The 109,557-nt window shown below is 72.0% G+C and carries 115 protein-coding genes (1 of these 115 only partly in view); 48 read left to right on the top strand and 67 right to left on the bottom strand.

Features of this window, described 5'->3' with window-relative positions:
* The 25 genes from ACFO0B_RS16020 to ACFO0B_RS16140 form a co-directional block, all read right to left on the bottom strand.
* Nucleotides 1-275, bottom strand: a 275-nt coding sequence (locus ACFO0B_RS16020; RefSeq protein ID WP_378613246.1) for a hypothetical protein, incomplete at its 3' end; no start/stop codon positions are given.
* On the bottom strand, nt 276-485 hold the full coding sequence (locus ACFO0B_RS16025; RefSeq protein ID WP_378613247.1) for a hypothetical protein: 210 nt from the start codon (nt 483-485) through the stop codon (nt 276-278).
* On the bottom strand, nt 485-1,258 hold the full coding sequence (locus ACFO0B_RS16030; protein WP_378613248.1) for a peptidoglycan recognition protein family protein: 774 nt from the start codon (nt 1,256-1,258) through the stop codon (nt 485-487). Before ACFO0B_RS16030 ends, ACFO0B_RS16025 begins: the two co-directional genes overlap by 1 nt.
* Nucleotides 1,259-1,327: 69 nt before the next feature.
* A complete protein-coding gene (locus ACFO0B_RS16035; RefSeq protein WP_378613250.1) occupies nt 1,328-1,690 on the bottom strand; it encodes a hypothetical protein in 363 nt (120 codons plus the stop codon).
* Nucleotides 1,691-1,727: 37 nt separating this feature from the next.
* Complete coding sequence (locus ACFO0B_RS16040; protein WP_378613251.1) at nt 1,728-2,549, bottom strand: hypothetical protein; 822 nt, start codon at nt 2,547-2,549, stop codon at nt 1,728-1,730.
* A gap of 226 nt (nt 2,550-2,775) precedes the next feature.
* Nucleotides 2,776-3,126 carry a phage tail fiber protein gene (locus ACFO0B_RS16045; RefSeq protein ID WP_378613252.1) on the bottom strand — a complete coding sequence of 117 codons (351 nt, stop codon included), beginning with the start codon at nt 3,124-3,126 and terminating at the stop codon, nt 2,776-2,778.
* Between the two features lie 46 nt (nt 3,127-3,172).
* On the bottom strand, nt 3,173-3,508 hold the full coding sequence (locus ACFO0B_RS16050) for an LtfC-like domain-containing protein (protein WP_378613253.1): 336 nt from the start codon (nt 3,506-3,508) through the stop codon (nt 3,173-3,175).
* Between the two features lie 25 nt (nt 3,509-3,533).
* Nucleotides 3,534-4,919 carry a DUF7257 domain-containing protein gene (locus tag ACFO0B_RS16055; protein ID WP_378613254.1) on the bottom strand — a complete coding sequence of 462 codons (1,386 nt, stop codon included), beginning with the start codon at nt 4,917-4,919 and terminating at the stop codon, nt 3,534-3,536.
* Entirely contained in the window at nt 4,916-5,344 is a 429-nt protein-coding gene (locus tag ACFO0B_RS16060) for a phage gene 29 protein family protein (protein WP_378613255.1), read from the bottom strand. The genes ACFO0B_RS16055 and ACFO0B_RS16060 overlap by 4 nt, the downstream gene beginning before the upstream one ends.
* 12 nt (nt 5,345-5,356) lie before the next feature.
* Nucleotides 5,357-7,036: a Gp37-like protein gene (locus ACFO0B_RS16065; RefSeq protein WP_378613256.1), complete on the bottom strand. Its 1,680-nt coding sequence runs from the start codon at nt 7,034-7,036 to the stop codon at nt 5,357-5,359.
* Nucleotides 7,033-7,914 carry a phage tail protein gene (locus ACFO0B_RS16070; protein ID WP_378613257.1) on the bottom strand — a complete coding sequence of 294 codons (882 nt, stop codon included), beginning with the start codon at nt 7,912-7,914 and terminating at the stop codon, nt 7,033-7,035. The genes ACFO0B_RS16065 and ACFO0B_RS16070 overlap by 4 nt, the downstream gene beginning before the upstream one ends.
* Nucleotides 7,915-7,949: 35 nt before the next feature.
* Nucleotides 7,950-8,654 carry a hypothetical protein gene (locus ACFO0B_RS16075; RefSeq protein ID WP_378613258.1) on the bottom strand — a complete coding sequence of 235 codons (705 nt, stop codon included), beginning with the start codon at nt 8,652-8,654 and terminating at the stop codon, nt 7,950-7,952.
* 42 nt (nt 8,655-8,696) lie between these two features.
* Nucleotides 8,697-9,086 (bottom strand): hypothetical protein, encoded by a 390-nt coding sequence (locus tag ACFO0B_RS16080; RefSeq protein WP_378613259.1) that lies wholly within the window; start codon nt 9,084-9,086, stop codon nt 8,697-8,699.
* Complete coding sequence (locus tag ACFO0B_RS16085; protein ID WP_378613260.1) at nt 9,083-9,523, bottom strand: hypothetical protein; 441 nt, start codon at nt 9,521-9,523, stop codon at nt 9,083-9,085. The genes ACFO0B_RS16080 and ACFO0B_RS16085 overlap by 4 nt, the downstream gene beginning before the upstream one ends.
* 38 nt (nt 9,524-9,561) lie before the next feature.
* Nucleotides 9,562-9,882 carry a hypothetical protein gene (locus ACFO0B_RS16090; protein ID WP_378613261.1) on the bottom strand — a complete coding sequence of 107 codons (321 nt, stop codon included), beginning with the start codon at nt 9,880-9,882 and terminating at the stop codon, nt 9,562-9,564.
* A gap of 39 nt (nt 9,883-9,921) precedes the next feature.
* Nucleotides 9,922-10,083 carry a hypothetical protein gene (locus ACFO0B_RS16095; protein ID WP_378613263.1) on the bottom strand — a complete coding sequence of 54 codons (162 nt, stop codon included), beginning with the start codon at nt 10,081-10,083 and terminating at the stop codon, nt 9,922-9,924.
* A 107-nt stretch (nt 10,084-10,190) separates the two neighbouring features.
* Nucleotides 10,191-10,850, bottom strand: a complete 660-nt coding sequence (locus ACFO0B_RS16100) for a phage tail tube protein (protein ID WP_378613264.1) — start codon at nt 10,848-10,850, stop codon at nt 10,191-10,193.
* A gap of 56 nt (nt 10,851-10,906) precedes the next feature.
* On the bottom strand, nt 10,907-11,353 hold the full coding sequence (locus tag ACFO0B_RS16105) for a hypothetical protein (protein ID WP_378613265.1): 447 nt from the start codon (nt 11,351-11,353) through the stop codon (nt 10,907-10,909).
* Nucleotides 11,350-11,583: a hypothetical protein gene (locus ACFO0B_RS16110; protein ID WP_378613267.1), complete on the bottom strand. Its 234-nt coding sequence runs from the start codon at nt 11,581-11,583 to the stop codon at nt 11,350-11,352. The genes ACFO0B_RS16105 and ACFO0B_RS16110 overlap by 4 nt, the downstream gene beginning before the upstream one ends.
* 70 nt (nt 11,584-11,653) lie before the next feature.
* On the bottom strand, nt 11,654-12,181 hold the full coding sequence (locus ACFO0B_RS16115) for a hypothetical protein (protein ID WP_378613268.1): 528 nt from the start codon (nt 12,179-12,181) through the stop codon (nt 11,654-11,656).
* 363 nt (nt 12,182-12,544) lie between these two features.
* Entirely contained in the window at nt 12,545-12,742 is a 198-nt protein-coding gene (locus ACFO0B_RS16120) for a hypothetical protein (RefSeq protein ID WP_378613269.1), read from the bottom strand.
* Between the two features lie 276 nt (nt 12,743-13,018).
* Nucleotides 13,019-13,735: a hypothetical protein gene (locus ACFO0B_RS16125; protein ID WP_378613270.1), complete on the bottom strand. Its 717-nt coding sequence runs from the start codon at nt 13,733-13,735 to the stop codon at nt 13,019-13,021.
* On the bottom strand, nt 13,732-14,508 hold the full coding sequence (locus ACFO0B_RS16130) for a PE-PPE domain-containing protein (protein WP_378613271.1): 777 nt from the start codon (nt 14,506-14,508) through the stop codon (nt 13,732-13,734). Before ACFO0B_RS16130 ends, ACFO0B_RS16125 begins: the two co-directional genes overlap by 4 nt.
* Nucleotide 14,509: 1 nt before the next feature.
* Entirely contained in the window at nt 14,510-14,893 is a 384-nt protein-coding gene (locus ACFO0B_RS16135; RefSeq protein WP_378613272.1) for a hypothetical protein, read from the bottom strand.
* A complete protein-coding gene (locus ACFO0B_RS16140) occupies nt 14,890-15,156 on the bottom strand; it encodes a hypothetical protein (RefSeq protein ID WP_378613273.1) in 267 nt (88 codons plus the stop codon). The genes ACFO0B_RS16135 and ACFO0B_RS16140 overlap by 4 nt, the downstream gene beginning before the upstream one ends.
* A gap of 98 nt (nt 15,157-15,254) precedes the next feature.
* Here ACFO0B_RS16140 and ACFO0B_RS16145 point away from each other — a divergent pair, with 98 nt between their 5' ends.
* The gene (locus ACFO0B_RS16145; RefSeq protein ID WP_378613274.1) at nt 15,255-15,515 is read left to right on the top strand and encodes a helix-turn-helix domain-containing protein; all 261 of its coding nucleotides are present in this window, start codon (nt 15,255-15,257) and stop codon (nt 15,513-15,515) included.
* Nucleotides 15,516-15,572: 57 nt separating this feature from the next.
* On the opposite strand, the gene ACFO0B_RS16150 is transcribed toward ACFO0B_RS16145, so the two are convergent.
* The 4 genes from ACFO0B_RS16150 to ACFO0B_RS16165 all read right to left on the bottom strand — a co-directional run bounded on the left by ACFO0B_RS16150 (nt 15,573) and on the right by ACFO0B_RS16165 (nt 19,617).
* The gene (locus tag ACFO0B_RS16150) at nt 15,573-15,848 is read right to left on the bottom strand and encodes a hypothetical protein (RefSeq protein WP_378613275.1); all 276 of its coding nucleotides are present in this window, start codon (nt 15,846-15,848) and stop codon (nt 15,573-15,575) included.
* Between the two features lie 363 nt (nt 15,849-16,211).
* Nucleotides 16,212-16,592 (bottom strand): hypothetical protein, encoded by a 381-nt coding sequence (locus tag ACFO0B_RS16155; RefSeq protein ID WP_378613276.1) that lies wholly within the window; start codon nt 16,590-16,592, stop codon nt 16,212-16,214.
* An 871-nt stretch (nt 16,593-17,463) separates the two neighbouring features.
* Nucleotides 17,464-17,766 carry a hypothetical protein gene (locus ACFO0B_RS16160; protein WP_378613277.1) on the bottom strand — a complete coding sequence of 101 codons (303 nt, stop codon included), beginning with the start codon at nt 17,764-17,766 and terminating at the stop codon, nt 17,464-17,466.
* 294 nt (nt 17,767-18,060) lie between these two features.
* Entirely contained in the window at nt 18,061-19,617 is a 1,557-nt protein-coding gene (locus ACFO0B_RS16165) for a VanW family protein (RefSeq protein WP_378613278.1), read from the bottom strand.
* A 357-nt stretch (nt 19,618-19,974) separates the two neighbouring features.
* On the opposite strand from ACFO0B_RS16165, the gene ACFO0B_RS16170 reads away from it, so the two are divergent.
* From ACFO0B_RS16170 to ACFO0B_RS16185, 4 genes are all read left to right on the top strand, one after another.
* Complete coding sequence (locus ACFO0B_RS16170) at nt 19,975-20,601, top strand: hypothetical protein (RefSeq protein WP_378613279.1); 627 nt, start codon at nt 19,975-19,977, stop codon at nt 20,599-20,601.
* Between the two features lie 479 nt (nt 20,602-21,080).
* On the top strand, nt 21,081-22,109 hold the full coding sequence (gene gnd, locus ACFO0B_RS16175) for a phosphogluconate dehydrogenase (NAD(+)-dependent, decarboxylating) (protein ID WP_378613280.1): 1,029 nt from the start codon (nt 21,081-21,083) through the stop codon (nt 22,107-22,109).
* A 112-nt stretch (nt 22,110-22,221) separates the two neighbouring features.
* Nucleotides 22,222-22,458 (top strand): helix-turn-helix domain-containing protein, encoded by a 237-nt coding sequence (locus tag ACFO0B_RS16180; protein WP_378613281.1) that lies wholly within the window; start codon nt 22,222-22,224, stop codon nt 22,456-22,458.
* Nucleotides 22,455-23,636: a type II toxin-antitoxin system HipA family toxin gene (locus ACFO0B_RS16185; RefSeq protein WP_378613282.1), complete on the top strand. Its 1,182-nt coding sequence runs from the start codon at nt 22,455-22,457 to the stop codon at nt 23,634-23,636. The genes ACFO0B_RS16180 and ACFO0B_RS16185 overlap by 4 nt, the downstream gene beginning before the upstream one ends.
* Nucleotides 23,637-23,840: 204 nt before the next feature.
* On the opposite strand, the gene ACFO0B_RS16190 is transcribed toward ACFO0B_RS16185, so the two are convergent.
* Nucleotides 23,841-25,139 carry an acetyl-CoA C-acetyltransferase gene (locus tag ACFO0B_RS16190; protein WP_378613283.1) on the bottom strand — a complete coding sequence of 433 codons (1,299 nt, stop codon included), beginning with the start codon at nt 25,137-25,139 and terminating at the stop codon, nt 23,841-23,843.
* A 108-nt stretch (nt 25,140-25,247) separates the two neighbouring features.
* Between ACFO0B_RS16190 and ACFO0B_RS16195 the strand changes: the two genes are divergently transcribed.
* Nucleotides 25,248-26,612, top strand: a complete 1,365-nt coding sequence (locus ACFO0B_RS16195) for a 3-oxoacyl-ACP reductase (RefSeq protein ID WP_378613284.1) — start codon at nt 25,248-25,250, stop codon at nt 26,610-26,612.
* A gap of 26 nt (nt 26,613-26,638) precedes the next feature.
* Nucleotides 26,639-27,487: a MaoC family dehydratase gene (locus tag ACFO0B_RS16200; protein ID WP_378613819.1), complete on the top strand. Its 849-nt coding sequence runs from the start codon at nt 26,639-26,641 to the stop codon at nt 27,485-27,487.
* Nucleotides 27,488-27,542: 55 nt separating this feature from the next.
* Here ACFO0B_RS16200 and ACFO0B_RS16205 read toward each other — a convergent pair whose 3' ends face one another.
* From ACFO0B_RS16205 to ACFO0B_RS16215, 3 genes are all read right to left on the bottom strand, one after another.
* Nucleotides 27,543-28,664 carry a DUF5685 family protein gene (locus ACFO0B_RS16205; protein ID WP_378613285.1) on the bottom strand — a complete coding sequence of 374 codons (1,122 nt, stop codon included), beginning with the start codon at nt 28,662-28,664 and terminating at the stop codon, nt 27,543-27,545.
* An 8-nt stretch (nt 28,665-28,672) separates the two neighbouring features.
* A complete protein-coding gene (locus tag ACFO0B_RS16210; protein ID WP_378613286.1) occupies nt 28,673-29,272 on the bottom strand; it encodes a TetR/AcrR family transcriptional regulator in 600 nt (199 codons plus the stop codon).
* 90 nt (nt 29,273-29,362) lie between these two features.
* Nucleotides 29,363-30,517, bottom strand: coding sequence for a glycoside hydrolase family 3 N-terminal domain-containing protein (locus tag ACFO0B_RS16215; protein WP_378613287.1), 1,155 nt, complete (start codon nt 30,515-30,517; stop codon nt 29,363-29,365).
* A gap of 325 nt (nt 30,518-30,842) precedes the next feature.
* On the opposite strand from ACFO0B_RS16215, the gene ACFO0B_RS16220 reads away from it, so the two are divergent.
* The 12 genes from ACFO0B_RS16220 (at nt 30,843) to ACFO0B_RS16275 (ending at nt 44,975) form a co-directional block, all read left to right on the top strand.
* Nucleotides 30,843-31,382 carry an MSMEG_0572/Sll0783 family nitrogen starvation response protein gene (locus ACFO0B_RS16220; RefSeq protein ID WP_378613288.1) on the top strand — a complete coding sequence of 180 codons (540 nt, stop codon included), beginning with the start codon at nt 30,843-30,845 and terminating at the stop codon, nt 31,380-31,382.
* A gap of 8 nt (nt 31,383-31,390) precedes the next feature.
* Nucleotides 31,391-32,449, top strand: coding sequence for an MSMEG_0568 family radical SAM protein (locus ACFO0B_RS16225; protein ID WP_378613289.1), 1,059 nt, complete (start codon nt 31,391-31,393; stop codon nt 32,447-32,449).
* A gap of 67 nt (nt 32,450-32,516) precedes the next feature.
* Nucleotides 32,517-33,938 carry an MSMEG_0567/sll0787 family protein gene (locus ACFO0B_RS16230; protein ID WP_378613820.1) on the top strand — a complete coding sequence of 474 codons (1,422 nt, stop codon included), beginning with the start codon at nt 32,517-32,519 and terminating at the stop codon, nt 33,936-33,938.
* Nucleotides 33,935-34,837, top strand: coding sequence for a carbon-nitrogen hydrolase family protein (locus tag ACFO0B_RS16235; RefSeq protein WP_378613290.1), 903 nt, complete (start codon nt 33,935-33,937; stop codon nt 34,835-34,837). The genes ACFO0B_RS16230 and ACFO0B_RS16235 overlap by 4 nt, the downstream gene beginning before the upstream one ends.
* The gene (locus tag ACFO0B_RS16240) at nt 34,830-36,113 is read left to right on the top strand and encodes an MSMEG_0569 family flavin-dependent oxidoreductase (protein WP_378613291.1); all 1,284 of its coding nucleotides are present in this window, start codon (nt 34,830-34,832) and stop codon (nt 36,111-36,113) included. Before ACFO0B_RS16235 ends, ACFO0B_RS16240 begins: the two co-directional genes overlap by 8 nt.
* A gap of 9 nt (nt 36,114-36,122) precedes the next feature.
* Nucleotides 36,123-36,971: a carbon-nitrogen hydrolase family protein gene (locus ACFO0B_RS16245; protein WP_378613292.1), complete on the top strand. Its 849-nt coding sequence runs from the start codon at nt 36,123-36,125 to the stop codon at nt 36,969-36,971.
* On the top strand, nt 36,971-38,032 hold the full coding sequence (locus ACFO0B_RS16250; protein WP_378613293.1) for an MSMEG_0565 family glycosyltransferase: 1,062 nt from the start codon (nt 36,971-36,973) through the stop codon (nt 38,030-38,032). The genes ACFO0B_RS16245 and ACFO0B_RS16250 overlap by 1 nt, the downstream gene beginning before the upstream one ends.
* Before the next feature lie 87 nt (nt 38,033-38,119).
* Entirely contained in the window at nt 38,120-38,587 is a 468-nt protein-coding gene (locus tag ACFO0B_RS16255; RefSeq protein ID WP_378613295.1) for a universal stress protein, read from the top strand.
* A gap of 29 nt (nt 38,588-38,616) precedes the next feature.
* Nucleotides 38,617-39,702 (top strand): isochorismate synthase, encoded by a 1,086-nt coding sequence (locus ACFO0B_RS16260; protein ID WP_378613296.1) that lies wholly within the window; start codon nt 38,617-38,619, stop codon nt 39,700-39,702.
* Nucleotides 39,703-39,846: 144 nt separating this feature from the next.
* Nucleotides 39,847-40,020, top strand: coding sequence for a DUF2613 domain-containing protein (locus tag ACFO0B_RS16265; RefSeq protein ID WP_233015057.1), 174 nt, complete (start codon nt 39,847-39,849; stop codon nt 40,018-40,020).
* Nucleotides 40,021-40,130: 110 nt separating this feature from the next.
* The gene (locus ACFO0B_RS16270) at nt 40,131-44,414 is read left to right on the top strand and encodes an alpha-(1->3)-arabinofuranosyltransferase domain-containing protein (RefSeq protein WP_378613822.1); all 4,284 of its coding nucleotides are present in this window, start codon (nt 40,131-40,133) and stop codon (nt 44,412-44,414) included.
* A 9-nt stretch (nt 44,415-44,423) separates the two neighbouring features.
* Nucleotides 44,424-44,975, top strand: a complete 552-nt coding sequence (locus ACFO0B_RS16275) for a DinB family protein (RefSeq protein WP_378613297.1) — start codon at nt 44,424-44,426, stop codon at nt 44,973-44,975.
* Here the strand turns inward: ACFO0B_RS16275 and ACFO0B_RS16280 are convergent.
* Nucleotides 44,912-46,075 carry an acyltransferase family protein gene (locus ACFO0B_RS16280; RefSeq protein ID WP_378613298.1) on the bottom strand — a complete coding sequence of 388 codons (1,164 nt, stop codon included), beginning with the start codon at nt 46,073-46,075 and terminating at the stop codon, nt 44,912-44,914. The genes ACFO0B_RS16275 and ACFO0B_RS16280 overlap by 64 nt on opposite strands.
* Nucleotides 46,076-46,270: 195 nt before the next feature.
* On the opposite strand from ACFO0B_RS16280, the gene ACFO0B_RS16285 reads away from it, so the two are divergent.
* Nucleotides 46,271-47,428: a DUF3068 domain-containing protein gene (locus tag ACFO0B_RS16285; RefSeq protein WP_378613299.1), complete on the top strand. Its 1,158-nt coding sequence runs from the start codon at nt 46,271-46,273 to the stop codon at nt 47,426-47,428.
* A 44-nt stretch (nt 47,429-47,472) separates the two neighbouring features.
* On the opposite strand, the gene ACFO0B_RS16290 is transcribed toward ACFO0B_RS16285, so the two are convergent.
* A complete protein-coding gene (locus ACFO0B_RS16290; protein WP_378613300.1) occupies nt 47,473-47,802 on the bottom strand; it encodes a TfoX/Sxy family protein in 330 nt (109 codons plus the stop codon).
* A 30-nt stretch (nt 47,803-47,832) separates the two neighbouring features.
* On the bottom strand, nt 47,833-49,188 hold the full coding sequence (locus tag ACFO0B_RS16295; protein WP_378613301.1) for a polysaccharide biosynthesis protein: 1,356 nt from the start codon (nt 49,186-49,188) through the stop codon (nt 47,833-47,835).
* Nucleotides 49,189-49,383: 195 nt separating this feature from the next.
* Between ACFO0B_RS16295 and ACFO0B_RS16300 the strand changes: the two genes are divergently transcribed.
* Complete coding sequence (locus ACFO0B_RS16300) at nt 49,384-51,147, top strand: hypothetical protein (protein WP_378613823.1); 1,764 nt, start codon at nt 49,384-49,386, stop codon at nt 51,145-51,147.
* On the opposite strand, the gene ACFO0B_RS16305 is transcribed toward ACFO0B_RS16300, so the two are convergent.
* Nucleotides 51,104-52,285, bottom strand: a complete 1,182-nt coding sequence (locus tag ACFO0B_RS16305; RefSeq protein WP_378613302.1) for a glycosyltransferase family 4 protein — start codon at nt 52,283-52,285, stop codon at nt 51,104-51,106. The two genes, ACFO0B_RS16300 and ACFO0B_RS16305, sit on opposite strands and share 44 nt — an antisense overlap.
* 120 nt (nt 52,286-52,405) lie before the next feature.
* Between ACFO0B_RS16305 and ACFO0B_RS16310 the strand changes: the two genes are divergently transcribed.
* A complete protein-coding gene (locus ACFO0B_RS16310) occupies nt 52,406-53,200 on the top strand; it encodes a class I SAM-dependent methyltransferase (RefSeq protein ID WP_378613303.1) in 795 nt (264 codons plus the stop codon).
* Nucleotides 53,201-53,210: 10 nt separating this feature from the next.
* Here ACFO0B_RS16310 and ACFO0B_RS16315 read toward each other — a convergent pair whose 3' ends face one another.
* Nucleotides 53,211-53,528, bottom strand: coding sequence for a hypothetical protein (locus tag ACFO0B_RS16315; RefSeq protein WP_378613304.1), 318 nt, complete (start codon nt 53,526-53,528; stop codon nt 53,211-53,213).
* A gap of 206 nt (nt 53,529-53,734) precedes the next feature.
* On the opposite strand from ACFO0B_RS16315, the gene ACFO0B_RS16320 reads away from it, so the two are divergent.
* Nucleotides 53,735-55,180 carry an aldehyde dehydrogenase gene (locus tag ACFO0B_RS16320; RefSeq protein WP_378613305.1) on the top strand — a complete coding sequence of 482 codons (1,446 nt, stop codon included), beginning with the start codon at nt 53,735-53,737 and terminating at the stop codon, nt 55,178-55,180.
* A gap of 6 nt (nt 55,181-55,186) precedes the next feature.
* On the opposite strand, the gene ACFO0B_RS16325 is transcribed toward ACFO0B_RS16320, so the two are convergent.
* Both ACFO0B_RS16325 and ACFO0B_RS16330 read right to left on the bottom strand, forming a co-directional pair.
* Nucleotides 55,187-55,354 (bottom strand): hypothetical protein, encoded by a 168-nt coding sequence (locus tag ACFO0B_RS16325; RefSeq protein ID WP_378613306.1) that lies wholly within the window; start codon nt 55,352-55,354, stop codon nt 55,187-55,189.
* 137 nt (nt 55,355-55,491) lie between these two features.
* Nucleotides 55,492-56,442 carry a GlxA family transcriptional regulator gene (locus ACFO0B_RS16330; protein WP_378613307.1) on the bottom strand — a complete coding sequence of 317 codons (951 nt, stop codon included), beginning with the start codon at nt 56,440-56,442 and terminating at the stop codon, nt 55,492-55,494.
* Between the two features lie 101 nt (nt 56,443-56,543).
* Here ACFO0B_RS16330 and ACFO0B_RS16335 point away from each other — a divergent pair, with 101 nt between their 5' ends.
* On the top strand, nt 56,544-57,278 hold the full coding sequence (locus tag ACFO0B_RS16335; RefSeq protein ID WP_378613308.1) for a phosphohydrolase: 735 nt from the start codon (nt 56,544-56,546) through the stop codon (nt 57,276-57,278).
* Between the two features lie 51 nt (nt 57,279-57,329).
* Here ACFO0B_RS16335 and ACFO0B_RS16340 read toward each other — a convergent pair whose 3' ends face one another.
* The 4 genes from ACFO0B_RS16340 to ACFO0B_RS16355 all read right to left on the bottom strand — a co-directional run bounded on the left by ACFO0B_RS16340 (nt 57,330) and on the right by ACFO0B_RS16355 (nt 63,031).
* Complete coding sequence (locus ACFO0B_RS16340) at nt 57,330-59,162, bottom strand: phosphoenolpyruvate carboxykinase (GTP) (protein ID WP_378613310.1); 1,833 nt, start codon at nt 59,160-59,162, stop codon at nt 57,330-57,332.
* Between the two features lie 240 nt (nt 59,163-59,402).
* Complete coding sequence (locus ACFO0B_RS16345) at nt 59,403-60,941, bottom strand: hypothetical protein (protein WP_378613311.1); 1,539 nt, start codon at nt 60,939-60,941, stop codon at nt 59,403-59,405.
* A 118-nt stretch (nt 60,942-61,059) separates the two neighbouring features.
* Nucleotides 61,060-62,175, bottom strand: a complete 1,116-nt coding sequence (locus tag ACFO0B_RS16350; protein ID WP_378613312.1) for a hypothetical protein — start codon at nt 62,173-62,175, stop codon at nt 61,060-61,062.
* Nucleotides 62,176-62,248: 73 nt separating this feature from the next.
* Nucleotides 62,249-63,031, bottom strand: coding sequence for an SDR family oxidoreductase (locus ACFO0B_RS16355; RefSeq protein WP_378613313.1), 783 nt, complete (start codon nt 63,029-63,031; stop codon nt 62,249-62,251).
* Between the two features lie 195 nt (nt 63,032-63,226).
* On the opposite strand from ACFO0B_RS16355, the gene ACFO0B_RS16360 reads away from it, so the two are divergent.
* The 7 genes from ACFO0B_RS16360 to ACFO0B_RS16390 are packed head-to-tail and all read left to right on the top strand — an operon-like array spanning nt 63,227 to nt 70,630.
* Nucleotides 63,227-63,586 (top strand): ethanolamine utilization protein, encoded by a 360-nt coding sequence (locus ACFO0B_RS16360; RefSeq protein WP_378613314.1) that lies wholly within the window; start codon nt 63,227-63,229, stop codon nt 63,584-63,586.
* Entirely contained in the window at nt 63,583-64,047 is a 465-nt protein-coding gene (locus tag ACFO0B_RS16365; RefSeq protein ID WP_378613315.1) for a dimethylamine monooxygenase subunit DmmA family protein, read from the top strand. Before ACFO0B_RS16360 ends, ACFO0B_RS16365 begins: the two co-directional genes overlap by 4 nt.
* Complete coding sequence (locus ACFO0B_RS16370) at nt 64,047-65,021, top strand: PDR/VanB family oxidoreductase (protein WP_378613316.1); 975 nt, start codon at nt 64,047-64,049, stop codon at nt 65,019-65,021. The genes ACFO0B_RS16365 and ACFO0B_RS16370 overlap by 1 nt, the downstream gene beginning before the upstream one ends.
* The gene (locus ACFO0B_RS16375; protein ID WP_378613317.1) at nt 65,018-65,998 is read left to right on the top strand and encodes a heme-dependent oxidative N-demethylase family protein; all 981 of its coding nucleotides are present in this window, start codon (nt 65,018-65,020) and stop codon (nt 65,996-65,998) included. Before ACFO0B_RS16370 ends, ACFO0B_RS16375 begins: the two co-directional genes overlap by 4 nt.
* Before the next feature lie 38 nt (nt 65,999-66,036).
* On the top strand, nt 66,037-66,849 hold the full coding sequence (trmB, locus tag ACFO0B_RS16380; RefSeq protein WP_378613318.1) for a tRNA (guanosine(46)-N7)-methyltransferase TrmB: 813 nt from the start codon (nt 66,037-66,039) through the stop codon (nt 66,847-66,849).
* Nucleotides 66,846-67,556, top strand: coding sequence for an NYN domain-containing protein (locus ACFO0B_RS16385; protein ID WP_378613320.1), 711 nt, complete (start codon nt 66,846-66,848; stop codon nt 67,554-67,556). The genes trmB and ACFO0B_RS16385 overlap by 4 nt, the downstream gene beginning before the upstream one ends.
* On the top strand, nt 67,556-70,630 hold the full coding sequence (locus ACFO0B_RS16390; protein ID WP_378613322.1) for an MMPL family transporter: 3,075 nt from the start codon (nt 67,556-67,558) through the stop codon (nt 70,628-70,630). Before ACFO0B_RS16385 ends, ACFO0B_RS16390 begins: the two co-directional genes overlap by 1 nt.
* Before the next feature lie 120 nt (nt 70,631-70,750).
* Here the strand turns inward: ACFO0B_RS16390 and ACFO0B_RS16395 are convergent, their stop codons facing one another.
* Nucleotides 70,751-73,033 carry a DUF2339 domain-containing protein gene (locus ACFO0B_RS16395; protein ID WP_378613323.1) on the bottom strand — a complete coding sequence of 761 codons (2,283 nt, stop codon included), beginning with the start codon at nt 73,031-73,033 and terminating at the stop codon, nt 70,751-70,753.
* An 80-nt stretch (nt 73,034-73,113) separates the two neighbouring features.
* Nucleotides 73,114-73,572 carry a hypothetical protein gene (locus ACFO0B_RS16400; protein WP_378613324.1) on the bottom strand — a complete coding sequence of 153 codons (459 nt, stop codon included), beginning with the start codon at nt 73,570-73,572 and terminating at the stop codon, nt 73,114-73,116.
* Nucleotides 73,573-73,856: 284 nt separating this feature from the next.
* Between ACFO0B_RS16400 and ACFO0B_RS16405 the strand changes: the two genes are divergently transcribed.
* On the top strand, nt 73,857-75,050 hold the full coding sequence (locus ACFO0B_RS16405; protein WP_378613325.1) for a helix-turn-helix domain-containing protein: 1,194 nt from the start codon (nt 73,857-73,859) through the stop codon (nt 75,048-75,050).
* On the opposite strand, the gene ACFO0B_RS16410 is transcribed toward ACFO0B_RS16405, so the two are convergent.
* The 4 genes from ACFO0B_RS16410 to ACFO0B_RS16425 all read right to left on the bottom strand — a co-directional run bounded on the left by ACFO0B_RS16410 (nt 75,051) and on the right by ACFO0B_RS16425 (nt 79,116).
* Nucleotides 75,051-75,704 (bottom strand): DUF1707 SHOCT-like domain-containing protein, encoded by a 654-nt coding sequence (locus tag ACFO0B_RS16410; RefSeq protein WP_378613825.1) that lies wholly within the window; start codon nt 75,702-75,704, stop codon nt 75,051-75,053.
* A gap of 154 nt (nt 75,705-75,858) precedes the next feature.
* On the bottom strand, nt 75,859-76,491 hold the full coding sequence (locus tag ACFO0B_RS16415) for a response regulator (RefSeq protein WP_233021056.1): 633 nt from the start codon (nt 76,489-76,491) through the stop codon (nt 75,859-75,861).
* Between the two features lie 89 nt (nt 76,492-76,580).
* Complete coding sequence (gene macS / locus ACFO0B_RS16420; RefSeq protein WP_378613326.1) at nt 76,581-77,798, bottom strand: MacS family sensor histidine kinase; 1,218 nt, start codon at nt 77,796-77,798, stop codon at nt 76,581-76,583.
* Nucleotides 77,776-79,116 carry an AI-2E family transporter gene (locus tag ACFO0B_RS16425; RefSeq protein WP_378613327.1) on the bottom strand — a complete coding sequence of 447 codons (1,341 nt, stop codon included), beginning with the start codon at nt 79,114-79,116 and terminating at the stop codon, nt 77,776-77,778. The genes macS and ACFO0B_RS16425 overlap by 23 nt, the downstream gene beginning before the upstream one ends.
* Before the next feature lie 111 nt (nt 79,117-79,227).
* Between ACFO0B_RS16425 and ACFO0B_RS16430 the strand changes: the two genes are divergently transcribed.
* From ACFO0B_RS16430 to ACFO0B_RS16440, 3 genes are read left to right on the top strand one after another with little or no spacing between them, the layout of a single operon-like run.
* Nucleotides 79,228-80,748 carry an adenylate/guanylate cyclase domain-containing protein gene (locus ACFO0B_RS16430; RefSeq protein ID WP_378613328.1) on the top strand — a complete coding sequence of 507 codons (1,521 nt, stop codon included), beginning with the start codon at nt 79,228-79,230 and terminating at the stop codon, nt 80,746-80,748.
* A 4-nt stretch (nt 80,749-80,752) separates the two neighbouring features.
* Complete coding sequence (locus tag ACFO0B_RS16435; RefSeq protein ID WP_378613329.1) at nt 80,753-81,829, top strand: lysylphosphatidylglycerol synthase transmembrane domain-containing protein; 1,077 nt, start codon at nt 80,753-80,755, stop codon at nt 81,827-81,829.
* A gap of 52 nt (nt 81,830-81,881) precedes the next feature.
* Entirely contained in the window at nt 81,882-82,244 is a 363-nt protein-coding gene (locus ACFO0B_RS16440) for a DUF3054 domain-containing protein (RefSeq protein ID WP_378613330.1), read from the top strand.
* Nucleotides 82,245-82,268: 24 nt separating this feature from the next.
* Here the strand turns inward: ACFO0B_RS16440 and ACFO0B_RS16445 are convergent, their stop codons facing one another.
* On the bottom strand, nt 82,269-83,945 hold the full coding sequence (locus ACFO0B_RS16445) for an NTF2-like N-terminal transpeptidase domain-containing protein (protein ID WP_378613331.1): 1,677 nt from the start codon (nt 83,943-83,945) through the stop codon (nt 82,269-82,271).
* 337 nt (nt 83,946-84,282) lie between these two features.
* Between ACFO0B_RS16445 and ACFO0B_RS16450 the strand changes: the two genes are divergently transcribed.
* Together ACFO0B_RS16450 and aroQ are read left to right on the top strand one after the other, a co-directional pair.
* The gene (locus ACFO0B_RS16450; protein ID WP_378613333.1) at nt 84,283-84,861 is read left to right on the top strand and encodes a hypothetical protein; all 579 of its coding nucleotides are present in this window, start codon (nt 84,283-84,285) and stop codon (nt 84,859-84,861) included.
* A gap of 24 nt (nt 84,862-84,885) precedes the next feature.
* Nucleotides 84,886-85,326: a type II 3-dehydroquinate dehydratase gene (gene aroQ / locus ACFO0B_RS16455; protein WP_378613334.1), complete on the top strand. Its 441-nt coding sequence runs from the start codon at nt 84,886-84,888 to the stop codon at nt 85,324-85,326.
* Nucleotide 85,327: 1 nt separating this feature from the next.
* Here the strand turns inward: aroQ and ACFO0B_RS16460 are convergent, their stop codons facing one another.
* From ACFO0B_RS16460 to ACFO0B_RS16490, 7 genes are all read right to left on the bottom strand, one after another.
* Entirely contained in the window at nt 85,328-85,771 is a 444-nt protein-coding gene (locus tag ACFO0B_RS16460) for a nitroreductase family deazaflavin-dependent oxidoreductase (RefSeq protein WP_378613335.1), read from the bottom strand.
* Nucleotides 85,772-85,857: 86 nt separating this feature from the next.
* Entirely contained in the window at nt 85,858-87,111 is a 1,254-nt protein-coding gene (locus ACFO0B_RS16465) for an allantoate amidohydrolase (RefSeq protein ID WP_378613336.1), read from the bottom strand.
* A 118-nt stretch (nt 87,112-87,229) separates the two neighbouring features.
* Nucleotides 87,230-88,543, bottom strand: a complete 1,314-nt coding sequence (locus tag ACFO0B_RS16470) for an FMN-binding glutamate synthase family protein (RefSeq protein WP_378613337.1) — start codon at nt 88,541-88,543, stop codon at nt 87,230-87,232.
* An 11-nt stretch (nt 88,544-88,554) separates the two neighbouring features.
* Nucleotides 88,555-89,310 (bottom strand): GltB/FmdC/FwdC-like GXGXG domain-containing protein, encoded by a 756-nt coding sequence (locus tag ACFO0B_RS16475; protein ID WP_378613338.1) that lies wholly within the window; start codon nt 89,308-89,310, stop codon nt 88,555-88,557.
* Entirely contained in the window at nt 89,292-90,194 is a 903-nt protein-coding gene (locus ACFO0B_RS16480; protein WP_378613339.1) for a class II glutamine amidotransferase, read from the bottom strand. Before ACFO0B_RS16480 ends, ACFO0B_RS16475 begins: the two co-directional genes overlap by 19 nt.
* A 10-nt stretch (nt 90,195-90,204) precedes the next feature.
* Nucleotides 90,205-91,539: a type III glutamate--ammonia ligase gene (gene glnT, locus ACFO0B_RS16485; RefSeq protein ID WP_378613340.1), complete on the bottom strand. Its 1,335-nt coding sequence runs from the start codon at nt 91,537-91,539 to the stop codon at nt 90,205-90,207.
* Between the two features lie 27 nt (nt 91,540-91,566).
* Entirely contained in the window at nt 91,567-92,754 is a 1,188-nt protein-coding gene (locus ACFO0B_RS16490) for an NAD(P)/FAD-dependent oxidoreductase (RefSeq protein ID WP_378613341.1), read from the bottom strand.
* 272 nt (nt 92,755-93,026) lie between these two features.
* On the opposite strand from ACFO0B_RS16490, the gene ACFO0B_RS16495 reads away from it, so the two are divergent.
* Nucleotides 93,027-94,379, top strand: a complete 1,353-nt coding sequence (locus tag ACFO0B_RS16495) for an ammonium transporter (protein ID WP_378613342.1) — start codon at nt 93,027-93,029, stop codon at nt 94,377-94,379.
* Between the two features lie 47 nt (nt 94,380-94,426).
* Here ACFO0B_RS16495 and ACFO0B_RS16500 read toward each other — a convergent pair whose 3' ends face one another.
* Both ACFO0B_RS16500 and ACFO0B_RS16505 read right to left on the bottom strand, forming a co-directional pair.
* Entirely contained in the window at nt 94,427-94,894 is a 468-nt protein-coding gene (locus ACFO0B_RS16500; RefSeq protein ID WP_378613343.1) for a GNAT family N-acetyltransferase, read from the bottom strand.
* Between the two features lie 43 nt (nt 94,895-94,937).
* Nucleotides 94,938-95,786, bottom strand: a complete 849-nt coding sequence (locus ACFO0B_RS16505) for a glycosyltransferase family 2 protein (RefSeq protein WP_378613344.1) — start codon at nt 95,784-95,786, stop codon at nt 94,938-94,940.
* A 350-nt stretch (nt 95,787-96,136) separates the two neighbouring features.
* On the opposite strand from ACFO0B_RS16505, the gene ACFO0B_RS16510 reads away from it, so the two are divergent.
* Together ACFO0B_RS16510 and ACFO0B_RS16515 are read left to right on the top strand one after the other, a co-directional pair.
* A complete protein-coding gene (locus ACFO0B_RS16510; RefSeq protein ID WP_378613345.1) occupies nt 96,137-96,805 on the top strand; it encodes a helix-turn-helix domain-containing protein in 669 nt (222 codons plus the stop codon).
* On the top strand, nt 96,802-96,957 hold the full coding sequence (locus ACFO0B_RS16515; RefSeq protein ID WP_378613346.1) for a hypothetical protein: 156 nt from the start codon (nt 96,802-96,804) through the stop codon (nt 96,955-96,957). The genes ACFO0B_RS16510 and ACFO0B_RS16515 overlap by 4 nt, the downstream gene beginning before the upstream one ends.
* A 3-nt stretch (nt 96,958-96,960) precedes the next feature.
* Here the strand turns inward: ACFO0B_RS16515 and ACFO0B_RS16520 are convergent, their stop codons facing one another.
* Nucleotides 96,961-97,764 (bottom strand): ArsR/SmtB family transcription factor, encoded by an 804-nt coding sequence (locus ACFO0B_RS16520; protein ID WP_378613347.1) that lies wholly within the window; start codon nt 97,762-97,764, stop codon nt 96,961-96,963.
* A 141-nt stretch (nt 97,765-97,905) separates the two neighbouring features.
* Here ACFO0B_RS16520 and ACFO0B_RS16525 point away from each other — a divergent pair, with 141 nt between their 5' ends.
* From ACFO0B_RS16525 to ACFO0B_RS16535, 3 genes are read left to right on the top strand one after another with little or no spacing between them, the layout of a single operon-like run.
* Nucleotides 97,906-98,817: an ABC transporter ATP-binding protein gene (locus tag ACFO0B_RS16525; RefSeq protein ID WP_378613348.1), complete on the top strand. Its 912-nt coding sequence runs from the start codon at nt 97,906-97,908 to the stop codon at nt 98,815-98,817.
* Entirely contained in the window at nt 98,814-99,668 is an 855-nt protein-coding gene (locus tag ACFO0B_RS16530; protein ID WP_378613349.1) for an ABC transporter permease, read from the top strand. The genes ACFO0B_RS16525 and ACFO0B_RS16530 overlap by 4 nt, the downstream gene beginning before the upstream one ends.
* Nucleotides 99,658-99,894, top strand: coding sequence for a helix-turn-helix transcriptional regulator (locus ACFO0B_RS16535; protein WP_378613350.1), 237 nt, complete (start codon nt 99,658-99,660; stop codon nt 99,892-99,894). Before ACFO0B_RS16530 ends, ACFO0B_RS16535 begins: the two co-directional genes overlap by 11 nt.
* Nucleotides 99,895-99,900: 6 nt before the next feature.
* Here ACFO0B_RS16535 and ACFO0B_RS16540 read toward each other — a convergent pair whose 3' ends face one another.
* Nucleotides 99,901-100,767 (bottom strand): NAD(P)-dependent oxidoreductase, encoded by an 867-nt coding sequence (locus ACFO0B_RS16540; RefSeq protein WP_378613351.1) that lies wholly within the window; start codon nt 100,765-100,767, stop codon nt 99,901-99,903.
* Nucleotides 100,768-100,944: 177 nt separating this feature from the next.
* Here ACFO0B_RS16540 and ACFO0B_RS16545 point away from each other — a divergent pair, with 177 nt between their 5' ends.
* Complete coding sequence (locus ACFO0B_RS16545) at nt 100,945-101,271, top strand: winged helix-turn-helix transcriptional regulator (protein ID WP_378613826.1); 327 nt, start codon at nt 100,945-100,947, stop codon at nt 101,269-101,271.
* Nucleotides 101,272-101,392: 121 nt separating this feature from the next.
* On the opposite strand, the gene ACFO0B_RS16550 is transcribed toward ACFO0B_RS16545, so the two are convergent.
* Both ACFO0B_RS16550 and ACFO0B_RS16555 read right to left on the bottom strand, forming a co-directional pair.
* Complete coding sequence (locus tag ACFO0B_RS16550) at nt 101,393-102,562, bottom strand: glycerate kinase (protein WP_378613352.1); 1,170 nt, start codon at nt 102,560-102,562, stop codon at nt 101,393-101,395.
* A 62-nt stretch (nt 102,563-102,624) separates the two neighbouring features.
* The gene (locus tag ACFO0B_RS16555) at nt 102,625-104,223 is read right to left on the bottom strand and encodes an alpha/beta fold hydrolase (RefSeq protein ID WP_378613353.1); all 1,599 of its coding nucleotides are present in this window, start codon (nt 104,221-104,223) and stop codon (nt 102,625-102,627) included.
* A 172-nt stretch (nt 104,224-104,395) separates the two neighbouring features.
* Here ACFO0B_RS16555 and ACFO0B_RS16560 point away from each other — a divergent pair, with 172 nt between their 5' ends.
* Nucleotides 104,396-104,704, top strand: coding sequence for a GNAT family N-acetyltransferase (locus ACFO0B_RS16560; protein WP_233015160.1), 309 nt, complete (start codon nt 104,396-104,398; stop codon nt 104,702-104,704).
* Here ACFO0B_RS16560 and ACFO0B_RS16565 read toward each other — a convergent pair.
* On the bottom strand, nt 104,701-105,462 hold the full coding sequence (locus tag ACFO0B_RS16565; RefSeq protein WP_378613354.1) for a lysophospholipid acyltransferase family protein: 762 nt from the start codon (nt 105,460-105,462) through the stop codon (nt 104,701-104,703). The genes ACFO0B_RS16560 and ACFO0B_RS16565 overlap by 4 nt on opposite strands.
* An 82-nt stretch (nt 105,463-105,544) precedes the next feature.
* Between ACFO0B_RS16565 and ACFO0B_RS16570 the strand changes: the two genes are divergently transcribed.
* From ACFO0B_RS16570 to ACFO0B_RS16580, 3 genes are all read left to right on the top strand, one after another.
* The gene (locus tag ACFO0B_RS16570; RefSeq protein WP_378613356.1) at nt 105,545-106,186 is read left to right on the top strand and encodes a YqgE/AlgH family protein; all 642 of its coding nucleotides are present in this window, start codon (nt 105,545-105,547) and stop codon (nt 106,184-106,186) included.
* Between the two features lie 64 nt (nt 106,187-106,250).
* Complete coding sequence (locus ACFO0B_RS16575; protein WP_378613358.1) at nt 106,251-106,841, top strand: sigma-70 family RNA polymerase sigma factor; 591 nt, start codon at nt 106,251-106,253, stop codon at nt 106,839-106,841.
* Nucleotides 106,838-107,572 (top strand): anti-sigma factor family protein, encoded by a 735-nt coding sequence (locus tag ACFO0B_RS16580; protein ID WP_378613360.1) that lies wholly within the window; start codon nt 106,838-106,840, stop codon nt 107,570-107,572. Before ACFO0B_RS16575 ends, ACFO0B_RS16580 begins: the two co-directional genes overlap by 4 nt.
* Nucleotides 107,573-107,657: 85 nt before the next feature.
* Here ACFO0B_RS16580 and eccB read toward each other — a convergent pair whose 3' ends face one another.
* Together eccB and atpB are read right to left on the bottom strand one after the other, a co-directional pair.
* Nucleotides 107,658-109,139 carry a type VII secretion protein EccB gene (eccB, locus tag ACFO0B_RS16585; RefSeq protein ID WP_378613361.1) on the bottom strand — a complete coding sequence of 494 codons (1,482 nt, stop codon included), beginning with the start codon at nt 109,137-109,139 and terminating at the stop codon, nt 107,658-107,660.
* 212 nt (nt 109,140-109,351) lie between these two features.
* Nucleotides 109,352-109,557, bottom strand: the 3' end of a protein-coding gene (atpB, locus tag ACFO0B_RS16590) for a F0F1 ATP synthase subunit A (RefSeq protein WP_378613362.1). 520 nt of this gene lie beyond the right edge of the window; the window shows 206 of its 726 coding nt (coding positions 521-726); the start codon falls outside the window, past its right edge; it ends in the stop codon at nt 109,352-109,354.

The raw sequence follows: 109,557 nt of genomic DNA on the forward strand, positions 1-109,557 counted from the left end.
GGAATCTCGTAGCGGGCCGCGGGTGGTTCCCGGCCCGGCACGTGCAGGCGGAGGAAGCCCCGCAACTCGTCGATGTGCAGTTGCAGGGCGCGGATCACGCGGAGGGCGTCCCGGAAGCGCAGCTTGTCATCGACGGCCTGCGTCTCCAGCGTCTCGATCCGGGTCCGCAGTTTGGCGACCTCCCGCGCCTGCCATGCGGTGATCGCACCGATAACCGTGGCGGCCGCGGCGCCGAGCGCCTGCACCAGGTCGGGGCTCAGCCAGCTCTGCGCCATTCATCGGCCGCCTTCCGGGCGGGTCACCGGGGTGACGGCAGGCCGGATGAGCACACCGGCCAGCACCGGGGTGAGCAGGCCGTAGAGCGTCATGACCGGCTCGATCCAGCCGGCCTCGATCGTCCGGCCGGCGACGAAGGCGAGCACGCCGGTGATGGCGACGAGCACCGAGCGCACCAGCGCGGGCTCGGGGAGGCTGCGCAGGGACATCAGCTCCGCCCTTCGCTCGCGTCGAGCAGGCGGTCGAGCTTCAGCTCGAGCGCCCGCAGCCGCTGTTCGCTGCGGTAGTCGGCGGCGTCGGAGTTGAGCACGTAACCCGCGAGGGTGTCCCGGTAGTCGGAGCCGGTCACCCTGGACTGGAAGCCCTGGGTCAGCTCGAAATGCACGCGACGTAGCTTGTCGAGCAGCTCCCGCTGCTCGGGGTCGGAGAGTGCCATCAGCACCCCGCCTTTCAATCGGTCCGCGATATCGGCGCGGAATCGGTCCATATCGAGGCCACCGGGGTCCCACTTGCCCTGCTTCGCGCCCGCCCACTCCTTGTGGCCGATCACGCGCTCCGGCCCGTACCCGAGCCTGCGCACGATGGCCGCGCAGCACCGCACGTAGGCGTCGTACTGCGCGGGCGACCAGCCCTCGGTGCCGTTGTTCGCCGCTTCGATGCCGATGGTGTGGAAGTTCGCGTCGTCCTCGGGCAGGCCGGGCCAGCGGCCGCGGCCCGCGTGCCACGCCACCCCGGCGGCGACGACGGTGACGGTGCCGTCGCGGTCGAGGTGGAGCTGCGAGAGCGGGCCTGCCAGCGCGGAGAACCCGTAGGCGATCTCGGCGGCCGGGGTGTTCGATCCGCCGGTGTGGTGGGCGATCACGCCCCAGATGTTCCGGAAGTCACCGTGCCCGCGGTCGCGCCAGCCGGGGAATTCCAGTACCGGGAGGCCCTCCTCGCGCAGCACATCCGTGAGCCAGACGGGGTCACCGGACCAGGCCATAATTGCCTGCCTTTCGCCCGCGGGCGGTCGCCGGGATCGACGGCCGCCCGCGGGGTTGCTGCGGATCGGTTACGCGGACGGCCCCGGGTTCGGCGGGAAGGCGTCGTACATGCTCTTCTTCCACCAGATGAGGTAGTGCGAGTTGACCGTGGCCTCGGCACCAGGGATGCCGGCCTCGACGTAGTCGAGGTCGGGCTGCTCGGTGGTGGGAACGGGCTGCAGGAACGCGCGCCGGATCAGGCACCGCTCGTCGCCGTACGAGAACTCGCTCGTCTTCCAGTAGGTGGCGATTCCGGTGGTCGTGCCGCCACCGGGTAGGCCGATGACCACGCCGGAGGCGGGCTCCGCCCAGACGAGTGCGCTGCCGGCCGGCACCTGGATGCTGGTCCAGGACGTGCTGGACCCGATGACGATTCGGACGATTTTGGACATGACTTCTCCGTAGGAGTTCGGTGATCCGCGTGGCGGATCAGGTGATTCGCGCGAAGGTTCCGGCCGCGTTGACGGTGGCCGGGTACAGCGACGTGAAGGAACCGCCGTCCTTGATCTCGACCGAGACCCGGTCGCCGTTGGCGACGGTGACGGTGGCGCTGGCGGTGGCCGGGTTGGCCACCGTTCCGGTAGCGATGACGATGTCGTTCAACTTCAGCCGCATGCTGACCGCGGCGGGGGTGAAGGCGTTCGACGTCCAGCTGACGCTGCCGGAGACGACCGCGGCGACTTTGCTGCCCTGGCTCACCAGCGATTTGTTGGTGGTTACCGTCGACCCGGGGTAGGCGCCGGTGTCGGCGGTCCACCCGGTCAGCTCGATCCAGGCGTTCATGGTGTTCGGCCCGGCCTGGGCGCCGTTCTTGTTCATCCCGGACGCACTGAATCCGGTTGTCACCGCGGCGGTCAGGGCGCCCTGCCCGGTGAGCGCCGCGGTGAGCGGTGCCGGCGGTGAGTAGATGATGCCGACGGCCGCGGCCACCCCGTGGAAGGCAGCGGGCAGCTCGCCGTGCACGACGGTCGTCGCCGACAGCTCGCCCGATCCGCGCGCGGCCGCGTCCGAGGCCGACGCGGCCCCCGTGCCGTCGAAACCGGCTGTCGCCAGCACGATCGCCGACGGGCCAGCGGCCGTCCGTGCGACAGCCGTCCCGCCTGCGGCGTAGTGGGCGGTCACCGAGGGATTCGAGCGGGTCACGGCGGTCAGCTGCCCGGCACCGGCGCCGGCGCCTGGTGTCAGCACCGACGCGCGCAGGGCGACGAGCAGTGCGCCGGTGCCGAGGAGATCGGCTTCGAGGAACGGCATGACGATCGGAACGTATTCGCCGGCGATGAAACCGGCAGGCGGCGAGGGCAGTGAGCCCACGCCGACCGGTGGTGCGGGGGCAGCCGGGGTCACCGACGGCGACGCCGGGATCTCCGCCGTTCTCGGGGATTCGGCCACAGCAGGGTCCTCCCAAGCAATCGATGGGACGGTGCCGCGCCCGACCATGGTCGAGCGCGGCACCGTGGGGTTGTCGCGGGTCCGGCGATCAGCTGATGGTGAAGGTCGGCGTGATGAGCAGGGTGCCCTGGCCGCCGAGGGTGGTGGAGGAGATCGCGACCTTGTCGATGAAGGTGCCGCCGTTGAGCGCGGTCCACAGCCCGGCGTGGGTGTAGGTGCCCGCGGGCAGGTCGACGGTGACCTGGCTGCCGGTGATCTGCCCGTTCGCCGGGGCGGACCAGGTGGTGGCGATCCGCTTGTAGACCGGCGAGCCGCCGCTGGCCTCGTTGCCGCCGTTGGTACCGGGGTCGGCGAAGTGGACCGAGACGTAGACCGGGGTCGCGATATTGGCGTAGGCGGTGCACAGTGCGTTCTTGGTGGTGGTGACGGCGATGGCCATGTCGGCGCTCCTTGTGAGGGTGAGGTGGTGAAGGGTGGGTTCGGCGCTAGGTTCGGATGACCGAGCCCGCGTACCAGGCGTAGGTCGTCGCCGGCGAGGTCGGATAGGTGACGAGCATCGTGTAGCGCGCGTTCGCGGGGATGTCGTCGCAGGTCGCGGCGGGCACGGTCCAGCGGGCGCTGTTCGCGTCGACGGTGGCGTTCCAGCTGCCGAGCGGTGCGCCGCCGGGAGCGGTCAGCACGATGACGATCGCCGTGCCCGCGGGAAAGACGGCGCCGCCCGACGGCTGGATCGTCTGCACGAAGCTCGCGCCGGTGGTCAGTTTCAAGGGCTGGAGGGTGGGCTGGTAGCCCAGGTAGCCCGGATTGCTTGCTGTACTCATCGGGTTCCTCTGTGCGGTGTTCCGGTCAGGAGAAGGAGCAGAGCGTGCCGTCGAAATAGACGTTCACGCCGGCGGAATCGCCGAGCATGGTGTTGGGGCCGGCGATGTAGTAGCCGGGAGCCCAGACGCTGCCCGCCCCGGCGAAGACGGCGAAGGAGCCGGCCGCACGGTGGACCGCCGAGCCCTCGGTCTCGCCGCCGCTGCGCACCAGCCGCCAGAGGCCGCCCGGCTCCGGCGCCGACCACAGCCCGGCGCGGTAGGTGTAGCCCGTGCCGCACGGCTGCGACCACTGGACGCCGACGTTCATCACGTACCAGCCCGGCTTCGTGATCTGGATCTGCCCGGCGGGCAGGTCGAGGACGGTGACCTTGTTGGCAATGCGAACGGTGTCGAAGACCGCGCCGTACCGCGCGGTGCCCGCGGGGTGGGCGACCGTGGCCGTGCTCTGCCGGTACAGCGACCAGCCGGTGCCGACGACGGGCGGGGAGGCGGTGTCGGCCGCGGCGAAGGCCTCGAGGTCGAAGCCGAACTGCACGGTGGTGCCCGCCCAGGAGCCGATGACGTTGGACCCGCTGTAGAAGCCTGCCCGCCGATTGCCCGCTCCGACCGGCGAGGTGACGGCCGTGTCCTGGTAGCCGAGCCGGCTCACGCCGTTGATCAGCACCTCGTACCCGGCCCCCGTCGCCGTGGCCGTCACCGTGTCGCCCGAGCTCAGCGTGAGTCCCGTGCGCTCGTTCCAGGTGTCGACCAGCAGCTCGCCGTTGAGCAGGGTCGCCCGCTGCAGCAGCACCCGGGACACCCCGATCTGCACCAGCACGAAGCTGGACAGGTCCTCGGCCGCCCGCAGCAGAATGCCGCTGCCGGTGAACGCGCTCGCCTGGTTGCCGCGGCCGAGGACGACCGATACCGACTGTGAATCGGTCATGAGCGGCGTCTTGTACAGCGCGAAGTCGGCTCCGTTGCTGGTGTGCCCGGTCTTGTCGATGCCGGCCTGGTTGTCGGCCACCGTGATATCGGGCACCGGGTGGCCGCCGCTGCTCCACTTGCCGACCGTCCACTTCGCCGCGTCCCAGGTCTCGAACTTGTCCATGATCGCGGCGCCACCGACCTCGTTCTGCGTCTGGTCGTTCTGCAGGTTGGCGATGGCGGAGGCATTGGACGACGAGGTGTTCTGCGCGGCGTGCGCGGTGACCTGGGCATCGGCGGCGTCGATCTGGGCCGAGCCGGCCGCGTCGAGCGCCCGGTTGGTGACCGAGCTCAGATTCGATCCGACGGCATCGATGCCGGCGAAGGATTGCATGACGTTGGCCATGATCGACGCCTGCGCGGCCGCCCAGGTGACCTTCTGCAGGTTGCGGATCGATCCGCCGGTGTACGCGCCAGCGGGGACCTTCCCGTCCGGGCTGGTCATCGCCTGCCCTCCGCGGGGGCGCGGTCGACCCTGGCATGGTTCTGCTCGAGGGCACGCCGGTCGACGAGATGACCGAGTTCGCCCGATTCGCGCAACTGCTCGACCAGGTTGGCGCGCTCGTCCGGAGTCAGCTGGGCGACATCGGGCGCGGAGGTCTCGGGCGGGCGCGCGGTGCCCTTCTCCGCCCATTGGCCCGAGCCGTTGAGCCAGTGCGTGACACCGCGGGCCGGCGGGATGTACTCCCGGAGCTGGGCGTCCGGGTGATGCCGGAAGCCGAGGTCCCACAGGTGCTTCGACCACTGCCGCAGTACGTCGGGGTGGACCAGCAGCGGCGAGTTCCGCGGACCGGGCAGGCCGACGAGCGCCCACACGAACGCGTCGCTCGGGTCATCGGGGTTGCATTCTTCGCGCAGGGGAATGGACATGGTTCTCCCGGTTCACATCTGGACGGCGAGCGCGTGGATGTCGTCGACGATGTCGGCCACCACGCGCATGGACTTGGCGAAGGGCATGTCGTGATCGCGGTCGGAGCCGACGGTGACCTGCCACGCCGGACTGGCGCTGCGCGACCAGGCCAGTTCGAGCTCCGTCACCTGGTCGACGTAGATCGACCCCTCCGGCATGCCCTTGACGGTGGAGCCGACGCGATCGCCGAGGAAGAAGTGCCCGTAGCCCTGATCACCGATCAGGTAGGGCTCGCCGTTGGCGACGGTGAATTTGTGGGTGAAGTGGCGGCGGGTCTTCCACAGCCCCTCGCCGAGCGTCAGCAGCGAGCCGAGCGTGTACGCCCGGTCGGCGCTGTTCTCGAAGTGCTCGTAGTAGTGCGACCATCCCGAGTTCGCAACGCGCTGCGGCGATTTGAACTCCATCCAGGCCAGCAGCGTGTCCGAGAGCAGTGCCGTCGCGATGGTGTTGACCACGGCGGTGGTGCCGTTGGCGACGCCGGACAGGATCGGGCCGACGAACGGCACCTGGCCGAGTGCCCCCGCGGTCACCAACCCGACGAACTGGATCGCCGAGGAGATCGCCTCGTTGACGCCGGGCATGGAGTGCCCGCCGGTGAGGATCTGCACCGCCGACGCGGGATTGACGACGAATTGCGAGGTCTGGATACCGGTGCGCTCGTTCTGCCGGTAGACCACCCAGGGGTTGGCGGGCAGCGTGCCCATCCAGCCGGGGTTCCGGTAGAGCTCGGGGGCGTTCTGGTCGGGCAGCACGTCGGGGCTGTAGTCGAGCTTGGTGTTGTCGAGCACCTGCACGGTGCGCTGCAACCCGTCCCACATATCGCCGCCGGTGCTGGTGCCGGTCCAGAAGCCGGACTTGTCGACGATGTCGATCACCAGGCAGCCGTGCCGCAGCTCCGCGCCCGGCCACGGCTCCGGGTCACCGCGCAGCCACCGGCGGGTCACCACCGCCAGCTGCGCCGTCTCCAGCGTGCCTGCGGCGGCCTCGTGGAAGTTCCGGAAGCGGGAGCTGAAGATCGTCCAGAGCGAGGTGTCGGAGGCGAACTCGCCGGGCTTCACCACCACCGCCCAGTTGGACTGGTCCAGCGATCCCCAGCCCCCGATGTCGACCGGGTCGTCCGGCAGTTCCCAGCCCGCGGACTCGAGGCGGAGCAGGTTCAGGTGCAGCGCCGTCTTCAGCGCCCAGACACTCGGCCCCGCGAGCATGAACTCCCTGGGGAACTGCACCGCCGCGGGCAGGAACGGATTCGACCAGCAGTAGATGTGCTTGAGCTCCTGGTACGAGTGCATGAACAGCAGCTCGACCGTCGTCACGCCGCGGTCGTCGGTCTTGATGACCGCCTTCTCCAACCGGCCGTCCCAGCGCGCACCGTCCTTGTCCACGGTGATGTGCACGTTCTGCGTGCTGCGGCCGTTGATGTCGACGGCCCACTTCGCCAGGTAGTAGTCGTAGGGCAGCACCAGCAGGCCGGTGCCGGACTGGTTGAGCACCCAGCGGAAGTCGGCGCTGACCTCCGCGCCGCAGATGCCGCGCAGGTTCCAGTCCCCGTCCCACAGCCGCACCAGGGGGCGGGCGTAGCGCTGCCGCTTCCGCGCCGCCTTGAGCTGCTGCGCCTCGGCGTAGAGCACGGGCAGGCCGGTTGCGGCGCTCACTGCAGCCCCCACGGCCGCGACCAGTTGCGCGGCTGCACGGCCAGCACCGACGCTCCGGCCGGCGCCCCGGTCACGGTGACCGGCACCTCGGTGGCGGGGGTGTAGGCGGGTACCGGGTAGAGGAAGCTGACGCCGTTCATCAGCGCCCAGATCTGCGACCGATCCGCCGCGACGATCATCTCCTCCATCGGGTCGGTGTCGACGATCAGATCCTGTCCCGCCGCGGTCAGCGGCAGCGCGATCGTGCGGTCCGCGTCGTCGTCGGCGGCCCAGGAGAAGTCGGGCAGGGTCCAGCGGCCCGGCGCCGAGCAGACCCACTTCACCCACATCGGCTGGTCGGTCGGGTTGGCGATGCCGATGGTGCCGTGCTGGCTGCTGTTCGGCCCGGTGGTGTCGATCGTGGACGTCCAGACGCCGGTGACGTCCGATTCCACCCACCACGGATTGCCCGCGACGCAGGTCATCACGACCTTGCTCCGGCCTTTCAGGTGCGGGTCCTTGTCCGGCTTGAAGTCCGGCTGCTCGGACATGCGCAGCCGCAGCGACCGGGTTCCGAAGTCCGTCGTGATGGTCAGTACCGCGTCCCGGTCGTAGGCCCACGCCTTACGCCACGCGGAATCCACCGTCTCCCAGGGCCGGCCCGCGGCCTCGAAGACATTGACCGCGAAGACCACATCGCGCTTGTTGGTGCGGTATCCGCCGAACGACGATCCGGTCTGGAACGCCGACTGGTTCCAGATCGTCGTCACCGGGGCGTCGTAGAGGCCGCTCGGCGAGGTCGCCAGCTCGACTCCCTCGCGGCCACGCCCCTGTCCGGCGAGCGTCCACACCGATCCGTCGACTCCGGTCACCGCGATCATGGCAGCATTGGGCGCCACAGATTCACCTCGATCCACTCGTTTCGAAGCGATGCTCAGTGGGACAATTCCCATTGCATCGCAAGCACTTTCAATCTGCCGATGATGTCTTCGTCGTTCGACATCGAGATATTCACCGTCGCGGGCTGCCCGGCGGGCGCGGCGCTCTGCGGCTCAGCCCCGCTTCGACCGCGCTCCGTGCGCGCGGCCAGCATTTTCTGCAGGAAGAAGGGGTCGGCGTTCAGGGCCTGCAGGAACGGCCGGTTCATCGCCGTCGATCGGGCATTGACGACGAATTCGCCGTCGGACAGCCAGGCCGGGATCTTGTCGCCGACGGACGAGCCGGGCCCGGCGACCTCGCCGCCCGTCGCCCGGCCGATCGGCGCCGGGCTCCGCTTCGGCACGGCGATCGGCACCGGGCCCGGGTCGAAGCGATTCCGCACCGCGACAGGCCGATCCACGACAGCCGTGCCGCGCGGAACGCGGTGGACCGGCGGTAGCGGCAGGGCGGGGCCGGGCGGTACCGCGAAATCTTTCGCTACCCCGCCCGCCGCCCGCTTCGGCGCACCCGCGGGGGACGCGGGTTCGAGGCCGCCGGGCGCGAAATCGGGGCGGACCCGCGAAATCGGATTCGGCCGCGCGGCGGCGAGCCGGTGGGACGCGAGATATCGCCGCAGGACATCCTGGTGCGGGGAGCGCGTGTATTCGCTCGGTGACCGCGGTACCGGCGTGCCCTTTGTTCTCGGATGACGTGGTGCCATTCATGCTCCATGGGTTCGGAGGGGTCGCGGACCGCCGGGGCGTCAGCTCACGAAAACCGACACGATGAGGCCGGGGCCGATGGCCTGCCCGGCCCCGTTCTGCTGCAGCCGGACATCGAGCACGTCGCTCGGCAGCAGCGTCGGCTGGGCGATGATCGGCACCGGGACCGGCGTCGCCGCGGTGACGGTGATCCCGGTGCCGACGGTCAGGGCGGCGAAGGTCTGCACCGGAACGCCGTCCCGGAGCAGCCGGACCGAGATCGTCACGTTGTCGGTTGCCTGCCCGGCGACGGACGGGAACCCGTACGGCGCGAGGACCTGGACGTCGGTGACGGTGTCGCCGCTGTAGAAGGACGGGGAGTAGACCCCGGCCAGGGTGGTGACGGCGGCCGCTCCTGCCGCCTGCGCGGGCAGCGTCGTGGTCAGAATCATCGGGTCTCCCGGGTGGGTGCGGTGAAGTCGTCGATGAGGCTCTGCATCGATCGATCCCGTCGTTCGTCGCGGACCAGGTCGACGGCGGCGACGGGGCGCGGCATCGGGGTGACGGCGGGCGGATCGCCGCCTGCGGCGGCGATCACGGCGACCTGCACCCCCTGCAGCGCATCGATGATCGAGAGCAGCAGGTAGCTGTCGATCGTGTAACCCTCGGGGGACGGCCCGGTCGGGCCGTCGGGCTGCTCGCCGAGGTCGGGCCGCGCCTCCTCGGCGGCCACCACCTGCTCGGCGAGTTCGCGGTCGGTGGTCAGCGCCGACCGATACTGTGACCCGTGCGGGAGCCGGTCCTTGAAGGCCCAGATCGTCCGCCAGTCACGGGTTCGGATGGTGGCGGGCCCGAAGCAGTCCCGGACGTCGATGCCGCGCTCGAGCAAATCGAAATCGAGCGCGGCACCGAAACGTTCCCAGAACTCTACGAGCCCGGCGATCCCCCCGGCAGCTCCGCGGCGCCCTGGCCGAAGAGGTGCGCGTACAGGTCGCGCTGGAAGGCGTACCACTCGTCGACCGGCCGCTCGGCGTAGAGCGCCTCGACCGCCGCCTGCTGATCGCCGAGGACGATCGCCATCTGTTCGTCGTCGTCGTTGGTACGGCGCAGCGCCAGTACCTGTCCGCGGGTGACCGGCGGGATGCGGATGTCGTCGGTCAGCCGGTACGGCTCGCGGCGGCGCGGAGCGAGTTCCTGCTGGAGCTCGTGGAATCGGCCGCCCGCCGCGGTCTCGGAGGTGGGTGCCATGCTCGTCTCGGTTTCTGTCATCACCGCTCGGGCTTCGCGCTACTTGGTCTTCGCGGCGCCGCTTCGCTGCGCGGCCGTGTCGGACCGGAGCGAGTGGCCCAGCTTGTACACCGCGTTCACGTACTCGGTCGCGCTGGAGACGATGTATTCGTTCGTACCGTCGGTCATGGTCACCGGGTACTCGGTGGGGATAGCGGACATGGTTCGACCTGCTTTCTGCTCCGGCCGGGGGACATCGAAGGGGGAATTCAGCGGGCGTGCCGTCGCCGGAGACACCGGCACGCCCTGCGCCGGGAGGTGCCCGGAGGTCAGGCGGAGGTGATGCCGGTCTGGGCCAGCAAGGCCTTCCAGCCGATGCCGCCGAAGCCGTGCGCGACGGCGTAGCCAGCGGTGTCGTCCTTGAACGCGACCATCGTCAGCTTCTCCGCGAGCACCTCGGTGGGGGTCCACTGCTCGCCGCCGTACTTGCTGACAGCGACCTTGGGCAGCACCTTGAAGATGTAGATCGGCTTCGCGTCGTTGCCGTCCTTGCCGATGATGATCGCCGAGTAGTAGGTGATCTGCTCCGAGGCGGGCTGTGGGAAGAACACCTCGCCGGAAGCGGCGTCGGCGGTCACCTGCGCCAGGTTCGCGCCGGTGGTGAGCTCCAGGGTCAGCGCGGTGGTCTGCTGCGGCTGGAACTCGATGGTGGTGATGTCGCTGGTGATGTCGTTGCGCACCGGCTGCAGTTCGCCGTAGGCCTCGATCGGCGCGGCCGTGATCCCGCGGGCGAAGGCGACGCCGGTCTTCTTGTCGATCAGGCCGACCGGGCGGTAGGCCGCGGGCAGCGTCTGCAGCGCACCGGCCGAGTCGGTGAAATCGGCCGGTGCCGGGGTGTACCAGGGTGCGATGAACACCGCGGCGTCCAGCGGCTTCAGCAGCAGCGACCGCTGGGCCGACTTCAGGGCGGTGAGGTTGGTGGCAGGCATGGGTCTCCGTTCGAGCGCCCGCCCGGAGGCGGGCATCGGTTGCGTTGTTGTGCCGGCTACTGGCGCCGGGCTTCGATCGAGAAGGAGATCTCGACCATCTGGTTGAGCGGATCGAGGTCGGGCACCTCCGTCAGCCCGCGACTGCGGCGCAGGATCGGGGGGTGAAACTTGGGGTCCTCGGCCTCGATCTCCTCGGCGTAGTCGACGAGGACGCCGTTCACGCGGCTGGCGGGCGCGTTCAGCACGGCCTCGCGCAGCTGAACGGCGAGGAGTTGCGCCTGGCCGCGGGTGGCGCCGATCGCGGCGACCCCCATCTTCGCCCGGTAGGTGATGGCGTTGATGTCCAGCGTTCCCCCGACGGTTCGCACCCAGACCAGCGGCAATGCCGCCTGCAGCGCCTGGGAGGTGGCGGGCAGGGTGGTGACGGTGGTGGCGATCGGGGTGAACAGGTCGACCAGGAACTGCTCGAAATCGGGGAACTCCCCGGCGACGGGATACGTCATTCGGCGGCTTCCGGTGACTGGCCGAGCGAGACGACGGCTTCGAGCGATCCGCCGGTCGGGGTGGGCTGCGGCAGCAGCGCGTCGACCGCCATGGCCACGCCATGGGCGAGGGTCGACAGCGCATCGAGGTCGGCCTTCACCAGGGCCAGCCGGGTCACGATCGCCTTGGTCTCACCGGCGATCTGCTCGGCGAGGCCGGTGTTCCCAATGGCTTCTTCGGAGGTGGGCACAGATTCTCCAGGTATCGGGACCACGGATCTTCCCGTGGTCGGATTCGTGCGGGAGGGGCGCGCCGGGGAATCAGCGCAGGTGCGACAAATAGGTCAGGGCACGGCTCTGCATGGAGTCCGGGCCGTGCGGTGCGGGATGACCCTCGGTCTTGACCACGTTGATCGTGGTCGTGCGGTCGATATCGGGACCGCCGAGGCGCCCCTCCGGCATCCGCATCCGCGGTTGCGCGGCGGCGGGCAGCGGCGCGGTCCGGCGCAGCGTCTCGGCATGGGTCGCGAACTGCTCGACCGCGGTTCCGGCCAGATGGGTCAGCGCCGTCGCGGCGGCGGCACCCGCGGCACCAGCGGGGCCGGCGACCATGCCGGCGAGCACCGCCACAGCGGCATCGACGCCGCCGACCGCCGCGACCTGCTCCCTGGAACCGTTGAGCATGCTGTACCAGTTGTGCCACTGCAGGAAAGGGAAGAGTGAGCCGGACTTGCTGGTGGACAGGAATCCGCCCTCGCTCGCGGGTGGGCCGTGTTCTTCCTCGACTTCACCGCCCGCGGCGTAGGCCTTCGGCGGCCGCCGCGATGCGGACAGGAATGCGCTCAGCACAGCCGGTCCCGATTCCGCGCGCAGCGCGTTCTTTCCGATCGGAAGTTCATTGGCAGGCATCATCGACCATCCATCGGAGTTCTCCGTTCCAGTGATTTCGGTGCGGCGCGTTCGTCTGGCGCGGCGACCGGTTCCGGTCGCCTGCCATCACAGGCCGAGCAGCGGCCGGATCAGCGGTGCGATCCGGCAGGCGAGTTCGAGCAGATCGAAAGCGAGGGCGAGCATGGTCACCTCCTTTCCGAGGCGGGGTGGCCCCACCCCCGGTTCGTAGCGGTGCCGGGGGTGGGGCCGGGCGCCCCGTGGCTGGCGACCCTCTGCGGCCGATGTCCGGGCGAGGGGAGCCGACGGGGCGGGTTTCGGGGGTCAGCGCATCCGCGCGGAGTCGGGAACGATCCGGCCCGCCGCGACGAGAACCCGCATGGCCTGGTCCTTGCGTCGGCAGTGGTCGGTGCCGCAGCTCCGGTGCATCCGCATCAGCCGGTGCGCTTGCGCGACACCGGGAGCGGCCGGGAGCACCCCGTGTGAAGTCATCTCCAGCAGGTCACGAAGGGTCTCGGACACGGTTGCCTCCTCGGGGCGCCGATGGGCGCCGGCGGGACGGATTTCCCCACCCCCGAACCAGAAGGACGGGTCGGGGGTGGGTGCGCGGCAGGCTCGACCCGCTTGTCAACAGACACCACAGGGGGCTTCGGGGGCGTGCCGCAGGTTCGAACGACCGTGGCCCCGCACGTTCGGCAACGTGCGGGGCCACGGAAGAGAAAGGGGGATTCCGGTGAGTTCCGGATCGAGGCGCAGCTCTGGCGCTGCACCAATCTTCACCTAACGCACCACCCTCTGTCAACCCTTTTCCTCGAAATCACTTGCGACCAGGCATTTTTGAGGCTTGCGCCGCTGCCGCGCCCGGTGCGCGAGGTGCTGATCGAGCACCTCCCCGACGACGAACATCTCCGGCCAGCCCGGCGCCCACGGCCCGGGAACCGGAGCGATCCGGCCCGCGTCGCGCAGCGTCTGCACCCGGCGCACGGTCAGCGTGCGGTACTCGGCGCCGAGCTCCTTGGCCAGCGTGGCGATACCGGAGGCGTTGAGCCGCCCCGCGCGGGCCCGCGTGATCATGTCGGCGTCCCATTCGGTCGACGGCGCGGGCGGGCAGACGATGTCGGTGGCGATGCGCACCGCCCGGCCGATCTCGAGCGGAGCGCCCTGCACGCCGTCGGTCATGGCGAGGGCGATCAGGTTGTGGTCGAGCCATCGGGCCAGGCCCGCCGTCGTCGGGGCACCCTGGTAGTCGAGGGCGCGCTGCTCGCAGACCAGCCGGACCCATCCGACCAGCACCGCATGCAGGTGATCGGCGGCGCCGGCCGCCGCGGGGTTGTACGGCAGCGGTTGCTCGCCCGGGCGCCGATGCATGCGGAAGTCGGTGCGGCCGCCCAGCTTCGCCTGCTTCGACCGGGCGATGACGAGGTCGTCGGCGAGGTCGGGGATCTCGCGGAGCAACGCTGCGAGCGCGATGATTTCGGCGCGGGTCAGGTAGAGGCCGTCCGGGTCGCCGGTCATCCGCGCCGCCCCGGCCGGGCGAGCTCGGCGTCGAGCCGTTCGGCGAGCCGGGCCACGTGGCCGTCGCGCAGGTAGTCCGAGGTGTGCCTGCCGTCGACGAGGTAGCCGCGGGCGTAGCCGACGGCCCCCGCCCAGCTGCGCCGATGCTCGGGCGACCACCGGCGTTGCAGTTGCCGATGGGTCGCCGCGTCGAGCAGGCTGCGGCCCCAGCGCCAGGCGGCGCCGGTGCTGCTCAGGCTGAAGTAGGCGCTCAGGTCGGCGATGGTGCGGAGCGGGTTTCCGGCGGGCAGCGCCGTGATCGGATCACCCGGTGCGGCCGCCCAGAAGGTGGGCACCCGGGGAACGAAGCGCTGCCCGGAGATCCCGTACCCACCGGGGTCGGGGCCGATGCTCATCCCCTGCGGCCGCAGCGGGTCGGCGACCAGCGCACAGGCGAGCACGGCCGGGACGTCGAGCTCGTTCCGGCCGATCGCGGCGGCAACGTTCCCGGCCACGGCGGCACCCTGGGAGTAGCCGGCCAGGACGAGATCACCCGGCGTGGAGCGGATCGCCGCGATCAGCGCCGCCTCCCCGGCGGCAACACTGTCGGCATACGGGACGATTCCGCCGTAATCCGCTGGGTACTCCACGATCCGGGTGACGAACCGCTCGGCGTCGAGGTTGCCGGCGAATCCCGAGCCGATGGCGTCGCCCCGCGGATTCCAAGTGCCGCCGAGCAGCAGAACCGTCACCTTGCCGGTGCGCTTCCCTCTGAGCCCCGTGAACAGTCGCATGTCAGGCACCCGCGCTCGGTGCGCGACACGGGCAGTGGCCACAGGCGTCGGGCCCGAACCGCAGGTTGGCCGGGTGCGTGGCGATCGCATTGCCCAGATCGGGCCGGATCGGATTGGCGTAGCCGTAATCGACGAAGACGACGCGGTCGCTCACCGCGACCACAGTGCCGCGCTCGGTCGGACTGCCCGGCCCCGAGCCGGGCGGGCTGTAGAACACCTCGCTACCGATACCGCTCCGGAACCGCTCGAGTACGCGCGAAATGGGGGTAGCTGATCGATCGCTCAGCAGCGGGTTCGACGCTTCTGAGCGCAAGTGATTTGCATCACAACACAGTTGGGAAGATCCGGTTGTGAAATGCCCGAAACCGGGCGCGGCCGCCGTCATCGCGGCAGATCCGTCGGCGGGACGAGGGCGGCGGGCTCCAGCCCGAGCACCATCGCGATACGAACCAATTCGACCAGCAGGAAGGAACTGCGCAGCTCTAGGCGCTCTCGTAGCAGGGCGACCGGCATACCCACCCGCTCGGCGAGCTCGGCGCTCTCCAGTCCGGCTTCGCGAAGCAGCGTCGTCAGCTGCCTCGCGATCCATGCGTCTAAACACTCCATGTGGAGTAGATTATGGTCCGTATGGACCTCCTGCAACTCCATGCGGAGAGGCAGCATCAACGACCGCTTTGCGTGGGGTTGCGAAGCTCGCCTCCCCTGGGCGTTTGCCAGGTAGCCATTCGGACCTCAGAATAGTCCGTATGGGTGCGAACGAGTCTGTGGGCAGTATCAATCGTGCGGTCGGGAACGAGCTGCGAGCCGCGCGGGCACGGCGCGCGCTGACACGTCAGCAGCTGGCGGAGCTGACCGGGCTCGCCGTCAGCACGATCCAACGCTTCGAGAACGGCGACCGCTCACCGGATATGCAGCAGCTCCACGCGCTCTGCCAGGCCCTGGAAATCCCGATGCGGGAGTTCGTCGCGCTGGCGATGAAAGATATCGAACGGCCTCCGGCCGAGTGACCATCCCCCCAATGCCCACTCGACCGTGCATCGCCGCCGCACCGAAATCACCAGTTGTCAGGCACAGCGCGAATCGTTGCCGTTCGGGATGACCGTGCCGAGCACGATGTCGGCGTAGTCCACCACCGCCTGCACCGAGTCCACACCGACCACCCAGGAAGCCAGCACGACATCGCACAATGTTCCGGCGCCCTGCTGAATTCGATACGCGGCTTCTTCGCCGATTGCCGTTCCGAGCGTCACCACAACCCCTGCACCCTCGGATGCCGCCGACGGCGGCGCCGAGTCGATTCGATCCACAACCACATTCCCCCTTACGTTCTCGCTGCTCACTTCGAGCGTGATTCCGGGCGGCCTTTCGCCTGCCGGAATCAGGGGTAGTTATATCCCATCGGTACCCCCGAAGCGTGCCAAAGTTGGGGTGCTACAGCGGAGTTCGCAAGGCTGCGCCGGTAAGCTCTTACTTCCGAGTGGTAGCTGGTCATTCGCGGTCATCGCCGGATGGCCCGCCTTCGATCGGCGGATTCAAGGGCTATCGCAGCACTGCTATCGTCCTGCTCGCGCGAAGTAGCGCGAGGCGGCGAACATGTGCCGCACAGCATGTGGAACGGGGAGGCCGCTGGCGGGCAGCATGTCGGCCCGGATCTACAGCGGCGGCGCTGAGCGATCCGCGCCAGGCTTCCGAGCCACCGGTGATTACCTGCCCCGCACCTCCGCATAGTCATCGAACCGTTCTCGAAGAACCAGCTCGAATGCGCGCACCCGTTCCAGCGAATCCTGGAAATGGAAGGTCTCGCGGCCGAGGTACCAGTCCATCAGAGAGGCCGCTTCGGCCACGTGCTTGTCGCTCAGTAGTGCTACAACTGTCCCTCTGACAAAGCTCGGCAGAACAACTTCAGCCTTCTTGGGGAGCGTGCGGGATTTGGACAGCGCTATCAGCTTTTCGAGCGAATCACGCTGGGCGAGCCGCCGCGAAACGGGACCGTCGATATGCTCGATGTACTCACCTATGCCACGATTCAGATCATCCATATCAAACATCTTGAAATCCAGTGAAGGATTTTCCGGTTGTGACATGGAGCCGAATCCGAGGTGATCGATGTTGCTTTCGAAGCCAGGGGTGGAGTCAACCGAGCCTCCGCAGGCAACTCCGTCATGAAGCTGCCCACCACTGCCGAGTAGAGGTAGGCGTGACTGCTGATGGCGAAACCACCGGCCCAGAGCGGCGTGATGTAGGCAGAAAAGCACTGCTGCACTGATGCGGGCAATTCCTGGACACCTCGGCCGAACCACAATTTGTCCGGGTTTTCCTGCGCGGAGGTGAAGTAGAACCCGCGGCTTTCGCACCGTAGTATCAGCGAGTCGTCGACGAGCGCCGCAGCGACTCGGAGTAAATGTCCTCCACGGAGGTCACTGTACCTTCAACGATGCATCTACCAGTGATCGGTTACGAGCCGGAAGGATCCTGCAAACCGGCGGAGTAAATCATATCGAGGGATTCCGCTGCGCACACTTGCTGCCGGGCGAAAGCTCCTGTCCACGGTTTTCTTCAAGACAGATGCCTCCACAGCGCAAGCCACGGCGCCATCTCTTCATCCGCCGAGGGGCTCCTGGCCGACGCCCCATCGGAAGTCGCGCACCACAATCGGATGCGGACGGCGACAGCCGCTCTCGCCCAAGCCAGATCGACGGGCGGGAAACTCTGCATGGTCTCTGCCGCTGCTACTTCCGCCAAGCCCCCCAGGTGAAGTACGGGGTTACCTCGGTACCGCTTGTGGACCCACTTCTCTACCATTTGCGGAGGTGTGGACACGAAAGTCACCACGCAATAGGATCGCACCTCGCAAACGCAGGATGCCCCGCTCTCGAATCGAGGGCGGGGCATCCTGATGATCTCGCACTGCCCGCCGCGGGGGCCCTCCGCGGCAGGCGGAGATCGGTGCGCGTGCTACCCGGCGTCGGGGGTCTCGCTACCCGCGGAGCCGGTGATCAGCGCCTGGATGAGAGCCGGGAGGCCGTCGGCGGAGCCGGTGCCGGGCTCCTCGTCCTGGATCGGCGAGGCGGTGTCGGCGGGGGCCGGGGTGCCCGTGCCGGCGGAGCCGGTCGAAAGAAGTTCGATCAGCGCGGGCAGCGCCTCGGCCGAGCCGGTGCCGGGGGTTTCGGGGTCCTGTGCGGCCGCCATCCCGCTACCCGCGATCGCGATTCCCGCCGCAGCAGCGAGAGCGAAGCCGAACGAACGAATCTTGGTCATGTGTTGTGCCCCTCGAAGGTTGCCCTGAACGCCCACCGTGTGCGGGCGACGAGCTTTTCTACCACGAAGTTCCGACTAAATCGGCATCGCGTTCGTGACCGAATGCCGATCAATAGCCAAGGATTCGATCTGCAATCTTTCATTCTGACGAGTCATGCGCCTGCCAGGTCAATCACACTTCTCCTACCTGGGCTTTCCCGCCGACCCCCGGATACCGGGGTCGATGAGGGTAAAATCCAACTCGGAGTTCGCGGATAGTCGTGCCCCTACAATTTGTGGCGCCTCGCAAATCCGCTACTCCCCCTCTTTGTCCTCGTCCTTCTTCTCGCACTTGACCACCGGCACCGGGTCGTACTTGACCGTGCGGGTGTGCCGAGAGATCTCCTGACCGGACCTGGCATCGCGGATGATGCGGGTGTCGGAGATGGTGAAGCCGGGGGCACCGCTCGAAGCGATGCAGTCCTTGCCCTCGGGCAGGGTCACGGTGGTCGGCTCGGTGGGCTTCGTGCGTTCGCCGGTGACGGATTCGACGTTCACCGTCTTGGTGCCCCAGAGCCGGACGGTGATGTCCGACCCGCCGGCGAGAGCCTCGATATAGATGCCGTTTTCGGTGTTGTTCCGGAATTGCAGATCGATGGCGCCGTCGAAAACGGTGGCTTCGCGAGCGGCCGGGTAGCGCGAGATGTAGTAGCTGTGCTCGGTGTGGCCCGCGTCCTCCATTCCGGCGAAGTACGCGGCGTTGTAGAGGGTGGTGGCGAATTGGCTGATGCCGCCGCCGACGGCGGTGCTCGGCCTGCCGTGGTCGATGATGCCGGATTCCACATAGCCCTCGGCGGCGCCGCGCGGGCCGGTGTATTCATTGAGCGAGAAAGTGTCGCCCGGTTTCACGACGGCGCCGTTCACTTTTTGGGCGACGGTGCGGATATTCACGCCGGAGGGGCCGCTGAATCCGCTGGTGGTGAAGGCGCCGACCGGCTCGACGATCCGCAGCGCCTCGGCGGCCTGGGTGGTGAGCTTCGGCTCGACCTTCTCGTACACGGCCTGGCCGCTGCGGCCCGCGCCGGAGGCGACGGCGAGCGCGGCCAGTTGCTCCAGCGTCTTCGGCCAGTTCACCTTCTCGCCGACGATGCCTGGCACCACCCTGGCCGATCCGCCGCCGACGGCGAACGAGGCGTCCTTCGGCTCCACCTCGGACTTGGCCAGCTGCGGGGCGAGCAGCCCGGTGAGCGCGGGCACGTCGAAGACCGGGGCGAGGCCGCCGGAGCCGTCCGGGACGAAGGTGAGGACCGTCGCGGTCTGCGCGGGGGTGAGCTCGGCGTCGCCGTCGCGGCCCGTGAAGCGGATGGGGGCGCTGACGGCGGGCTGCGCGACGGCGCGCAGGGTCTCGTCGACGGCCTCGGGGCGCACGGTGAGCGGGGCGGGCATGACAGGGAGATCGAGCGTCTGCGCGGTCACCCAGCCGTTCAGCAGGGTGTCGCGGGCGCCTGCGCCGTCCAGCACCCGGCCCTGCACCGGCGGCACGCCGACCGGGCGGGTGCCGTCGAAGCGGATGGTGCCCTCGACGGTCGGGATGTCGTGCACCCGGATCTCGGTGAAGGTGCGGTCGAGTGCGGCCTCGTCGACGGCGGTGGCCACCGGGACCTCGCGGGTGGTGAAGAAGGAGGCGAGGCGGGTGAACGGGTTGGCCGGCTGGTCGCCGACCCTGGCCCAGGTGCCGTCCCAGTCGATCTCCAGGCCGGCGGCGGCGGGGACGATCTGCTCGCGGACGTCGGCGATGGTGAGGTCGAGGGGCTGGGTGGAGCGGGCCTCGTAGCGGGAGCGCAGGACGACGTCGGCCTTGGCGGTGTCCATGCCGCCGACGTCGATGCCCGCGACGACGGTGCCGCGCGGGACCTGGCCGGAGGAGAGGAACCAGTCGGCGGCGTAGGCGAGGCCGGCGACGGCGAGGACCGCGCCTGCGGCTATGCCCGCTTTGCGGGCGGCGTTCGACTTGAGGAAGTCGGCGAAGGTGCGTTGCTGCGGTCGGCCGCCGCGCGAGGGGCGGGCGCCGTTGCCGCCTGCGCGGGAGCGGGTGTTCGCGGGCGGGCGAGTGTCGATGCCCGCACGGGCGCGCGAGTTCGGGCCCGGTACGCCGGGGCGGGCTGCGCCTGCGCGGGGACCGGCGTCGGAGCGGCCGCCCGGACCGGAACCGCCGTCAGGCCGGGGGCCGTGGCCGGAACCGCCGTCAGGCCGGGGGCCGTGGCCGAGATTGCCATCGGGGCGGGGGCCGGACTCGAAGCCGCCATCACCGCGCCCACCGGGGCCAATACCGCCATCGGGGCGTGCGCCAGGAGCGAAACCGCCGTCACCGCGCCCGCCGAACCCGGCACCGCCATCGGGACGCGAGGCGAAACCGCCATCACCGCGCCCATCAGGACCAGGACGCGCACCGGGGGCGAAACCGCGCCCGCCGCGACCAGCATCGCCGTCGGGACGCGCACCAGGGACGGAACCACCGTCACCCCGTCCACCGGGCCCGGAAGCGCCATCGGCGCGCCCGCCCGGCCCGGCACCCACATCGGAACGCCCGCCGGGAGCGAGGCCGGGCCCACCGTCGCCGGACGCCTCCGCCCCCTCCGGCTCACCCCAGAAGGCGAAACCGGCCCCGGCACTCCGCACCGGCGCCCCGCGCGGCGGGCTCTGCACCGGCTGCGTCGAGGCACGCGGATTCCACGCCTCGAGCTCCTCGGTCTCCGTCTCACCGGCGATAGCGGGCCCCTCGGCCCGGCCGCGCGGCACCTGCGTCGGATTCCGATGATTGACGAACTGCTCGGTTGGGTACTGATCGGTGGATGACACCGGAGCCGACGAGGCACCCGGATCGGGAGCCTGGGTGCCTTCGAGGAGCCTGCGCAACCCCACTTCGGTCCCGGAACGGCGGTCACGCCGCCCCGAACTCGACTCGTCGGTCACGAACGGTCCTCCCCGCTGAAATGCACTTGCCGGACCCACACGGCGCGGGTCCTCGCCCACGATAATGGGCCACCCCGACGTCAGCAGCACGGGCGAGCGGTGGCAAATCACCCGCAACGCCGGTGGCCGACACGCCGAAGGGCTCCGCGCAGTTGCCGGGTCGGGGGTCTGGCAACTACGCGGAGCCCACCTGCATATCGGCACCCCACACGGGGCGTTACAGCCCGCGGGGAAATTTCTTCGGGTTCCGCTCGATCACATCGGACTGTGAGTTGCCGCCCCCGCGCGGAAGAATCGAGGCCACGGCCCCCGGGGTCGTCGCACCGCGGGCACCGGCACCGACGAACGAGGAGTGGAACGGCATGCAGCTGGGAATGATCGGCCTTGGCCGGATGGGGGCGAACATCGTCCGCCGGGTGGTCGCGGACGGGCACACCGCCGTCGGCCTCGACCGGCAACACAGCAACATCGAAGCGCTCACCGGCGAGCTGGGTAGCACGTTCGTGGGGACCACCGAGTTGGCCGACTTCGTCGGTGCGCTGCAGGCGCCGCGGGTGGTGTGGGTGATGATCCCGGCCGGTGCGACCAGCGCCCTCATCGATCAGGTCGCCGAACTGCTGGAGCCGGGTGACATCGTCATCGACGGCGGCAACAGCCGCTACCACGAGGACATCGCGCGGGCCGCGAAGCTGAAGCCGCTCGGGCTGCACTACGTCGATATCGGCACCTCGGGCGGGGTCTTCGGCCGCACCCGCGGGTTCTGCCTGATGATCGGCGGCGAGGCGGAGGCGGTCGCGCACCTGGACCCGCTGCTGCAGTCGATCGCCCCCGGTTTCGAGACCGCCGAGCGGACCCCTGGCCGCACCGGCGAGCCCGCCCCCGCCGAGCGGGGGTACCTGCACTGCGGCCCGGCCGGGGCGGGGCACTTCGTGAAGATGGTGCACAACGGCATCGAGTACGGGGCGATGGCGGCGTACGCGGAGGGGCTCAACATCCTGCACCGGGCGAACCTCGGCACGGTCGACCCGAAGGAGTTCTCCGCCGAGGAGACGCCCCTGGAGCGGCCCGAGTTGTACCGCTACGACCTGGACGTGCCGGAGATCACCGAGGTGTGGCGGCGCGGGTCGGTGGTCGCCTCCTGGTTGCTCGATCTCACCGCCGCCGAGTTGCACGCCGATCCGAACCTGGACGCGTTCGGGGGGCGGGTCTCCGATTCCGGGGAGGGGCGGTGGACGCTCGACGCCGCGATCGACACCGGCGTCCCGGTCCCGGTCCTCGCCTCGGCGCTGTTCGCGCGGTTCTCGTCGCGGGGGGAGGCGCAATATGCGGACAAGGTGCTGTCCGCCATGCGGAAGGCGTTCGGGGGGCATGAGGAGTTGGCCGGCGGGTGAGTCGGCAGAATCCTGCCGAATCGGGGTCTTGGCGCGCACTCTTTCCGCAGATCCAGTCCGATCGGCGGAATTCTGCCGATTCAGCGTACAATCGCTGCGGAAGCAGTTGCCGGTGGCCGGACCGGCAGAATTCTGCCGGTCGGGAGGTCGCATGTCGTTGCAGGAGATCGGCAGCGCCATTCGTGCTGCCCGGCGCCGGTATCGGCTGACCCAGGAGCAGCTGGCGGAACTCGCGGGCACCTCGACCCGCACCGTCCGCGAAATCGAGCACGGAGCCGGCTCGACCGGCATCGGCACCGTCGCCGCCGTCGCGGGAACAGTCGGCCTCACGATCGGCATCGTTGAATGAGTGATCTCCAGGACTTGCGGCGCGCCGCAGCGGCCGACGTCTTCAAGGGGGGCCGACGTGCGGCGCGACTCACCCGGCACCCGGACGGTGGCGTCGACTTCGGCTACTACCCCGACTACCTCCCGGACGGCGAGCCGATCGCCTTCACTCTCCCGGTCGCGCCCAACACAGTGCACCGTCCAGCCGGCGCGGTGCCACCGTTCTTCGCGGGGCTCCTGCCGGAGGGACGACGGCTCACCGTCCTGCAGCGCGCGGTGAAGACCAGCGCAGATGACGAGTTGAGCCTGCTGCTCGCCGTCGGCACCGACGCCCCCGGGGACGTGCAGGTGATTCCCGCCGGGCAGTTGCCTGCCGACACCCCAGCGCTGGTGCACAATGCCGAGCCGAGGGACCTCGAGTTCAGCCGGCTGCTCGACTCCGTCGATCCGCACGCCATCCCGGGAGTGCAACCCAAGGCCAGCGCCTCGATGATCAGCTTTCCGCTGACCACGCACCTCGGCAGCTTCATCCTGAAACTGCCGCAGCCGGAGTACCCGCACCTGATCGAAAACGAATTCGCACACATGCAGGCCGCGCGCGACCTGCGCGTCCCGGTCGCGGAAGCCGAGCTCGTCACCGATCGCACCGGTGCTACCGGACTACTTGTGCGCCGCTTCGACCGGACCTCTGAGTCCGGCCGCCTCGCCTTCGAGGACGCGGGACAGGTGTTCGGCCTGCCGCCCGCGTCCAAGTACCTGCCGGAGAGCGCCGACCTCGTCCGGGCGCTGTCCGGCGTCACCGCCGCACCCGCCGTCGCGGTGCGAAACCTGTACCTGCAGTTCTTCTTCGCCTGGCTGACCGGCAACGGTGACCTGCACGCCAAGAACGTCGGCGTGCTCCGCGACTCCGACGGCGCCTGGGCGATCGCACCGATCTACGACATCACGAGCACCCTCATCTACGACGACGACGCAATGGCGCTTCCCATCGCGGGCCGCACCCGCAACCTGCGCGCCAGGGACTGGATCGCCTTCGCCACCGACATCGGACTCGCCGAGCGCGCCGCCACCTCCGCCCGGAGCATCGCCCTGCGTGCAGCCGAGGCGGTCGACCACGCCCGCCTCCCCTTCACCGGATCGCCCCTGCGCCGCCTCGAACGCGAACTACGCGCCCGACGCTACGAACTGGACCGCTTCTGAACGCTGAACCGACCGCGCGAGAGCGGCACCTGGGGGCGGGAACCCGGGCGCCGCCGCGATCGGGCCGGCCGCGTCGATCGCCGCAGCGCGCGGAGGTCAACGATCGAACGGTGATACCGAGGAAGCATCGTGCCAGGCGAGCCCGGACACGAAAGCGGCACCCGGGGTGAGACCCCGGGTGCCGCAACAGAAAAGGGCGATGAGCTACCGCTCGATGATCGCCACGACTCCCTGCCCACCCGCGGCGCAGATGGAGACGAGCGCCCGGCCCCCACCGTTCTCGGCGAGCAACTTGGCGGTCGAGGCAACGATCCGCCCGCCGGTGGCGGCGAACGGGTGCCCGGCGGCGAGCGAGGAGCCGTTGACGTTGAGCTTGCTGCGGTCGATCGGGCCGAGCGCGGCGTCGAGGCCGAGTCGCTCCTTGCAGTAGGCGTCGGATTCCCAGGCGGCGAGGGTGCAGAGGACGACGGAGGCGAAGGCCTCGTGGATCTCGTAGTAGTCGAAGTCCTGCAGGGTGAGGCCGTTGCGGGCGAGCAGCCGGGGCACGGCGTAGGTGGGGGCCATGAGCAGGCCGTCGGGGCCGTGGATGTAGTCGACGGCGGCGACCTCGCTGTCCACCAGGTGCGCGAGGACCGGGAGGTTGCGCTCGGCGGCCCATTCCTCGCTGGAGAGCAGCACCGCGGAGGCGCCGTCGGTGAGCGGGGTGGAGTTGCCCGCGGTCATGGTGGCGTCGCCCGCCTTGACGCCGAAGACCGGCTTCAGGGTGGCGAGCTTCTCGATGGTGGAGCCGGGGCGCAGGTTGTCGTCCCTGGTCAGGCCGAGGAACGGGGTGATGAGATCGTCGAAGAAACCGCGGTCGTAGGCGGCGGCCATGTTCCGGTGCGAGAGGTAGGCGAGCTCGTCCTGCGCCTCGCGGGGGATGCCGAACTCCTTCGCCGTGATGGCGGCGTGCTCGCCCATGGAGAGGCCGGTGCGCGGCTCGGCGTTGCGCGGGATCTCGATGCCGACCATGCCGGGCCGCAACCGGCCGACGAGCTTGGCGCGGTCCTTGCCGGTCTTGGCGCGGTTGACGTCGAGAAGCAGCTCGCGCAGCCCCTCGCTGACGCCGATCGGGGCGTCCGAGGTGGTGTCGGTGCCGCCGCCGATGCCCGCCTCGATGCGGCCGAGCGCGATGGCATCGCCGACGGTGACGACGGCCTGCAGGCCGGTGCCGCAGGCGAGCTGCAGATCGTGCGCGGGAGTGTACGGCGAGAGGGTGCTGCCGAGTACGCTCTCCCGGATCAGGCTGTGCTCGCCGACCCGCTTGAGCACCGCGCCGCCTGCGACCATCCCGAGCCGCTCGCCCTGCAGCCCGAACCGGCTGACCAGCCCGTCCAGTGCCGCGGTGAACATGTCCTGATTGGAAGCGTGCGCGTAGGCCTTGTCGGAACGGGCAAACGGAATGCGGTTGCCGCCCACGATCGCGACCGGGCGCGTGGACGTGTTCTTGGCTGAGGTGGTCACTCGTGTCTCCCCGTCGTGGTCGGTGTTTACACTAAACTTACTCTGGAGTAAGTTATTTGTCGACACAGCACCCCAGCACGCCGACATCCGAGAGAAAAGGTAGGAACAGTGGCCAAGTCCTCTGCCGCCAAAGGTGCGCCCAACCTCTACGGCTCCTTCGTCCACTCCGGCCCCGGCAAGTTCCTGGCGGGGAAGCTGGGGCTGCCGCAGCCGGAAGCGCTGCGCCGCTACAAGCAGGGTGAACCGGCACTGCCCGGCCCGGTGCTGCTCGGCGGCAAGGGCCGGGTGGCCGAGCCGATCCGCGCGCTGCTCACCGACTACACCTTCGCCGACACGCTCGCCCAGGGCACCAAGTACGGCGCGCTGGTCTTCGACGCCACCGGCATCGGCACCGTGGAGGAGCTGTCGCAGCTCTTCGAGTTCTTCCAGCCGGCCATGCGCAGCATCGCGCCCTCCGGCCGGGTGCTCGTCGTCGGCACCACCCCGGAGTTGACCGCTTCGGCCGACGAGCAGATCGCGCAGCGCGCGCTGGAGGGCTTCACCCGCAGCGTCGGCAAGGAGCTGCTCCGCGGCGGCACCGCGCAGCTGGTCTACCTGCACCCGGAGGCCGCCCCCGCCGCGACCGGGCTGGAGTCCACGCTGCGCTTCGTGCTCTCGGCCAAGTCCGCGTTCGTGGACGGCCAGGTCATCCGGGTCGGCAAGGACGACGCCGCGGTCACCGGGCTGGACTGGGATCGCCCGCTGGCGGGCAAGATCGCCGTGGTCACCGGCGCGGCGCGCGGCATCGGCGCCACCATCGCCGAGGTCTTCGCGCGCGACGGCGCCACCGTGATCGTGGCCGACATCCCGGCCGCCGGCGAGGCGCTCTCGCAGACCGCGAACAAGGTCGGCGGCACCGCGCTGGCGCTCGACGTCACCGCGCCGGACGCCGCCGAGAAGCTGGCCGAATTCGTCACCGGCCGCTTCGGCAAGCTGGACATCATCGTGCACAACGCCGGTATCACCCGCGACAAGCTGCTCGCCAACATGGACGAGGGCCGCTGGAACTCGGTCATCAACGTCAACCTGGCCGCGCCGCACCGGATCACCGAGGGGCTGGTCGCCAGGGGCGCGCTCGCCGATGGCGGCCGGGTGATCGACGTCTCCTCGATCGCGGGCATCGCGGGCAACCGCGGCCAGACCAACTACGGCGCCTCCAAGGCCGGCGTTATCGGCATGGTGAACGCCGAGGCGCCGAGGCTGGCGGAGCAGGGCATCACCATCAACGCGGTGGCCCCCGGCTTCATCGAGACCGCGATGACCGCGGCCATCCCGGTCGCCACCCGCGAGGGCGGGCGGCTGCTCAGCTCGCTGCTGCAGGGCGGGCAGACCGTCGACGTCGCGGAGACCATCGCCTACTTCGCCGGTCCGGCCTCGAACGCGGTGAACGGCAACATCCTCCGCGTCTGCGGCCAGGCCATGATCGGGGCGTGACGGTGCCCGTGAGCAAAGAGACCGACGTGGTCACCCTGGACCAGCCGAAGTCGAACGGCAGCCTGTACCTGAAGGCCGCGCTCGGCGCGGTGCCGCTCGGCAAGCGCAGCTCCGATATCCCGGATCGGGCGATCAAGCTGGACGGCCTCCGGGTCGACCCGGAGCACCTGGCCGCGTACTGCCGGGCCACCGGGCTGCGCTTCAGCGACGCGCTGCCGCTCACCTACCCGTTCATCCTCACCTTCCCGGTGGTGATGCAGCTGGTGGTGGCGCGCGACTTCCCGTTCGTCGCGGTCGGTGCGGTGCACGCGGAGAACCTGATCGAGCGGACCAGGGACATCTCGGTCGCCGAGCCGCTCGACATCACCGCGCACATCGAGAACCTGCGCGAGCACCCGAAGGGGCTGCTGGTCGACGCGATCAGCGAGATCCGGGTCGGGCGCGAGCTGGTCTGGCGGCAGGTGACGACCTTCCTGCACCAGCAGCGCACCTCGCTCTCCGGCGGGCCGAAGGCCGAGCCGAAGCCGGACGAGGTCCCGCCGCCGCCGCTGCTCACCTGGCGGCCGGATCAGAAACAGATCAGCCGGTACGCGGCCGCCTCCGGCGACCGCAACCCGATCCACGTCTCGGCGCTCGGCGCCAAGGCATTCGGGTTCCCGAAGCCGATCGCGCACGGCATGTGGTCGGCGGCCAAGATCCTCGGCGCGGTCGAGGGGCGGGTGCCTGGCAAGGTGGCGTACGCGGTGAAGTTCGGGAAGCCGATCCTGCTTCCCTCGTCGGTGAACGTCTACGCCGACCGGGTCGAGGGCGGGTGGGATCTCGCCCTGCGCAACCCGAAGAAGGGGTATCCGCACCTCACCGGCACGCTGCGCTGAGTTTCGCGGCGGCGGGAGACCGCACCTCCCAGGGGGAGGTGCGGTCTTTCTCGTTTCAGCAGTTGCAGTCGCAGCAGCCGCATTCGCAGCAATCGCAGTCGCTGCAGCAGCTGCTGCAATCGCAGCAACTGCCGCAGTCGCAGCCCGTCCGGGAGAGCCAGGCGTCCTTGCGCTCGCCGCTGCACGGGCGGCGGTGCGAGGCGAAACAGGCGTAGCCGGTGGGGTATTGGAAGAGCAGGCCGAGCCCCTCGAGCAGGTTCGGCTTCCGGCCGGGCGCCTCGGGGAAGACCGCGACGGGGTGGTGCCGGGGCGGGCGCTTGGCGCGCAGTAGGCCGAGGTCGTGGCCGAGGCGGTGCAGGAGCCCGTCGAGCGGGTCGAGGAGCACCCAGCGCACGGTCGGGGTGGTGTCGAGTCCGGCGTCGGTGATGGCGGTGTGCAGGCCGCGCTCGGCCTGCCGCATGGCGCGGTACGCCTCGACCCGGCCGGTGCCGGTGGCGGCGAGCGGGTTGAACTTGCCGGCGGCCAGGTCGTCGTCGAGGTCCTCGACGGCGTCGGCCAGGTGCGCCAGCGCGCCGAAGTGCCTGCCCACCGCGCGCAGCGGTTCGACGTTCTCCGGCTTGCCTGCCAGCACCGCGGTATGCGCGACGAGTTCGCCCGCGCAGAAGGCGCTGGGGGCGAGCAGGTCTTCCAGGGTGAGCTGGGCCTGCTGCTCCAGCCGGGACTGCTCGGCGATGGCCGCGACCATCGGCCCGATGTCCAACCCGATCGAACCCGCCTGGGCAGCTGCCTTTTTCGCCCAGCTCCCGGAGACCGCGGCGACCGGACGGCGCGCGCCGCGCCGGATGTCGCCGTCGCGGACGTGGTCCTCCAGCTTGGCCGAGCCGAGCAGCAGCGAGGCGGTGCTCGCCAGCCGGACCCCCGGCGAGACCGCGACCTCGGCCTTCCGCATGCCGCGCAGCGCGCACGGCCCGACCCCGGTGCGGACCGGGGCGACCGTCGACTGCGCCTCGGTGAGCACGGTCAGCGCCATGGCGTCGGTGTTCGTCGCGGTCCGGGCCAGCTGCCCGTGCTCGTCGCGGAGCCCGAGGCAGAGCCCGCACAGCTGGGCGTACCACTCGCCGGGATCTACCCCGTGTCTGACCGCGCCGTGCGGACACGGCGTGAGGACTCCGAACATCGCAACCTCTACTCGGACTTCTTGCGGCCTGCCAGACCGCGCCAGGCCAGGTCGTCGAGGAGGGCGACGGCCTCGGCGACCTCGATGCGGCCGCCGGCGACCCGGTCGGCGATGGCCTCGCCCGCACCGATCACGGCTGCGGCGACAATATCGAAGTTGGTGCTCGGATCGGCATAGCGGGCGCTGGATTCGAGTAGTTTCGCGGTGAGTTCGATGACCCGTTCCCTGGCGTTCTCGATCTCGGAGGCGAAGGTCTCCTGCCCGATCGCCTGCCGGTAGAGCACCTGCCAGGATTTGCGGTTGCTGTCGACGAAGCCGAGGAACCCCTCCAGCGCGGTGCGGAGCTGCTCGTGCGGGGTGAGCTGGGGATTTCCCGCCGGTGCGACGGACTCGATGAAGCGCAGCCCCTCGCGCTGGATGCAGGCGCGGAAGAGCTCGTCCTTGGAGCCGTAGTAGAGGTAGAGCATGGGCTTGGAGATCTTCGCCTCGGCGGCGATGGCGTCCATCGAGGTGTCGTGGAAGCCCTTCCGCGCGAACACCTCGACCGCGGCGTCCAGCATCTGCTGCTCCCGCACCGCCCGAGGGAGCCGCTTCGTTCCGCCCGCCATCCACTCTCTCCTACCGCATGGTGAGGCTCCTATATTACTCCAAGGTAAGTTCGCGCGAGCCCTGAATAGCCCAGCATTCGCCGGGAGCGCTCAGCAGGCGGGTAGCGCGCCCTTGTAGGCGGCCATGCGCAGCACCGAGGCGTCGACCCGCTGGAGCGGCAACCTGCCGGTGGCGACGGCCCGCTCCAGCCGGTCCAGCACCGACGGGACGGCGTCGGTGCTGATCCAGAGGGCATTGTCGGCGCCGGCGACCAGGGCGGCCTCGACCGCCTCCTCGATCGACATCCGGTCGGTGATCGCGGCCATGCCGCCCAGGTCGTCGGTGAAGATCGGGCCGGTGAACGGTGCGGCGCCGTAGCCGGTGCCGTCGCGCAGCAGCGTCATCACCTGGGGGCTGATGCTCGCGGGGACGTTCGCGGTGGTCAGGCCGGGCACGTCGAGGTGCCCGATCATGACGCCGAGGCCGGAGCCGACCAGGTTGCGGAACGGGACCAGATCGCTGGCCTGCAGCTGGGCGAAGGGCGGGGTGCGCACGGCGCCGGTGTGCGAATCGCCGGAGCCGGAGCCGTGGCCGGGGAAGTGCTTGAGCACCCCGCCGACGCCGGTCTCGCGCAGGGCGCGGATGTAGGCGTCCGCGTAGGCGGTGACGACAGCCGGGTCGGCGGAGAACGAGCGGTCGCCGATCACGGTGTCGTCCGGCTGGCTGCTGACGTCGATATCGGGGGCGAAGTTCACGGTGACGCCGAGCTCGCGCAGCTTGGCGAGGCGCTGCACCGAGGCGGTGTAGAACTCGTCCGGGCTCATGGTCTGCGCGACCACGCGGGAGGACGGCGCTACGCCGATCAGGTCCTTCACCCGGGAGACGCGGCCGCCCTCCTCGTCGATGGTGACCATGAGCGGGATCGCCGACGCCGCCTGCACCGGCTTGATCTGGCCACCGGCGAGCAGGCCGCGGTCGGTCCAGCCGCCGATGAAGATGCCGCCGATCTGCTCGGTGCGCACCACGTTCGCCGCGTCCTCGGCGTCGGTGACGCCGACGGTGAGCAGCTGGGCCAGCTTCTGCCTGGTGCCGAGGGGGGCGAGGAACTCGGCGCCGCAGTCGCGGGCGACGGTGGTGACCGCCGGGGGCGCGGTGACCGGGGCGGTGGTGGTGGTCTCGGTGGCGGTGCGGGCGACGTCGCCGCTCGAACAGGCGGTGGCGGCCGCGGCGACGAGGGCGAGCAGCAGCAGTGGCGGTCTCCGCATGGGGGTTCACGGTAGTGGTGGCGGCCGCCGGGGTCGGCGGCGGGTGGATTGCGGGGGTGTTTCGCGCGGCGTTCCGGGTGTGACGGGGGACGGCGGGGTTCGCGGGACGGGTGTTTCGCGGTCGTTTCAGGCGCTCGGCGACGAGCCTTGTCTACGGCTCGTAGTGCTCGTAAAGCATTGCCGCACAACATTTTACGAGAAGCACAGCGGTGGCGGATCGGTGAGATAGCGGAAATGCGCACTTGTTCCCGACGTAACCATTCGGCAATCGCGCACTCGTGTACTCGATGACATCCCGAAACGCACTATTCCCCGAGGAGTCCCGGTGTCCGCACCCACCACGACCGATATCGACAAGGCCATCGAGGCGAACATCGCCGCATCGCTGGCGGAGATCCCGCACCCGGCGCTGCCGAAGGGCAGCAATATCTACGGCGCCACCAAGATCTTCCCGGACTACAGGGCGGAGGCGGGCGAGACCTACTTCACCCTGGTGCACGGGATCGCGCACGAATCCTCGGTGAGCTTCGTCGCGATCCTGCAGGCGACGAGGGCGCTGCGGAAGGGGTTCGAGTCGGCCATCTACTTCTACGGGCCGGGCGCCATCAACGCCATCGCCACCCGCGGCTTCCCGACCACCGGTGACAGCGGGTTCCCCGGCGAGCAGAACATCAACGACGCGCTGGCGACCTTCATCAAGGAGGGCGGGAAGGTGTTCGCCTGCCGGTTCGGGCTCGCGCTGCACGGTGCGCGCGAGGAGGACCTGATCGAGGGTGTCATCCCGGCGCACCCGCTGGACGTGCAGGACGCGCTGATCCACTACGCCCGCAAGGGCGCCATCATCAACTCGACCTACCAGCTGTAGGACCGGCGATGAGCAATCTGTCCACCCGGATCGATCTGGCGCTGCTCGGTGTCCGCGTCGACGCGCCGGTCTCGCGGCGCGCGGGCGCCGGGCCGAGCGATGACGGCCACGTGCTCATCGGGGGTGTCGGCGCGGCGATCCCCCTGCGATCGGACAGCCCGTATTCGGTGCGGGACAACAGGTTGCTGCTGGACGGCGCCGATCTGGGGCTCGAGGTCGAGCCGGTGCGCAGGCCCGCCTTCTACGACCTGCGCACCGCCGACGGGGTCGGCTACGACCGGATCGCCCGACTGCACGGCAAAGACGTGCTGGCCACGACCGTCGTGCAGACCTGCATCCGGTACGGCGCGGAGCAGCGCTGCCGGTTCTGCGCCATCGAGGCGTCGCTGGCCGCGGGCGACACCGTCGCGGTGAAGCGGCCGGAGCAGCTGGCCGAGGTCGCCGCGGCGGCGGTGCGGCTGGACGGGGTGCGGCAGATGGTGATGACCACCGGTACCTCGGCGGCGAAGGACCGCGGGGCGCGGCACCTGGCCCGCTGCGTGCGGGCGGTGAAGAGGGCGGTTCCTGAACTGGCTGTTCAGGTGCAGTGCGAGCCGCCGGGAGATCTGGCGACGCTCGGCGAGCTGCGGGCGGCGGGAGCCGATTCCATCGGCATCCACGTGGAGTCGCTGGACGACGCGGTGCGCGCCCGCTGGATGCCGGGCAAGGCGACGGTTCCGCTGGCCGAGTACCGGGCCGCGTGGGCGGAGGCGGTTCGGGTCTTCGGCCGCAACCAGGTCTCGACGTACCTGCTGGTGGGGTTGGGCGAGGATCCGGATGAGCTGGTGGCGGGGGCGGCCGAGCTGATCGAGCTCGGGGTCTACCCGTTCGTCGTCCCCTTCCGCCCGCTCGCCGGGACACTCGCGGTGGATGCCGACCGGGCGGTGGCGCCACCATCCGCGCTGGTGCGCGACGTGACCGTCCGGGTCGGCGCCCTGCTCGAGGCGGCGGGGATGCGGGGGTCGGGCCAGAAGGCAGGCTGCGCCGCCTGCGGAGCCTGCAGCCTCCTCCAGAACGCCGGAGGCTGAGATGACCGCCATCTCCGCCGACGCCGAAATCAGCCGAGCCGCGGAACGCGATGCGATATACCGGGCGATGAGCTGGAGCGACCTGCTCACGGGGCAGCGCCCGACGCACGCACCCGACTTCAGCGTGCTCACCGGCCCGGCCCCCGACCCGTTCCTCATCCACCCCGCCGACCGGGCCGGCCTCCTCGCCTACCGGGATCTGCGCCGCGAAGCCTTCGTCCGCGACCAGGCCCTGTTCGCGGGAACGGACCGCGACGACCTCGACGACGACCCCCGCACGATCGTGCTGGTGGCGAAAGCCGAGGACGGCACCGTCCTCGGCGGTGTCCGGCTGGCCCCCGCCACCGACCCCGACATCGGCTGGTGGACCGGCAGCCGCCTGGTGGTGCACCCGCACCTGCGCACCGCGGGCGTCGGCGCCGCCCTGGTCCGCGCCGCCTGCGCACACGCCGAGAACGCGGACGTCCTCCGCTTCGAGGCCACCGTCCAAACCGCACATGCGAAACTCTTCGCCCGCCTCGGCTGGGAACGCCTCGGCAGCACCGCGATCAACGGCAGACCGCACATCGCCATGCGCTGGCCGATCGACCGGATCGAACGGCTCACCAACGCCACGAAGGCACTGCTCGCCGACGTCCTCGCGCCCCTGGCGACCGCGAACAACCTCGGCGGCACCGGTTTCCGCGGCGACGACGGCGCCCCGGTACCGGGCAGCGACCTGATCGCCGCCTGCGACGCCATCCTCCCGTCGATGGTCGAGCGCGACCCCGAGTGGGCGGGCTGGTGCGCGGTCCTGGTCAACCTCAACGACCTGGCCGCCATGGGCGCCGACCCGGTCGGGCTGCTCGACGCCGTCGGCGCGCCCACCCGCTCGACGCTCACCGGGATCGTCCGCGGCCTGGCCGCCGCGGCCGAAGCCTGGAACGTCCCGGTCCTCGGCGGCCACACCCAGGTCGGCGTCCCCGCGGCCCTCTCGGTGACGGCGCTGGGCCGCACCCCGGCCCCGGTGCGCGGCGGCGGCGGCCGCCCCGGCCACGAACTGCGGCTGACCGCCGACACCGAGGGCGGCTGGCGACCGGGATACCACAGCAGGCAGTGGGATTCGACCTCCCGCCGCAGCGGCGCCGAGCTGCGCGCGCTCGGCCGGGTGGTCGCCTGGGCCGCACCGGCCGCGGCGAAGGACGTCAGCATGGCGGGCATCGCGGGGACGACCGGCATGCTCGCCGAGGCGAGCGGGCTCGGCGCGGAGCTGGACATCGCCCGCATCCCCCGGCCGGAGCAGGCAACCCTCGGCGCCTGGCTCACCTGCTTCCCCGGCTTCGCCATGCTCACCGCGGACCGCCCTGGCACCCCCGCACCCGCCACCGGCCCGGCCCGCTCCGCCGTCTGCGGCCGGCTGGTGCCCGGCGGCGGGGTGCGGCTGCGCTGGCCGGACGGCGCGACGACGACGGCGGTGCCAGGCACCGTCACTGGATTGGGAGAATCATGAACGACACCACCATCTCGGTGGCGGCCGCCGAATTCGGCCGCGATCTGGAGACCTGCTACCGCACCATCACCGAACTCGCCCGAACGGCCACAGAGCGCGGCAGCGACCTGCTGGTCCTGCCCGAGGCCTGCCTGGGTGGCTACCTGCCGAGCCTCGGCGGCGGCGACGAGAGCCGGGAGGCGAGGGAGCGCAGGCTGCGCAGCCTGCCGCCCGCGCTCGAGCTGGACGGCCCCGAGCTGCGCCGGGTCGCCGAGATCGCCGGCGACCTCGTCATCACGCTCGGCTTCTGCGAGGCCGACGGCGACGCCAGGTACAACGCCGCGGTCACGCTGCACGGCGACGGCGTGCTCGGCAGCTACCGCAAGGTGCACCAGCCGCTCGGCGAGAACCTCTGCTACAGCGCGGGTTCGGAGTACCGCGCCTTCGACACGCCGATCGGCCGGATGGGCATGCAGATCTGCTACGACAAGGCCTTCCCGGAGGCGGCGCGGGCACTGGCGCTGGACGGCGCCGAGATCGTCACCTCGCTCTCCGCCTGGCCCACCTCGCGCACCGCGACCGTGGAGCGGCTCGAGGACGACCGCTGGCTGCACCGCTTCGACATCTTCGACCGGGCCCGCGCGGTGGAGAACCAGCTGGTCTGGGTGGCCTCCAACCAGGCGGGGACCTTCGGCTCGCTGCGCTTCGTGTGCAGCGCCAAGATCGTCGGGCCGGGCGGCGAGATCCTGGCGACCACCGGGGTGCACCCCGGGCTGGCGACCGCGACCGTCGACGTGGCCGACGCGCTGGAGCGGGCCCGCGGCGGCGGCATGTACAACCTGCGCGACCGGCGGCCGGAGCTGTACCACAGCGTGGTGCGCGAGCACGGCGTCACCGGACGGACGGCTGTCCATGTCTGAGCAGCTCGCCCCCACCCTCTGCCCGCCACGGGTGCGGCACCATGACGTGATCGTGGTCGGCGCGGGCCAGGCCGGGCTCGCGGTGAGCTGGCACCTGACCCGCCGCGGCATCGACCATCTGCTGCTGGAGCGCGACACCACCGCGCACGAGTGGCGCGACGGCCGCTGGGACAACTTCACCCTGGTCACCCCGAATTGGCAGTGCGTCCTGCCCGGGTACGCCTACGACGGCCCCGACCCGGACGGCTTCATGGCGCGCGACGAGGTCTACCGCTTCGTCCGCGGCTACGCCGACAGCTTCGGCGCGCCGGTGCTCGAGCACGCCGGGGTGCGCGCCGTGACCAGGGCGCCGCGCGGTGGCTACGACCTGGAGACCGCGGCGGGCAGCTTCCACGCGAACCAGGTGGTGGTCGCGACCGGCGGCTACCACGTGCCGACGGTGCCGCGCTTCGCCGAGCGGCTGCCCGCCTCGATCACCCAGCTGCACTCCGCCGGGTACCGCAGCCCGGCCGCGCTGCCCGCTGGCGCGGTGCTGGTGGTCGGCACCGGGCAGTCCGGCGCGCAGATCGCCGAGGACCTGCACCTGGCCGGGCGCGAAGTGCACCTCGCGGTGGGCAACGCACCCCGGGTCGCCCGCTTCTACCGGGGCCGCGACTGCGTCGCCTGGCTGCACGACATGGGGCACTACGACGTCCCGATCGAGGACCAGCCCGGCGGAATCGGCAAGCGGGAGAACACCAACCACTACGTCACCGGGCGGGACGGCGGCCGCGACATCGACCTGCGCCGCTTCGCGCTGGAGGGGATGGCGCTCTACGGCCGGATGACCGGGCTCGACCCGGACGGCACCGCCCGCTTCGACACCTCGCTGGAGCGCTCCCTGGACGCCGCCGACGCGGTGGCCGACGGCATCAAGAACGCCATCGACGGCTACATCGCCCGCGCGGGCATCGACGCGCCGATGGAACCGCGCTACACCCCGGTCTGGCGGCCGGAGCACGAACGCACCGCGCTCGACCTGCGCGCGGCCGGGATCTCGGCGGTGGTGTGGTCGGTCGGGTTCCGCACCGACTACCGCTGGCTGCGGGCGGGTGTCTTCGACGGCGAGGGCCACCCGTGCCACAACCGCGGCGTCACCACCTCGCCCGGGCTGTACTTCGTCGGGCTGCCCTGGCTGCACACCTGGGGCTCGGGGCGGTTCGCGGCGATCGCGCGGGACGCCGAGTACCTGGCCGAGCGGATCGCGGCGGCCGCGACCGCCACGGTCGCGGCCTGAGGGGCTGCGGTGCCGACCACCAGGATCGCCGCGCTCGCCGGACATTTCGGCGCCGACATCGGCCGCGCGCTGGAGAAGCTGGACGGCATCGTCGAGCGGCTGCACGCCCAGCGCGTCGAGCTGCTCGTGCTGCCGGACGCCACGCTCGGCGGCTACATCGGCGACCTGCGCAACCCCGACCCGGCGACCGGCCCAGAGGCGATCGACCCGGACGGCCCCGAGCTGCGCCGGGTCAGGGAGATGGCGCGGCACATGACGATCTGCGTCGGCTACGCCGAGCGCGACGGCGAGCGCAGGTACAACGCCGCCGTCTGCCTGACCGGGGACGGCATCCTCGGCAGGCACCGCAAGGTGCACCAGCCCGCGGGCGAGCACCTCGCCTACGCCCCCGGCGACGGCTTCCACGCCTTCGACACCCCGGTCGGGCGGATGGGCATGCTCATCGACTACGACAAGACCTTCCCGGAGGCCGCCCGCACGCTGGCGCTGGACGGGGCGCAGGTGATCGCGGCGCTCTCCGCCTGGCCGGCCAGCGTGACCGACCGGGCCTCCCGCTTGCCGAACGATCGCCAGGCCCGGCTGTTCGACCTCTACGACCAGGCGCGGGCGGCGGAGAACCAGGTGGTGCTGGTGTCGTCGAACCAGACCGGGGTCACCGGGAACCTGCGCTTCCTCGGGCAGGCCAAGGTGGTCGGTCCCGGCGGCGACGTGCTCGCCAAGACCTGGTCCAAGGGCGGGCTCGCGGTGGCCGACATCGACGTGGCAGGCGAGGTGGAGCGGGCCCGCCGGGTGCTGCACCACCTGGCCGAGCGGCGCGTCGGCAGCTACCCGAACCTGCTGCGGGAGAAGGCCTTCTGATGCGGATCGCGCTGCTCACCTACTCGACCAAGCCGCGCGGCGGCGTCGTGCACACGCTGAATCTGGCCGAGGCGCTGGCCGATACCGGTGCGGCGGTGACGGTGTGGACCCTCGGGCGCGGCGGTGACCAGGCCTTCTTCCGGCCGGTGCGGCCGGAGGTCCGGGTCGAGGTGGTGCCGTTCGCCGCGCGCGACGGCGAGGGGGTCGGGCCGCGCATCCTGCGCTCGATCGAGGTGCTGCGCGCCGCCTTCGACCCGGCCGGGTACGACGTGGTGCACGCCCAGGACTGCATCACCGCCAATGCCGTCGGCCGCTGCGTGCGCACCATCCACCACCTCGACACCTTCAGCACGCCGGAGCTGGTGCGCTGCCACGAGCGCGCGGTGGTCGAGCCGTACGCGCGGATCTGCGTCTCCCGCGCGGTCGCCGACGAGGTGCGGGCGGGGTGGGGGTTCGAGCCGACGGTGATCCCGAACGGCGTCGAGTTCGAGCGGTTCGCGGCGGCGGAGCCGGACCGGCGGCTCGGGCGCTACGTGCTCGCGGTCGGCGGGATCGAGCCGCGCAAGGGGAGTATCGACCTGCTCGAGGCGTTCGCCCGGATGCCTGCGGGCCCGCGGCTGGTGTTCGCCGGGGGCGAGACGCTCTTCGACTACCGCGCGTACCGGGCCGAGTTCGACCGGCGCGCCGCCGAACTCGGGGTCGAGCCGCTGATTCTCGGGCCGGTGCCGCACGACGAGCTGCCCGGGCTGCTGGCCGGGGCCGAGGTGCTCGGGTTCCTCTCCTCCAGGGAGGGTTTCGGGCTGGCGGCGATGGAGGCGCTGGCCGCCGGGGTTCCGGTGGTGGCCCGGGAGTTGCCGGTGCTGCGCGAGGTCTTCGGCGCCGCGGTCACCTACGCGCGGGACCCGGTCGAGGCGGCGCTGCTGCTGGAGCAGGCGCGGGAGCCGTCGCCGGAGCGGCGGGAGACCGGTCGCGCGCTGGCCCGGCGGTACGACTGGGTGGCCGCGGCCGCCGCGCACCTCGCGTTCTACCGCGAACTCGCGCCCGCGGGCACCGGCCGGTAGTCCATCGAATCCCGGCGCCGCTGCCGTGCGCACGCGCCGACAGCGGAGTCGATGTAATCTGGATCACACAATCACCGGGAGGTTCCCGTGCCCTGCGATCGAATGCTCATCGCCTACGACGGTTCCGAGAACGCCAAGCGCGCCATCAGCTACGCCGGGCGCTTCCTCAGTGCCGAGAAGGCGGTCGTGCTCACCGCGTGGGAGCCGATGGTGCGCCAGGCCGCCCGGCTCTCCGGGCTCTCCGGCGTCATGCAGCCGGAGTGGGTGCCGGAGGACGAGATCGAGGACATCGCCTATCAGGACGCGCGGGCGGTCAACGCCGAGGGGCTGCACCTGGCCCAGCTCGCCGGGCTCAATGCCGAGGCGCGCACCGCGGAGTCCAGCACCACCATCTGGAACGCCATCGTGGAGTGCGCCGACGAGCTCGACGTCGACATCATCGTGGCAGGCACCCGCGGCTCCACCGGGCTGCGCGCACTGCTGCGCAGCAGCGTCGCCGACGCCGTGCTCAGGCACTGCCACCGCCCTGTGTTGCTGGTCCCACCGGGGCGGTGACCCGTTCCGGCCGTTCTAAGGTCGGAGCTATGACATCGTTCCTGCTCGCCACTCCGGCCGAGGTGCTGCGCGCGTACGGGACGCGCGCGGGATTCACCGACCCGGCGGCGGCCGCGGCGGCGCTGCGCGGCGGTGATCCGGTGGTCGGCGCGCTGCCCTTCGACCCGCGCAGGCCCGCGGCGCTGATCGTGCCGGAGCGGCTGGAGCGGAGCGCGCCCGGGCCGGTGGCCGCGGTGACGCTGCCCCCGCTGCGGGTGGTGGCCGAGCTGCCGTCGCCGGACGAGCACATCGCGCGGGTGACCAAGCTGGTCGAGCAGATCGGCGACCCGGCCGACCCGCTGCGCAAGGTGGTGGCGGCGCGCTCGGTGCTGGTCGGCACCGAATCGCGGCGGATCGACCCGCAGGACGTGGCGGCGCGGCTGCGGCAGCGGCATCCGGGCGCGCACGTCTTCGCCGCGGATCTCGCGGTGGCGGGGCGGCCGGGGGACGCGGTGGTCGGGGCGTCGCCGGAGGTGCTGGTGGCGCGGCGCGGCGGGGTCGTCTCACTGCGACCGCTGGCGGGCACGGTGCCCCGGCTCGCCGACCCGGCGGCCGACGCGGCGCGGGCGGAGGCGCTGCGGGCCGACGCCAAGAACCTGGAGGAGCACGCCTACGTGGTGGAGTGGATCCGGGAGCGGCTCGCGCCGGTCTGCCGGACGCTGCGCATCCCGGAGCGGCCGGAGCTGGTCCGCACCGACGCGGTCTGGCACCTGGCCTCGCCGATCGACGGCACGCTCGCCGACCCGGCGCCGAGCGCGCTCGACCTCGCGGTGCTGCTGCACCCGACTCCCGCGGTCTGCGGCACCCCGACGCTCGCCGCGCTGGACCGGGTGGTCGACGCCGAGGAGGATCGCGGGTTCTACGGCGGCGCGGTCGGCTGGTGCACGCCGGACGGGGACGGGGAGTGGGTCGTCGCCATCCGCAGCGCCGAGATCGCGGCCGGTGGGCACACGCTGCGCGCCTTCGCCGGTGGCGGCATCGTCGCCGGGTCCGACCCGCGCACCGAACTCGACGAGACCACGGCGAAGTTGCGCACCCTGCTCGGCGCGCTCGACTGCCCGGTGCCCACCCACTGACAGCGCAGCCGCGCACGCTGTCCGGCGGGCCCGGTGGCCACGAACCGAACATGGGCAAAAGCGGCCCGTATCCCCGCGCGGACGCACCGGGCTGCTAGGTTGGCCCGGAGCACGTGCCTGCCCCTTCCGTATTGGAGTACCGCGATGAAGTCCTTTGCCGTTCCCGGTCTCGTGAGTGCGGTCGCGGGCGCCATCATCGGCGCGATCGCGGTCTTCGTCATCACCGCCGCGGCGCAGCAGAACTCGCGGCCGGAGATCGACCGCAGCGGTGACGCCGATTCCTCGCTGCTCAACAACGTCGAGTACGGCAGCCGCTGACCTCGGCTCCACCCGTCGTCGGCACCAGCGCGCCACCCGCGGCCGGTGCCGATGACGACACCGCGCCGCTAGGCAGGCGCTGGTTCCTCGGCACCGTCGTCGCCGCGTTCCTGCTCTCCTTCCTGCAGACCCCCGGCCGCACCGTCGCCGACACCAAGTACGACCTCGCGCAGAATCCGCTCGGCTTCCTCGAACGGGCCGCGCACCTGTGGAGCAGCCAGGCCCCGATGGGCCAGGTGCAGAACCAGGCCTACGGCTACTTCTTCCCGCACGGCTCCTTCTTCTCCGCCGGGCACCTGCTCGGGCTGCCCGCCTGGGTGACCCAGCGGATCTGGTGGGCGCTGCTGCTGCTCGCCGGGTTCTGGGGCGTTGTCCGGCTCTGCCAGACGCTCGGCATCGGCAGCCGCGGGTCGCGGGTCGTCGCGGCGGTCGCCTTCGCGCTGAGCCCGCGGGTGCTGACAACGCTCGGCTCCATCTCCTCCGAGACGCTGCCCATGATGCTGGCCCCCTGGGTCCTGCTCGCCCCGGCCGCGCTCGGTGTCGCGGTGGCCCGCCGCCGGTCGGGCGGCGCTACTTCCCCCGCCGGCAGCGCACTCGCGCTCGCGCTGATGGGCTCGGTGAACGCCGTCGCCACGGTCGCGGCGTTCCTGCCCGCCCTGCTCTGGTGGGCCTCCTACCGCCCGGACCGCCGCTGGCTCCGCTTCACCGCCGCCTGGATCCCGCTGCTCGTACTCGCCACCTTCTGGTGGGCGGTCCCGCTACTGCTGCTCGGCCGGGTGAGCCCGCCGTTCCTCGACTACATCGAGTCCTCCGGAGTCACCACGCAGTGGGCCTCGCTGGCCGAGGTGCTGCGCGGCACCGACAGCTGGACCCCGTTCGTCTCCCCGGAGCGGATCGCGGGCGCGGTGCTGGTGACCCAGCCCGCCGCGGTGCTCGCCACCGGGCTGATCGCCGCCGCCGGCATCGCCGGGCTCGCGCTGCGCTCCATGCCGCACCGGGGCAGGCTCACCCTGATCCTGTTCGCCGGGCTCGCCGGGATCTGCGCGGGGTACCTCGGCGTCCTCGGCGGACCGTTCGCCGAGCCGATCCGGGTCTTCCTCGACTCCGGCGGCGCCCCGCTGCGCAATGTGCACAAGCTGGAGCCGCTCATCCGGCTGCCGCTCGTGCTCGGCCTGGCGCACCTCTTCGGCCGGATCCCGCTGCCCGCCTCGGTGCCGCTGCGCACCTGGCGCAGCGCGTGGACGCACCCGGAGCGGGACCGCAGGGTCGCGGTCGCGGCGCTGGTGCTCGCCGCCATCGCGCTCTCCACCTCGCTGGCCTGGACCGGCAAGCTGGCCCCGCGCGGCGCCTACGACGCCGTGCCGCCGTACTGGCAGGAGACGGCGGAGTGGCTCGCCGGCAATGCCGCCGACACCAGGGCGCTGGTCGTCCCCGGCGCGCCGTTCGGCAGCCAGGTGTGGGGGCTGACCAGGGACGAGCCGCTGCAGGCGCTGGCGTCGACGCCGTGGGCGGTGCGCGATTCGGTCCCGCTGAACCCGCCGGGCACCATCCGCGCCATGGACTCGGTGCAGCGGCTGATCGCCGACGGCCGCCCGTCGACCGGGCTGGCGCCGACGCTGGCGGCGCAGGGCATCGGGGTGCTGGTGCTGCGCAACGACCTGGACCCGGAGACCTCCCGCTCGACCCGGCCGATGCTGGCGCACCGCGCGCTGGACGGCTCGCCCGGGCTGCGCAAGGTGGCCGAGTTCGGCCCGGCGATCGCGACCACCGCCATCGCGGAGGGGCTCGTGGTCGACGGCGACCTGCTCCCGGCGTACCCGGCGATCGAGGTCTACCGGGTGCAGACGCCTGGTATCGGAACCCCCGAGCGGGTCGAATCGGGTGTCGGGGCGCCGGATTCGTTCCCCGGCGCGTACAGCGTCGCGCTCGCCGACGTCCCGGTGGTGCAGGGCGGCCCCGAGGTGCTGGAGCGGCTGCGCCGCGACCCCGGCGCCCCGATACCCGCGCTGCTCGCCGCCGACGCCGCCGCGGCCGGGCTGCCCGTCGGGCCGGTGACCGTCACCGACACCCCCGTGGCCAGGGAGACCGACTTCGGCCGGGTGGACAACCACAACTCCGCCGTCCGCGCCCCGGACGACGCGCGCCGCACGCACAACCTGGTGCCGGACTACCCGGTGCCGGGCGCGGCCCCGGTCGAGGGCGCGTGGAGCGGCGCCACCGTCACCGCCGCCAGCTCGGCGGCGGACGCCACCCAGATCGGCGGCGCCGCGCCGGGCAGCTCCACCGCCGCCGCGGTCGACGGCGACCCGTCGACCGCCTGGCTCAGCAACGGCGGCGAGTACGCGCTCGGGCAGTGGCTGCGACTGGAACTGGACCGGCCGATCAGCAGCGGGCAGCTCCGGGTGACCACCAGCCCGGCCGCGCTCGGCGACCCGGTGAAGTGGATCGAGGTGCGTACCGCGCGCGGCAGCGTCTCCGCGCGGATCACCGAACCCGGTGCGCCGGTCTCGGTTTCGCTGCCGCCGGGCAGCACCGAGTGGGTCAGCGTGACCGCGATCCGCACCGAGGGGGGCACCCGCGGCGGGCAGTTCGGGATCAGCGAGATCGCGCTCGACGACTACTCCGTGCGGGACGCGCCGGTGCGGGTGCCGATCCGGCACACGGTCGCGCTGCCGCCGGTGCAGGGCACCCCCGCCGCCTGGGACCTCGGCCAGGAATTCCCCGGCCGCAGCGCCTGTTTCGACGCGCCGGACCGGATCCGCTGCCACAAGGGGCTCGCGCTCGCGCCGGAGGAGCCGGGCGCCTTCCAGCGCACCCTCGCGGTGCCGGAGCCGACCGAGGTGGCGCCCCGGCTCACCGTGCGCACCAGGCAGAGCCCGGAGCTGGAGGCGCTGCTCACCGACCCGGCCCGGCCGGTCGCGCGCGGCAGCGGCGACGTCGGCGACCTGCGCGGCTCCGCCTTCGCCGCCACCGACGGCGATCCGCGGACCAGCTGGACCGCGCCGGAGAACACCGTGCGGGACAGCCCCGACGGGCCGCCGACCCTGACCATCGAGCTGCCGGAGCCCGCGCTGGTCACCGGGCTCGACCTCACGCCGTCGCTCGGCGGGCTGCCCGCCGCGCCGACCTCGGTCACGGTGAACCTCGGCAACGGGCCGCAGGTGCGCCCGCTGCCCGGCAACGAGGAGGAGCGGGCCGAGCCGAGCCGGATCGAGCTTTTCCCCACGGTCACCGACCGGATCGAACTGAGCGTCACCGCCTGGCGCACGGTGCTCGACCGCACCGCGCTCGGCTTCACCCTGGCCCAGCCGCCCGGGCTGGCCGAGGTGACCGTGCTCGGCCCCGACTACCCGGCCCCCGCCCCGCTCGACCGGCTCGTCACGGTCCCCTGCGAGCTGGGCCCGGTAATCGCGGTCGGCGGTCGCACGCTGCAGACATCGGTCACCGCGACCGCGGCGGAGTTGCGCTCGGGCGCACCGGTTCCCGCCGAGGTGTGCGCGAGCCCCGGCACCGCGCCGGACGAGACGAACCCCGCCGTCGAGCCCGGCACCGCGCCGGACGAGACGAACCCCGCCGTCGAGCCCGGCACCGCGCCGAATGAGTCCGGCGCCGCCGACGACTCCGACGCGGGAGCGAGCGCCGGGGACGAAACCGCGCCCGACGGTGCGGAAACACCTGGCCCCGCCGCGGATTTCGTCCTGCTCGCCAAGGGCGCGACCGAGGTCAATGTCGCCCCGACGGCCCTCTTCACCGTCGACCGCCTGCGGCTGGACCGCACTGCCCCGCCCCCGGCCACCCCCGGCGACGGCACCCGCCTCCTGGTCCTCCCCCTGAGCACCAACGTCGGCTGGGAAGCGCACACCCCCGACGGCACCGAGCTGCGCCCGATCGTGGTCGACGGCTGGCAGCAGGGCTGGCTGCTTCCACCCGGCGCGACCGGCCCGGTCACCGTCTCCTTCCCGGTGGACCGCTGGTACCGCCTCGGCATCTTCGGCGGCCTGCTCCTGCTGATCCCGCTCCTGCTGCTGGCGATCCCCCGCCGCGGCACCACCGCCGACCGGGAACCCCCGTGCCGTCCGTACCGCTCCCGAATCGCCGCAGGCATCGGCGTTCTCGCCGTCACCGGGCTGATCGCAGGACCGGTCGCCCTCGCCGTCGCCGCCGCGGGCTGGACCGCCCTCGAGCTCCTGCACCGCCGCGGCATCGAGCCCGGCCGCGCGCTGCCCGTGATCGCGGGCACCGGCGTCCTCCTCGCCGCGGCCGCGCTCTCCACCGGCCCCTGGCGGCACCCGGACGGCTACGTCGGCGGCGCCGTCCTGACCCAGCTCCCCGCCGTGCTCGCGGTGATCGCGCTCGGCCTCGCCGCACTCCCCGCGCACCGATCCCGCCAATAACCTGACCGCATGGAACGCTGTGCGGAGTGCGGTTTCGAGTACGACGACGCCCACCTGCCGACGATCTCCGCGACCATCCGCGCCCTCGCCGCCGAGCACGCCGAGATCCAGACCACCGCCGACCCCGCGGCCCTTCGCCGCCGCCGGGAGCCGGCGACCTGGTCCGCGCTGGAGTACGGCTGCCACCTCCGCGACGTCCTGCTGGTGCAGCGCGAGCGGCTGCTCGCGGCGCGGCGCACCGACACCCCGGTCGCGGAACCCATGGGCCGAGACGAGCGAGCCGAGCACGACGGCTACGCCGACCAGGCTCCGATTGATATAGCGCGCCAATTGACCGACGCCGCCGCGCTCCTCACGCACGCCTACGACCGGCTCGGCCCCGCCGACCGGGAGCGGCGGCTCGTCTACACCTACCCCGAGCGCGCGGAGCGCTCACTCGGCTGGCTCGCCCTGCACACCGCGCACGAGCTGCGGCACCACCTGCTCGACGTCGAGCGTCAGGGCTTCGGCCGGTCGAAGCGCCTGGCGAAGCGCTGGCACGGCGCCTCGACCAGCGCGTAGCTCGCCGCCGCCACCGGCAACGTGAACGCGACGGTGAGCAGCAGCACCTTCGGGAAACCGCCGCTGAACGGCAGGATGCCGAAGACCGGGAAGATCACCCACAGCACCGCGAGGTGCCAGATGAAGATGCCGTAGGACCAGCGCCCCATCGTCAGCGCCACCGGCGAGGAGAGCAGCGGGCGCGGCTGATCGCGCAGGACGAGCGGCGCGAGCAGGCCGAAGCCGATCAGCGCCCCGAGCGCCATCTTCGTCACGTACTGCCACGGCGCGGCGTGCACGAGGCCGGCCGGACCCGCGATCTCGGTGGCCGAGAGCAGGAAGGCGAGCAGCGCCAGCGTCCACATCCAGCGCCTGCGCCCGGCGAACCGATCCCAGCGTGAACCCGGCCGGACGACGAAGATCAGCTCGGCCAGCAGCATCCCCACGGCGAACCAGGGCAGGTAGCCGGGCAGCCAGTTGTCGGCGTTGATCGCGTCCGGGGTGGGCACCGGGAGGAAGTTCCAGCTCAGCGTCGCCGCGCCGAGCGTGAGCACGGCCGGGACGCGCCACCGAGCGGCGGCGCCGCGCAGCCGGACCACCGCGAGCGCGAGTAGCGGCAGCACCAGATAGAAGGCCACCTCCACCGAGAGGCTCCACATCTGGGTCAGCCCGTCGGTGAGTGTCAAGGGGACGAACACCTGCAGCAGCAACAGGTTGGAGACCCACACCCGCAGCCCGGCGGTGGCCGCCGCGTTCGGCAGCAGCACCAGCACCACCGCGACCACCACCCAGTAGGCGGGCAGGATCCGCGCCGCGCGGTGCCGGAAGTAGTACCCGGCCGACGGCGCGGGGCCGAGCCCGCGCGCGGCCGCGGCGTGCGGGCGCCAGAGCAGGAAGCCGGAGAGCCCGAAGAAGAGCGCCACCGCCATGTCGAAGCGCGCGAGAATCGGCCCGACCACCGGAATCGCGGTCGTCGCGGTCTGGAATGCCACGTGCGTCACCAGCACGCCGAGCGACGCGAGCCCGCGCATTCCGTCCAGGGACGGTACGAAGGACTGCGGCCGCACCGGGGCCGGGGCGGCGGCGTCCGGGGCCGGTTCGGTGCGGGCGGTGGCGGTCACGGCACTCCAGTCTGCCCGGCCGCGGGCACTCGGGACGGCGGTAGCCTCGCCTGATTAGTCCCGATTACGTTTTATCCGTCCAATCCGGGCTCGGCACCGCATGGTAAGACATCGGGCTGTTAGTGTCTGGGCTCACGAGCAACGCGGCCCGCCTCGCTGCTCGCCGGAACGCTGTTCTACGACGAGGAGAGTTGCATGGCACTGAGTGCCGGAACCCGAAGGACGGTGGCCTGCCTGCTCGTGGGTCTCGGTGCGTTGCTGATCGTCGCGGCGCTGCTGATCCCGACCTATACGGTCGGCAAGGTCGCCAAGACTCCCCTCGACCTGGAGATCACCACGATCGCGGCGAGCCAGGAGGGCGAGGAGAGCCTGGTGCTCGACTCGAGGTCGCTCACCGCGCCCGAGGGATCGGCCAAGGTGGACAGCAACGTTCCGCTGATCTCGCAGCGCTTCCTGACCGTCGAGGAGCCGTCGAACGCCGACGAGATGACGGTGCAGGCCGGCCAGACGCTGCGGCGGATCGACAAGCAGGGCGACACCGGCCTGCTCACCGCGACCGTCGACCGCGTCACCATCGACCGGACCACCGGTGAGCCGGTGAGCACCGAGCCGAACGGCTCGATCGCCGTGACCACCACCGCACAGGGCGAGAGCATCGCCGAGCCGGTGCAGCACACCGGCCTGCAGTACCGGTTCCCGATCGGTACCGAGAAGAAGACCTACCCGTACTTCGATCTCAACGCGCGCAAGACCTCCGACATGAACTTCATCGAGGAGACCGAGATCAACAACACCAAGGTCTACCACTTCCAGCAGGTCATCGAGCCGACCAACCTGAACGAGGTGGTGGCCGCGCCGACCAACCGGCTGACCCTGCCCGCCGCCAAGTGGGGCGTCGAGGGCGGCGACACCCCGGTGACCATGTTCCGCTGGTACAGCAACACCCGCGACGTGTGGGTGGAGCCGCAGACCGGCACCGTGGTCAAGGGCGGCGAGGCGCTGAACATCTTCTACGGCCGCACCGGCGACAAGCCCGAGGTGACGGCGCTCAAGTCGCACGTGGTGTTCGACGAGAACACGGTCGAGTCGCAGCTAGCGGTGGCCAAGGACAATATCGACCGGCTCTCGCTGTACGGGCGGATCCTGCCGATCGTCTTCGGGGTGCTCGGCGTGCTCGCGCTGATCATCGGCGTGCTGCTCGGCCTGCGCAGCGGCGGTGGCGCCCAGCCCGCGGTGCAGCGCGCCGCGCCCTTCGGTGGCTCCGGCCCGTCGACCGCACCGCCGACCGCGGGCAGGCCGCGCGGCAACCCGGACGCTCCGACCGAGCGGATCGACATCAACAAGCGGCCCTGAGGTCGCGGTAGGAAGGCCCCCGGTGCGCGCACCGGGGGCCTTCCTCATTTCGCGGGGAGGGTGGCGACGAAGCCTGCGCCGCGCGCGACCCAGGTGCGCAGCGCCGCGTCGTCGGTGACCGCCGCGGCGGTCACCCGGAGCCAGCCGTCCAGTTCCCGGCCCGCCATCACCATGGGGGTCACCGCGGTGCCGTGCAGTAGCCGTTCGCCCTCGTCCGGGTCGACCCGGACCATGAGCCCGCCCTTCCCGCTCACCGCGACCGCCAGGTGCCCGCGGATCAGGAAGGCGAGGCCGCCGAACATCTTCTTCTCGGTGAACGGACCCGGCTCCAGGAGCGCGCGAACCCGGTCGGCGAGCTTCTCGTCGTACGCCATCGGCACAGTGTGCGCCACGGCACCGACACCTCAGGTGGTGGCGCGGCGGGCGGCGGTGCGCAGGACGACGGCCGCGACCAGCGCCGTCGTCACCGTCGCGGTGCAGGCGGCCACGGTGACCAGCGCGGGCACCGAGTGCGCGAGCGTGGCCATGAGCGTCACCTCGACGGCGAGCCCGATCCAGGTGAGCGCGGCCGGGGCGGTGCGGTCGACCGCGATGGCGGAGAGCAGGGCGCCCTGCAGCACCGCGAGGATCGCGCCGTGCAGCGCGAAGAGCCAGAGCAGGTTCTGCACCGGCGCGTAGTCGGCGCCGGCGAAGAGCGGGGCGAGCGGTGCGGCGAGCGCGGCGACGGCCACCGCGGCGACGCCGATCCCGGAGAGCACCGCGAGCGCGTCCCGGATCGCGCGCGCCGACTGCGCGGGCTGTGCCATCCGCGGGTACAGCACCACCCCGACCGCCTGCGGCAGCCAGAAGGCGATCTTCGTCGCGATGGTGCCGAGCGCATACCGGCCCGCGTCCACCTCGTCCAGCACGATGCGCGCCAGGATCAGGTCCGCCGAGGAGAGTGCCATGAGCGCCGCCTGCACCTGCGCCGCCCGCAGTACCGCCGCCACGCCCGCCGTGTGGTCGCGGACGGCGGTGCGCGCCCGGGAACCGGCGGCCGCGATGCCGTCGGGACCGACGGCTCCGGAGGTCCGGGATGCGGCGCGCGCCGCATCCGCGGGGCCGCGGGCGACGCCCGCTCCGGAGGTCGCGGATCCGGCCCGCGCCGCATCGGGCACGCCGGCCCGGGCTCCGACCGCGCTGCCCGCTGCGTAGCGGGCGTAGGCCGCCGCGGCGGCGAGGCCGACGGCGGCGGCTGCGAGGGCGGCGGCGGCCCCTGCGCCGAGGGCGAGGACCGTGAGCGCGGGGACGACCCGCGCGATGCCGGTACAGCCGAGCACGACCGCGAGCGCGCGGAACCGCCGCTGCCCCTGCAGGATCCCCTGCTCCCCGGAGACCAGGACCAGCGCGGGCGCGGCGACCAGCGCCGCCGCGCAGGCGAGCGCGCCGATATCGAGCGCCACCGACACCACCGGAACCAGCAGCGCGGCGAGCGCCGCCACGATGACGGCGCACCGGGTGCGGGTGGCGCGCAGCGCGGCGACCGGCGCACCGCGCACGAGTTCCCGCGCGATCACATTCTGAAGGGCGAGCGCGGGCACCGCGCAGAGCAGCTGCACCGCGAGCAGGCTGGCGAACTCGCTGTACCCCGCCGCCCCGAGCCACCGCCCGGCCAGCAGCTGCAGCAGGTACCCCGCCGCATTGGCGATCATGGCGCCCGCCGTCACCGACGTCAGCTCCGCCACCAGGGGAGGGCGACGGGCATCGGACACGGACCCCATCGTCGCACCCGCCCCGCGGCCCGTGGCGCCCCGGCCCGGCGGCAGACCGTAGGGTGATCGGCCGTGAGCGAGTCAGGGCCGGAAGCGGGAGCGCGGCGGAGCCGCGGCGAGTCTCCGCTCACGCCCGGCGAGACCGGCGTCCGGCAGCCGGACGCGCCCGAGCGGCCTCCGCGCACGCCGGGAGCGGCGGCGGGGGTGGGTGCGCCGCCCGCTGCCGCCGGTGTCCGCGCCCGGCTCCGCGCCGCGACGGTTCCGGCCTACAGCGCCCTGCTGACCCTGCTGATCCTCGCGCCGCTGCTCGCCCCCGGCCACCTGCTGCTGCGCGACGCCGTGAGCACCCCGCGCTCGTACCTCACCGACGCCGCCCTCGGGCTCGGCGACGCGGCCCCGCGCGCGGTCCCGCAGGACGCGGCGCTGGCTGTGCTCTCCACCGTGCTCGACGGTGGGCTGGTGGTGAAGGCCGTCCTGCTGCTCGCGCTCTGGAGCGCGGGGCTCGGCGCCGCCGTGCTCGCGTGCCGCCTGCTGACCGCGCCGCTGTCCGCGCAGCTGGTCGCGGTGACGGTGGCGATCTGGAACCCGTACGTGGCAGAGCGCCTGCTGCAGGGCCACTGGAGCCTGCTCACCGGCTACGCCGCCCTGCCGTGGACGGTCCTCGCCGCCCTGCGCCTGCGCGACCGGCACAGCACCGGCCGCGCCCGGCTCGCCGCCTGGGCGGCGCTCGCCGTGTGCCTGGCGGCGGCGGGCCTGACCCCCACCGGTGCGCTGCTGGCCGGGGTACTGGCCCTGCTCACCGTCGGCCCGCGCCGCCTCCCCGGCACGGCCCTGCTCTGGCTCGGGACCGCCGCGCCGTGGCTGGTGGCGGCCGCGCTCTCCGGCTCCGCGGGCGAGCACTCGGACCCCGCCGGAATCGCCGCCTTCGCCGCCCGCGCGGAGCCGTGGCTCGGCACGCTCGGCGCACTGGCCGGGCTCGGCGGCATCTGGAATGCCGACGCCGTCCCGGCGACCCGCACCGGCCCGCTCGCCCTGATCGGCACCGCGCTGCTGCTCCTGCTGGTCCTGTTCGGGCTGCGCCGCCTGCTCGCCGCCGGACCGCGGGACGAGACCGTGCTGCGCCGGACCCTCGCCGGGGTCGCGGTGGCCGCGGTCGTGCTGCCCGCGCTCGGCGCCACCGCGCTCGGCCTCGCCGTCGGCGAGCAGCTGGTGGCGGCGATCCCCGGCACCGGACTCCTCCGCGACACCCAGAAATACGTCGCGCTCGCCGTCCCCGCCTACACCCTCGCGGCCGCGGCAGGCGCGATGGCGGTCGCCCGGCGGGCGCCAGCCGCCGTCGCGGCGGTGCTGATCGCCCTGCTCACACTGCCGCTCGCCGACCTGGCGTTCGGCGCGGGCGGGGCGCTGCGCCCGGTGCACTACCCGGCAGGCTGGGCACGGGCGGCCGCCGCCGTCGACGGGGCCGACCACCCCGGCGATATCGCGGTGCTGCCCGGCGGCATGTTCCGCCGCTTCCCGTGGTCAGGGGAGGCGCCGGTGCTCGACCCCGCCCCGCGGCTGCTCCCCGCCGACGTCCTGCAGACCGGGGAGCTCCCGGTGCGCGGCGGCACCGTCACCGGCGAGGGCAGGCGCGCGGCGCGGGTCGAGCGGGCGCTGCTGGCCGGCGCGCCCGCCGCGGAGATCGCCGGTTCCGGCGTCGGCTGGATCCTGGTCGAGCACCGCACCCCCGGCCCGCTCGGCGACTCCATCCGCACCCTCGAGCAGCTCGGCGCCCCGGTCTACACCGACGCCGACCTCACCCTCTACCGGGTCCCCGACCCCGTCGTCACCGACCGCCCCTCCCCGAACGCCCGCCGCATCGCGGGCGCCGCCCACCTGCTCTGGGCCGCACTCCTGATCGGCGGCGCCGCGGCGGCGGCATTCCTCAGCCGAGCTCGGAACTCTCCGGCGCCGCGATCAACCCGCTGACGTACCCGCCCCGCGCCGCGGCGGCGAGCACCGTGTGCACCCCGTCCCCGGTCTGCTCCCAGGAGAACTCCCGCGCCCGAGCCCTGGCCTTCTCCCCCATGACGGCCCGCCCCGGCCCGTCACCGAGCAGCTCGGCGGCGGCATCGGCGAGCTGCTCGGCGTCGTCGACGAGCACCCCGGTCACCCCGTCGACGATGGAGTCGGTGAGCCCGCGCGAACTGCGGTACCCGATGGTCGGCACCCCGTGCTGCGCCGCCTCGATGACGGCGAGCCCCCAGCCCTCCTTGCGCGAGGGGAGCAGCTGCACCCAGGCGCGGCCGAGCAGCTCGTGCTTGCGCTCCTCGTCCACGTGGCCGTGGAAGGTCACCGCGTCGGCGATGGCGAGCTCGCGCGCGTACGCCTGCAGGTTCTCCGCCCACCAGCCGCCGCCGACGACGTCGAGCCGCAGCCCGGGGAAGCGGCCGCGCAGGACGGCGGTGGCCGCCAGCGCGTCCTCGATCTGCTTGTGCGGCACCAGCCTGGAGAGCACGACCAACCGGGGCGCGTCGGCGCGGGTCTCCCGGTCGCCGGGCCGCACCCCGGCGGGGACCGGCTCCGCGCCGTTGCGCACGACGGCGATCCGCTCGCGCTGCACGCCGAGCGTGGCGAGCTCCTCGGCGGACGGCAGCGAGACGGTCAGGTACTGGTTGCGCCGGTGCACGCGCGGCGAGAGCCAGGACTCGATCCACCAGCCGATCCGGCCGACCAGCGTGCCCGCCACCGGCCACTGCTCGCGGTGCCCGTGGTGCACGAGCACGACGGCGGGCGCGCCTGCGGCGATGGCGGCGAAGAAGGGGATGCCGTTCTGGGTGTCGATCACCGCGTCCGGCCGCAGCCCGCGCAGCGGGCCGAGCCCGATCCGGCCGAGCAGGATGGCGGCCAGCGCCCGCGGATAGACGGTGTAGGGGCCGCCGCCGCGGCTGATCTCGATCCCGTCGATCCGCTCCCGGCGCGCCGCGCCCGGATACCCGGCGGTGCGCAGCGTGACCTTGACGCCCTGCGCCGCCAGCCGCGCCCCGACCCGCTCGAGGTACCGCTCGCTGCCGCCGCCCTGCGGGTGCCCGGTGTCGCGCCAGCAGAGCAGGAGCACTTCGCGCACGATGGAGCTTCTCTCGTCGTCGTCGGCGGGGAATTTCGCTACACCCTATATCCCCGGCTCCGGCCCGGACCGGACATCTCCCGGGCGGCCGCCCCGCGCCGCTGTGCGAGACTCGGCGCCGTGCTCCGAGCCGTGACCACCGCCCGCGCCCCCCGTTTCGCCAGGCGCGCGACGCTGCGCCGCTCCCTGCGGCTGCTCGGCAGCTTCCGCTTCGAGCAGTCCGACCCCGCCGTCTTCTACGGCGGCCTGGCCACGGACACCGCGGAGCTGATCGCCGATTTCTACCTGGACGCCACCGGCCGCGACCTCACCGGGGCCACCGTGCTCGACGTCGGCGGCGGCCCCGGCTACTTCGCCCACGAGTTCGACCGGGCGGGCGCGCGCTACCTCCCGGTCGAACCGGACTCATCGGAGATGCACGCCGCGGGGCTCTCGGTGCCGGGCGCGGTGCGCGGATCCGGCATGGCGCTGCCCTTCCGGGACGGCGCGGTCGACGTCTGCCTGTCGTCGAACGTGGCCGAGCACGTCCCCGACCCCTGGCTGATGGCGGACGAGATGGTCCGGGTGACCCGCCCCGGCGGGCTCGTCGTGCTCTCCTACACCGTGTGGCACGGCCCGTTCGGCGGCCACGAGACCGGGCCGTGGCACTACCTGGGCGGCGAGTACGCGGCGCGCAAGTACAAGCGCAAGCACGGCCGAGAGCCGAAGAACCGGTTCGGACGTTCCCTCTTCGCGGTCGGCGCTGCCGCCGGACTTCGCTGGGCTGCCAGGACTCCCGCGCAGGTAGAGGCGATTTTCCCGCGCTACCACCCGCGCTGGGCGTGGTGGCTGGTTCGCCTCCCGCTATTCCGCGAGCTACTCGTCAGCAATCTGGTCGTTGTGGCCATCGCACCGGACCGACCGGCCGGTCGCTGAGAGTTGGCTGTCAGGCCCGCTGAGCCACGGCGGAGACCAGCCCGCGCAGCAGGGCCGGGCGGAAGGCCGGCTCGGCGGCCGGGGCGGGCCACGGCGGCTCCTGCAGCGCCAGCCCGACCGTCTCCATGGCGGTGAGACCGACCTGACCGGCCAGAGCGCCGACCGTCATCACCGCCTCGGCCGCCTGCATCGCCGCGGTCGCCTGTTCCAGCGTGAGGGTGCGACCGGGCAGAAACGAGACCACCCACCCTCCCGTGCCGACGGACTTGGCCTGATGGTCGGTCCGGTCGCTGGTCATCAGCGACCGTCCGATCACGTGCACCGCCATGTCGCGATCTCCCCAATCGGTCTCGGTTGTGTCTCGATCGAGCGGACTTTCAGTTACCAGCATCCATCTATCAGCAACAAAACGCAATAGTGCGTTTGACGAAAAGCGAACCGGGAGGTCGGAATTCACGCCGGCAACGAAGGCGTGCGACGGGTAAACTAGAACACGTTACAGACAATCCGGACCCGAAAATGTAACGTGTTCCCATGCACTACGACAGCCTGTTCATCGGCGGCCAGTGGACCGCTCCGGCCGGTTCCGAGCGGCTCCAGGTCATCTCACCGGCCACGGTCGAGCCGGTGGGCAGCGTCCCCCGGGTCAGCACCGAGGATGTGGACAGAGCGGTCGCCGCGGCGCGCGCCGCCTTCGACTCGGGGCCATGGCCGCACACCCGGCCCGCCGAGCGGGCCGCGGTGCTCACCAGGGCGGCCCGGCTGATCGAGCAACGCTCCGGCGATCTGCTCGCCGCGCTCACCGCCGAGATGGGCGCCACCGCGCTGGTCGGCGGGACGCTGAACCAGATCCCGGCGGTCGCCGCGCTGGACGCCTACGCCGGGCTGGCCGAGACCTTCCCCTGGCGGGAGACGCGCACCGGCGCCTTCGGCACCTCGCGGGTCTCGCGCGAGCCGCGCGGGGTGGTCGCCGCGATCACCGCCTGGAACGTTCCGCTCTTCCTGGCCGCGAACAAGCTGGCCCCGGCGCTGCTGGCCGGCTGCACCGTCATCCTCAAGCCGTCCCCGCTCACGCCGCTGAGCGCGAACATCGTCGCCGACATCTTCACCGAGGCCGGGCTGCCCGACGGCGTGCTCTCGGTGCTGCCCGCCGAGCCGGAGGCGGCCGAGTACCTGGTGACCCACCCCGGCGTGGACAAGCTGACCTTCACCGGGAGCACCGCGGTCGGCCGCAAACTCGGCGCGCTCGCCACCGAGCAGCTCAAGACGGTCTCGCTGGAGCTCGGCGGCAAGTCCGCCGCTATCGTCCTCCCCGATGTCGATCTGGCCGCGAGCGTGCCCATGCTGACCTTCGCCGGGCTGATGAACAGCGGCCAGGGCTGCGTGGCACAGACCCGCATCCTCGCCCCGCGCAGCCGGTACGACGAGGTGGTGCAGGCGGTGGTGGAGAACGTGCGCGCCATGAAGACCGGCGACCCCACCGATCCGTCGACCGTGCTCGGCCCGCTCATCTCCGAGCGCCAGCGCGACCGGGTGGAGAACTACATCGCCATCGGACAGAAGGAGGGCGCGCGGCTGGTCCTCGGCGGCGGGCGGCCCGAGGGGCTGGACCGCGGCTGGTACGTCGAGCCGACCATCTTCGCCGATGTCGACAACTCCTCGACCATCGCACAGGAGGAGATCTTCGGCCCGGTCCTCGCGGTGATCCCGTACGAGACCGAGGACGAGGCGGTCGCCATCGCCAACGACTCCGCCTACGGGCTGGCCGGCTCGGTGTGGACCACCGATATCGAGCACGGCGCCGAGATCGCGGGCCGGGTGCGCACCGGCACCTACGCCATCAATTGGTACGCCTTCGATCCGGGCGCGCCCTTCGGCGGCTACAAGAATTCCGGAATCGGCCGGGAAAATGGACCGGAAGGTCTGGATTCTTTCTGCGAACAGAAATCCGTTCTCATGCCGCTCGGCTACACGGAGTAGCCGAACTCAATCCTCGAGGGTCACCACGCGCAACACGGGCGCGGGTTCCGGGTCGGAGTCGACGATCTCCACCCGGAACCCAGGGGGCAGAACGGAATCGAGCCGGGAGGCGGCGCGCCGCAGCGGAGTGCTCGGCAGTACGTCACGCGGTGCACCGGTATCCAGATCGGTCATGTCCCGACACCTTCCGCGCGCCCATAATTCATTTCTCCAGGTCGAACGCGAGAAGCATATGCCACCGAAGCCCGACCTCATGGCAACCCGGGAATTCCCCTCGTTCGTGTCCGGTAAACCCGGACGCCGGGAATTCGTCAGCGCCGCAGTGCGCGGCGGTACGCGGCGGGTGTGCTCCCGGTGGCGGCGCGCAGGTGGCCGCGCAGCGCGGTGACGCTGCCGAAACCCGCCTGCGCCGCAACGACTTCCACCGGCAGGTCGGTGGTCTCCAGCAGCTGCCGCGCGCGCAGCGTCCGCTGGGCGTCCAGCCAGCGCCGCGGCGTGCCGCCGACCAGGGCGGCGAAGCGCCGGACGAAGGTGCGCTCGCTCATCAGCGCGTGCGCCGCGAGCGCCGGAACATCGGGCACCGCAGCGGGATTCGCGGCGGCCCAGCTCAGCGTGGCGGCCAGCGCGCCCGCCTCGGTGCGCGGCGGCGGCGCGGCCGGGATGTACTGCGCCTGCCCGCCCTCGCGGTGCGGCGGGGTGACGTTCCAGCGCGCGAGGTCGGCGGCGGCCTGCGCGCCGAGTTCGCGGCGCACCAGGTGCAGGCAGAGGTCGAGCCCGGCGGAGAGCCCGGCCGAGCTCAGCACGGTACCGTCGTCGACGTAGAGCGCCTCGGGTCGCAGCCGGACCGCGGGGAACATCCGCGCGAACTCCGCGCAGTAGCCCCAGTGCGTGGTCGCGGGCCTGCCGTCGAGCAGCCCGGCGTGCGCGAGCACGAAGGCGCCCACGCAGATGCTCACCATGGTGGCCCCGCGCGCGGCCGCCGCCCGCAGCGCGTCGAGCACCTCGGGCGGCGGGGCAAGGGTGGGGAGCGCGATGCCGGGGACGACCACGATCTCGGCCGTCTCCAGCGCCGCCAGCCCGTGCTCGACACCGAGATCGAAGCCGTTCGGCGTCCACACCGGGCCCGGCCGCAGCCCGCAGGTGCGCATCTCGAAGCCGGCGGACTGCCCGGTGGCATCAGGGCCGTGCCGGAACGCCTGCACCGCGCAGCCGAGGTCGAAGGTCATCACGCCGTCCAGCGCGAGCGCGACCACCTGCCTCATTCCCCCAGTTTGGCAGAAATCCACGCATCAGTGGCATCTGCGCCGCTCGTCCCGGCCGCGCATCGCCGCTGTACTTGATGCGACAACGGGAGGAGGGTCGGATGAGCGTGGACCACGAGGTCATCAGGGCGAACAGCGGAGCACTCACCGCGGCGCAGCGCAGACGGCTGCGGGCCGAGATCGCGCGGACGCTGCCCGGGCTGCTCGCCGGGCGGCTGGCCTGGGCGGCGGGGCGCGGCGGGCGGGGGCGGACGGACCTGGCGCGGGTGCCGGACTCCGGGGCGGCGCGGGAGGCGGAGGAGCTGGCGCGTGCCGAGCTCAGCACACCGGTGCTGGCGCACTCCTTCCGCACCTACCTGTTCGGGAAGGCGCTGGCCGGGCTCGACAACGCCACCTACGACGACGAGGTGGCCTACATCGCCTGCCTGCTGCACGACCTGAACCTCGGCACGCCGACGGTGGGGCGCTGCTTCGCGGTGGCCGGCGGGGAGCGGGCCGCGGCCTTCGCGCTGGGCGCCGGGCTGGCGCCGGAGCGGGCCGACGCGGTCGGCGCGGCGGTGGCGGCGCACATCACGCCGGGCGTGGCGGCGGACACCGGCGATCCCGGCGGATTCGTCTCCGCGGGCGCCGCGGTGGACGTGATCGGCGCGCGGATCGCCGAACTGGATCGCGATTGGGTCGGCGAGGTGCTCACCGAGCACCCGCGCCACAACTGGAAGAAGGTGGCGATCGCGGCCTTCCGCGCCGAGGCGAAGGCCGTACCGGAGGGCCGTACCGCACTGCTGTTGGCCGCCGGCTTCGCCACCACGGTCCGGTTCGCGCCGTTCGCGGAGTAGCGAAAGCGCGGCGCCCGGAGTGCTCCGGGCGCCGCGCTTTCGGGGGACGTACTACCCCAGCCGCTGCTTGAGGGCCTCGAACTCGTCGCGCACGCCGGACGGCAGCTTGTCGCCGACGAACTCGAACCACTCCTCGATGAGCGGGAGCTCCCTGCGCCACTCCTCGGCGTTCACCGCGAGCGCCTCGTCGACATCGGCCGCCTCGACATCGAGGCCGTCCAGGTCGAGCTGACCGGCGGTCGGCACGTGGCCGATCGCGGTCTGCTCGGCGGCGGCGGTGCCGTCGATGCGGCCGACGATCCACTCCAGCACGCGGGAGTTCTCGCCGAATCCGGGCCACAGGAAGCGGCCGTCCGCGCCCCGGCGGAACCAGTTCACGTAGAAGATCTTCGGCAGCTTCTCGGCGTCGGCGTTCTTGCCGATGTTGATCCAGTGGTTCAGGTAGTCGCCCACGTGGTAGCCGAGGAAGGGGAGCATGGCCATCGGGTCGCGGCGCACGGTGCCGACCTTGCCCTCGGCGGCGGCGGTCTGCTCGGAGGAGAGCGTCGCGCCCATGAACACGCCGTGCTGCCAATCGAAGGACTCGGTGACCAGCGGGACCGTGGTCTTGCGGCGGCCGCCGAAGAGGATCGCCGAGATCGGGACGCCCTGCGGGTCGTCCCACTCGGGGGCCAGGATCGGGCACTGCGACATGGGGGTGCAGTAGCGGGAGTTGGGGTGCGCGGCCAGCGTCTCCGTCTCGCGGAGGTACCAGTCGTTGCCCTTCCAGTCGATCAGGTGGTCGGGCTCGCCCTCCAGCCCCTCCCACCAGACGTCGCCTGCGTCGGTGAGCGCGACGTTGGTGTAGACGGTGTTGCCCGCCTCGACCGTGGCCATGGCGTTCGGGTTGGACTTCTTGTTGGTGCCCGGCGCGACGCCGAAGAAGCCGAACTCCGGGTTGACCGCGTACAGCTGCCCGTCCTTGCCGAACCGCATCCAGGCGATGTCGTCACCGAGGGTCTCGGCGCGCCAGCCGGGGACGGTGGGCTGGATCATGGCGAGGTTGGTCTTGCCGCAGGCGCTCGGGAAGGCGGCGGCGATGTAGTAGGCCTTGTTCTCCGGCGAGATCAGCTTGAGGATCAGCATGTGCTCGGCGAGCCAGCCCTCGTCGTGCGCCATGGCCGAGGCGATGCGCAGCGAGTAGCACTTCTTGCCGAGCAGCGCGTTGCCGCCGTAGCCGGAGCCGTAGCTCCAGATCTCCCGGTCCTCCGGGAAGTGCGTGATGTACTTGGTGTCGTTGCACGGCCACGGCACGTCGGCCTCGCCGTCGGCGAGCGGGGCGCCGACGGAGTGCAGCGCCTTCACGAACGGCCGGTCGGTGCCGAGCTTCTCCAGCGCCGCGCGGCCCATCCGGGTCATCACCCGCATCGAGACGACGACGTACTCGGAGTCGGTCAGCTCCACGCCGAGCTTCGGATCCTCGGCGCCGAGCGGGCCCATGCAGAACGGCACCACGTAGAGGGTGCGGCCGCGCATGCTGCCGCGGTACAGCTCGGTCATGGTGGCGCGCATCTCGACCGGGTCGACCCAGTTGTTGGTCGGGCCCGCGTCGGCCGCGGTCTTCGAACAGATGTAGGTGCGCGACTCCACCCGCGCGACGTCCGACGGATCGGAGAGCGCCAGGAAGGAGTTCGGCTTCTTCTTCGGGTCGAGCTGCTTGAACGTGCCCGCCTCGACGAGCTGGGTGGTGAGTCGATCCCACTCGTCGTCGGAACCGTCCGCCCAGACCACACGCTCCGGCTGCGTGAGTTCTGCGACTTCCTGCACCCAGGCGAGCAGTTCGGTGTGTTCGGTCGGCGCCTTGCCGTCGGATCCACGAAGACCAGGAATGGTCGCTGAGGTCATGAAAACTCTCCTGAGACGGGCAGCCGACCCGGTGCTCCGCCGCCTGGCCCTAGGCCCGTGACCAGCGCGAACACACCGAGCGCCACCATTGGCGGTAAAGCACCCGCTACGACCGATCGGCGGATCGCCCAACCGGGCGGCGTGTACGGACGAAGCGGACGCCCAGGTTCCTGCTTAGAGGTTAACGCGATGTGACGATCGGTACGGCATCGGGATGGCTATGGAGTACCCAGGAGAAACCTATTTCACAACCGGAATCCATCGGTTCAGGCTTTCGATGTCACGCTCGCAGGCACTGAGCTGACCTGGGCGTTCGGCGGCGGACCTGCGAATGCGGGCCTCCAGTTCGGCCACCCGTCGGTCGGTGTCCACCACCCTGGCGGATGTGGCTTGTACCACATGATCGGAGAGCGAAGTTTCCGCGGTCACCAGCGCGGTCGCCACCCGCTGCTCCAGCTGGGCCTTCACATTGACCAGCGCGTCGGCCGCCCACTGCCGGACGTGGTTGCGCTCGGCCACCTGGCCGCGCGCCCGCACCACCCAGGCGGCGGCGCCGGCGCCGAGCAGCAGGGTGACCGGGACGCTGGCCGCGTCCAGCGCGGGGAGCAGCGAGAACGGCGCCACCACGAGCCTGCCGATGCCGACGCCCGCGGAGGCGCCGAGCGCGATCATCAGGTTGTCCTCGACGCCGCGGTGCCTCGGCTCCGGGTCGGGGCCGACCCGTGGCGCCGGTTCGCGGCGGCGCAGCGGGACGGTCGCGCCCTCGCCGTCGACCTTGGTCGCGAGCTCGGCGGTGCGCTGCTCGATGGCGGCGTCGAGCGCGGTGGTGAGCTCGTTGACCGACCACTGCAGGTGGTCCGGGTAGGTGCCCAGGTCGGAGCGGGCCAGCTTGTCCAGCTCGGCGCGGGCGGCGGTGTGCAGGGCGCGGACCCGGGCGCCGACCTCGGTGAGCAGGTCCACCCGGGCCAGGTGCAGCTGGCCGCGCAGGGTGGCGATGGCCGTGGTGCGGCCGCCGTCGCGCGCCGCGATCAGCGCGGTCCGCTCGGCGCGCAGCGCGAGCTGGTCCGAGCCGGTCGTCAGCACGGTCACCTGGTCGGTGATGCGCTGCCTGGTCTCGGTGAGGACCCGGGTGGTCACCGCGGCGATCCGCTCCGGGCCGCGCGCGCCTGCGGCGGCGGCGCAGAGCGCGGCGTGCAGGGCGCCGAGGCCGGAGCGGTCGAGCAGCGCGGGGTCGCCGCCGCGGGCGGCAGCGGCGAGGCGGGCCGAGACCGGGAGGATCGGCAGTTCGAGCCCGGCGGCGCGGAGCAGCGCGTCGTCGCGGTCACGGACCGCGCGCCAGTCGCGGTGCGCGTGCGTCCCGTTCAGGGCGAGCAGGACCTGCGTGCCGTCGGCGCGCAGCCTGCGCAGCAGGTCGAGGGTGTCGTTGCCGAGCACGGTGCCCGCGTCGAGCAGGACCAGGGCGACCGGGCCCGGAGCGGTGCCGCGCGGGGAGGTGGTCTCCACCGACGCGGCGATGCCTGGCACCGGGTCGGCGAACGCGATGCGCGGCTCGAAGCGGGCCAGCTCCGTGCGCAGCACGGTGGTGTTGGCGTCGTCCGGGCCGATCAGGGTGACCCTGGAGCCGTTCCCGGTCCCGCGCACCGCGCGCAGCAGCGCCATGCCCTGCGGGTTCCACCGCGCGATCAGCGCCTCGAGTTCGGGGGGAAGTTCGGTGCGCTGCTCCGGCTCGGGAGCCGACTCCGGACGCGCGTCGCGGGCGACAGCGACGGCGGAGGCCACAGGCGTAGCGGGCGACGGGTCGACGCCGGATTCCGGGCTCGCACTGCCCGCCGGAGCCACGCCGGGCTCCCGGCGCGCCCCGGCTCCGGGCGGGGCGGCCGCGGGCGCTGCTTGGGATTCAGAGTCCGGCACCGCTGAGCCGTTCCCACAGGCGCACGTAGCCCGCGTGCACGCGGAGCGCGGCGCGGCGGGCGGGCGCGGGCAGGTCGCCGCCCGCGACGGCGCGCCAGCGGTGGGCGCGGGCGAGGGCGTCGTCCGCGTCGGCGGGGGCGGGCGAGGGGTAGCCCGCGGCGAGGTGCGCGACCTGGGGGCAGGCCAGTCCGGCGCGCAGCCCGAGCCAGCGCGCCTCGTCCCCGTCGAGGTGGTGCTCGAGCAGGTCGCGGGCGACGCTGCCGCCCACCGGCACCGCGCGCGCCGCGAGCCGGGCGATCTCGTCGAGCAGCTCGCCGCCGCGCAGCGCCCCGATCTGCTCGTAGCGCCTGTGCAGCAACCCGTGCAGCGGGTCGACCCCGGACGCCGCGTGCAGCAGCTGCAGCAGCGCCCTCGTCCCGATCCGGGAATCGTGCCGCAGCGCGGCGAGTGCGCAGTTCACCCCGTACAGGTCCCAGTCCCGGAGCAGCCGCTCGCGCACCGCGAGGTCGGGACCGGGCGCGAGGAAGAGGTCGGGCGCGAGGGTGAGCGTCGGGTCGTCGCGCTCGGCGAGGGCGCGCAGCGCGGCGAGGTCGTCGGCGGAGACGGTGCCCGCCCTCGTGCGCACCGCCAGGCTCGCGACGACCGGGACGGTGGCGATCCCCAGCTCGGCGGCGCAGCGCTCGGCCGCCGCCACCGCGTCGGACCAGCGGGTGCCGATCGCGTCGGCCTTGTTCAGCACGACGACGGCGCGCTGCTCGGGCACCGCGTCCAGTGCGCGCCGGTCGGCGGGCAGCGGCGCGCCCGCGATCACGTACACCACGATGTCGCCGTCGAGCACCGGGTCGGGGCTGCCCGGCTCGTCCACCGGCCCGGTCTCCACCGCGGAGATGAGCGCCAGCGCCGCCGCGACCGTGCTGCGCCCCGCCCCGGAGCGGCCGGTGATCTGGATGACCGGCGGCCTGCGCGCTCGTCGCGCCGCCGCGCCGAGCCGCTCCCCGATCAGCTGGTCGGCGGCGGCGCCGATGGCGAGGGTGCGCACCAGCTCGTCCAGCGGATCGGCCCCTCCTGGCACCGGGCCGGTGAGATCGACGGCCGTCGTCATCTGTGCTTCGCCCCCTCGCCGGGGCGGCCCCGCGCCCCGTTGCCCGGCATTCTGTCAGAGCCGGGTGGTGGAGTCAGTGGCCGCTGAAGAACCGGTTGGCCCTGCGGACCGCCCAGGACGGCGCGTACTTGGCCGTGGTCGCCAGCACCTTGGCCTGCACCCCGATCTCGTAGTGCACCTTCTCCGGCCGCAGCCGGGTGCCCCGCCTGGTGGCCGCCCAGATGCCGTCGGCGACGTCGTCGGAGGTCAATCGGATACCGAGCGAGCGGGTGCTGCCGATATCGAGGCCGTCGACCATGCCGGTCGCGACGAAGAGCGGCCAGATCGCGAGCACCCGGATGTCGTGCCTGCGCCACTCCAGGTCGAGCGCCTCGGTGAGGCTCTTGACCGCGGACTTGCTCGCCCCGTACGTGGCCAGCTCGGGCTGGCCGTAGATCGCCGAGGCCGAGCAGAGGTTCACCACCTGCGCGCCCGCGGTGTCGCGCAGGTACGGGAAGGCGGCGTGCGTGCCGGTGACGACCCCGCCGAGGTTGACGTCGAGCAGCGCGCGGTGCGCCGCGAGGTCGATCTCCTCGAACGGGCCGGAGCGCAGCAGCCCGGCGTTGTTGACCAGGACGTCGAGCCGCCCCGCGCGCTCGTGGAACTCGCGCAGCCGCAGCTCCCACTGCTCCCGGTCGGTGACGTCGAGCACCGCGGTGTGCACGCTGCCGCCGGGCAGCTCGGCGGCGAGCCGGGAGAGCCCGACCTCGTCCACGTCGTAGGCACCGACCAGGTAGCCGCGGGCCGCGAAGAGCGCCGCGGTGGCCCGGCCGATGCCGGCGGCCGCGCCGGTGACGACGACGGTGGGTTTGCTCATGCCGCGCAGTCTAGTGCCGCGTGTGCGCGGCCCGGATGACGCGCAGGTAGCCGCCGAATTACGGGAGTGTTCCGAATTCCGTTGTCCGACAGCGGAAATCTTCTTTTACCCAGGCGTAACGGCCCATCGCTTGTTTCCTACCATTAGCAAGCGTTTCATCGTAGGCATCAGTTCTTCCACAGGCAGGAGCCCCCGATGACCCCGTTCCTGGTGACCTCCGGTTTCCACGAGAAACTCACCCGCATGCCGGTCGCGGAGTACCCGGGGACCGAGGGCTACATCGACGACGTGTACGCCAACCCCGGCGGCTCGCCCATGGCCTCCGGCTACTTCGAGCTGCGCCACACCGACGCCCCGCTCGACTACCTGTATGAGTACGACGAGATGAAAGTGGTGCTCGCGGGCGAGTTCCGGCTGGAGAACCCGGACACCGGGCAGGTGCTGATCGCCAGGGAGTCCGACGCCATCTTCTTCCCCAAGGGCTCGCGCATCCTCTTCTCCACCCCCGACCGCGCACTCGCCTTCTACGTCGGGCTGCGCTCCTTCGCGCCGTGACGGTGAATCCGGCGACCACCAGCGTGCCGCACTGGTCGCCCGAGCCGGCGCCGGATCCGGGCGGGGCGCGGCGGATCGTGCTCGCCGCCGGGCAGGCGGGTGACTTCGCGCTCGGCCCGGACGGGTCGGTGCCGGAGGTGGTGTTCGCGGCAGCCGTCACCGGCGACCGCTTCGTGCTGATCGGGAACGCCGCCCAGCTCGCCCGCGCCCGCGCCGATCTGCTCGCGGCCGGGGCGATCCCGGCGGAGATCACCGAGGTGCTCACGGGCGCGCCCGACCTCCATGCCGCCCAGCCGCGCACGGTCTACTGCCCGCACTGCCACACCGGCAGCACCGGCTCGGTGGCGATCGGCGGTGCCGTTTCCTGTGCGGGCTGCGGCCTCGAACTCGTCGTCTACCACCACTATTCGCAGCGCCTCGGGGCCTTCCTCGGTTACTGCGCCGATGCCGAGGAGCGCTGATGAGCGACGCCCGTGTGACCGGGAGATCCGGCGCGCCGCCGATCGCCGCCGACGACGAACTGACGGTTACCCGCGCGGCCGCGCTCTGCCCCGACGTCCGCGAGATCGTGCTGGCCCGCCCGGACGGCGGGGTGCTTCCCTCCTTCGCGCCGGGCAGCCACATCGGCCTGCACTGCGGCCCCGGCCTGCGGAATTCCTATTCGCTCACCGGTGACGGGCTCGACCCCCGGCACTACGCGATCTCGGTGCGGCTCGACCCGGCGGGGCGCGGCGGCAGCCGCTGGGTGCACGGGCTGCGCCCGGGCGACCGGGTCCGGGCCGACCCGCCGCGCAGCGCCTTCGCGCCGGTCGCGACGGCCGGGCACCACCTGCTGGTCGCGGGCGGGATCGGGGTGACGCCGCTGCTCGCGCACGTGCGCGCCGCACTGACCTGGGGCCGCTCCTTCCAGCTGCACTACGCGCACCGCCCCGGCCACGGCGCGCACCTGGACGAGTTGCGCGCGCTCTGCGGCGACCGGCTCCGGGTCGCGCACTCGGCGACCGCGCTGTGGGCCGCGCTCGGCCCCGCGCTGCGCCGTCAGCCGCTCGGCACCCACCTCTACGTCTGCGGCCCGGCCACGCTGAACGAGGCCGTCACCGCGGCGGCCGCGGCGGCGGGCTGGCCGGAGCAGCGGGTGCACACCGAGGCATTCACCGCGCCACCGGTCGCGCCGGGCACCCCGTTCACGGTGCGGCTGGCGCGCAGCGGCCGCGAGCTCCCGGTCGGCGCCGAGCAGACGATGCTGGACGCCCTGCTCGCCGCGGGCGCCGCGGTGCCGAACCTGTGCAGGCAGGGCGTCTGCGGCGAGTGCAGGCTTCCCGTGCGCGCCGGCCGCGCCGAGCACCGCGACTCCCTCCTCACCGCGGACGAGCGCGACACCGCCGTCCTGCCCTGCGTCTCCCGCGCCACCGGCCGATTGGAGCTGGAGCTGTGATCACCCCGACCGCCGACGTCGCCCGCTACCCCTTCCCGCTCCCCCGCGACGTCTACCGCTACAGCGCCAACATCGAGCCTGCCGGAGCGCCACGCAGCACCGAGGCGGGCTCCTGGGGCGCACACCGGGTCGACATCGACCGCCACCTGCGCACCGAGCTCGGCGAGCGCGCCCGGATCCTCCGCGCCGACCCCACCCGGTACCAGTGCCTGCCGCACATGCGCCCCGCCGCCTGGGAGGCGCTGCTGCTCTGCCTCGCCGAGCTGGCCGCCGCGCATCCGGAGTCGATGGCGCTGTGCCGGGACGGCGACCGGGTGCACTGGCGCAACGACCTGCTCGGCACCGAGCACGAGCTCACCGTCGGCGACTGCGACACCGAGCCGCTGCGCTTCCTCGGCACCCAGCTCCAGGAGGACGTGGTCCTGCTCGACCAGCGCGCCGGGCAGCTGTGGGCGGACGCCGGGCTGGTCACCTTCGCGGCGGACTGGTCGATGCGCTTCGACGTCGGCATGAGCTTCCTGCAGATCCACGGCCCGGTACCGCGGGTGCACACCGAGCGGATCATCCCGCGGGCGCACGACTTCCTGCTCCGGCTGCAGGCAGGTCCCGGCTTCCGCCGCACCAACTGGACGCTCACCGTCGACGGCAGGCTGGACACCGCCACCGAGACCTACCCGGAGTGGGGCCGCGACCGCAGGACCGTCGCCGAGGGCCCGCTCACCGAGGTCGGTGACCGGCTCTGCCTCCGGACCGAGGTGCAGCACCTGATCCGGCTGCCCTACTCCGGCGCGGTGATGTTTCTCATCCGCACCTATCTGCTGCCACTGCGCGAGCTGGCCGCGGTGCCCGCCTGGGCAGCCCGGCTGGCGGCCGTGCTCGCCGAACTCCCGCCCGACATGGCCGATTACAAGGGGCTGACCCGGACCCGCCCGGCCGCGATCGAATGGTTGCGGCAGTACGGCGGCGTGCCGCGCTGAGCGCCGCGAGCGCGGTCGGCTGCCGACGTGCTCGCGGGATGCTGGACAATGGGGGCGTGAACGACGCCGCCAACCAAACTGCCGAGTCGGTTCCGGGCCTGCCGTCCACAGCCCCGGCCCGCGAGCCACGCCACGGTGCCGCCTCCCGGCTCTACCCGCGGGTCACCAGTTTCCGCTCCCGCCGCGGCGCGCTGACGCCGAAACAGCAGCTGAGCTGGGATCGCACCTGGCCGGTCATCGGCCGCGACGTGGCCGACGAGCCGCTGGACGCCACCGCCTGGTTCGGCAGGGAGGCACCGCTGGTGGTGGAGATCGGCTGCGGCACCGGCACCGCGACCGCGCTCATGGCGCAGGCCGAGCCGGAGTTGAACCTGATCGGCATCGAGGTCTACCGGCCGGGCCTCGCCCAGCTGGTGCAGCGGGTCGAGCACGAGCGGATCCCCAATATCCGGCTGCTCCGCGGCGACGCGGTTGACGTGCTGGAGAACATGATCGCCCCGGCGTCGCTCACCGGTGTCCGGGTGTTCTTCCCCGACCCGTGGCCCAAGGCCAGGCACCACAAGCGGCGGCTGCTGCAGCCCGCCACCCTGGCGCTGATCGCCGACCGGCTGATCCAGGGCGGCACGCTGCACGTCGCCACCGACCACGCCGAGTACGCCGAGCAGATCGCCGAGGTCGGGGCCGGTGAACCGCGGCTGACCGGGCTGAACGACGCCACCGGCGGCGATTCGGCGCGGCTCGCCGAGACCGCCCTGATCGGGGTGGAACGCCCGGTCACCAAGTTCGAGAGCAAGGCGCATCGCGCCGGTAGCGCCATCACCGAGCTGGTGTGGGGGAAGATCGGGTCATGAGCGTCAGCGACACGACCCACGACGAGGTGGAGGTTGCCGGCGGAGCCAAGGGCAGCGAAGCACCCGCCGCGGTCCGCCGGGTGCTGCTGGTCTGGGACGCGCCGAACCTCGACATGGGGCTCGGCGCCATCCTCGGCGGCCGCCCGACCGCCGCCTACCGGCCCCGGTTCGACGCGCTCGGCCGCTGGCTGCTCGCCCGCACCGCGGAGCTCTCCGCGGGCAGTTCGCAGCGGGTGGAGCCGGAGGCGACGGTCTTCACCAATATCGCGCCGGGCACCGCCGACGTGGTGCGGCCGTGGGTCGAGGCGCTCCGGAACGTCGGATATGCGGTTTTCGCCAAACCCAAGATCGACGAGGACTCCGACGTCGACGCGGACATGCTGGCCCATATCGAGCACCGCAACCGCGGTGCCGGACTGACCGGAATCATGGTCGCCTCCGCAGATGGACAGGCATTTCGGGAGCCACTGGAGCGGCTCGCCGCGGCCGGGGTGCCTGCGACGGTGCTCGGCTTCCGGGAGCATGCGAGTTGGGCGGTCACATCCGATACCCTCGAGTTCATCGACCTCGAGGACATCCCGGGCGTGTTTCGTGAACCCCTGCCCCGGGTGAGCCTCGACTCGCTGCCCGACGAGGGTGCCTGGCTGCAGCCGTTCCGGCCGCTGTCGGCATTGCTCACCTCTCGCCCCGCCCAAGGAGTCGCTTAGTGTTCACACGCTGGGGCGATCTGGTCTTCAAGCTGCGCTTCGCCGTTCTCGGCATCGTCAGCGCGGCGCTGCTCGCCCTCGGCGGCTACGGCCTCGGCCTCGGCGATCACCTGAGCTCCAGCGGGTGGGACGACCCCACCTCGGAATCGGCCGAGGCGGCGCGCATTTCGGACGAGGCGTTCGGCCGCGACCACAACAGCGACGTGATCGTGCTGTACACGGCCCCGGAGGGGACGACGATCGACGACCCGGCCTTCCGGGACAAGATCGTCGAGAGCCTGAACCGGCTGCCGCGGGAGCACCCGGAGCAGATCGCGAAGATCAACGGCGCCTACTGGCAGACCGAGACCGGCCAGGCCTCGCCGCTCACCTTCGGCTCCAAGGACAAGCGGCACACCTTCGCCTCGGTCGCCGTCGTCGGCGACGACGACACCACGATGGTGCGCAACTACCGGGACGTCAAGGACGCTTTCGAGATCGATGGCGTCGATGTCCAGGTGGCCGGGTTGCAGCCGGTGGCGGGCACGCTGAACGACACCATGGCCGAGGACCAGAAGCGGATGGAGCTGCTCGCCATCCCGGCCGTCGGCGTGCTGCTCTTCTTCGTCTTCGGCGGCCTGGTCGCGGCGGCGCTTCCACTGGTGGTCGGCGGCCTCACGGTCATCGGCGCGTGGGGCATCGTGCGCTTCCTGACCCACTTCACCGAGGTGAACTCGTTCGTCTCGCCGGTGGTCTCGATGATCGGCCTCGGACTCGCCATCGACTACGGGCTCTTCATCGTGAGCCGGTTCCGCGAGGAACGCGCCGAAGGGTACGACACCAAGGCCGCCGTGCGGCGCTCGGTGATGACCGCGGGCCGGACCGTCGTGTTCTCCGCGACCATGATCATCGCGAGCCTCGGCGGCATGCTGCTCTTCCCGCAGGGCTTCCTGAAGTCGGTGGCCTACGGCGCCATCGCCACGGTCTCGCTGGCCGCGATCACCGCGCTCACCGTGCTGCCTGCCATGCTCGCCATCCTCGGCAAGCGGGTGGACGCGCTCGGGCTCAAGCGGTTCCGCGCCACCAAGACCGCCGAGGAGGTGGAGAACAGCCTCTGGGGGCGCACCACCCGCTGGGTCATGCGGCACCCGCTGAAGATCGCCATCCCGATCACGATCATCCTGCTGCTGCTCATCATCCCGGTGAAGAACCTGGCCTTCGGCGGCATCAACGAGCGCTACCTGCCGCCGGACAACGCGACCCGGCTGGCGCAGGCCGAGTTCGACCAGATCTTCCCGCTGCGCAAGTCCGACCCGGTCCAGCTCATCTTCGTCTCCTCCGACACCACCGCCATCGGCCGGGTGCTCAAGGAGGCCAACCAGGCGCCGGGGCTCGGCTCCTCGTTCGAGATCCCGACCAAGTCGCAGACCCAGCCGGAGGTCTTCCGCACCAACGCGACCCTCGCCGACTCGGAGAACGCCGACCCGACCATCGAATACCTGCGCGCGATCGACGTCCCCGACAGCGTGACCATGCTGGTCGGCGGGCAGCCGACCATCCAGAAGGACAGCATCGACGCGCTGCTCCGCACCCTGCCGCTGATGATCGCGCTCGTGCTCTTCGTGACCACGCTGCTCATGTTCCTGACCTTCGGCTCGCTGGTGCTGCCGATCAAGGCCGCGCTCATGAGCGCGCTCGGCCTCGGCTCCACGCTCGGCATCCTGACCTGGATCTTCGTCGACGGCCACGGCGCCGGGCTGCTGAATTTCACGCCGCAGCCGATCATGTCGCCGGTGCTCGTGCTGATCATCGCGATCATCTACGGGTTGTCCGTCGACTACGAGGTCTTCCTGCTCTCCCGCATGGTCGAGGCGCGCAGCAAGGGCGCCTCCACCACCGAGGCGGTGCGCGTCGGCACCGCGCACACCGGCCGGATCATCACCGCCGCCGCGCTCATCCTGCTCGTCGTCACCGGCGCCTTCGCCTTCTCCGATCTGGTGATGATGCAGTACATCGCCTACGGCATGGTGGCCGCGCTCTTCATCGACGCCACCGTGCTGCGCATGCTGCTGGTCCCCGCCGTCATGAAGATGCTCGGCGACGACTGCTGGTGGGCGCCTGCCTGGATGAAGCGGATGCAGGAGAAGATCGGGCTCGGCGAGCCGCTGCTCGACGACGAGCGACCCGGTGGGGACGATGTGGTCGACCTGGTGAAGACCACGCCGATCACCGACCCGGTGACGATGGTGATGCCCGCTGTTTCCAGCAGCAAGCTGCGTAAGACGCCGCGCAGGCCGCGCACGGTCGAGGAGATCGAGTCGGAGGCGCCGACGGCGCGGATCGGCGGGCGGCACGAGCGGCCCGCCAAGCGGCCGTCGGTGTCGCGGGCGGAGGGGAAATCCGGTTCCGGCGAACGGACCGGCTCAGTCGAGCGGGCCGGTGCTGCCGGTGCCCCGGTGCGGGCCGGAGAAGTCAAGCAGGCCAGTGATCCGACGCGGCCGGGTATGCCGATGCGGCCCGGTGGCTTCGCGCCGGGTGCGCCGGTGCGAGCGAGTGATGCCGGACGCCAGGGCAGTGCGGGCCCCCGCGATGCCGGGCTCGCCGACGCGGGCCGCGCCGCAGCGGGTTCCGCCGTTCCCGGCCAGGCCCCGCTGCTCGACCTCTCCACCGGACAGTCCGATCCGGGCACCCCGCGCCCCCGCGTGATGCCATCGGGCCCGCACGACCCCTCCCGCCCGCAAGCGCGCCCGACGGGCCGCGCCCGGGTCCTCCCCCCGCGCACCGTCGACCAGCCGACGCAACCGCACTCCCCCGCCGACGACCACGGCCCCCACCGCCCCGAACCCACACTCGGCGAAGCCGTTCCGAGCGGCGCGGGCGCCACCCGGCTCGGCGGCGGCAACGGCGGCACCCCCGCCGACCCCGCCCCGGAAACCGAGGGACCAGGCACGGACGGCCGCAACAGCATCGAGGACTGGATGGCCGAACTCCGCTCCTCCCGCCGCCGCATCACCGCCGCCGAGGAGCCGCGCGCCGGCGACGACGGCCGCACGGTCAGCGTCAACGAGCTGCTGCGCAGGCGGGACGGGGAGTAGCGGGTTCGGAAACACCGAGCACCCGCGCCCGCCGAAGTGGCGGCCGCGGTCCTACTTCTGGCTCAGCTCGGCAGCGCATCGGTTCGACTACGCGGGGGACCCGACCAACGCTCGGCCCGTTCACTCGACCGGCGAGTTCTCCTGCCGCTCCGCCGCCGCGTCGGCGAAGGCGCGGGCGTAGCGGGTTCCGGCGAGCAGGAGCAGGACCCCGACCACGAGGAAGGCGAGGACCCGGACCAGGCCGTCGAGGGTGGCGAGGTCGAAGAGGAAGAGTTTGGCGAGCGCCGCCGCGGTGACGAGCAGGCCGGAGACCAGGGCGACCTTGGCGGCGGCCGGGGCCCGGGTGAGCAGCCGGAGGCCGGAGAAGAGCGCAGTGGTGGCGCCGGCCATCCAGAGGATGGTGGCGGCGCTGTGGCCGGCGACGAAGCCGTCCGTGGCGCCGGTCGCCACGCCGATGGAGACCGTGGTGACAGTGGTGGCGTAGAGCGCGACCAGGGCGGCGATGACGCCGAAGACGGAGTCCGCGCCGGTGTCCCGGTTCGGGGCGACGGTGCGCAGGCAGCGGAAACCGAGACCGGCGACGGCGACGGCGAGCACCGCGGCGACGGCGGTGGCGAAGCCGAGCTCGTCGACCGCGAGGCGCTGGGTGGCGAGGGTTTCGATGTTCGCCAGGGTGCAGAGCAGGCCGGTGCCGAGTACGCCGAAGGCGGTGCCGAGCAGGGCCGCGAGCAGCGACCGGGCCTGGCTGCCGACCGCGAGGAAGCCGGCGGCGACCGCGAGGAGCGCGATCGGCAGGGTGTCCTCCGCGGTCACCGTGGTGCAGGTGGCAAGCAGCGCGAGGGCGCCGGCCACCGCCGCGGTGGCCCTGGTGTGCAGCGGAATACGCAGCGGTGCGGCGAATTTCGCGGAGGTGAGCGCGGCTGCGCCGAGCAGGGCGGCGGCGGTGACGCCGGAGACGACGGCCGCGGCGGGGCGGTCGAAGAGCGCGGGCACGCTCAGCAGCGGGACCGTGGACAGGGCGAAGGCGACGGTGGCGACGATGTCCTTCGGGCGGCGGCGCACGCTGTCGAGCACGCCGGCGGCGCCGAGCAGCGCGATCACGGTGGCGCCCGCCAGGATCCAGAGCACGCGGGATTCGATCGGGTCGTTGATCACCGCGTCGCCGACGGCCCACAGGGCGGCGAGCACGGCGGGCAGGGTGCGGGCGATCTGCAGCGCGGGCCAGCCGAAGCGGCGGTGCACCGGGAGACCCGCGGCCATGAGCACGATCAGGAAGGCGACCAGCGCGAGTTCGCCGGTGACGGCCGGGGAGAGCACCGCGACGCCGGCGACCACCAGCACCGCGAACGGCTGCGAACGCCACTGCATGGCGAGGGCGACGCCGCCCGCGGCGATGCCGAGGGCGACGGCGAGGCCGGGGATCGGGTGCAGCCAGCCGTACAGGGTGGTCACAGCGAGGACGTCGAGGTAGCCGCCGGCGATACCGGTCGCGGCGAGGGCGATTCCGCCGACCCGGCCGCCCGCGCGTCCCGAGACCCTGATGCCTGCGGCGACCAGGACCGCGCTGAACACCGCGCCGGCGGCGACGCGCGGGACCGGGCCGAACCAGCCCGCCTGCGCGGCCAGGACCAGCAGCATGACGACGCCGGTCAGCGTCACGGCGACACCGGCGACGGCGAGCAGGCGGCTCACCACGCCCTCGCGCTGCCACCACGGCGGAGTCGTCCTCGGCGGGCGGATGTACGGGGGTGGCGTTCCTGGCGGGCGCTGCCCGTAGGGCGGGACGCCTGGACGGGGTGCGGGCCAGGTGTTCGGACGAGGTCCGGGCGGCGGCACCTGCCCGCCTGGCGCGGGACGCCAGCCCGCGTTCGGGTTGGGCGGCGCCGGGGCACCGGGCGCGCCCTGCCAGCCGGAAGGCGGAACCGGACCACCGGCGGCAAGGGGCCTGCCGGGGAGCGGAACCGCCGGACCACCGGCGGCAGTCGGCAGGCCGGGAGACGGAACTGCACGAGCACCGGCCGGAATCGCCGGGACGCCCGCGGAAGTGCGATCGGCCTCGGAAGGTGAGCCGCTCGAACCCGCTGCCGGCGGCACCTCGCCCGGCCCCCGCGCCCCGCTCGGCGGAACCGCGGGAGCGGCACCGCTCGGCGCCGCGCCGGCGACCTCGCTGCCCGCCGGATCACCGCCGGGCACCGGCCGCCTCCACACACCGGCCGCGTCGTCCGCGACGGCACCCTCCGCCCCGGGCGAACCGGCGGCGGCCGCCGGAGAACCGACGACGCCGGGCGCGATCTGGACCCTGAGCAGATCCAGATCGCGCCCGAGTGCGCCCATGCGCGTACCCAGATCGGTGAACTCCCCGGACAACCGCGCGACCAGGGCCGGATCGATGAGTGTGGTCATGCACCCATCGTCGGCGTAGCGCCGCCCCCCGGCATGAGTAGAAACCCCCTGCGCACCGCCGGGATCTACCCGACCTGCGACTACGGAGCGGTCAACCGGGTGACGGCGTGCACCGCGGCCAGCACCGCGGCACGCGCGGGCATGGCGAGCGCACCCGCGCCGGGCTCGCCGACCCAGTGGTAGCCGAGGCCGCTGTCGACGGTCGGCAGCATCACGTGACGCCCGCTCGGCACCACGCTCACCCGGTGCCCGGCGAGGGTGTGCCGCTCGCGAATGTCCAGTGGTGCGGCCGGGATCGGCGGGGTGATCAGGAAGGTCCAGCTACCGTCGCCGGGATCGGCGATGACCGGTGCCGGCCGCTCCCGCTCCCGCTCCAGGCGGTTCAGCACGGCGCGACCGAGCTCGGCCGGCATGACAACGGCCCCGAGCACCGAGCCGGTGCTCACGGTCGGACGGCCGGCGAAGAGCTGGACCGGCAGCCCGTAGCGATGCCGGAGCAGGTACGCCACATCGTGCGGGGAGTGACAGGATTCGAACATCGCCCTCATCCCTCCCCCTCGTCGCGGGCGTCGAGTAGTAGGCCGCAGCTCCGTCGCTGTTCCGGTGTCGCAGGCCACGTCGCGCGTTCCGCGCTCCGGGCCCCTACGAAGATCTCGGGATGGGTGATCATTCGTTGCCCGCCCTTTGCAGTGTCAAAGTTGCAGAAATGCCAAGGTATTACATGGACACGTCAACGAGTCGTACGCAATGTCCCACTCACCCCCCTGAATCCGGAATAGCGTCGTACCCTGAAACCTGGATTTAACAAAGGGGCAGGGTGGGCATGGACGATTCGACGATCGGAGTGCGGATCCGCTACTTCCGCGGTCGCGCGCTGACCCAGCGGCAACTGGCGGACCAGGCGGGCGTCAGCGTCGATCTGGTGCGCAAGCTGGAGCAGGGCGGGCGGCAGACGGCGTCGATCGCGAGCCTGCAGAAGATCGCCCGCGCCCTCGACGTCGACATCGCCGACCTGATCGGCAAGAAGCAGGGCGGCGTCCCCTCCACCGACCCCGACGCAGGCATCGTCGCCATCCGCCGCGCCCTCACCCCGGTCGACGACCTGCTCGGCGCCGCCCCCGACGACCGCTCCGCCGACCTGGACGAGGGCCGCCGCGCGGTCGAGTACGCCTGGGGCGCCTACTGGACCGGCCGCTACGAACTGCTCACCTCGCTGCTGCCGACCGGGCTCACCCAGCTGCGCGCCACGGTGCACGCCGCGCGCAACGGCTCGGTGGCCCCGGCGAACGAGCTGCTGGCCCGGATGTACTGGGTCACCGGCTGCACGCTGGTGCACCTCGGCCAGACCGATCCGGCCTTCCTCGCCATCCGGCAGGCGCTCACCGCCGCCGAGCGCGGCGATGATCCACTGCTGCTCGCCACTATTCGCGGCTCGGTCGCCTGGCAATTGCTGGTGCAGGGCCGCTACGCCGAATCGCGCGGGGTCGCGCTGCGCGCCGCCGCCGAGCTGGAGCCCGACGGCGAGGTCGCCGCGCCGCACCTGGCCGCCTACGGCTCGCTGGTGCTGCAGGGCGCGACGGCGGCGGGCCGCGCACAGGAGGTGCCGGAGGCGCTCGCGCTGGTGCAGACGGCGAGCGAGGTGGCGGGGCGGCTCGGCGCCGACCGGCGCGACTACGAGACCTACTTCGGCCCGTCCCAGGTCGTCATGCAGACGGTGGACGTGAACGTCTCGGCCGAGCGCTACCCGGAGGCGCTCGCGGCCGCCGCCACCATGCCGGTGCGCTGCGGGCTGCCGCAGGCCTCGCGGGCCAGGCACCTCACCGACACCGCGGTCGCGCTGACCCGCACCGGCAAGCGCGGCCGCGCGCTGGACACCCTGCTCGACGCCGAGCGGGTCGGCGGCGCGGACTGGCTCAAGTACCAGACGCTGCCGAAGCACATCGTCTCGGAGCTGCTCGACCACGACCGCAGGCTGCCGCTGCGCACCTTCGCCCGCAGGCTCGGCGTGCACGCCTGATCAGTGCTGGTACCCCATCAGCTTGCGCCAGTGCGCGCTGAGCGGGTGCTTCGCGGTGACCGAGCCGAAGCGGACCCGGCCCTGCACGATCAGGTGCAGCCTGCCGAAGGGCGGGCCGGTGCGCACCTTGTTGCTGATGCTGGAGCCGATCAGGTCGACATTGTTCAGGTCGACGGTGGTCTCGGTGGGGACGACGAGGGTGAGGCCGCTGCAGTAGTCGTCCATGTGCAGCTCGACCACCTGCGTGGTCATGATCGCCTGGGTGAAATCCAGGGTCACCGATGACATCCAGGAGTTCAGCCGCAGCACCGGCGGCACCTGCCAGCGCCCCCTGCGGGTGACGCCGGACATCCTGGCCCTGATCACCGAGCCGCCGTCGCCGGAGATCGGCTGCGCCGGGCGGGGTGCGAAGGCGGGGCCGGGCGGGTGGTTCACGAAGTTCGACGGGGGCGCGGCGGGGCGGCCGACCAGCCGCATGCCGGGCAGGTCGATGAGGACGGCGTTGAGCTCGCCGCGGGTCTTGGCGGCCAGCGCGGTGTCCATCCGCTCGGTGAACTCGCCGAGCGAGAGCATGCCCAATCCGACGGCGCGCTGGAGTAATTGCCCGACGTGCTCGCGTTCGGCGTCGGACACCCGCAACTCGCGATCGCTCACGTGGTGCGGAGTGGGCGCGTGTTCTGCCTCCGCCACCGGGCCTGACTCGCGCACGCGGGGCTCCTCACCTGACTCTGCCTCGGACCCACCCATCCTTCGAGATTACCGACGATTCCGGTACCGCGGCATCAGGGCGAACCCGGAGACCGGCGTCCTACTCGAGGCCCTGCTCGATGGCGTAGCGGGTGAGCTCGACCCGGTTCGCCAGCTGGAGTTTGCGCAGCGTGGCCTGCACGTGGTTCTCCACCGTCCGGTGGCTGAGGTTGAGCCGGCCCGCGATCTGCTTGGCGGAGAGCCCCTTGGCGACCATGCGCAGCACCTCGGTCTCCCGGTCGGTGAGCGCGGGGCGGTGCGGTTCGTCGGCGGCGGGCGGGGTGGTGGCGATCCGGCGATACTCGCCGAGCACCAGTCCGGCCAGGCCGGGCGTGAAGACGGGTTGACCGGCCGCGGTGGCGCGCACCGCCTCGATCAGCTCGGTGGCGGAGGCGCTCTTCACCAGGTAGCCGGTGGCGCCCGCCTTGATCGCCTCGAGGACGTCGTCGCGCTCGGCGGAGGCGCTGAGCACGAGCACCCGGCTGTGCGGGGAGACCCGGAGCACCTCGGCGGTGGCCTGTGCGCCGGTGCCGTCCAGCAGCTGCATGTCCATGAGCACGACGTCGGGTTGTACCGCGGCGGCCCTGCGACCGGCCGTGCCGACGCCGTCCGCGGTGGCGGCCACGGTGAACCCGGCCTCTGCGAGGTCGCGGGAGACACCGTCCCGCCACATCGGGTGGTCGTCCACCACCATGACCGACACCTCACGCACGCCGTGCGCGCGCGCGGACCCTCCGTGGCTCGGCTCCGCTCCCGCCTCCCGGCCTGACTCACTCACGCCACTCATCGTGCCACCCCCCGCAGCGGGATACGGAACTCCCACTCGGTGCCGAACCCGACCCCGCCGGTCTCCTCGGTGAGCAGCACCGCGGTGCCGCCGAGCGCGGCCAGCCTGCCGACGATGCTGCGCGACACCCCGAGCCGCCCCTCCGCCTCGGCCTCGGCCAGCCGCCCCGGTGCGATACCGACCCCGTCGTCGCGCACGCTCACGATCAGCTCCGCGCCGGTGTCCTCGAGCAGGACGTACGCCTTCGCCTCCGGCCCGGCGTGCTGCGCCACGTTCGCCAGTGCGTTGCGCACCGCGCCGTCCAGCTCGGCGGCGACCGCACGGCCGAGCAGCACCGGCTCACCGGGGGTGGAGACCGACACGTCGGGCCTGGCCTGGGCGGTGAGCAGCGGCCGCAGGTCGACCTCGGCGCCCGGCTCACCGTGCGGCCGCGCGCCCTGCTCGGAGAGCAGCACCCGCAGCGCCACCTCCTGCTCGCCCGCGCGCCGGGCGAGTTCCGCGGTGGCGCCGCCGATCTCGGTGCCGCGGCGCTTGATGTAGGCGAGCACCTGGAGCACACCGTCGTGCACCTCGCGGGCCAGCCGCTCGCGCTCCTCGGCGGCGGCGGTGAGCCGCACCGCGCGCTCCACCTGGCCCTGCGCCCGGCGCGCGGTCTCGGCGGCCAGCCCGAGCGCGAGCCCGACCGAGACGAGCACCGGCACCGTCGCATCGGTCCAGACGTCGTTGCCCCACTGGTCGCGCACGGTCAGCGCCACCGAGGCGATGAGCAGCCCGGAGAGCACACCGGCGACGGGGCCGCGCAGGATGGCCGCGGAGATCACCGCGTTGGTGGCCCAGAGCGTGGTCGGCAGGGTCTGATGGCCGTGGTACCAGTCGTAGTCGGCGACCAGCCGGGTGGAGGCGATCAGCAGGATCACCACCACGTGGTCGCCGAGCACCACCCAGACCCGCAGCCGCCGCGCGACCTCGGGAAAGTGCCACTGCGAGAGCATGAGCGCGCTCACCCCGGACCACACCGCCATCAGCGCGATCAGCACCCAGCTCAACCGCTGGTTGTGGTAATTCGGCACCGATGCGACCTGCTGCCCCACCGCGTACAACAGGGTGACCAGGCGAAACGCCTGCGCGGCGCGCCAGAGCGGGGCGACGGCCGCGCCGGTCGGATCCGTCCGGCGGGTCGCCCCCGCCGAGTCAGGCTGGTCCGGGTCGCTCATCGGCGTCGTCTCCGCCGGAGCCCGCAGCGGACTCCGGCCGGGCCGCCGTGCCACCGCCGGCATCCGGGGCGGCCGAGCCCGCGCCGCCCCGATCGGTCGCGCGCTTGCGCAGCGCCACCCGCGCCGACTCCTCGGCGGCGACGGTGCCGAGTTCCAGCCGGTCCGGTGCGGGCATGTCGTCCGGCTCGGCGTCGTAGAGCCCGCGCTCCGGGGTGACGGTCTGGATCTCGGAGAACATCTCCTCCGGCTCACCGGCGAGCAGCGAGCGGATGGCGGTGTTCAGCACCGCGACCAGGGGCACCGCGAGCAACCCGCCGACGATCCCGGCGACGACGACGCCCGCGGTGATCGCCAGCACCACCGCGAGCGGGTGGATGCTCACCGCCCGGCCGAGCAGCAGCGGTTGCAGCACATGGCCTTCCAGCTGCATGACCGCGATGATGATGCCGAGCACGATCAGCGCGGTGACGAAACCCTTGGTGACCAGCGCGATGAAGACCGCGATGAAGCCGGCCAGGAAGGCGCCGATGATCGGGATGAAGGCGCCGACGAAGACCAGCGAGCCGAGCGGAAGCGCCAGCGGCACACCGAGGATCGCGAGTCCGGCGCCGATGCCGATGGCGTCCACCGCGGCCACCACGACGGTCGCCCGGACGAAACCGACCAGCGAGCCGAAGCCGAGCCTGCCCGCGGTGCGGGTGCGGGCGCGGTGCGCGTTCGGCACGATCCGGGTGACGAACTCCCAGATCTGGTCGCCGCCGTAGAGGAAGAAGATCAGGATGAACAGGGTCAGGAAGGTGCCGGTGAGGATGTGCCCGACCACCGTCGCGGTGGTGAGCGCGCCGCTGGTCACGCTGTCCTGATTGTCCTGGATGGTCCGGACGATGGTGTCGCCCGCACTGCGGATCTGGTCGTCGCTGAGGTGCGGCGGGCCGTTGATCAGCCAGTCCTGGATGGTGTGGATGCTGTTGGTGACCTCGTCGGAGAGCTGCGGCACGCCGTCGATGAACTGCTCGACCACGAAGGTCAGGACTCCGGCGACCAGCCCGATCGAGCCGAGCAGCGTGACGAAGACCCCCGCCCCGCGCGGCACCCCCCTGCGCTGCATCCAGTCCACCAGCGGGGCGAGCAGCGCCGCCGCCAGCAGCGCGATGGCGATCGGGATCACCACGGTCGCCATCCGCTGCACGATCATGCTGAGCGCGAGGAAGGCGCCGAGGATCACCAGCAACCGCCAGGCCCACTCCGCGCTCTGCCGGACCAGCGGGTGCACCGCGTCCGCCGGATGCCGCTCCGGCTTCGCCGCTGCCTCGGTCATTCCGCGAGCGTATCCGCCGGACCCGACACTCGGGCGTGCGTCCGGAGCCGAAACGCTAGATTGTTTGTCGTGTCGGCCCCCCTCGAAGCAATCGCAGCGGTCAAACAGACCATGCGAACGCGGTGGCCGCTCTACCTGACCTCCATGCTGCTGGCCAATGCCTTCGGCGGCATCCTGGTCTGGGCCTTCATCCAGTACGGGCTGCCGGTCCCCGAGGGCGAGCAGGGCGGGCCGCGGCGGACGGGGCTGCTGGTCCCGGTCGCCGTCTTCGGCGCGGGCGGGGTGCTCAGCCTGACCGCGTCGGCGCTCATGCTGCGCCCGGTCATGCGCTGGCAGATGCGCGGCGGGCCGCCGAGCAGGCGCGAGCAGATGGCCGCGCTGCACGCCCCGCTGCGCCAGGCCATCGTGCACCTGCTCATCTGGCTGGTCGGCGGCGGCATCCTGACCGGGTTCATCCTGCTCGACTCGCCCGAGCTGGCGCTGGCGGTGATCGTCACCCAGTGCATGGCGGCGACCATCGTCTTCGGCTTCACCTACATGCTGGGCGAGCGCATCCTGCGCCCGGTCGCGGCGCAGGCGCTCACCGAGGGCACCTTCGACCACACCCTCACCCCCGGCGTCGGCACCAGGATGGCGATGACCTGGGGCATGGGCACCTTCGCGCCGACCATCGCGATCGTGCTGCTCTGCGTCACCCAGATCTCCTCGGACGTGAAGTTCTCCGCGCAGTCGCTCGCCGTCTCGATCCTGCTGCTCTGCGGCGTGGTGATCCTGCAGGCGCTTGCGCTGTCCATGCTCACCGGCTCCAGCATCTCCGACCCGGTGCGCCAGCTCAGCCAGGCCATCGACCGGGTGCAGGACGGCTCGGTGGACGTGCAGGTCGAGGTGTTCGACGGCAGCGAGATCGGGCTGCTCCAGGTCGGTTTCAACCGGATGATGGAGGAGGCGGCCAAGCGCCGCCAGCTGCAGGAGCTCTTCGGCAGGCACGTCGGCGAGGAGGTCGCGCAGCGCGCGCTCGACTACGGCACCGAACTCGGCGGCGAGACCAGGTTCGTCGCGGTGCTCTTCGTGGACATGGTCGGCTCCACCGCGACCGCGGCCGAGCGGCCGCCGACCGAGGTGGTCAGCCTGCTCAACGAGTTCTTCCGGATCGTGGTCGACGTCATCGACCGGCACCACGGCTTCGTCAACAAGTTCGTCGGTGACGCCGCGCTCGCCATCTTCGGCGCCCCGCTGGACCGCCCCGACGCCCCGACCGCCGCGCTCGCCGCCGCCCGCGAACTGCGCGAGACGCTGCGCGAGGTGCCCGGCCTCGACATCGGCATCGGGGTCTCCGCCGGACTGGCCGTGGCAGGCAATATCGGCGCCGCCAACCGCTTCGAGTACACGGTGATCGGCGACCCGGTGAACGAGGCGTCCCGCTTGACCGAACTCGCCAAGGACCGCCCGGAGCGGGTGCTCGCCTCGGGCAGCGCGCTGTATTTCGCGGACGACGGGGAGCAGAGCTTCTGGGTCACCGGCGAGGAGGTCCAGCTGCGCGGCCGCCGCCGGATGACGCTGCTGGCCTGGCCACGGGAGCGCACCGGCGCGAGCGGTGCTGCCGACCCGGAACAGGCCCGTTGGATAGGCTGAGACAGTGACGGCCAACGGCGAACGGGTGGGTACCCCGGCGCGCCGTGTCCCGAAACGCTACCGCTGGCTGCGCTGGCTGCTCGGCATCGCGCTGCTGGCGCTGCTCGTCGGCGAAGGCGTCTACCTCTGGCCGCGGCTGCACGAGAGCTGGCAGAAGCTCACCGAGATCCACTGGGGCTGGGTGGCGATCTGCGTCTTCCTGCAGGCGCTCTCGATGAGCGGTTTCGGCCGAGTGCAGAAGCAGCTGCTGCGCGCGGGCGGGGTGCCGGTCAGCCAATCGCGCTCGGTGGCGGTGGTCTACGGCGCCACCGCCATGTCGGTGACGCTGCCCGCCGGGCAGGTCTTCTCCACCGCCTTCACCTACCGGCAGACCAGGCGCTGGGGCGCCAACCCGGTGGTCGCCTCCTGGCAGCTGGTCTTCTCCGGCGTCGTCGCCGCGGCCGGGCTCGCGCTGCTCGGGGTGAGCGGCGCGATCCTGGCGGGCGACCGGATCGGCCCGGCCCAGCTGGTGCTCTCGCTCGCCGCGGTCGCCGCGCTGGCCACCGCGGGCAACTACCTCGCGCGCCGCCCCGGCTCGCTGGAGGCGCTGCTCCGGCGCGGGCTCGCGCTGGTCAACCGGGTACGCAAGCGGCCCCGCGAGCACGGGCTGGCCAAGGTCACCGAGATGCTCGGGCAGCTGGAGTCGGTGCGGCTGAGCAGCACCGACGGCGCGCTGGTCGGGGTGTGGGCGGTGGTGCACCGGCTCGCCGACGTGGCCTGCCTCGGCGCCGCCTGCTACGCCATCGGCGGCGACCCGGTGTGGGCCGGGCTGCTCATCGCCTTCGCCGCCGGCAAGGCGGTCGGCTCGATCCCGTTCGCGCCGGGCGGCATCGTCTACGTGGACGCCACCCTGATCTACGCGCTGACCGCCGCCGCCGGGCTGCCCGCCGCCCAGGCCGTCGCCGCCGCCTTCGTCTACCGCATGGTGAGCTTCGTGCTGGTCGCGATCGTCGGCTGGATCGTCTTCGCCTTCCTCTTCCGCACCCCGCACGCCGACGAGGCGGAGTACGAGCGGGAGTTCGAATCCCGCCGCCCGCTCTAGGTCGGCCTGCCGCGCCGCTCGGTAGCGCGAACCGCCGGTACGCTCGGAGCCCGTGAGAATCCTGGTGCCGCTGCTCGTCGATGTCGTGCTGGTGATCCTGTTCTGCGCCATCGGCAGGCGCAGCCACGAGGAGGCGGTGCTGGCGGGGTTGCTGCGCACCGCGTGGCCGTTCGCCGCCGGGCTCGCGCTCGGCTGGCTCGGCGCGCTGCTGCTGGCCAGGCGCACCGCCGACGCCTTCGACGGCTCCGCGCTCTGGCCGTCCGGCGTGCTGATCTGGGCGGTCACCCTGGCCGGCGGGATGGCGCTGCGCGCCGTCTCCGGTCAGGGCACCGCGTTCAGCTTCGTGCTGGTCGCGACGGGGGTGCTTGCGCTCTTCCTGCTCGGCTGGCGCGCCGCGGTCTCCGCGCTGGGCTGATCCTGCCCGGCCGGCGGTGTCGAGTCAGGAGTCCGGGGCGGCCAGCGACTGCAGCAGCCGCGCCGCCATCCGCGCGGTGGCGTCGCCGCTGTCGACGGCGTCGATGTGGATGGCGAAGGCCAGGTCACCCATGGTGGCGAGGAGCCAGCCGTCGGCGCCCGCGGTGGCCGCGAGCCCGCTGACGTCCCGGTAGCCGCGCACCGAGGCGAACTCGGGGCGGCCGGTGCCGTCGCGCAGCAGGCCGCGCAGCCGGTCCACCATCTCCGGGTTCAGCCCGCCGAGCGGGGCGTCGGTGGCGCCGGGGCGGCCGACCTCGATCATCGGCGGCGCCAGCGCACCGCGGGCCACCGCGGCGGTGGCGATGGCCATGCCGAACGGGCTGGCCAGGATGGCGTCGCCGCCGCCGTTCTGGCTCACCTGCTCCGCGCCGCGGCCGCCGGGCAGCCGCCCGGTGACCTCGTCCAGCCCAGGCACCTGGAAGTCCACCCCGACCCCGAGCAGCGCCGCCGCGTCGGCGGCCTCCTGCCCGGTGACCTCCTGCGGCGGCTTGCCGTGCGCCACCGAGGCGACCTGGCGGAAGAGCTCCGAGGTGCCGCCGACCGGGTAGAGCCCGGTGAAGGCGACCGGCCCGTGCTCGCTGGCCTGGCTGTTCTGCGCCACCGCGACCACCGCGCCGCTGGACGGCTGGATCGCGACGATCGAGGCGGGCGTCGCCGAGCTCACCACGGCGTCCTCGGCGGCGCGCTGCAGCCGCTGGTCCATGGTGGCCGCGATATCCGGCCCGGGCGGGCCCTGATACCCCGCGACCTGCCCGGCGAACTTCCCGTCCGGCTCGAACAGCTGCACGCCCCAGCCGGAGTGCGCCTCCTGGCTCTCCTGCTGCACCTTGCGCAGCGCGTCCAGCATGGGCGACCAGACCCGGCGGTCGGCGGAGATGAGCCGCGGCTGCTTCTCGATCACGACGCCGGGCACCGCGACCAGGTCGGGCTCCAGGATCTCGAAGTCGCCGTCGCGCAGGTTCACCGCGGTGATCGGCTTGCCCTGCGAGGTGGCGAGCTGCTGCATCAGCGCGGGGCCGGTGATCAGCGGGGCGACCGGCTCGATGGCGCGGGCCAGCGCGTCGGTGGCGGCGACCGGGTCGGCGATCCGGGCCGGGTCCAGCTTCACGACGTTGATGTTCTGCTCGGTCATCAGCGGCGCGCCCGCGATGTCGACGACCTTCGGCGCGGGCGCGGGCAGCGTGCGCACCAGCCGGACGGTGCGGTTGTTCTGCAGCGGCGGCATGACGACGCTCGGCTCCCAGGAGATCCGCCAGCCGATGGCGAGCTTGCGCACATTGCCCTGCAGCGAGTAGCGCCACTCCTTGTTCTCGCCGAAGGACCAGTCGACGTCCATGCTGTACATCCCGGACTCGGCGTCGAGCGCGATGAACTGGGTCTTGGCGTAGTCGACGGTGCCGGGGTCCAGCCCCTCGAACATTTGCTTGAGGGTTGCCGAAGCGGCAGCGGGATAGGAGGTCAGCTGGGCGGCACCGGAGTAGTCACGATCGTCGAGCAACTCCGTGAACCGTTCGACAACCGCCTCCGCCGCGTTCCGCTGCTCGTGAACACCGCATGATCCCATCGCGATCGCGATAGCCGCTACACCCACGAGTGCCAATGCGCTCCGGAGGCGAAAGCGGCGGGATCCCCACACATCCATGTCCGCCCACTCTTCACTCTTGTCACTTCAGCAACAAGACAACCGTATCCGACCAGTCTCCACCGGCGACACCTGGAGCACCGGGGACGCCACGCATGCTCAGCACCTTCATTGTGCCCCAACCCGGCGAACCGGGGGCCGATCATGACCTCCGCCCGGCGCTGTCGAGACAACCGGCGCCGCTACCGTACCGGCCCCGCCGGGCGGGCGGGCCACCAACCGCCCGCTTCGGCGATTCGGATGGATCCCGGGCGTGTTCACGCTGAGCGCAACCGGTAAGAGCCGTAGCGACGTAATCTTGTAATCACTGCAAGACGAGTGACAGGCAGGTGACGTCATGGGACACGGACAGCGACGCGGATTCGGCAGACCCGGCGGTTGGCAGCAGGCCGACCTGCCCGACGCGGCGGATGCCGCCGACTGGTTCGCCGGAAGGTTGCCAGAGGAGTGGTTCGTCGGCGCTCCGGCGCTGGAGATCGACCGGGACGAGATCGTGGTGGTCGGCGAGCTCCGGCTCACCCCGCCCGGCGAACAGCCCGGCGACGGCGAGCCGATCCCGGCCGCGACGAAGGAGGGCGCGGTCGCGCGGTTCCGCGAGGGCACCCGCTCGGCGCGGATGCGGATCGCGGAGGAGGCACAGCACCGCTACCGGCGCAATGTCGCCTGGGGCATCACGGTGGACGGCGAGCGGATCCTCTTCACCCACCTCGCGGTGCCGGTGATGACCCGGCTGCGGCAGCCGGAGCGCAAGGTGCTGGACACGCTGGTCGACGCCGGGGTCGCGCGGTCGCGGTCGGATGCACTGGCCTGGACGGTCCGGCTGGCGGGCGAGCACGCCGAGTCCTGGCTGGAAGAGCTGCGCGCGGCGATGAAGACCGTCGACGACCTGCGCGCCGAAGGCCCGAAAGATCTCTGACCGCGGGCCGGTAGGGTGACCCGCATGTCAGCTCCCGGCCCGATCCTGGTGCTCAACGGCCCGAACCTGAACATGCTCGGCACCAGGCAGCCGGAGGTGTACGGCTCGGACACCCTCGACGACGTGGTGGCGCTCTGCCGGAGCACGGCTGAGCGGTACGGCCGCGAGATCACGGCCTTCCAGTCCAACTCCGAGGGCGCGCTGATCGATCGGATCCACGCCGCGCGCGGCGTGGAGTCCGGCATCGTGATCAACCCGGGCGGGCTCACGCACACCTCGGTGGCGCTGCGCGACGCGCTGGCGATCCCGGAGCTGCCGATCGTGGAGGTGCACATCAGCAACGTGCACGCCCGCGAGGAGTTCCGGCACCACTCCTACGTCTCGCCGATCGCGACGGCGGTGGTCGCCGGGATGGGCGTCTTCGGCTACGCGGCGGCCGTCGAGTTCCTGATCCGGCGCGGCTGAGTCAGTTCAGCCGGAAGACCGGGAAGCCGGGCGCGATCCCGGCCAGCTGCTCGTCGGTGGCGTTCTTGTCGATACCGTCGAAGAAGCGGCCGACCTCCCAGCCCCAGCGCCGCAGGTACTCGCGCAGCAGCGGGGTCTTCTCCGGGTCGGGCACCTCGACCGCGGTGAACGGCTGCACCCTGCGGCCGAGCCGCAGCTCGCCGCCGCCTGCCACGCGCAGATTGCGCACCCACTGGGTGTGGCCGCGCGGGGAGACCAGGTAGCGCGCGCCGTCGAACTCCATCGGGTTCACCGGGACGGTGCGCCACTCGCCGCTCTTCCGGCCGCGCACGGCGAGCTCCCTGGACCCGGCCAGGCTGATGCCCCACTGCGCGAGCTTGCGCACGATCCGGTTGAAGACGGTGTCGCCGCCTGCGGGGGCGAGGTAGCGGGACTCGGCGTTCATGATCTCTCCTCTGTGAGCACTGCTCTCTGTTGAGAGAAGTGTTCCACGGATCGCATCGCCGAGTCAAGAGCAGTGCTCTCTGTTTTTCAGCGCACCCAGGCCGCCATCACCTCCGCCAGCGCCGCCGCGCCCCGGTGGCAGTCCACCGCCTCGGCGAACTCGTGCGGGGAGTGCGAGACGCCGGTCGGGTTGCGGACGAAGAGCATGGCGGTCGGCACCCGCTCGGCCAGTACCCCGGCGTCGTGGCCCGCGGCGGTGGGGATCACCGGGACGTCGCCGAGGTGTGCGAGCGCGGCGCTGAGCTTCGCGCGCGGCTCCGGCGGGAATTCCACGATGGGCGAGCGCGATTCGGCCTCGCTCGCGAAGCCGATGCCACCCTCGGCGGCGGCTTTGCCGGCCAGCGTCTCGATCTCGGCGACCAGGGCGGTCAGCGTGGCCTCGTCGGCGGCGCGGGCGTCCAGCCAGGCGCGCACCGCGGAGGGGATGGCATTGGTGCCGTTCGGGGCGACCAGCACCTTGCCGAAGGTGGCGACGGCGCGGTGCTTCTCCGCGGTGCCGCGGGCGGCGTGCACGGCGGTGGCGAAGGTGAGCATGGGGTCGCGGCGGTCGACCAGGCGGGTGGCGCCCGCGTGGTTCGCCTCGCCGCTGAAGGTGAACTCCCAGCGGCCGTGCGGCCAGATCGAGGAGGCGAGGGCGATCGGGCGGTCCACCAGGTCGAGGGCGCGGCCCTGCTCGACGTGCAGTTCGACGAAGACGCCGATCCGCTTCGCCAGCAGCGGGTCCGGGCCGAGCGCGGCCGGGTCGCGGCCCGCTGCGCGCAACGCTTCGGCCAGGGTGACGCCGTCGCCGTCGCGCAGCCGCAGGGCGCGCTCCGGGGCGAGCGCGCCCGCGCTGAGCTGGGAGCCGATGCAGGCGACGCCGAAGCGCGCACCCTCCTCGTCCACGAAGCAGGTGACCGCGACCGGCACGCGCGGGGTGATGCCCCGTGCGCGCACCAGATCGACCGCGGCGAAGGCGGAGACCACGCCGAGCGGGCCGTCGAAGGCGCCGCCGTCCGGCACCGAATCCAGGTGCGAGCCGGTGACGAAGGCGTTCTCCGGTTCTCCGGTCCAACCCGGGGGGAGCCACCAGGCCCAGAGGTTGCCGTTGCGGTCGATCTCCACGTCCATGCCGCGCGCCGCCGCGCAGCCGGTGAACCACTCGCGCAGCGTGAGATCCGCGTCCGCCCAGGCGAACCGCCGATACCCACCGGTGCCCGGGTCGCGCCCGACGGCCAGGATCTCGTCCCACAGCGGATCGAACGCCCGCGCGGCGGCATCCGTCGCGAACAGCCCCGTCATCGAGGTGCCCCGACCGCAGGGCGGAGATCGAATCCTTCGCTGCCGGCGCCGCGGGCACCACCGCCCGCGTGGCGCACGAACGGCCGCTGCGCGGACCCGGCGGGCGACACGGCCCCTGTCACCCCACCGCTCCGGGGATCCAGGAGGTGCCCGCGAGCGGCACGCGGGCCATCGCCGACGCCTCGACGGTGAGCGCGACCAGATCCTCCGGCTCCAGGTTGCGCAGGTGCGACTTCCCGCAGGCGCGGGCGAGGGTCTGCGCCTCCATGGTCAGCACCCGCAGGTAATTGGCGAGCCGCCTGCCGCCCTCGACCGGGTCGAGCCGGGCGGCGAGTTCGGGATCCTGGGTGGTGATGCCCGCCGGATCCCGGCCCTCCTGGAAGTCGTCGTAGCTCCCGGCGGCGCTGCCGAGCGCGGCGTACTCGGCGGCGTAGCGCGGGCTGTTGTCGCCGAGCGCGATGAGCGCCGCGGTGCCGATGGCGACCGCGTCCGCGCCGAGCGCCATCGCCTTGGCCACGTCGGCGCCGGTGCGGATCCCGCCGGAGACGATGAGCTGCACCTTCCGGTGCACCCCGAGCTCCTGCAGCGCCTGCGCCGCCTGCGGGATCGCCGCCAGCGTCGGGATCCCGACGTGCTCGATGAAGACCTCCTGGGTGGCGGCGGTCCCGCCCTGCATCCCGTCCACCACGACCACGTCCGCCCCGGCCTTCACCGCGAGCTTGACGTCGTAGTAGGTGCGGCTCGCGCCGACCTTGATGTAGATCGGCTTCTCCCACTGCGTGATCTCGCGCAGCTCCAGGATCTTGATGGCCAGGTCGTCCGGCCCGGTCCAGTCCGGGTGCCTGCACGCGCTGCGCTGGTCGATGCCACGGGGCAGGGTGCGCATCCCGGCCACCCGCTCGGTGATCTTCTGCCCGAGCAGCATGCCGCCGCCGCCCGGCTTGGCCCCCTGGCCGAGCACGATCTCGATAGCGTCGGCCTGCCGCAGGTCATCCGGGTTCATCCCGTAGCGGGAGGGAAGGTATTGGTAGACGAGGTTTTTCGACTGCCCGCGCTCCTCGGGGGTCATGCCGCCGTCGCCGGTGGTGGTCGAGGTGCCCATGGCGCTCGCACCGCGGCCGAGCGCCTCCTTGGCCTGGCCGGAGAGCGCACCGAAGCTCATGCCCGCGATCGTGATCGGGATGTCGAGGTGCAGCGGGTGTTTCGCGTTGCGGTCGCCGAGCACCACATCGGTGCCGCAGCGCTCCCGGTACCCCTCGAGCGGGTAGCGCGACATGGAGGCGCCGAGCAGGACGAGGTCGTCGAAGTGCGGGAGCCTGCGCTTGGCGCCCCAGCCGCGGATGTCGTAGATGCCGGTCTCGGCCGCGCGCTGGATCTCGGCGATCACGCCGCGATCGAAGGTGGCGGATTCCCTCGGCAGGGTTCCGGTCATCGGTGGCCTCCTCAGTACGCGTTCGCGTTGTCGACGTGGAAGTGGTAGAGCTCGCGGGCCGAGCCGTAGCGGGTGAACTCGGCCGGGTCGGCATCGAAGCCGGCGGCGGCGAGCAACTCGGCCAGCTCGGCCAGGTGCTCCGGCCGCAGCTCCTTGCGCACGCAGTCGGCGCCGAGCGAGGCCACCCGGCCGCGCACGTAGATCCGGGCCTCGTAGAGCGAATCGCCGAGCGCCTCCCCGGCGTCGCCGAGCACGACCAGCCTGCCCGCCTGCCCCATGAAGGCGCTCATGTGCCCGATATCGCCCCCCACGACGATATCGACGCCCTTCATCGAGATGCCGCAGCGCGCACCGGCATTGCCCTCGATCACCAGCAGCCCGCCGTGCGCGGTCGCGCCCGCCGACTGCGAGGCGTCGCCCTCGACCCGCACGGTGCCGGACATCATGTTCTCCGCCACCCCGACGCCCGCGCTGCCCCGCACGGTGACGGTGGCGCGCTGATTCATCCCGGCGCAGTAGTAGCCGACGTGGCCCTCGATGGTGACCTCGATGTCGGCGTCCAGCCCGCAGGCGATGGCGTGCGCCCCGCGCGGGTCGGTGATGGTCAGCGCGGCCGGGCGCTCCGGTGCGGCCAGCAGCGCATTCACCGCCCGCACGCCCGCGGCCGTCGCGTCGACGGTGGCGTGCTCCCCCGCTGCCGTCGCGTCGATGGCAACGCCGCTCCCCGCTCGGGTCGGAGCTTCTCGGCTCACTGCGGTCGGCGCCATAGGTACACCTCTTCCGGTTCGGGTTCGAAGATCCGGGCGTCGGCGACGCCGGGCAGCTCGGCGAGGGCGCGGTACTCCGACGCCATCGCCACCCAGCGATCGGTCTCCGCGACGATCGCCGGCTTGCAGGAGATGGCGTCGCGCACCACCGCGAAGGAGTCCGCGGTCGAGACGAGCAGCGTGTAGAAGCCGTCGAAGACCTCGTTGAGCAGCAGCAGCGCCTTCTCCAGGTCAGCGCCCGCGGCCAGCTGCTGCGCCACGAACCGCGCCCCGACCTCGGTGTCGTTCTCGCTGTCGAACTCGACGCCCGCGCGCCGCAGCTCGTGCCTGATGCTCATGTGGTTGCTGAACGACCCGTTGTGCACCAGGCACTGCCCCGGCCCCACCGAGAACGGGTGCGACCCCTCCGCGGTGACCGCCGACTCGGTCGCCATCCTGGTGTGTGCCACGCCCTGCCACCCCTGGGCAGCGGGCAGCCCGAAGCGGTGCGCCAGCTCGGTCGGGTTCCCGACGCCCTTGAGCACGGTCAGTTCCGAGCCGAAGCCGATCACCCTGGCCGCGGGCACGGCGGCGCGCACCGCCGCGACCAGCGGTTCGTGCGCCACCGGGCCGTGCAGTACGACGGTGGGATCCAGGTCGTGCGCCTCGATCGGCGCGCCCGTCGCCGCGCTCAGCGACGCCGCGAGTTCCGCGGCGGGCAGCGGGCTGTCCAGCACCGAGACGGTGGTGTGCCCCGGCGGCGACCAGACCGGGTCGCCGTAGACCGCCATCCCGGCCGAGTCCGGCCCGCGGTCGCACATCTGGTCGAGCATTCCGGTGAGCAGCTCGCCCAGCCGGGGGCAGAGGGTGGCATCACGCAGGTGAAGCCCGACGATTCCGCACATGGCGCTCCTCTCAGAAGGCGGTGAGGTAGTGGTCGATCTCCCAGTCCGAGACCGTGTTGTGCCAGGCGAAGAACTCCTCGCGCTTGGCCTGCGCGAAGTAGGCGGCGACGCCGGGCCCGGCCACGTCGAGCGCGGCGGTGAGCACCGGGTCGGCCTCCAGTGCGTCCATGGCGTGTACCAGCGTCATCGGCAGGTCGGCGGCGGCGCCCGCACCGAGCGGGCCCGGGTGCGCCGCGCGCTCGACCCCGTCCAGCCCGGCGGCGATGGTGGCGGCCGCGGCCAGGTACGGGTTGGCCGAGCCGTCCGCGCCGCGCAGCTCGACCCGGTTGCCGTCCGGCACCCGGAGGAAGTGCGTGCGGTCGTTGCCGCCGTAGGTGGCGCGCCGGGGTGACCAGGTGGCGCCGCTGGCGGTCGAGGTGGCGCCGGTGCGCTTGTAGGAGTTCACCGTCGGCGCGATGACGCCCTGCAGCGCGCAGGCGTGGTCGAGGATGCCTGCGACGAACGAGTAGGCCAGCGGCGAGAGCCCGAGCCCCTGCGGGTCGGTGCCGGGAAAGAGCGCGGTGTCCCCGCGCCACAGCGACAGGTGCAGGTGCATGCCGGAGCCGGTCCGGTCGGTGAACGGCTTCGGCATGAAAGTCGCCGTCATGCCCCGCTTCTCGGCGATCACCGAGAGCAGGTAGCGGGCGGTGATCACCCGATCGGCGGTGGTCATGGCGTCGGCGTAGTCGAAGTTCTGCTCGAACTGGCCGTTGCCGTCCTCGTGGTCGCTGGCGTAGTTGCCCCAGCCGAGCGCGTTCATCGCCGTGGAGATCTCGGTCAGGTGGTCGTACATCCGGGTGACGTCGCGGGCGTCGTAGCAGGGCCGGGCGCTGACGTCGGCGGCGTCCGCCGTGGTCAGCTTGCCGCTCGCCCGGTCGACCAAAAAGTACTCGATCTCCGCGCCGACGTTCACCGCGTACCCCATGGCCGCGGCGCGGGCCAGCGTGCGTTGCAGGATCACCCGCGGGGCGAACGGCCACGCCTCGCCCTCGACGTGCGGGGTGCAGTGCACCAGCGCCAGCCCGGGCCGGACGAACGGGATCGGGGTGAACGAGGCCGGGTCCGGCACCGCGACCAGGTCGGGGTCGCGCGGCTCCTGCCCCATCATGCCGGCGGCGTACCCGGCGAAGCCGACGCCGTCCCGTTCGAGCTGGTCGATCGCCTGCACCGGAACCAGCTTGGCGCAGGGCTTTCCGGAGAGCGTGGTGAAGAGCGCGAGCACGAAGGTGGTGCCGGACTCGGCGGCCAGCTCGCGCAGCGGCGGCGTGCTGGTCGGGAGGGTGGAAACGGTGGCGGTGTCGGACATGCGGGTGCTCCTGGGAAGGTGGGGGGATCAGCGCATCTCGCCTGCGCCGAGGTACGGGTGCGGGCTGATGAGCGGCGCGCCGTCGGCGAAGCGGCTGAAGCGGAAATCGGCGGGGTCGACGTTCGGCAGCGTGGTCGCCCCGTCCAGCAGGAGCTCGGCGGCGAGCCGCCCGACGGCGGGCGAGATCTTGAAGCCGTGCCCGGAGAACCCGGTGGCCAGGAAGAGGCCGGGCAGCGGCGCGGGGCCGATGATCGGGTTGTAGTCCGGGGTGACGTCGTAGGCGCCGGCGTAGCTGCCGGTGACCCGCGGGTCCGGCATGGCGGGCAGCCGGTGGTCCAGCTTGCCGATCACCTGCTCGACGGTGCTGTCGGCGGCGCGGTCGAGATAGTCGTCCGGGTCCAGGTACTCGACCTCCGTGTGGTCGCTGTTGCCCGCGAGGAGTTCGCCGTTCGGCTCACGGCACAGGTACTGCAGGCTCGCGAGGTCGGAGAGGACCGGTACCTCGGGGGTCGGCTCGCCCTGGTCGACCAGGACCAGCTCGGCGCGTTGCGCGCGGACCGGCACGTCGAGGCCGAGCGGCGCGGCCAGCGCGGGCACCCAGGGCCCGGCGGCCAGGATCACGGTGCCCGCCGCGATGGTCTCGCCCGCGGTGGTGCGCACGCCGGTGACGGTGTCGCCGTCGCGCAGCAGCTCGGCGACCTCGGTGCCCTGCCGGATCCGGACGCCGAGCCCGCGCGCCGCGGCGGCGTAGGCCATGCCGGTCAGGTACGCCTCGCCGCGGCCGCCGAGCGGCTCGTAGGCGAATGCGGCGAAGTCGTCCAGCCGCAGCCCCGGCCAGAGCTCGGCCATCTCGTCGTGGCCGATGAAGTCGACATCGATGCCGAGCTGTTGCTGCATGGCCACATTGGCCTTCAGTGGATCGACGTTGTCCGGGCCCACCCCGACCACGTAGCCGCAGCGGCGGAAACCGAGGTCGTCGCCGAGGATCGCCTCGGCATCGCCGAATACCGCGACCCCGTACCAGGACATCGCGGCCAGCGACGGCACCCCGTAGTGGCAGCGCACCACGCCGCTGGACTTGCCGGTCATGCCGGAGCAGAGCGTCGCCCGCTCCAGCACCAGCACGTCGGTGACGCCGCGGTCGGCGAGCGACCAGGCGATGGCCAGCCCCTCCAGCCCGCCCCCGACGATCAGGTACTCGGCGGTAGCACCCATGAACCCGTCCTCGAATCTCATGTAGTGAGTCACTGTGTAATCACATGAAACTATTGGATGGTGACGGCGGAGTCGCCCCGCTGTTACGAACGCGTTGCGCCACGCGCGTGCTCGCGCGTGCGGGTAACCGTCTGGAACCGCCCGAATCGGGCAGGGATTAACTCGTGGTTCACCACGGGTCGATTGTTCGCAACATTCCGCGGCGTTTACTGCTGTTCAACCGCACTGACTGCGGCCGCAAGCATCCGGCACGACGGACGTAGGTGAGTTCAATGACAGAAGCCCTGGCGGCGGCCAATACCGCCTGGATTCTCGCCGCATTCACGGCGGTGGCCCTGATGGTCGCGGGCCTGGCGCTGTTCTACGGCGGCATGGTGAGCGTCCGCAGCACGCTGAACATGGCGATGATGGTCTTCGGCGCGCTGGCCGTGGTCGGCGTGCTGTGGATCGTGTTCGGCTACTCCGTCGCCTTCGGCGACTCGGTGGGCGGCCTGCGCCTGATCGGCAACCCGCTGGAGTACCTGGGATCGTCGAAACTCCTGGAGGCACCGGCCGAGCCGGGATTGCCACCGGCGCTCTTCTCGGCATTCCAGCTGCTCTTCGCCGCCATCACGGTGGCGCTCATCGCGGGCGCCGTCGCGGACCGGATGAAGTTCGGTTCCTGGATGCTCTTCGCCGGGCTCTGGGCCACGCTGGTGTACTTCCCGGTGGCGCACTGGGTCTTCGCCTTCGACTCCGCCGACGGCTCGGTCCAGGGCGGCTGGATCGCCAACTCGCTGCAGGCCGTCGACTTCGCGGGCGGTACCGCGGTGCACGTCAACGCCGGTATCGCCGCGCTCGCGCTGATCCTGGTCATCGGCAAGCGGGCCATCTTCCCGCACGCACCCCGGCCGCACAGCCTGCCGCTCACCATGCTCGGCGCGGGCATCCTGTTCTTCGGCTGGTTCGGCTTCAACGCCGGCTCCGCGCTTGCCGCGGGCAACAGCGCCGCCGTCGTCGCGCTGAACACGCTCGCCGCCGCCTGTGCCGGCATCTGCGCCTGGCTCGTGGTGGAGAAGCTGCGGCACGGCCACGCCACCTCGCTCGGCGCCAGCTCCGGGCTGATCGCCGCGCTGGTCGGCATCACCCCCGCCTGCGGCGCGGTCTCCCCGATGGGCGCGCTGGCGGTCGGCGCGGTCTGCGGCGCCGTCTGCTGCCTCGCGATCACCATGAAGTTCCGCTTCGGGCTCGATGATTCGCTCGACGTGGTCGGCATCCACCTCGTCGGCGGCGTCATCGGCACCATCCTCATCGGCCTGCTCGCCGACCCGGCCGCGCCCTCCGGCGCCACCGGCCTCTTCTACGGCGGCGGGTTCGGAACGCTCGGCAAGCAGACGGTCGCGGTCCTCGCGGTCCTCGCCTACTCCTTCACGGTCACCTGGCTCATCGCCAAGGTGATGGATCTGACGATGGGGCTGCGCGTTCCCGCCGACGCCGAGACCGAGGGGGTCGACGTGGTCGTGCACCGGGAGAGCGCGTACTTCCTGGAGAGCATCGAGCTCGCCGAGGGGAAGGTCGAGCCGGGAGCGGCTGTCGTCACCGCCGAGGTGATCACCGAGAAAGCGGCGGCTCCGGCCACCACCTAGGTTTCACGGAGAACAGTGAGCCGCACCGCGTGCCGACGCGGTGCGGCTCACTGCTGTCCGGGGTCCGGCAGGCGGGCGTACATGTACATGTCCCGCGGGGTGCCGTCGATCTTCAGCCACCGGCGGAGCAGACCTTCGCGCCGGAATCCGACGGACTCCGCAGTGCGCCACGAACCCTCGTTCCACGGTTCGACGTACAGCTCGAGCCGCGAGACCTCGTCGAGTGCCGCACCCCAGTCCGCGAGCAGGCGCAGTGCCCCACCCGCATAACCCTTCCCGCGATGCCCGCTCTCGATCCAGTAGCCGATCGACGCCCGCCCGTGCGCGATGTCGCGGCGCCACAGCCCGATCTGCCCCACCGCGATATCGGTGTCGGCATCCGCGATCGCGAACGACCACCCCGGCCCGGTCGCGGCACGGCGGTGCTGCCGCCGCACGAAATCCCGGCCCGCGACCTCGTCGCCGCCGGCGGGAACCGAGGTGATCAGGGGAATCAGCGGGTCCCTTCCCGGCACTGCCTCGCCAGGTACGGACGGCGACAGAAGTGGTGGCGCGGCCTCAGTCGCCGACGGCGGAGACCCGGGCCGAACCCGGACGGAAGCTGAACCGCTTGCGCTCGAAATCCCAGAAGCGGTAGAGCGGCCACTGCACCGTGTGCGACAACCACGCGGCCACGATCATGGCTCGGTGCACCGGGCGCACGGGGTATCCGTGATCCCGGATGGTGCGGAGCCCGATCAGGTGGAACTGCCAGTGCTTCCGCGGGCTGGTCCGCCGGCGCCGGGCCGAGGTGCGGGCGCGCATCTGCGGCACCTGGTCGATCCGGCGCTGCGCGGCGAACAGGCACAGCGCCATGTCGAGGTCTTCCGCCACGTCGGCGCGGGCCTGCACGTTCTCCCGGATCTGTTCCCATGCTTCCCGGCGCACAGCCATATTGGGCCCGTACATGTTTCCGACCGGGCCGCCGAGTTTGCCGCGGCGAAGCAGGATCCACTGGCCGAACTTCAGCATGAAGCCGACCGGCGAGTCGTGGTAGGTGCAGATTCCGGTCACCGCCGCCGTTTCCGGGTGCTCGGTGAGGAAGTCGATGATGGTGGCGGCCCAGTCGGGGTCGACGAGGGTGTCGGCATCGGTGCGGGCCAGGATGTCGCCACCGGCCTTGTCGAATCCCGCGTTCCTGGCGGGCGCGATGCCGGGAACGGATTCGTAGATCAGCTCGACGCCTGGGTGTCGTGCGGCGAATTCTCGCACGATCTCCGGGGTTCCGTCCCGGCTGCCGTTGTCGACGACGATCACTTCGTCGACGGCATCCTGCTCGACCAGACATAGCAGCGTGCGCTCGATGACCTCCGCTTCATCGAGCACCGGGATGACGACGGACAGTCGAACGGAGTGCTGATCGGGCATCGAGACCTACCTCCGGGTCGGTGGCGCAGAGTGGTGGTGCGTATCGAGTCACGACAGATGTGTTCGCCGAGCGACGGCGTCAGGCCATTCTGGAATGGCGGCACCGGTTCGGCACGCCCTCGAAAAACGGGGGTCGGCCGAGTGGGGATGCAGCACAGGTCGAATCAGCTGGTTCGACGATCGGCCGGATGGGCTGAATCCCCCGATTTCCTATGTATACGCGGAGTTATACGCTTTAGCAATCATTCCAACGCAGTACCGATCACTGCCTTCGCTGAATGACCTGGAACCGGGGCGGGCGGAGGGTGACCGTCCCGCGTCGGCACCGCCCCGACCTCTAAACTTCCCCCATGCGCGAATCGGCCCGGCACCAGGAGCACCGCGACACCGGTGATCCGGCTCCGGTGGACCGCGAGATAGCGCGCGACGTGCCGACGGCGGCGGGGCTGGAGCAGGTGATCGGGCGGCAGGTGCGGAGCCTGCGGCTGGCAGGCAGCATGTCGGTGGTGGAGCTGGCCGCCAAGGCCGGGATCTCCAAGGCCATGCTGTCGAAGATCGAGAACGCGCAGACCTCGTGCAGCCTCGGCACGCTCGCGGGGCTGGCCAAGGGGCTGGACGTACCGGTGACGTCGCTGTTCCGCGGCGCCGACGCGACCCGCGAGGCGGTCTACACCCGCGCGGGCAGCGGGGCGGTGATCGTCGGCCGGGGGACCAGGGTCGGCCACCACTACGAGCTGCTCGGCGCGTTACGCGGCCAGCACAAGCGGCTGGAGCCGGTGCTGGTGACGCTCACCGAGGCCAGCGAGACCTTCCCGCTCTTCCAGCACGCGGGCACCGAGCTGCTCTACATGCTGGAGGGCGTCATGGTCTACGGCCACGGCGATTCGGAATACACCCTGCGACCGGGCGATTCACTGCTCCTCGACGGCGAGGGCCCGCACGGCCCGAACGAACTGGTCCGCCTGCCGATCCGCTTCCTGGCGATCACCGCCTACCCGGACAACCACGTCGAACGATGAGCACCGCACTCGGCTCGGCCCTCCCGGGGAGCGTGCTTCTGCTCACCGTCGCCTACGCCATGCTCACCGGCGCCGAGTCCGCCTCGGTCGCGAAGGCGCTGTTCCTGGTGATGATCGTGGGCGGGGTGGTCGGGCTGCAGCCCGCGCACTGAGTGTCACTGCGGAATGTGCAGCTCCTCGCCGGTCTCCAGCAGCGACTTGAGGCCGGAGATGATGCTGGGCCAGCCGCCCTGGATGCCGTCGAGTACCGGGCTGCCCGGCGCGAAGCCGTCGTGCACCACGGTCAGCTTCACCACCTCGCCCTGCTGCTCCAGCTCGAAGGTGACGGTGGAGCGCGGGTCGGCCGCCCAGCGCGGGAGGTCGTCGGCGGGCAGCTCGACCTCGGCGGCGAAATCGGCGTCGATGGTGTGCCAGGTGAAGGAGAGCACTGTGTAGGGCTCGGCTCGCACCACGACCTGCCCCTCGTCGGCGTGCGACCACCCGCCGAGCGACCAGCGCATGGTGGAGCCGGGCTGCCAGTCGGTGTCGAAGGTGGCGCCCCAGTAGCGGCTGGTGAAGGCGGGGTCGGTGAGCGCCTGCCAGAGCCGCTCGGGGGTGGTGCGGATGTAGGTGGTGTAGACGAAGGCGGTGTCGGTCGTGGTCATCGGGGCCTCCAGGGCGGTTTTGAGGTCGGCGAGCACGCGTACGCGCCCGCGGTGGTAGCGGTCGATCCAGCGTTCGGTGATGGCGTCGAGCGGGGCGGCGTTGAGGTGGTGCAGCTTCTCCCTGCCGCGCCGCCTGGTGGCGACCAGGTTCGCCGCCTCCAGCACCGCGAGGTGTTTGCTCACCGACTGCCGCGCCATGTCCAGCCCCGCGCAGAGCTCGCGCAGGGTCAGCCCGTCGGCGGCGCGCAGCGAGTCGAGCAACCGGCGGCGGGTGGGATCGGCGAGTGCGCGGAAGACCGCGTCGTCCTGCTCCATACCATCCTCCCGATAGGCAGCCTCGCGGCTGCATGTTCGACAATAGGCAGCTGAATAGCTGCCTGTCAATGGCAGCAAATCCCTGTCGATATGTAGTACTCCTGCTACATAATGAGGCCGACAAGCTATGGGGAGGTGCCGATGAGCGTCGTGATCGACGTCGAAGAACTGCGCATGCGCTACGGCGATCGCGACGTCCTGCGGGACGTGACGTTCCAGGTGCGCGAGGGGGAGGTGCTGGTACTGCTCGGCCCGAACGGTGCGGGAAAGACCACCACCATCGAGATCCTGGAGGGGTTCCGGCAGCGCTCGGCGGGCCGGGTGTCGGTGCTCGGGCTCGATCCGGAGCAGGGAACCGAGGCGTGGCGCGCCCGGGTCGGGGTGGTGCTGCAGTCCTGGCGCGATCACAGCAGGTGGCGGGTGCGCGAGCTGCTGGAGAACCTGGGCCGCTACTACGCCCCGTACTCCACGCCGGAGCGGGAGCGGCCGTGGCACCCGGACGAGCTGCTCAAGGTCGTCGGGCTCTCGGCGCACGCGGACCGCAAGGTGCTGACGCTCTCCGGCGGGCAGCGGCGCAGGCTCGACGTCGCGATCGGCATCGTCGGCAGGCCGGAGCTGCTCTTCCTGGACGAGCCGACCGCGGGCTTCGACCCGGAGGCCAGGCGCGAATTCCACGACCTGGTGCACCGGCTCACCGATGAACTCCGCACCACCGTCCTGCTCACCACGCACGACCTGGACGAGGCGGAGAAGCTCGCCGACCGCATCCTGATCCTGGCCGGCGGCCGGATCGTCGCCGACGGCTCGGCGGACGCGCTCTCCCGCAGCGTCGCGGGCGCCGCGGAGATCAGCTGGACCCGCGGCGGTGAGCGCTTCGTGCACACCGCGGTGGAGTCCACCGAGTTCGTGCACGACCTCTTCCGCCAGCACGGCGGCGAGATCAGGGAACTCGAGGTGCGCCGCGCCTCACTGGAGGACACGTACATGACGCTGGTGCGACGCTCCGAATCCGGCGCGGCCGACGTGCGCTCGCTCACGGAGGTGACCCGATGAACCCGGTACTCGTCGCGGTGCGCACCGGGCTGCGCCGCGGCGTCATCGAGACCAGGCAGGCGCTGACCAGCGGCCAGGATCTGTTCGGGCTGGCGATCTATCCGCTCTCCGCGCTGATCACACTGTTCTTCATGCGCGATGCCACCTTCCAGTCCAGCGGGATCGGGCTCGGCGCGCTCGCCCTGCCGAGCCTGTTCGGCCTGCTCATCGTCTTCAACGCGCTCTTCGGGATCGCGGGGTTGCTCGCCACCGACCGCGAGGACGGCACGCTGCTGCGCGCCAAGGCGACGCCGAACGGCATGGCCGGGTACCTCACCGGCAAGATCGTCGCCGCCGCCGTGCTCGCGGTGCTCCCCGCGCTTCCGGTGCTGCTCGGCGGGCTCGCGCTGATCGGCGACGGCCTCGGCTTCGGCACCCCGGACCGCTGGCTCGCGCTCGCCGCCATCACCGCGCTCGGGCTGCTGGCCACGCTGCCGCTCGGCGCGGCGCTCGGATCGCTCTTCACCAGCCCGCGCAACCTCGGCTATCTCTCACTGCCGATCATGGGGCTGGTGGCGATCTCCGGCATCTTCTACCCGATCACCGCGCTGCCCGGCTGGCTGCAGGCGATCGCGCAGGCGTTCCCGGTCTACTGGATGGGGCTCGGCACCCGCGCCGCCATGCTCCCGGACTCGGCCGCCGCGGTGGAGCTCGGCGAGTCCTGGCGGCACCTGGAAACCATCGTCGTGCTCGGCTTCTGGGCGGCGCTCGGGCTGGTGCTCGCGCCACCCTTCCTGCGCCGGATGGCGCGCCGGGAGTCCGGGTCGAGCGTCGCGGCCCGGCGCGAGAAGGCGCTGCAGCGTGCCTACTGAGGTCATCTACAACCGGATCGCCATGCTGCGCGCCGAGCGCGGGGTCTCCCGGCGGCAGCTGGCCGAGGCGCTCGGCGTGCACTACCAGACCGTCGGGTACCTGGAGCGCGGCGAGTACAGCCCGAGCCTGCACCTGGCGCTGCGGATCGCGACGTACTTCGAGGTGGCCGTCGAGGTGGTGTTCGCCACGGCCCCCTTCCCGCGGATCGGCAGCGAGACCGGCTGAGCCGGTTCAGGATCCGCGCATCAGCTCCAGCACCGAGACCGGGCGGCCGGCGGCCTTCGACGCGGCCGAGCCGCGCTGCCACCACGCCAGCGATGCGCGCGAGAGCGCCGCGTCCACCCCGGCGTCCGCGCTGGCGTCGATGATGTGCCGCGCACCGGCGATCATCATCCGGTACATCGATTCGTCGTACCCGGCACCGGCTTTCGCGGCCGCCACCGAATCCGCCATGAACGCCGGGTAGGCGCCTGCCGAGCGCTGCGCGTAGGGCAGGAAGCGGTCGATGTCGTGCCCGCTGCGCTCGATCACCGCCAGCGCCTGGTCGAAGGCGAGCAGCCACGGGTGGAAGGTGACCAGCAGCGCCTGGTAGAAGAGCTGCGCCACGCCGTCGTCAGGGCCGAGGTACTCCGGTGGGCTGAGCGGGCGGAGCAGCTCGCGGTGTCGTTCGAAGACCTCGGCCGGGCCGCCGTAGAAGATGTACGAGGCCGGGTGCGCGATGTCGTCACCGGCGGACATGACGCCGCCGGAGAGGAATTCGGCGCCGTGCCCGCGCACCCAGGCACCGCCGCGCCTGGTGTTCTCCGGCGAGTCGGAGGAGAGGTTCACGATGGTGCGGCCGGCCAGCGCCGCGGTGGCCGGGCCGAGCACGTCGTACATGGCGGGGTAGTCGGTGAGGCTGAGCACGGCGACCTCGTTCGCGGCGAGCGCCGCCGCCGCCGAATCCGCGGCGGTGGCGCCGAGCGCGGCCATCTCGTCCACCCTGCCGCGGCTGCGGTTCCACACCGTCACCGCGGTGCCCGCCGCGAGGAAGGCGCGCACCATGGCGCGGCCCATCGGACCGAGACCGATCACCGTCACCGACGTGTTCTGAGACATTCTCGCTGGCCTTTCGCTGGTCTGTCGGGAAGTTCGGCGCCGGTTCCGATGCTGGTCGCGGCCGGTAGCATCGACAAGAGCGAACGTCGGGGCGGGGCTACCCCACCCGCGGGTACGTGACCTGGTCAGGAGGCGGCGGTGGACACCAGCGGTGACGTGGATCACGAGGTCTGCGGAATGTCGGTCGCCATCGATGTGGTCGGCGGCAAGTGGCGCATGCACCTCATGTGGGTGCTCGGCGCGGGGCCGCGCCGGTTCGGCGAGATCCGGCGCAAGCTGGACGGGGTGAGCGAGAAGGTGCTCACCGAGAACCTGCGGCACCTGGAGGCGGCGGGGGTCGTGCACCGCGAGGTGTTCCCCGAGGTGCCGCCGCGCGTGGAGTACTCGCTCACCGACCTCGGCGAGTCGCTCCGGGTCGCGCTGCTTCCGCTCGAGGAGTGGGGTGATCGGCACCGCGAGCACGTCGCGCGGTGCGAACTCGACGATTCGTTCGCCGGAGTCTGACTCAGCCCTCACGAGCCCCCGTCGCCGAGTGCTCGAAAGCGCATGCGGCGCAGCCGCGGGTCTCGAGCGCTCGGCGGCGAGACTTCCCGGGGCCGCGAACCCGCCCGCCGGAGGCGGGCCGTCAAACCCTCGCGCGTAGATATTGCTCGGCGATCCGCTCTCCCACACGGACCAGCAGGGGCCGGGCCCGAGCCATGCAGCGGGCCGGATCCGATTCCAGGTCGGTGAGCGGGTGACACCCCGCGAACCCCGCCTCGCGCACCTGCTCGGGGGTGAGCAGCGAACGGCCGGGGGTGACGACGCAGGGCACCCCGGCGGCAGTCGCGGCGGCGAGCACGCCGAGCGGCGCCTTCCCCCGCAGGCTCTGCTCGTCGAACGACCCCTCCCCGGTGACGACGAGCGCCGCACCGTTGACCAGGTCGGCGAAGCCGAGCAGCTCCAGCACCACGTCGATTCCGCTGCGCACCGTCACCGGCATCAGCACCGCCAGCGCGCCGAGCACCCCGAACCCGGTCCCACCGGCAGCACCGGCGCCGGGCCGCTCGGTGGCATCGCCGTACCGCTCCACCGGGAACGCCTCCCCGACCACCCGGGCCCAGTTCCCCAGCGCCGCCTCCAGAATCGCGAGCTCCGCCGGCCCCGCCCCCTTCTGCGGCCCGTACACCGCCACCGCGCCCGCGGGCCCGAGCAGCGGATTGTCCACGTCGCAGGCGAGCGTCAGCCGAGCCCGGCGCAGCAGCGGGTGCAACCCGCCCGCGTCCAGCCGGGCCGCGTCGGCGAGCGCCGCGCCGCCCGGCGGTACCTCCGAGCCCCTGGCGTCGAGGATCCGGGCGCCGAGCCCGCGCAGCAGCCCGGCGCCGCCGTCCGAGGAGGCACTGCCGCCGAGCCCGAGCACCAGGTGCCGCGCACCGGATTCCAGCGCGTGCGTGAGCACCGTGCCGAGCCCGTCGGTGCCCGCGCCGAGCGGATCGAACCGCCCGGCGGGGAGCTTGGCCGCGCCGACCACCGCGGCCAGTTCCACCACGGCGGTGTCGCCGCGCACGGCGTAGGAGGTGGGCGTGGCGGCCCCGGTCGGCCCCGGCGCGATCAGCTCGACCCGCCGCCAGCCCGCGGTCACGAAGGCATCGACGGTGCCGTCACCGCCGTCGGCCACCGGCACCCGGTGGATCCGGGCCGCTGGCACCGCCCGCACCACCCCGGTCGCCAGCGCGTCGGCGACCTCGGGCGCACTCGCCGACCCCTTGAACTTGTCCGGGGCGAGAACCACCCGTTGACTCGGCTCCCGTGTCATCGACCCATTGTGGAACCCGGCGCCGGTGCGCGCACCTCGGGCACCCGGATGCACGTGCAGCGCTACGGCAGCGGGGCCTGTTCGGCCCGATCGATGCCGACCTCGCCGGTCTCCAGGTAGCGCACCACCGCGCCGTCGACGGTGCCGTTGCCGCGGCCGAAGGTGCCGTGGTCACCGCCGTCGACGACGATCAGCTTCCCGTGCACCGCCCGGGCCAGCGCCGGACCGCCCTCGTAGGCGGTGAGCGCGTCGTAGCGGCTCTGCAGCAGCAGCGGCGGGGTGCGCAGCGCGGCGCCGTCCACCGCGACCGGCTTCGCCACCGGCCGCCACGACCCGCAGTTCATCCCGGCACGGACCAGGTTGGCGCGCGCCTCCATGGCGCTGCCGCCGGAGGCGATGGTGCCCGCCGCGACGGCGATCAGCTCCAGCCGCGGCTCGACCGCGTTCTCGTTGCAGGTGATGGCGGTGAAGACCACCTGGCCGGTCGGGTCGGAGCTGCTCGCGCCCTCCAGCGCCAGCAGTTTGCCGATATTGCGCGGGTCGGCGTTGGCGTCGGACATGGCGCGGGCGAAGTTCGGCCAGAACGCGCGGGTGTAGGTGGCGACGGTGGTGGCGCCGAGCAGCGGAACCTGCGCCGAGGTGCCGCCCGCGACCAGCGTGCGGGTCAGGTTCTGCACCTTGCCGATCTGCTCGACGCTGCCGTTGAAGCCGTCGCGGGCGATCTCGGCGAGCGGCTCCGGCAGCGCGCCGGGCAGGTCGGAGACGGCGGCGGGCGGCGGGGTCAGGTTGGCGTACCAGCCGCCGCCCTGGTCGGCGACGAGCCGCACCCAGTTCCGGTAGACCTGCAGCGGGGTGTTGCCGAGGCCGTACTCGCCGTCGTGCTCGGCGATCCAGGCGAACAGGTCGTCCAGCCGCTGCTTGCCCGCCACCTGCTGCTGGGCGAACTCCTCGGTCCACACCCAGCCCGGGTTCACGTTGGAGTCGAGCACCATCCGGCCGGTGTGCTCGGGGAAGAGCGTCGCGTAGACGGCGCCGAGGTAGGTGCCGTACGAGGTGCCGAGGTAGTCGAGCCGCTCGACGCCGAGCGCGGAGCGCACCGCGTCCAGGTCGCGCGCGGTGCTCTCGGTGGTGATGGTGTCCAGGTACCCGGGCAGCGCCGCCTCGCAGGTGGCGCGCATGTCGTCGCGGGGGCGCAGCGCGATTTCCTTGACGCCGGCAGGCGCGGGCTCAGCCCCGGTCGGCTTGACCGCGCAGTCCAGGGGGGTGGACCAGCGCATGCCGCGCGGCTGCACGGCGATCCGGTCGTACTGTTTCAGCGCGGCGGGAAAGGTATCGATCCGGCGGGCCCAGTAGTCCAGCGCATCCGCGCCCGGACCACCCGGGTTGGCGGCGATGACCCCGCGCGAGCTGCCATCGGCCGGGATCCGGCTCACCGTCAGCTCGATCGTCGCGCCATCCGGATCGGCGTGGTTCATCGGGACGTCGACCACCGCGCACTGCACGCCGCGACCTGCGGGAACCGCCCCCTCCGGGCAGTCGCCGAAAGCCACCGCGGGCGCCGCCGCGGCGGGCGCGAGCAGGGCAGGGGCCGCCGTGGCCGCACCGAGCAGTCCGGCAACCAGGAGCGCGGCCAGCCCGGCCGCGCGCTGTGCGCTCGTCATCTTCCGTCCCTCCCGGGCCCGCGCCGCGGCCGCCCCGAGCTCAGGTACCGGGCGGCGGGCCACAAGCATTCTGTGCGGCGGAACCGCGTTCGACAAGTCCACCGTGGGGATGGGCGCTCCGCGAGGCGGATTCGAGCGCGCGATCGCGCCCCGCACCGAGTAGCGTCGAGCCATGGCGATCGAGGTCCGCACCAATACTGCCCTGGAGCGGTTCGAGCTCTACATCGACGGAACTCTCGCCGGGCACGTCGCGTACCAGGACACCGCCGCCGAGCGCGCCTTCGTCCGCTCCGAGATCTACGCCAGTCCCGACCGCGGCCACGCCGCCACGCTCTTCGAGTCCGCGCTGCGCACCACCAGGGCGCAGGGTTTCGAGGTGCTGCCGATGTGTCCGCAGGTCAACCGCTATATCGAGAGCCGAGCCGAGCACGTGGCCGCGGTGCCGAGCTGGGCCCGCAGCCAGTTCGGGCTACCGCTCTAGTAGGCGGCGACGGCCCCGTCCAGCGCGACCTGCAGCTCGGCGCGGACCAGCCGGGAGATCTCGGCGGGCCGGGCCGGCAGTTCGGTCACCGGGTGCCCGAAGTAGAAGGACGAGCCGACCACCTCCTGCTTCGACGGCTCGGTGCCGTCGCCCGGCCGCGGACCGTAGCTCAGCGCCAGGCTGAGCAGGGCGGGCGCGGCGCCGAGCTTCTGCGCGCGGAAGGCGATGTGCCCGATCCCGCTGCCCACCGGCTGCACCCGGGTCGGGTCGACCACATTGCAGGTGCCCTCCGGGAACACCGCGAGGTGGTCGCCGCGCGCGAGCCGCTCCGCGCAGCAGTCCATCATGCGCTGACCTGCGGCGTTCACCGCCCTGAGGCCGTGATCCTTGCCGCGGAACACCGGGATGGCGCCCATCATGTCGACCTGCTTGCGCAGCTTGGGATCGACGAAGAGCTCGTCCTTGGCCAGCACCCTGACCCGCCCGATGAGCCGGCGCAGCGGGCTGCGCCAGGCCGCCGCCGCCACCGTGTAAGGGTCGTGCCTGGAGAGATGGTTCACCGCGATCAGCAGCGGCCGCCCCGAGCGGACCAGGGCCTGCACCGCCTCCGGCGCGCCGTCGGCGAAGTGCACCCGCGGCCGGAACCGGCGGGCCAGAAAGGCGTACGCCGCCAACGCCTTCGCCCGGTTCTGCCGGTGATCGCGGTAGAAGTCGTAGACGGTGTCGAAGTCGTCGAGGAGCACCTCGGGCGGTCGCATGGCACGACTCTACGACGCCGAGCGGCCGCTTTCCCACCGCGGAGGGCAAGCGCATCGGGGCTGCAACTGCGATGATGTCCGGGTGGCACGCGCAGACGACCCCGACGATCGCAGGACCCGCGGGCACGGCGACCACGGTCGCCGCGATCACCGGCCGGGCGAGTCCGTCGTGCGGGCGGGCAGTCTGCTGGTCTCCGCCATCGACCTCGCGGAGCCGACCTTCCGGCGCACCGTCATCTACGTCATCGAGCACAACGAGGCGGGCAGCCTCGGCGTCGTCCTGAACCGGCCGAGCGACACCGCGGTGCACGACGTGCTCCCGCGCTGGAGCGAGGTGGTCTCCGTGCCGCAGACGCTCTTCGTCGGCGGGCCGGTCAAGCGGGACGCCGCGCTCTGCGTCGCGACCGTCCGGGTAGGGGTCTCGATCGCCGGGGTGAACGGCCTGCGCCGCGTCGACGGCCGCGTGGTGCTCGTCGACCTGGACGCCGACCCCGCCGAGATCGGGCCGCTGATCGAGGGCGCCCGGATCTTCGCCGGCTACGCGGGCTGGACCTTCGGCCAGCTGGAGGGCGAGCTGGACAACCACGACTGGTACGTGGTCTCCGCGCTCCCCGCCGACCCCATCGCCCCCGGCCGCCCCGACCTCTGGGCCCAGGTGCTGCGCAGGCAGCCGCTCCCGCTCTCGCTGCTCGCCTCGCACCCGATCGAACTGGAACGCAACTAGCCTCGTGTAACTCCTCGACAGAGGAGGACAACCCCCGTGACCAACCCCCCGCTCCGGTGAGCCGATGGACGCACCGGAAACCCCGGCGGCCTCGAACCCGCCCCCAACCCACCCGGAGAACGCGCCGTGGGCCGCAGCCGCCATCGCATCCACCGACCGAGCCGCACTCATGGCCGTCCTCTACCGCGACCACGCGACGGTGCTCTGGCGCTACACGCTCGGCCTGGTCCGGGACGCGGGGCGGGCCGAGGACATCGTCCAGGAGACGCTGCTGCGCGCCTGGCAGCGCCCGGCGGTGCTCGACCAATCGACCCATTCGGCCAGAGCCTGGCTCTTCACCGTGGCGAGGAACCTCGCCGTGGATGAACACCGCAGCGCCCGCAACCGCCGCGAATTCCGCACCGACGCCCCGCCCGAGCAGGCAACGCCCGACCACTCCGACCGCGCACTCGACGGCTGGCTGGTCGCGGAGGCGCTGGCCAAACTCGGCGCCGACCACCGCGAGGTGATCGTGCGCGCCTACTATCGCGGGCTCTCGACCCACCAGATCGCGGAGGAACTGGGTATCCCTCCCGGGACGGTGAAATCCCGGATGCACTACGGCATGCGGGCCCTACGTCTCACGCTGCAGGAAATGGGGGTGACGAACCGATGACCGACATTGTCGACGACTACACGACGTGGGACGCCCCCTACGTGCTCGGGTCGCTCACCCGGGCCGAACGGTTGGAGTTCGAGGAGCATCTGGAGCAGTGCGCGCGGTGCCGCGATGCCGTGGCCGAGCTGGCCGGGATGCCCGGGTTGCTCGGGTTGGTCGGTGCCGAAACGGCGCTCGGGCTCGGTGCGGGCCGTGCGCCGAACGATCCGATCGTTCCGGTCACCGTGCCCGATCAGCCCGAACCACCGGCCGACCTGCTCCCCCGCCTCGCCGCGGCGAGCGAACGGCAGCGCCGCCGCTCCCGCTGGGTCTCCGCGGGCGCCGCGCTCGCCGCCGCGGCGGCTGCCGTCGCCATCGCGATCCCCGTTGTCGCCACGGTGACCTCGAACCCGGACCCGACCGGCACCGAACAGGTCTTCGCCGAGCGGGCGATGGAGCCGCTGCGCGCCAGCCCGGTCTCGGCCGATTTCCGGGTCGTGGCCGACGGCGACCGCACCCGCATCGAGATGACCTGCAGCTACGCCGGCGCAGGTGCCGGCTACGCCTGGGAGTTCGGCCTCGTCGCCACCGGCGTCGACGGCACCCGCTGGAACCTCGGCCAGTGGCCGGCCGGCCCCGGCGACGTGGTGACCCTGGAACGCACCGTCCCCACCACCCCCGACCGCGTCCGCAGCGTGGAGATCACCTCCGCCGCCACCGGGGACACGGTGCTCCTCGGCACGGTCTGAGCGAACCCGCCCGGCCCGGGAACGGGTTCTCCGTTCCCGGGCATGCGCGCTGTGCCTGCCGAGCCGCAGCGGAGGGCTCCGCCGCCTATTTGGCGGATTGCACCAACTGCTTGTCGGGCGCGTTGTCGGGCGCGACGCCGTCATGGGCGACGAGAGCCTCTTCGCGGCCGAGAGCGGGACCACCGGGGAGCAGGCCGACGATGGCCCAGGGGGCACGCTCGGGAGTGGCGGTGCCCGAGTCCATGCCGAGGGCCTTCTGCGCGTCGGCGTCGGTGATGCCGTAGCGGACGCCGGTGTCGGCGAGGTAGAGCGCCGCGTCCCGGCGTTGGCTGTCGGTCTCGATGCCGGTTGGCTGGATCAGCATTCCGCTGCCGGGGCGGGTGTAGAACTGGGCGACCTTGCCCGGCTGCGCGTCGGCCTGGGCCAGCTGCACGGGCCGGGCGCTGTCCGGGATCGGGAGCATGCGTCCGGTGAGCAGGGTGAGCTCGGCGGTGCGGGTGCCGTCGGCGTCCGCGGTGGACGAGGTGGGCAGCGGACGCCAGGACAGGCAGCGCACCGCATGGTCCTTGACCTCGACGATGACCGGCGCCGCGGCCGGATAGTGCTGCACGGCCAGCTCGCCGGTGATGTCGGCCTGGGTGCGGACGTAGGAGCTGATGTCGGCGGTCCTCGCGGCGGGGTTGGAGTTGCGGATGATCTCGGCGGTCAGCGGGGAGATCGCCTGCAACCCCGCCCGCAGCACCACGTAGTTCTGGGATTCGGAAGCGACGTAGACGACGTCCCCGATGCGGTGCTCCTCGACCGGCTTGGCCGGGCTGCCCCCGAGGTCGGCGATGCTCGGCGGGATGAGCGGCGGGACCTCCGGAATGGCGTTGAGCAGGCCATCGCTGATGGGCTGCGGGGTAGCGCCGCGGATCCCGAGCGCATCGGTCACCGCCCGATCGGCCATATCGACCCGGGCACGCTGATTGTCGTAGACCAGATAGGCCGAATCGGAGCCCTGCACCAGCAGCGCCCGCCCCGCAGGCAGCGCCGCCGTCTTCTCCTCGAGGACGGGGTCACCGGCGATCACCGTGCTGGTGACCGACTTCGACCCGTCCATGGTGAGCTGATCGCACACCGTCCAGGCATGCCCGCTGCCCTTGGCATCGAAGTTCAGGGCCGACGGCGCACCCGGGATACCGATCAGCTGACCGCGCGGCTTCTTCGCGACCTCGGCCTCCTTCACGATGACGACCTTGCCCGGCTCACCGAGCGCGAGCCGAGCCGAAGCGAGATTCAGAGCGGGATGCACGGTGTCACCCAGCACGACGTAGACCTGGCCGGATTCCTTACCGATGAGCAGGGTGTTACTACCCACCTTGTCCTGGGGGCGCAACAGGGCCAGCACACCGCACCCGGCCAACACCACAAGAGCGAGCACCAGCCCGACCGCATACGCCCGCGACTGCGACTTCATCGGATCGTGCAGCATGCGGACATCGCGGCGCACGAGCGCATGCTCCATACGCCGGACCAGGAAGCGGTAACCACTGACCTGCCAGCGCGTAGTGGGCTTGGACGGCATGAACTTCCCCCCGGACCTGTGCGTGCAACTCCGGAACTACCCTAATGCTCCCACCGGGACTCGATACGGCCAGCCGGGATTCCCGCGAACGACCAGAAGGCGTCGGTGGGCGAAGCGCGACAAAGGTTGGCCCGGTCCGGCCAGGGCGGGAGTGCGGCGGCGTTTGGCCCACCCCGCTCGCCTGTCGGGGTGGCTGTCAGCACGCAATGGACTCAGTGCGAGTCCACGTGTTTCGCCTCGCTGATGTACACGGCGGTCAGGAGCGCGAATACGTAAGCCTGCAACCCGATGACCAGCAATTCGAATGCAGTGAAGGCGACTCCGGCGAGCAGGGAGAACGGTGAGAACACCTTCATCCAGGCGGTGGCGTCGAACAGGAAGTACCAGGTGGCGCTGAAGAAGAGCACCAGCATGATGT

Source organism: Nocardia jiangsuensis (genome assembly GCF_042650385.1).
Taxonomy (GTDB): Bacteria; Actinomycetota; Actinomycetes; order Mycobacteriales; family Mycobacteriaceae; genus Nocardia; species Nocardia jiangsuensis.

Excerpts from the sequence above, each read along its gene's own strand:
- ACFO0B_RS16330 (WP_378613307.1), bottom strand. The coding sequence starts at position 56,442 with ATGAGGCAGGTGGTCGCGCTCGCGCTGGACGGCGTGATGACCTTCGAC.
- ACFO0B_RS16060 (WP_378613255.1), bottom strand. The coding sequence starts at position 5,344 with ATGTCCATTCCCCTGCGCGAAGAATGCAACCCCGATGACCCGAGCGAC.
- macS (WP_378613326.1), bottom strand. The coding sequence starts at position 77,798 with ATGAGCGACCCGGACCAGCCTGACTCGGCGGGGGCGACCCGCCGGACG.
- ACFO0B_RS16450 (WP_378613333.1), top strand. The coding sequence starts at position 84,283 with ATGGGACACGGACAGCGACGCGGATTCGGCAGACCCGGCGGTTGGCAG.
- ACFO0B_RS16480 (WP_378613339.1), bottom strand. The coding sequence starts at position 90,194 with ATGTGCGGAATCGTCGGGCTTCACCTGCGTGATGCCACCCTCTGCCCC.
- ACFO0B_RS16155 (WP_378613276.1), bottom strand. The coding sequence starts at position 16,592 with ATGTCACAACCGGAAAATCCTTCACTGGATTTCAAGATGTTTGATATG.
- ACFO0B_RS16165 (WP_378613278.1), bottom strand. The coding sequence starts at position 19,617 with ATGGACACCGCCAAGGCCGACGTCGTCCTGCGCTCCCGCTACGAGGCC.
- ACFO0B_RS16215 (WP_378613287.1), bottom strand. The coding sequence starts at position 30,517 with ATGCGGAGACCGCCACTGCTGCTGCTCGCCCTCGTCGCCGCGGCCGCC.
- ACFO0B_RS16100 (WP_378613264.1), bottom strand. The coding sequence starts at position 10,850 with ATGCCTGCCACCAACCTCACCGCCCTGAAGTCGGCCCAGCGGTCGCTG.
- ACFO0B_RS16095 (WP_378613263.1), bottom strand. The coding sequence starts at position 10,083 with ATGTCCGCTATCCCCACCGAGTACCCGGTGACCATGACCGACGGTACG.
- ACFO0B_RS16525 (WP_378613348.1), top strand. The coding sequence starts at position 97,906 with ATGAGCGTCGTGATCGACGTCGAAGAACTGCGCATGCGCTACGGCGAT.
- ACFO0B_RS16240 (WP_378613291.1), top strand. The coding sequence starts at position 34,830 with ATGTCTGAGCAGCTCGCCCCCACCCTCTGCCCGCCACGGGTGCGGCAC.
- ACFO0B_RS16025 (WP_378613247.1), bottom strand. The coding sequence starts at position 485 with ATGTCCCTGCGCAGCCTCCCCGAGCCCGCGCTGGTGCGCTCGGTGCTC.
- ACFO0B_RS16035 (WP_378613250.1), bottom strand. The coding sequence starts at position 1,690 with ATGTCCAAAATCGTCCGAATCGTCATCGGGTCCAGCACGTCCTGGACC.
- ACFO0B_RS16515 (WP_378613346.1), top strand. The coding sequence starts at position 96,802 with ATGAGCACCGCACTCGGCTCGGCCCTCCCGGGGAGCGTGCTTCTGCTC.
- ACFO0B_RS16045 (WP_378613252.1), bottom strand. The coding sequence starts at position 3,126 with ATGGCCATCGCCGTCACCACCACCAAGAACGCACTGTGCACCGCCTAC.
- ACFO0B_RS16405 (WP_378613325.1), top strand. The coding sequence starts at position 73,857 with ATGGACGATTCGACGATCGGAGTGCGGATCCGCTACTTCCGCGGTCGC.
- ACFO0B_RS16580 (WP_378613360.1), top strand. The coding sequence starts at position 106,838 with ATGACCGACATTGTCGACGACTACACGACGTGGGACGCCCCCTACGTG.
- ACFO0B_RS16250 (WP_378613293.1), top strand. The coding sequence starts at position 36,971 with ATGCGGATCGCGCTGCTCACCTACTCGACCAAGCCGCGCGGCGGCGTC.
- ACFO0B_RS16055 (WP_378613254.1), bottom strand. The coding sequence starts at position 4,919 with ATGACCAGCCCGGACGGGAAGGTCCCCGCTGGCGCGTACACCGGCGGA.
- ACFO0B_RS16325 (WP_378613306.1), bottom strand. The coding sequence starts at position 55,354 with ATGACCGATCTGGATACCGGTGCACCGCGTGACGTACTGCCGAGCACT.
- aroQ (WP_378613334.1), top strand. The coding sequence starts at position 84,886 with ATGTCAGCTCCCGGCCCGATCCTGGTGCTCAACGGCCCGAACCTGAAC.
- ACFO0B_RS16350 (WP_378613312.1), bottom strand. The coding sequence starts at position 62,175 with ATGACGACGGCCGTCGATCTCACCGGCCCGGTGCCAGGAGGGGCCGAT.
- ACFO0B_RS16290 (WP_378613300.1), bottom strand. The coding sequence starts at position 47,802 with ATGGCGTACGACGAGAAGCTCGCCGACCGGGTTCGCGCGCTCCTGGAG.
- ACFO0B_RS16275 (WP_378613297.1), top strand. The coding sequence starts at position 44,424 with ATGGAACGCTGTGCGGAGTGCGGTTTCGAGTACGACGACGCCCACCTG.
- ACFO0B_RS16040 (WP_378613251.1), bottom strand. The coding sequence starts at position 2,549 with ATGCCGTTCCTCGAAGCCGATCTCCTCGGCACCGGCGCACTGCTCGTC.
- ACFO0B_RS16460 (WP_378613335.1), bottom strand. The coding sequence starts at position 85,771 with ATGAACGCCGAGTCCCGCTACCTCGCCCCCGCAGGCGGCGACACCGTC.
- ACFO0B_RS16295 (WP_378613301.1), bottom strand. The coding sequence starts at position 49,188 with ATGGGGTCCGTGTCCGATGCCCGTCGCCCTCCCCTGGTGGCGGAGCTG.
- ACFO0B_RS16530 (WP_378613349.1), top strand. The coding sequence starts at position 98,814 with ATGAACCCGGTACTCGTCGCGGTGCGCACCGGGCTGCGCCGCGGCGTC.
- ACFO0B_RS16370 (WP_378613316.1), top strand. The coding sequence starts at position 64,047 with ATGAGCGACGCCCGTGTGACCGGGAGATCCGGCGCGCCGCCGATCGCC.
- ACFO0B_RS16320 (WP_378613305.1), top strand. The coding sequence starts at position 53,735 with ATGCACTACGACAGCCTGTTCATCGGCGGCCAGTGGACCGCTCCGGCC.
- ACFO0B_RS16360 (WP_378613314.1), top strand. The coding sequence starts at position 63,227 with ATGACCCCGTTCCTGGTGACCTCCGGTTTCCACGAGAAACTCACCCGC.
- ACFO0B_RS16465 (WP_378613336.1), bottom strand. The coding sequence starts at position 87,111 with ATGACGGGGCTGTTCGCGACGGATGCCGCCGCGCGGGCGTTCGATCCG.
- ACFO0B_RS16185 (WP_378613282.1), top strand. The coding sequence starts at position 22,455 with ATGAGTGATCTCCAGGACTTGCGGCGCGCCGCAGCGGCCGACGTCTTC.
- ACFO0B_RS16555 (WP_378613353.1), bottom strand. The coding sequence starts at position 104,223 with ATGACGAGCGCACAGCGCGCGGCCGGGCTGGCCGCGCTCCTGGTTGCC.
- ACFO0B_RS16145 (WP_378613274.1), top strand. The coding sequence starts at position 15,255 with ATGGGTGCGAACGAGTCTGTGGGCAGTATCAATCGTGCGGTCGGGAAC.
- ACFO0B_RS16445 (WP_378613331.1), bottom strand. The coding sequence starts at position 83,945 with ATGGATGTGTGGGGATCCCGCCGCTTTCGCCTCCGGAGCGCATTGGCA.
- ACFO0B_RS16385 (WP_378613320.1), top strand. The coding sequence starts at position 66,846 with ATGAGCGTCAGCGACACGACCCACGACGAGGTGGAGGTTGCCGGCGGA.
- ACFO0B_RS16540 (WP_378613351.1), bottom strand. The coding sequence starts at position 100,767 with ATGTCTCAGAACACGTCGGTGACGGTGATCGGTCTCGGTCCGATGGGC.
- ACFO0B_RS16105 (WP_378613265.1), bottom strand. The coding sequence starts at position 11,353 with ATGACGTATCCCGTCGCCGGGGAGTTCCCCGATTTCGAGCAGTTCCTG.
- ACFO0B_RS16050 (WP_378613253.1), bottom strand. The coding sequence starts at position 3,508 with ATGAGTACAGCAAGCAATCCGGGCTACCTGGGCTACCAGCCCACCCTC.
- ACFO0B_RS16430 (WP_378613328.1), top strand. The coding sequence starts at position 79,228 with ATGCGAACGCGGTGGCCGCTCTACCTGACCTCCATGCTGCTGGCCAAT.
- trmB (WP_378613318.1), top strand. The coding sequence starts at position 66,037 with ATGCTGGACAATGGGGGCGTGAACGACGCCGCCAACCAAACTGCCGAG.
- ACFO0B_RS16090 (WP_378613261.1), bottom strand. The coding sequence starts at position 9,882 with ATGGCACCCACCTCCGAGACCGCGGCGGGCGGCCGATTCCACGAGCTC.
- ACFO0B_RS16470 (WP_378613337.1), bottom strand. The coding sequence starts at position 88,543 with ATGACCGGAACCCTGCCGAGGGAATCCGCCACCTTCGATCGCGGCGTG.
- ACFO0B_RS16225 (WP_378613289.1), top strand. The coding sequence starts at position 31,391 with ATGAGCAATCTGTCCACCCGGATCGATCTGGCGCTGCTCGGTGTCCGC.
- ACFO0B_RS16285 (WP_378613299.1), top strand. The coding sequence starts at position 46,271 with ATGGCACTGAGTGCCGGAACCCGAAGGACGGTGGCCTGCCTGCTCGTG.
- ACFO0B_RS16315 (WP_378613304.1), bottom strand. The coding sequence starts at position 53,528 with ATGGCGGTGCACGTGATCGGACGGTCGCTGATGACCAGCGACCGGACC.
- ACFO0B_RS16080 (WP_378613259.1), bottom strand. The coding sequence starts at position 9,086 with ATGATTCTGACCACGACGCTGCCCGCGCAGGCGGCAGGAGCGGCCGCC.
- ACFO0B_RS16340 (WP_378613310.1), bottom strand. The coding sequence starts at position 59,162 with ATGACCTCAGCGACCATTCCTGGTCTTCGTGGATCCGACGGCAAGGCG.
- ACFO0B_RS16140 (WP_378613273.1), bottom strand. The coding sequence starts at position 15,156 with ATGGAGTTGCAGGAGGTCCATACGGACCATAATCTACTCCACATGGAG.
- ACFO0B_RS16475 (WP_378613338.1), bottom strand. The coding sequence starts at position 89,310 with ATGGCGCCGACCGCAGTGAGCCGAGAAGCTCCGACCCGAGCGGGGAGC.
- ACFO0B_RS16415 (WP_233021056.1), bottom strand. The coding sequence starts at position 76,491 with ATGGTGGTGGACGACCACCCGATGTGGCGGGACGGTGTCTCCCGCGAC.
- ACFO0B_RS16235 (WP_378613290.1), top strand. The coding sequence starts at position 33,935 with ATGAACGACACCACCATCTCGGTGGCGGCCGCCGAATTCGGCCGCGAT.
- ACFO0B_RS16205 (WP_378613285.1), bottom strand. The coding sequence starts at position 28,664 with ATGTTCGGAGTCCTCACGCCGTGTCCGCACGGCGCGGTCAGACACGGG.
- ACFO0B_RS16355 (WP_378613313.1), bottom strand. The coding sequence starts at position 63,031 with ATGAGCAAACCCACCGTCGTCGTCACCGGCGCGGCCGCCGGCATCGGC.
- ACFO0B_RS16510 (WP_378613345.1), top strand. The coding sequence starts at position 96,137 with ATGCGCGAATCGGCCCGGCACCAGGAGCACCGCGACACCGGTGATCCG.
- ACFO0B_RS16335 (WP_378613308.1), top strand. The coding sequence starts at position 56,544 with ATGAGCGTGGACCACGAGGTCATCAGGGCGAACAGCGGAGCACTCACC.
- gnd (WP_378613280.1), top strand. The coding sequence starts at position 21,081 with ATGCAGCTGGGAATGATCGGCCTTGGCCGGATGGGGGCGAACATCGTC.
- ACFO0B_RS16395 (WP_378613323.1), bottom strand. The coding sequence starts at position 73,033 with ATGACCACACTCATCGATCCGGCCCTGGTCGCGCGGTTGTCCGGGGAG.
- ACFO0B_RS16550 (WP_378613352.1), bottom strand. The coding sequence starts at position 102,562 with ATGACACGGGAGCCGAGTCAACGGGTGGTTCTCGCCCCGGACAAGTTC.
- ACFO0B_RS16030 (WP_378613248.1), bottom strand. The coding sequence starts at position 1,258 with ATGGCCTGGTCCGGTGACCCCGTCTGGCTCACGGATGTGCTGCGCGAG.
- ACFO0B_RS16125 (WP_378613270.1), bottom strand. The coding sequence starts at position 13,735 with ATGACCGGCGACCCGGACGGCCTCTACCTGACCCGCGCCGAAATCATC.
- ACFO0B_RS16230 (WP_378613820.1), top strand. The coding sequence starts at position 32,517 with ATGAGCTGGAGCGACCTGCTCACGGGGCAGCGCCCGACGCACGCACCC.
- ACFO0B_RS16075 (WP_378613258.1), bottom strand. The coding sequence starts at position 8,654 with ATGGCACCACGTCATCCGAGAACAAAGGGCACGCCGGTACCGCGGTCA.
- ACFO0B_RS16210 (WP_378613286.1), bottom strand. The coding sequence starts at position 29,272 with ATGGCGGGCGGAACGAAGCGGCTCCCTCGGGCGGTGCGGGAGCAGCAG.
- ACFO0B_RS16560 (WP_233015160.1), top strand. The coding sequence starts at position 104,396 with ATGGCGATCGAGGTCCGCACCAATACTGCCCTGGAGCGGTTCGAGCTC.
- ACFO0B_RS16505 (WP_378613344.1), bottom strand. The coding sequence starts at position 95,786 with ATGCCCGATCAGCACTCCGTTCGACTGTCCGTCGTCATCCCGGTGCTC.
- ACFO0B_RS16130 (WP_378613271.1), bottom strand. The coding sequence starts at position 14,508 with ATGCGACTGTTCACGGGGCTCAGAGGGAAGCGCACCGGCAAGGTGACG.
- ACFO0B_RS16520 (WP_378613347.1), bottom strand. The coding sequence starts at position 97,764 with ATGGAGCAGGACGACGCGGTCTTCCGCGCACTCGCCGATCCCACCCGC.
- ACFO0B_RS16495 (WP_378613342.1), top strand. The coding sequence starts at position 93,027 with ATGACAGAAGCCCTGGCGGCGGCCAATACCGCCTGGATTCTCGCCGCA.
- ACFO0B_RS16575 (WP_378613358.1), top strand. The coding sequence starts at position 106,251 with ATGGACGCACCGGAAACCCCGGCGGCCTCGAACCCGCCCCCAACCCAC.
- ACFO0B_RS16160 (WP_378613277.1), bottom strand. The coding sequence starts at position 17,766 with ATGACCAAGATTCGTTCGTTCGGCTTCGCTCTCGCTGCTGCGGCGGGA.
- ACFO0B_RS16490 (WP_378613341.1), bottom strand. The coding sequence starts at position 92,754 with ATGGGTGCTACCGCCGAGTACCTGATCGTCGGGGGCGGGCTGGAGGGG.
- ACFO0B_RS16545 (WP_378613826.1), top strand. The coding sequence starts at position 100,945 with ATGTCGGTCGCCATCGATGTGGTCGGCGGCAAGTGGCGCATGCACCTC.
- ACFO0B_RS16260 (WP_378613296.1), top strand. The coding sequence starts at position 38,617 with ATGACATCGTTCCTGCTCGCCACTCCGGCCGAGGTGCTGCGCGCGTAC.
- ACFO0B_RS16425 (WP_378613327.1), bottom strand. The coding sequence starts at position 79,116 with ATGACCGAGGCAGCGGCGAAGCCGGAGCGGCATCCGGCGGACGCGGTG.
- glnT (WP_378613340.1), bottom strand. The coding sequence starts at position 91,539 with ATGTCCGACACCGCCACCGTTTCCACCCTCCCGACCAGCACGCCGCCG.
- eccB (WP_378613361.1), bottom strand. The coding sequence starts at position 109,139 with ATGCCGTCCAAGCCCACTACGCGCTGGCAGGTCAGTGGTTACCGCTTC.
- ACFO0B_RS16265 (WP_233015057.1), top strand. The coding sequence starts at position 39,847 with ATGAAGTCCTTTGCCGTTCCCGGTCTCGTGAGTGCGGTCGCGGGCGCC.
- ACFO0B_RS16565 (WP_378613354.1), bottom strand. The coding sequence starts at position 105,462 with ATGCGACCGCCCGAGGTGCTCCTCGACGACTTCGACACCGTCTACGAC.
- ACFO0B_RS16135 (WP_378613272.1), bottom strand. The coding sequence starts at position 14,893 with ATGACGGCGGCCGCGCCCGGTTTCGGGCATTTCACAACCGGATCTTCC.
- ACFO0B_RS16400 (WP_378613324.1), bottom strand. The coding sequence starts at position 73,572 with ATGTTCGAATCCTGTCACTCCCCGCACGATGTGGCGTACCTGCTCCGG.